The 115343-nt window shown below is 44.2% G+C and carries 110 protein-coding genes, 1 tRNA gene, 1 pseudogene, 1 riboswitch and 3 other annotated features (1 of these 116 cut by a window edge); of the genes and pseudogenes, 11 read left to right on the top strand and 101 right to left on the bottom strand.

Annotated features, from left to right (window positions below; translation table 11 throughout):
* The 5 genes from H7968_RS13975 to H7968_RS13955 all read right to left on the bottom strand — a co-directional run.
* A protein-coding gene (locus H7968_RS13975; RefSeq protein WP_227396728.1) for a GspE/PulE family protein crosses the window boundary here: on the bottom strand, positions 1-110 show its 5' end (the start). It extends 1555 nt beyond the left edge of the window; only the first 110 of its 1665 coding nucleotides appear in the window; the start codon lies at positions 108-110; its stop codon lies beyond the left edge, outside the window.
* Between the two features lie 16 nt (positions 111-126).
* A complete protein-coding gene (locus H7968_RS13970) occupies positions 127-1389 on the bottom strand; it encodes a VanW family protein (protein WP_227396727.1) in 1263 nt (420 codons plus the stop codon).
* A gap of 190 nt (positions 1390-1579) precedes the next feature.
* Positions 1580-3289, bottom strand: coding sequence for a sensor domain-containing diguanylate cyclase (locus H7968_RS13965; RefSeq protein WP_227396726.1), 1710 nt, complete (start codon positions 3287-3289; stop codon positions 1580-1582).
* A 74-nt stretch (positions 3290-3363) separates the two neighbouring features.
* Positions 3364-4647: a bifunctional folylpolyglutamate synthase/dihydrofolate synthase gene (locus tag H7968_RS13960; RefSeq protein ID WP_227396725.1), complete on the bottom strand. Its 1284-nt coding sequence runs from the start codon at positions 4645-4647 to the stop codon at positions 3364-3366.
* Positions 4648-4724: 77 nt separating this feature from the next.
* Complete coding sequence (locus H7968_RS13955) at positions 4725-7370, bottom strand: valine--tRNA ligase (protein WP_227396724.1); 2646 nt, start codon at positions 7368-7370, stop codon at positions 4725-4727.
* 83 nt (positions 7371-7453) lie between these two features.
* Positions 7454-7690 (bottom strand) — a binding site (T-box leader).
* A 105-nt stretch (positions 7691-7795) separates the two neighbouring features.
* Between H7968_RS13955 and H7968_RS13950 the strand changes: the two genes are divergently transcribed.
* Positions 7796-7990, top strand: a complete 195-nt coding sequence (locus tag H7968_RS13950) for a hypothetical protein (protein WP_227396723.1) — start codon at positions 7796-7798, stop codon at positions 7988-7990.
* On the opposite strand, the gene H7968_RS13945 is transcribed toward H7968_RS13950, so the two are convergent.
* From H7968_RS13945 to H7968_RS13880, 14 genes are all read right to left on the bottom strand, one after another.
* Positions 7972-8961: a hypothetical protein gene (locus H7968_RS13945; protein WP_227396722.1), complete on the bottom strand. Its 990-nt coding sequence runs from the start codon at positions 8959-8961 to the stop codon at positions 7972-7974. The genes H7968_RS13950 and H7968_RS13945 overlap by 19 nt on opposite strands.
* Positions 8962-9031: 70 nt before the next feature.
* Positions 9032-10084, bottom strand: a complete 1053-nt coding sequence (locus tag H7968_RS13940) for an AbrB family transcriptional regulator (RefSeq protein ID WP_227396721.1) — start codon at positions 10082-10084, stop codon at positions 9032-9034.
* Positions 10085-10209: 125 nt separating this feature from the next.
* Positions 10210-11502 carry a glutamate-1-semialdehyde 2,1-aminomutase gene (gene hemL / locus H7968_RS13935; RefSeq protein ID WP_227396720.1) on the bottom strand — a complete coding sequence of 431 codons (1293 nt, stop codon included), beginning with the start codon at positions 11500-11502 and terminating at the stop codon, positions 10210-10212.
* Between the two features lie 25 nt (positions 11503-11527).
* Entirely contained in the window at positions 11528-12508 is a 981-nt protein-coding gene (gene hemB, locus H7968_RS13930; protein WP_134376900.1) for a porphobilinogen synthase, read from the bottom strand.
* A 16-nt stretch (positions 12509-12524) separates the two neighbouring features.
* Entirely contained in the window at positions 12525-13298 is a 774-nt protein-coding gene (locus H7968_RS13925) for a uroporphyrinogen-III synthase (RefSeq protein ID WP_227396719.1), read from the bottom strand.
* Between the two features lie 3 nt (positions 13299-13301).
* A complete protein-coding gene (gene hemC / locus H7968_RS13920; RefSeq protein WP_227396718.1) occupies positions 13302-14231 on the bottom strand; it encodes a hydroxymethylbilane synthase in 930 nt (309 codons plus the stop codon).
* Between the two features lie 81 nt (positions 14232-14312).
* The gene (locus H7968_RS13915) at positions 14313-15146 is read right to left on the bottom strand and encodes a cytochrome c biogenesis protein (RefSeq protein WP_227396717.1); all 834 of its coding nucleotides are present in this window, start codon (positions 15144-15146) and stop codon (positions 14313-14315) included.
* A 15-nt stretch (positions 15147-15161) separates the two neighbouring features.
* Positions 15162-16511 carry a glutamyl-tRNA reductase gene (gene hemA, locus H7968_RS13910; RefSeq protein ID WP_227396716.1) on the bottom strand — a complete coding sequence of 450 codons (1350 nt, stop codon included), beginning with the start codon at positions 16509-16511 and terminating at the stop codon, positions 15162-15164.
* Positions 16512-17100: 589 nt separating this feature from the next.
* A complete protein-coding gene (gene yihA / locus H7968_RS13905) occupies positions 17101-17691 on the bottom strand; it encodes a ribosome biogenesis GTP-binding protein YihA/YsxC (RefSeq protein WP_227396715.1) in 591 nt (196 codons plus the stop codon).
* Positions 17688-20012, bottom strand: coding sequence for an endopeptidase La (lon, locus tag H7968_RS13900; protein WP_227396714.1), 2325 nt, complete (start codon positions 20010-20012; stop codon positions 17688-17690). Before lon ends, yihA begins: the two co-directional genes overlap by 4 nt.
* A 156-nt stretch (positions 20013-20168) precedes the next feature.
* Entirely contained in the window at positions 20169-21440 is a 1272-nt protein-coding gene (clpX, locus tag H7968_RS13895) for an ATP-dependent protease ATP-binding subunit ClpX (RefSeq protein ID WP_134376778.1), read from the bottom strand.
* A gap of 241 nt (positions 21441-21681) precedes the next feature.
* Positions 21682-22971, bottom strand: coding sequence for a trigger factor (gene tig / locus H7968_RS13890; protein ID WP_227396713.1), 1290 nt, complete (start codon positions 22969-22971; stop codon positions 21682-21684).
* A 149-nt stretch (positions 22972-23120) separates the two neighbouring features.
* Positions 23121-24074 (bottom strand): tetratricopeptide repeat protein, encoded by a 954-nt coding sequence (locus tag H7968_RS13885; protein ID WP_227396712.1) that lies wholly within the window; start codon positions 24072-24074, stop codon positions 23121-23123.
* A 332-nt stretch (positions 24075-24406) separates the two neighbouring features.
* Positions 24407-25084 (bottom strand): HAD family hydrolase, encoded by a 678-nt coding sequence (locus tag H7968_RS13880; RefSeq protein ID WP_227396711.1) that lies wholly within the window; start codon positions 25082-25084, stop codon positions 24407-24409.
* A 395-nt stretch (positions 25085-25479) separates the two neighbouring features.
* Between H7968_RS13880 and H7968_RS13875 the strand changes: the two genes are divergently transcribed.
* Positions 25480-26232: a hypothetical protein gene (locus H7968_RS13875; RefSeq protein ID WP_227396710.1), complete on the top strand. Its 753-nt coding sequence runs from the start codon at positions 25480-25482 to the stop codon at positions 26230-26232.
* 67 nt (positions 26233-26299) lie between these two features.
* Here H7968_RS13875 and H7968_RS13870 read toward each other — a convergent pair whose 3' ends face one another.
* From H7968_RS13870 to H7968_RS13805, 15 genes and pseudogenes are all read right to left on the bottom strand, one after another.
* Positions 26300-26458 (bottom strand): hypothetical protein, encoded by a 159-nt coding sequence (locus H7968_RS13870; protein ID WP_227396709.1) that lies wholly within the window; start codon positions 26456-26458, stop codon positions 26300-26302.
* Positions 26455-26757: a hypothetical protein gene (locus H7968_RS13865; RefSeq protein ID WP_227396708.1), complete on the bottom strand. Its 303-nt coding sequence runs from the start codon at positions 26755-26757 to the stop codon at positions 26455-26457. Before H7968_RS13865 ends, H7968_RS13870 begins: the two co-directional genes overlap by 4 nt.
* A 37-nt stretch (positions 26758-26794) precedes the next feature.
* Positions 26795-27427, bottom strand: a complete 633-nt coding sequence (locus H7968_RS13860) for a hypothetical protein (RefSeq protein WP_227396707.1) — start codon at positions 27425-27427, stop codon at positions 26795-26797.
* A gap of 14 nt (positions 27428-27441) precedes the next feature.
* The gene (locus H7968_RS13855) at positions 27442-27720 is read right to left on the bottom strand and encodes a hypothetical protein (RefSeq protein WP_227396706.1); all 279 of its coding nucleotides are present in this window, start codon (positions 27718-27720) and stop codon (positions 27442-27444) included.
* Between the two features lie 183 nt (positions 27721-27903).
* A complete protein-coding gene (locus H7968_RS13850) occupies positions 27904-28290 on the bottom strand; it encodes a hypothetical protein (RefSeq protein WP_227396705.1) in 387 nt (128 codons plus the stop codon).
* A 149-nt stretch (positions 28291-28439) separates the two neighbouring features.
* A complete protein-coding gene (locus H7968_RS13845; RefSeq protein ID WP_227396704.1) occupies positions 28440-28592 on the bottom strand; it encodes a hypothetical protein in 153 nt (50 codons plus the stop codon).
* 503 nt (positions 28593-29095) lie between these two features.
* The gene (locus H7968_RS13840; RefSeq protein WP_227396828.1) at positions 29096-29248 is read right to left on the bottom strand and encodes a hypothetical protein; all 153 of its coding nucleotides are present in this window, start codon (positions 29246-29248) and stop codon (positions 29096-29098) included.
* A gap of 30 nt (positions 29249-29278) precedes the next feature.
* Positions 29279-29461 (bottom strand): annotated as a pseudogene (locus H7968_RS18185) (HNH endonuclease); the annotation flags it as partial.
* 166 nt (positions 29462-29627) lie between these two features.
* Positions 29628-29771: a hypothetical protein gene (locus H7968_RS13830; protein ID WP_227396703.1), complete on the bottom strand. Its 144-nt coding sequence runs from the start codon at positions 29769-29771 to the stop codon at positions 29628-29630.
* 23 nt (positions 29772-29794) lie between these two features.
* The gene (locus tag H7968_RS18050; RefSeq protein WP_264476744.1) at positions 29795-29926 is read right to left on the bottom strand and encodes a hypothetical protein; all 132 of its coding nucleotides are present in this window, start codon (positions 29924-29926) and stop codon (positions 29795-29797) included.
* Positions 29927-30219: 293 nt separating this feature from the next.
* Positions 30220-30441: a helix-turn-helix transcriptional regulator gene (locus H7968_RS18180; protein WP_227396702.1), complete on the bottom strand. Its 222-nt coding sequence runs from the start codon at positions 30439-30441 to the stop codon at positions 30220-30222.
* 85 nt (positions 30442-30526) lie between these two features.
* A complete protein-coding gene (locus tag H7968_RS13820; RefSeq protein WP_227396701.1) occupies positions 30527-31147 on the bottom strand; it encodes a hypothetical protein in 621 nt (206 codons plus the stop codon).
* Positions 31148-31258: 111 nt separating this feature from the next.
* Positions 31259-32686, bottom strand: coding sequence for a TOTE conflict system archaeo-eukaryotic primase domain-containing protein (locus tag H7968_RS13815; RefSeq protein WP_227396700.1), 1428 nt, complete (start codon positions 32684-32686; stop codon positions 31259-31261).
* Positions 32687-32688: 2 nt separating this feature from the next.
* Positions 32689-32868 (bottom strand): hypothetical protein, encoded by a 180-nt coding sequence (locus H7968_RS13810; RefSeq protein WP_227396699.1) that lies wholly within the window; start codon positions 32866-32868, stop codon positions 32689-32691.
* 114 nt (positions 32869-32982) lie between these two features.
* The gene (locus tag H7968_RS13805) at positions 32983-33204 is read right to left on the bottom strand and encodes a helix-turn-helix transcriptional regulator (protein ID WP_227396698.1); all 222 of its coding nucleotides are present in this window, start codon (positions 33202-33204) and stop codon (positions 32983-32985) included.
* 918 nt (positions 33205-34122) lie between these two features.
* On the opposite strand from H7968_RS13805, the gene H7968_RS13800 reads away from it, so the two are divergent.
* Complete coding sequence (locus tag H7968_RS13800) at positions 34123-34695, top strand: tyrosine-type recombinase/integrase (RefSeq protein ID WP_227396697.1); 573 nt, start codon at positions 34123-34125, stop codon at positions 34693-34695.
* 1184 nt (positions 34696-35879) lie between these two features.
* Here the strand turns inward: H7968_RS13800 and H7968_RS13795 are convergent.
* From H7968_RS13795 to H7968_RS13735, 13 genes are all read right to left on the bottom strand, one after another.
* Positions 35880-36665, bottom strand: a complete 786-nt coding sequence (locus H7968_RS13795) for a helix-turn-helix domain-containing protein (RefSeq protein ID WP_227396696.1) — start codon at positions 36663-36665, stop codon at positions 35880-35882.
* A 311-nt stretch (positions 36666-36976) separates the two neighbouring features.
* A complete protein-coding gene (locus tag H7968_RS13790) occupies positions 36977-37930 on the bottom strand; it encodes a tyrosine-type recombinase/integrase (RefSeq protein ID WP_227396695.1) in 954 nt (317 codons plus the stop codon).
* A 91-nt stretch (positions 37931-38021) separates the two neighbouring features.
* Positions 38022-38095: transfer RNA gene (locus H7968_RS13785), tRNA-Arg, on the bottom strand.
* Positions 38096-38234: 139 nt separating this feature from the next.
* Entirely contained in the window at positions 38235-38747 is a 513-nt protein-coding gene (locus H7968_RS13780; RefSeq protein WP_227396694.1) for a metallophosphoesterase, read from the bottom strand.
* A 9-nt stretch (positions 38748-38756) separates the two neighbouring features.
* Positions 38757-39353: an XTP/dITP diphosphatase gene (locus H7968_RS13775; RefSeq protein ID WP_227396693.1), complete on the bottom strand. Its 597-nt coding sequence runs from the start codon at positions 39351-39353 to the stop codon at positions 38757-38759.
* Positions 39350-40102 carry a ribonuclease PH gene (gene rph / locus H7968_RS13770; RefSeq protein ID WP_227396692.1) on the bottom strand — a complete coding sequence of 251 codons (753 nt, stop codon included), beginning with the start codon at positions 40100-40102 and terminating at the stop codon, positions 39350-39352. The genes H7968_RS13775 and rph overlap by 4 nt, the downstream gene beginning before the upstream one ends.
* A 114-nt stretch (positions 40103-40216) precedes the next feature.
* Positions 40217-41014, bottom strand: a complete 798-nt coding sequence (gene racE, locus H7968_RS13765; protein WP_227396691.1) for a glutamate racemase — start codon at positions 41012-41014, stop codon at positions 40217-40219.
* A gap of 16 nt (positions 41015-41030) precedes the next feature.
* Positions 41031-41483: a MarR family winged helix-turn-helix transcriptional regulator gene (locus H7968_RS13760; protein WP_227396690.1), complete on the bottom strand. Its 453-nt coding sequence runs from the start codon at positions 41481-41483 to the stop codon at positions 41031-41033.
* 147 nt (positions 41484-41630) lie between these two features.
* Positions 41631-41846: a helix-turn-helix domain-containing protein gene (locus tag H7968_RS13755; RefSeq protein WP_227396689.1), complete on the bottom strand. Its 216-nt coding sequence runs from the start codon at positions 41844-41846 to the stop codon at positions 41631-41633.
* Positions 41847-41922: 76 nt separating this feature from the next.
* Positions 41923-42384: an acyl-CoA thioesterase gene (locus tag H7968_RS13750; protein ID WP_227396688.1), complete on the bottom strand. Its 462-nt coding sequence runs from the start codon at positions 42382-42384 to the stop codon at positions 41923-41925.
* A 582-nt stretch (positions 42385-42966) separates the two neighbouring features.
* Positions 42967-43731 (bottom strand): succinate dehydrogenase iron-sulfur subunit, encoded by a 765-nt coding sequence (gene sdhB, locus H7968_RS13745; RefSeq protein ID WP_134376904.1) that lies wholly within the window; start codon positions 43729-43731, stop codon positions 42967-42969.
* 20 nt (positions 43732-43751) lie between these two features.
* A complete protein-coding gene (gene sdhA, locus H7968_RS13740) occupies positions 43752-45512 on the bottom strand; it encodes a succinate dehydrogenase flavoprotein subunit (RefSeq protein ID WP_227396687.1) in 1761 nt (586 codons plus the stop codon).
* A gap of 50 nt (positions 45513-45562) precedes the next feature.
* Positions 45563-46171, bottom strand: a complete 609-nt coding sequence (locus tag H7968_RS13735) for a succinate dehydrogenase cytochrome b558 subunit (RefSeq protein WP_227396686.1) — start codon at positions 46169-46171, stop codon at positions 45563-45565.
* A 376-nt stretch (positions 46172-46547) separates the two neighbouring features.
* Between H7968_RS13735 and H7968_RS13730 the strand changes: the two genes are divergently transcribed.
* A complete protein-coding gene (locus tag H7968_RS13730) occupies positions 46548-46997 on the top strand; it encodes a YslB family protein (protein ID WP_227396685.1) in 450 nt (149 codons plus the stop codon).
* 45 nt (positions 46998-47042) lie between these two features.
* Here H7968_RS13730 and H7968_RS13725 read toward each other — a convergent pair whose 3' ends face one another.
* From H7968_RS13725 to zapA, 13 genes are all read right to left on the bottom strand, one after another.
* Complete coding sequence (locus tag H7968_RS13725; protein ID WP_227396684.1) at positions 47043-48275, bottom strand: aspartate kinase; 1233 nt, start codon at positions 48273-48275, stop codon at positions 47043-47045.
* Positions 48276-48385: 110 nt separating this feature from the next.
* Positions 48386-48567, bottom strand: a riboswitch (Lysine riboswitch).
* 57 nt (positions 48568-48624) lie between these two features.
* The gene (gene uvrC, locus H7968_RS13720; RefSeq protein WP_227396683.1) at positions 48625-50397 is read right to left on the bottom strand and encodes an excinuclease ABC subunit UvrC; all 1773 of its coding nucleotides are present in this window, start codon (positions 50395-50397) and stop codon (positions 48625-48627) included.
* 556 nt (positions 50398-50953) lie between these two features.
* Complete coding sequence (trxA, locus tag H7968_RS13715) at positions 50954-51268, bottom strand: thioredoxin (RefSeq protein ID WP_227396682.1); 315 nt, start codon at positions 51266-51268, stop codon at positions 50954-50956.
* A gap of 143 nt (positions 51269-51411) precedes the next feature.
* The gene (locus tag H7968_RS13710; protein WP_227396681.1) at positions 51412-52377 is read right to left on the bottom strand and encodes an electron transfer flavoprotein subunit alpha/FixB family protein; all 966 of its coding nucleotides are present in this window, start codon (positions 52375-52377) and stop codon (positions 51412-51414) included.
* 86 nt (positions 52378-52463) lie between these two features.
* On the bottom strand, positions 52464-53237 hold the full coding sequence (locus H7968_RS13705; protein ID WP_227396680.1) for an electron transfer flavoprotein subunit beta/FixA family protein: 774 nt from the start codon (positions 53235-53237) through the stop codon (positions 52464-52466).
* A 37-nt stretch (positions 53238-53274) separates the two neighbouring features.
* Positions 53275-54048, bottom strand: a complete 774-nt coding sequence (locus tag H7968_RS13700; RefSeq protein WP_227396679.1) for an enoyl-CoA hydratase — start codon at positions 54046-54048, stop codon at positions 53275-53277.
* Positions 54049-54062: 14 nt separating this feature from the next.
* Positions 54063-54644, bottom strand: coding sequence for a TetR/AcrR family transcriptional regulator (locus tag H7968_RS13695; protein WP_227396678.1), 582 nt, complete (start codon positions 54642-54644; stop codon positions 54063-54065).
* Between the two features lie 119 nt (positions 54645-54763).
* Positions 54764-56461: a long-chain-fatty-acid--CoA ligase gene (locus tag H7968_RS13690; RefSeq protein ID WP_227396677.1), complete on the bottom strand. Its 1698-nt coding sequence runs from the start codon at positions 56459-56461 to the stop codon at positions 54764-54766.
* Between the two features lie 269 nt (positions 56462-56730).
* Positions 56731-57138 carry a DUF350 domain-containing protein gene (locus H7968_RS13685; protein WP_227396821.1) on the bottom strand — a complete coding sequence of 136 codons (408 nt, stop codon included), beginning with the start codon at positions 57136-57138 and terminating at the stop codon, positions 56731-56733.
* A 131-nt stretch (positions 57139-57269) separates the two neighbouring features.
* The gene (locus H7968_RS13680) at positions 57270-59630 is read right to left on the bottom strand and encodes an endonuclease MutS2 (RefSeq protein ID WP_227396676.1); all 2361 of its coding nucleotides are present in this window, start codon (positions 59628-59630) and stop codon (positions 57270-57272) included.
* Positions 59631-59643: 13 nt separating this feature from the next.
* Positions 59644-61356, bottom strand: a complete 1713-nt coding sequence (polX, locus tag H7968_RS13675) for a DNA polymerase/3'-5' exonuclease PolX (protein WP_227396675.1) — start codon at positions 61354-61356, stop codon at positions 59644-59646.
* Positions 61357-61461: 105 nt separating this feature from the next.
* Positions 61462-62010, bottom strand: coding sequence for a CvpA family protein (locus H7968_RS13670; protein WP_227396674.1), 549 nt, complete (start codon positions 62008-62010; stop codon positions 61462-61464).
* A gap of 7 nt (positions 62011-62017) precedes the next feature.
* Positions 62018-62293: a cell division protein ZapA gene (zapA, locus tag H7968_RS13665; RefSeq protein WP_227396673.1), complete on the bottom strand. Its 276-nt coding sequence runs from the start codon at positions 62291-62293 to the stop codon at positions 62018-62020.
* Between the two features lie 170 nt (positions 62294-62463).
* Between zapA and rnhC the strand changes: the two genes are divergently transcribed.
* Positions 62464-63381 carry a ribonuclease HIII gene (gene rnhC / locus H7968_RS13660; RefSeq protein ID WP_227396672.1) on the top strand — a complete coding sequence of 306 codons (918 nt, stop codon included), beginning with the start codon at positions 62464-62466 and terminating at the stop codon, positions 63379-63381.
* Positions 63382-63430: 49 nt separating this feature from the next.
* Here rnhC and pheT read toward each other — a convergent pair whose 3' ends face one another.
* The 3 genes from pheT to H7968_RS13645 all read right to left on the bottom strand — a co-directional run bounded on the left by pheT (position 63431) and on the right by H7968_RS13645 (position 68024).
* Positions 63431-65845 carry a phenylalanine--tRNA ligase subunit beta gene (gene pheT, locus H7968_RS13655; protein ID WP_227396671.1) on the bottom strand — a complete coding sequence of 805 codons (2415 nt, stop codon included), beginning with the start codon at positions 65843-65845 and terminating at the stop codon, positions 63431-63433.
* A 12-nt stretch (positions 65846-65857) separates the two neighbouring features.
* Positions 65858-66901: a phenylalanine--tRNA ligase subunit alpha gene (pheS, locus tag H7968_RS13650; protein ID WP_134376805.1), complete on the bottom strand. Its 1044-nt coding sequence runs from the start codon at positions 66899-66901 to the stop codon at positions 65858-65860.
* A gap of 77 nt (positions 66902-66978) precedes the next feature.
* Positions 66979-67223 (bottom strand) — a binding site (T-box leader).
* Positions 67224-67277: 54 nt separating this feature from the next.
* Positions 67278-68024: a TrmH family RNA methyltransferase gene (locus H7968_RS13645; protein WP_227396670.1), complete on the bottom strand. Its 747-nt coding sequence runs from the start codon at positions 68022-68024 to the stop codon at positions 67278-67280.
* Between the two features lie 110 nt (positions 68025-68134).
* Between H7968_RS13645 and sspI the strand changes: the two genes are divergently transcribed.
* On the top strand, positions 68135-68344 hold the full coding sequence (gene sspI, locus H7968_RS13640) for a small acid-soluble spore protein SspI (RefSeq protein ID WP_227396669.1): 210 nt from the start codon (positions 68135-68137) through the stop codon (positions 68342-68344).
* On the opposite strand, the gene H7968_RS13635 is transcribed toward sspI, so the two are convergent.
* The 3 genes from H7968_RS13635 to H7968_RS13625 all read right to left on the bottom strand — a co-directional run bounded on the left by H7968_RS13635 (position 68341) and on the right by H7968_RS13625 (position 70620).
* The gene (locus H7968_RS13635; RefSeq protein WP_319799503.1) at positions 68341-68790 is read right to left on the bottom strand and encodes a small multi-drug export protein; all 450 of its coding nucleotides are present in this window, start codon (positions 68788-68790) and stop codon (positions 68341-68343) included. The two genes, sspI and H7968_RS13635, sit on opposite strands and share 4 nt — an antisense overlap.
* 191 nt (positions 68791-68981) lie before the next feature.
* Entirely contained in the window at positions 68982-70067 is a 1086-nt protein-coding gene (locus tag H7968_RS13630) for a M42 family metallopeptidase (protein WP_227396668.1), read from the bottom strand.
* Between the two features lie 67 nt (positions 70068-70134).
* Positions 70135-70620 (bottom strand): dUTP diphosphatase, encoded by a 486-nt coding sequence (locus H7968_RS13625; RefSeq protein WP_227396667.1) that lies wholly within the window; start codon positions 70618-70620, stop codon positions 70135-70137.
* Positions 70621-70736: 116 nt separating this feature from the next.
* Here H7968_RS13625 and H7968_RS13620 point away from each other — a divergent pair, with 116 nt between their 5' ends.
* Positions 70737-71132, top strand: coding sequence for a sigma-w pathway protein ysdB (locus H7968_RS13620; protein WP_227396666.1), 396 nt, complete (start codon positions 70737-70739; stop codon positions 71130-71132).
* Positions 71133-71500: 368 nt separating this feature from the next.
* Here H7968_RS13620 and H7968_RS13615 read toward each other — a convergent pair whose 3' ends face one another.
* The 4 genes from H7968_RS13615 to infC all read right to left on the bottom strand — a co-directional run bounded on the left by H7968_RS13615 (position 71501) and on the right by infC (position 73003).
* Positions 71501-71770: a DUF1294 domain-containing protein gene (locus H7968_RS13615; protein WP_227396665.1), complete on the bottom strand. Its 270-nt coding sequence runs from the start codon at positions 71768-71770 to the stop codon at positions 71501-71503.
* A 120-nt stretch (positions 71771-71890) separates the two neighbouring features.
* The gene (rplT, locus tag H7968_RS13610) at positions 71891-72250 is read right to left on the bottom strand and encodes a 50S ribosomal protein L20 (protein WP_134376810.1); all 360 of its coding nucleotides are present in this window, start codon (positions 72248-72250) and stop codon (positions 71891-71893) included.
* A 41-nt stretch (positions 72251-72291) separates the two neighbouring features.
* Positions 72292-72480: a 50S ribosomal protein L35 gene (rpmI, locus tag H7968_RS13605; protein WP_134376811.1), complete on the bottom strand. Its 189-nt coding sequence runs from the start codon at positions 72478-72480 to the stop codon at positions 72292-72294.
* A gap of 22 nt (positions 72481-72502) precedes the next feature.
* Complete coding sequence (gene infC, locus H7968_RS13600; RefSeq protein WP_406566414.1) at positions 72503-73003, bottom strand: translation initiation factor IF-3; 501 nt, start codon at positions 73001-73003, stop codon at positions 72503-72505.
* Positions 73004-73513: 510 nt separating this feature from the next.
* Between infC and H7968_RS13595 the strand changes: the two genes are divergently transcribed.
* Entirely contained in the window at positions 73514-73981 is a 468-nt protein-coding gene (locus H7968_RS13595) for a YusW family protein (RefSeq protein ID WP_227396663.1), read from the top strand.
* Between the two features lie 52 nt (positions 73982-74033).
* On the opposite strand, the gene thrS is transcribed toward H7968_RS13595, so the two are convergent.
* The 19 genes from thrS to H7968_RS13500 form a co-directional block, all read right to left on the bottom strand.
* The gene (thrS, locus tag H7968_RS13590; protein ID WP_227396662.1) at positions 74034-75965 is read right to left on the bottom strand and encodes a threonine--tRNA ligase; all 1932 of its coding nucleotides are present in this window, start codon (positions 75963-75965) and stop codon (positions 74034-74036) included.
* A gap of 77 nt (positions 75966-76042) precedes the next feature.
* Positions 76043-76270: a binding site (T-box leader), on the bottom strand.
* A gap of 65 nt (positions 76271-76335) precedes the next feature.
* On the bottom strand, positions 76336-77274 hold the full coding sequence (dnaI, locus tag H7968_RS13585) for a primosomal protein DnaI (RefSeq protein WP_227396661.1): 939 nt from the start codon (positions 77272-77274) through the stop codon (positions 76336-76338).
* Positions 77274-78650, bottom strand: coding sequence for a replication initiation and membrane attachment family protein (locus H7968_RS13580; RefSeq protein WP_227396660.1), 1377 nt, complete (start codon positions 78648-78650; stop codon positions 77274-77276). The genes dnaI and H7968_RS13580 overlap by 1 nt, the downstream gene beginning before the upstream one ends.
* A 57-nt stretch (positions 78651-78707) precedes the next feature.
* Positions 78708-79169 (bottom strand): transcriptional regulator NrdR, encoded by a 462-nt coding sequence (gene nrdR, locus H7968_RS13575; RefSeq protein WP_134376816.1) that lies wholly within the window; start codon positions 79167-79169, stop codon positions 78708-78710.
* Between the two features lie 70 nt (positions 79170-79239).
* Positions 79240-79623 (bottom strand): cytosolic protein, encoded by a 384-nt coding sequence (locus H7968_RS13570; RefSeq protein WP_227396659.1) that lies wholly within the window; start codon positions 79621-79623, stop codon positions 79240-79242.
* Between the two features lie 534 nt (positions 79624-80157).
* Positions 80158-80538 (bottom strand): adenosylmethionine decarboxylase, encoded by a 381-nt coding sequence (speD, locus tag H7968_RS13565; protein ID WP_134376818.1) that lies wholly within the window; start codon positions 80536-80538, stop codon positions 80158-80160.
* A 593-nt stretch (positions 80539-81131) separates the two neighbouring features.
* Positions 81132-82169, bottom strand: a complete 1038-nt coding sequence (locus H7968_RS13560; protein ID WP_227396658.1) for a glyceraldehyde-3-phosphate dehydrogenase — start codon at positions 82167-82169, stop codon at positions 81132-81134.
* Positions 82170-82364: 195 nt separating this feature from the next.
* Positions 82365-82967 carry a dephospho-CoA kinase gene (gene coaE / locus H7968_RS13555; RefSeq protein ID WP_227396657.1) on the bottom strand — a complete coding sequence of 201 codons (603 nt, stop codon included), beginning with the start codon at positions 82965-82967 and terminating at the stop codon, positions 82365-82367.
* Positions 82968-82980: 13 nt separating this feature from the next.
* Positions 82981-83853, bottom strand: a complete 873-nt coding sequence (gene mutM / locus H7968_RS13550; protein ID WP_227396656.1) for a bifunctional DNA-formamidopyrimidine glycosylase/DNA-(apurinic or apyrimidinic site) lyase — start codon at positions 83851-83853, stop codon at positions 82981-82983.
* A 20-nt stretch (positions 83854-83873) separates the two neighbouring features.
* Positions 83874-86501 (bottom strand): DNA polymerase I, encoded by a 2628-nt coding sequence (polA, locus tag H7968_RS13545; RefSeq protein ID WP_227396655.1) that lies wholly within the window; start codon positions 86499-86501, stop codon positions 83874-83876.
* 104 nt (positions 86502-86605) lie between these two features.
* A complete protein-coding gene (gene hflC / locus H7968_RS13540) occupies positions 86606-87565 on the bottom strand; it encodes a protease modulator HflC (protein WP_227396654.1) in 960 nt (319 codons plus the stop codon).
* Positions 87555-88526 carry an FtsH protease activity modulator HflK gene (gene hflK / locus H7968_RS13535; protein ID WP_227396653.1) on the bottom strand — a complete coding sequence of 324 codons (972 nt, stop codon included), beginning with the start codon at positions 88524-88526 and terminating at the stop codon, positions 87555-87557. Before hflK ends, hflC begins: the two co-directional genes overlap by 11 nt.
* Before the next feature lie 250 nt (positions 88527-88776).
* Positions 88777-90543 carry a two-component system histidine kinase PnpS gene (gene pnpS, locus H7968_RS13530; protein ID WP_227396819.1) on the bottom strand — a complete coding sequence of 589 codons (1767 nt, stop codon included), beginning with the start codon at positions 90541-90543 and terminating at the stop codon, positions 88777-88779.
* Positions 90544-90545: 2 nt separating this feature from the next.
* On the bottom strand, positions 90546-91256 hold the full coding sequence (locus tag H7968_RS13525) for a response regulator transcription factor (protein ID WP_227396652.1): 711 nt from the start codon (positions 91254-91256) through the stop codon (positions 90546-90548).
* Between the two features lie 211 nt (positions 91257-91467).
* Positions 91468-91944: a MaoC/PaaZ C-terminal domain-containing protein gene (locus H7968_RS13520; RefSeq protein WP_227396651.1), complete on the bottom strand. Its 477-nt coding sequence runs from the start codon at positions 91942-91944 to the stop codon at positions 91468-91470.
* A gap of 209 nt (positions 91945-92153) precedes the next feature.
* Positions 92154-93101, bottom strand: coding sequence for a malate dehydrogenase (gene mdh / locus H7968_RS13515; protein WP_227396650.1), 948 nt, complete (start codon positions 93099-93101; stop codon positions 92154-92156).
* Between the two features lie 78 nt (positions 93102-93179).
* A complete protein-coding gene (gene icd, locus H7968_RS13510) occupies positions 93180-94448 on the bottom strand; it encodes an NADP-dependent isocitrate dehydrogenase (protein WP_134376828.1) in 1269 nt (422 codons plus the stop codon).
* A gap of 237 nt (positions 94449-94685) precedes the next feature.
* On the bottom strand, positions 94686-95804 hold the full coding sequence (citZ, locus tag H7968_RS13505; RefSeq protein WP_227396649.1) for a citrate synthase: 1119 nt from the start codon (positions 95802-95804) through the stop codon (positions 94686-94688).
* A 291-nt stretch (positions 95805-96095) separates the two neighbouring features.
* Positions 96096-96563, bottom strand: a complete 468-nt coding sequence (locus H7968_RS13500; protein ID WP_134376830.1) for a DUF441 domain-containing protein — start codon at positions 96561-96563, stop codon at positions 96096-96098.
* 68 nt (positions 96564-96631) lie between these two features.
* Between H7968_RS13500 and H7968_RS13495 the strand changes: the two genes are divergently transcribed.
* Positions 96632-97723, top strand: a complete 1092-nt coding sequence (locus tag H7968_RS13495) for an AI-2E family transporter (RefSeq protein ID WP_227396648.1) — start codon at positions 96632-96634, stop codon at positions 97721-97723.
* Between the two features lie 23 nt (positions 97724-97746).
* Here the strand turns inward: H7968_RS13495 and H7968_RS13490 are convergent, their stop codons facing one another.
* The 9 genes from H7968_RS13490 to H7968_RS13450 form a co-directional block, all read right to left on the bottom strand.
* On the bottom strand, positions 97747-98130 hold the full coding sequence (locus H7968_RS13490) for an FxsA family protein (RefSeq protein WP_227396647.1): 384 nt from the start codon (positions 98128-98130) through the stop codon (positions 97747-97749).
* A 375-nt stretch (positions 98131-98505) separates the two neighbouring features.
* Positions 98506-100266, bottom strand: coding sequence for a pyruvate kinase (gene pyk, locus H7968_RS13485; protein ID WP_227396646.1), 1761 nt, complete (start codon positions 100264-100266; stop codon positions 98506-98508).
* Between the two features lie 30 nt (positions 100267-100296).
* Complete coding sequence (gene pfkA, locus H7968_RS13480) at positions 100297-101256, bottom strand: 6-phosphofructokinase (RefSeq protein ID WP_134376834.1); 960 nt, start codon at positions 101254-101256, stop codon at positions 100297-100299.
* 342 nt (positions 101257-101598) lie between these two features.
* Positions 101599-102564, bottom strand: coding sequence for an acetyl-CoA carboxylase carboxyl transferase subunit alpha (accA, locus tag H7968_RS13475; protein WP_227396645.1), 966 nt, complete (start codon positions 102562-102564; stop codon positions 101599-101601).
* Positions 102558-103418 (bottom strand): acetyl-CoA carboxylase, carboxyltransferase subunit beta, encoded by an 861-nt coding sequence (accD, locus tag H7968_RS13470; RefSeq protein ID WP_227396644.1) that lies wholly within the window; start codon positions 103416-103418, stop codon positions 102558-102560. The genes accA and accD overlap by 7 nt, the downstream gene beginning before the upstream one ends.
* 24 nt (positions 103419-103442) lie before the next feature.
* Positions 103443-104045, bottom strand: a complete 603-nt coding sequence (locus H7968_RS13465; protein ID WP_406566417.1) for a FadR/GntR family transcriptional regulator — start codon at positions 104043-104045, stop codon at positions 103443-103445.
* 40 nt (positions 104046-104085) lie between these two features.
* Entirely contained in the window at positions 104086-105324 is a 1239-nt protein-coding gene (locus H7968_RS13460; RefSeq protein ID WP_227396642.1) for an NAD(P)-dependent malic enzyme, read from the bottom strand.
* A gap of 200 nt (positions 105325-105524) precedes the next feature.
* Positions 105525-108836 (bottom strand): DNA polymerase III subunit alpha, encoded by a 3312-nt coding sequence (gene dnaE / locus H7968_RS13455; protein ID WP_227396641.1) that lies wholly within the window; start codon positions 108834-108836, stop codon positions 105525-105527.
* Positions 108837-108852: 16 nt separating this feature from the next.
* Positions 108853-109785, bottom strand: a complete 933-nt coding sequence (locus H7968_RS13450) for a DHH family phosphoesterase (protein WP_227396640.1) — start codon at positions 109783-109785, stop codon at positions 108853-108855.
* Between the two features lie 84 nt (positions 109786-109869).
* Here H7968_RS13450 and H7968_RS13445 point away from each other — a divergent pair, with 84 nt between their 5' ends.
* On the top strand, positions 109870-110202 hold the full coding sequence (locus tag H7968_RS13445; RefSeq protein WP_227396639.1) for a YtpI family protein: 333 nt from the start codon (positions 109870-109872) through the stop codon (positions 110200-110202).
* Between the two features lie 21 nt (positions 110203-110223).
* Here the strand turns inward: H7968_RS13445 and H7968_RS13440 are convergent, their stop codons facing one another.
* Both H7968_RS13440 and H7968_RS13435 read right to left on the bottom strand, forming a co-directional pair.
* The gene (locus tag H7968_RS13440; protein WP_227396638.1) at positions 110224-111534 is read right to left on the bottom strand and encodes a DRTGG domain-containing protein; all 1311 of its coding nucleotides are present in this window, start codon (positions 111532-111534) and stop codon (positions 110224-110226) included.
* Between the two features lie 320 nt (positions 111535-111854).
* The gene (locus tag H7968_RS13435) at positions 111855-112535 is read right to left on the bottom strand and encodes a metal-dependent hydrolase (RefSeq protein ID WP_227396637.1); all 681 of its coding nucleotides are present in this window, start codon (positions 112533-112535) and stop codon (positions 111855-111857) included.
* 139 nt (positions 112536-112674) lie between these two features.
* Here H7968_RS13435 and H7968_RS13430 point away from each other — a divergent pair, with 139 nt between their 5' ends.
* The gene (locus H7968_RS13430; RefSeq protein WP_227396636.1) at positions 112675-113748 is read left to right on the top strand and encodes a M24 family metallopeptidase; all 1074 of its coding nucleotides are present in this window, start codon (positions 112675-112677) and stop codon (positions 113746-113748) included.
* Positions 113749-114179: 431 nt separating this feature from the next.
* Here H7968_RS13430 and ald read toward each other — a convergent pair whose 3' ends face one another.
* Entirely contained in the window at positions 114180-115298 is a 1119-nt protein-coding gene (ald, locus tag H7968_RS13425; protein WP_227396635.1) for an alanine dehydrogenase, read from the bottom strand.
* Positions 115299-115343 lie beyond the last annotated feature (45 nt).

Below are 115343 nucleotides of genomic sequence, written 5' to 3'. Positions count from 1 at the left end.
AGCTTTTCGTTCTGTGACTTTTCATTTAGTGCTCTGTTCACTTCTTCAACTGTGACCATTCCTGACTCGGTGAGAAGATCACCAAGCCGCTTTCGATTTACCATACTCATTACTACTCAACCTTTCCTATTTAGGAGGATCCTGTTGTTTAACTGTGACCTTTTCTTCATCAGGTTCCGCCGGGGAAGCTGCTGTACCCTCACCTGCTTCCGGACCTGACTGCGTTTCTCCTGTTGACGGGCTTGCATTGACTGTGCCCTGTGCAGGTGCAGCGTTAACAGGTGTTTCGGACGTCTGAATAGCCTGTTCAGGTGAAACCTCAGTAATAGCAGGTACAGGTGGATAAAAACTTGTAGTTATGACTTCAGGATCAATCCCTGATATCAGACTGTAACGCATCGTTTCAGATTGGAACCCCTCTTTCCCTGAACTGATTTCCACTTTTTGTCCGGGCTTCAAAAGAGGGTTGTAGCGCTGAATGACTCGTGGCTCAATAAATTGTTTGTGTGTTGTTTCAACCTGATATTTTTGAGTGCCTCCGACCATACTGATCTGAATCTCAAGCTGATCACCTGCTGCGTCAGCTTTTACGATCATTGGGAAGGAAAAAGGATGATAAACCTTCAGGTCCCGATTCATCTGAGATGAGACCCAGGCTTCCATACCGGCCTTAATAAAATCAGGCGGCTCTGACATAGTATGACGCTCCAGAATTGCAGCATCCGTCATTAGAAAAGCCTGATACAGTGAGGACGCTGCAACCTGCAGCGACTGATCATCAGCTGATGAAAAGGTTTCATTAAAAGAAAAAGTTGTTTTACCGCTTATTTCAAATGACTGAATGATGTCAGCTACTTTCCTTGCATCAGGCGTATTGAAAGAAAAAAACGAAATAACCCCGAGCTGATTAGCATCGTCTGCTGATACCGCCGTTATATTTTCATAAGACAGACGGGAAGCGTGTTCCTTTAATATCCCGGCAGTCACATCTACATCAATCACCTGATCGTATTCCTGAAGAGCTTGCAGGTCACCCAGTTCAACAGTTAGCGGAAAAGTCACATCATCGTTTCTGTCCCAGAACGCATACCAGGGAGTCTCTGAACTGTTTTTCATAGTCTGAAAGCTTTCACTTAAATTAAATTCAAATGATGAACGCGGTACGGCAAATGATCCATTTTCATATGTAACAGTAATATCTCCGCTGTTTTTCCAATCTGCTATCTGATTGGTTAAATTATCCTTCATTTCGTCATAGGATCCTTTTGTTAATGAAAAGGAGGAGATAGTTGCCTTAGAGTAGGTTGCAGGGTAATAAAGATACATCACAAAAATAGTGACGAGTGTAACTGCAGTGGCGATTGTTATAGATATTTTTAACCCATTCATTTTTTCACCCACAATTCTTCTGCATTAAACAAATGATAAATTAATAAAATGTGTCTGCATGCTCATTTTTGGAAAAAAATACATGTAAAGACATTTAACTATGGTACTAGTATATCCTGTGATGAAAGAACGAACAACAGTAGATGTTTAGTTCTATATACACAAAAATGAGCACTCGTTGATTGAATGCTCATTTTGAATAAGTTGCCACTTTATTTCGTCCTTTTTGTTTTGCTCCAATATATAACGCACGATCAGCATTTCTTAAAAGCGACTTCGCTGAATCAGTATCCCCGGGAGCAGAGGAAACACCGATGCTGACGGTGAATTTCACATTCAGTTTTTCCCGTTTCTTACTTAGGTCATGCCTGATTTCAAAAACCTTATTTTCAACTTCTCTCCTGATTTTTTCGCTGATCATTTTTGCTTCTTCTTTGGAGATATCACTTAGCAGAATGACGAATTCCTCACCTCCGTAACGGGCAATGATACCCATTTCACCGGCAATCTCAACAAGCATATTCGCAAGCTCAAGCAGCAGATCATTTCCACTCTGATGCCCATACGTATCATTGATACTCTTAAAATGATCAATATCGAGCAAAATGAGTGAGAGTACATTCAGTTTTCCGCGCTGTAAAGCTTCGAATTCTTCATTCAGTTTTTCATCGAAATAACGGAAATTGTACAGTCCAGTTAATGCACAGCGCTCACTCTGCTTGACTGTTCGCTGATGATTCCTTGCATTTTGGATCGCTACAGCAAGATAGGAACATAGAATTTCAAGTATTGCGATTAAATGTGATCCAAAGGCATTTTTCTTTTTTGAAGCCGCCATCAGAACAGCAACTGTTTTTTTATTTCTCTGGATCGGCACACAAATAATACTTTCAATGTCCGAAGGGATATACCCTTCCACTTCTTCGTTCCATTCACTTTTTTTACTGTAAAGTTTCGCTTTTTCCGACTCCCATACCTTTCCTGCAATCCCTTCTCCACGGCGGACAGGTGACAGGTTGTTCGATTCAATTTTGCCATTTTCCATTCTTCTCAGGAGAACAAGCTGATTATTCTGTGTCTCAACATCCAGAATGTACAAATAATCAATAGGCATCAGATCAGACAGCTTATTCGCAAACAAATCGAGTACTTCATTTACTTTCAATCTTTCAGCCAGCTGATGACCGATTTGAGCTGATTTTGCCAAATCCATATTGACCTTTTCTGAATTGTTATAAAGTCTGAGGATGATGGATATTGCCAAGAAAGGAATGCCTAAAAGAAAAGTAGCTCCTGCACCGATAGAGATTAATAAATAAAAATAAGCTAGCCCAAATGGCATACTGAGCATTGTGGCTATATAATCAAGCTTTGTGTCGTAGCTCCAGAATGAATAACGGTTACCTATGAACCACTGGAATGAAAAAAGATAAATATGATTAACAAAAATATGAATAAAAATATAAACTGCTGATACTGCAGTGACAGCCATCACAGGATCATCAGGCGTTACACCGGTTGAGTAGAAAACCAATCCGGCAATCAGGCTGATGATCATAAACATCGTTGAATTTAATGCAACCCGGTGAACTGTCTGCCAGGTCATTTTAGAACGGATCAGGAGCGGAATTAACACTAATTGCATTAATATGATTTCATATAGCAGTCCGTACATTAAAAAAGCGGCAAGGTTGATCCAGTGAATGATGAAGATGGTCGAGTTATCAACTTTAAACGGGAAATATGCAGAAATAACAGCCAGGACAATCAGACTGAGAACGATCTGCCAGTCAAAACGTTCAATCGGATCGATCTGATAGGCTAAATAAAGACCCGCGGGAAATATCACACTCCACATAATCCATAATACCCATTTAACTTTTACAGATACATCTTTCATCTTATATCACCCCGCTTTTATATGATAATAGTCACAATATAATGATATTACCAAAAAAAGAGACTTCCGTCACGTTAATTTTCACTAGTTTGAATTTTCTTGATTTCGTGATAAACCGACGAAAGAAAATAGAGTGACCCGGTGAGTAGATATAAGTGATCTTCTTTGGTCTTCATTTCACTTATCCATCTATCAGCTGTGACAATCCGTTTATTAAGATGCGTACTCTTTTCATATAAAACTTCAGCCTTGGCCGCTCTTGGAAAATCAAAGGTTGTAAAAGATATTTCATCTGCCAGCTTATCCAGCTGTTGAATCATACCGGTCGTATCTTTATCCGATACTGCTGCGAAAAGAAGATGTACTTTTTTATCGTTATATTTTCTTTTGACCGTGGCAATCAAAGACTCAATACCCTCCGGATTATGTGCGCCATCCATGATCACGAGTGGTCTGGTGCTGAGCGTTTCCATTCTTCCAGGCCAATAAGCGTCCATGACGCCTTTTTGGATAGCCTCATTGGATAAATCCGTTCCTGATACAAGCTCGGCTGCCTTAATGGCAATCGCTGCATTTTCAATCTGATGAAGTCCGTTCATTCTCGTTGTCAATTGGATGGAATCCTGATAAAGGAATGACTCACCGTGACCTCCATGGTCTAAAGGGGTCACAACAGGATCAACACCGACTTCATAAGCGGCTGCATGTTTTGATTCAGCTGTTTCTTTGATCACTTGTTTGGCACCTGCATGCTTAACGCAGTAAATAAGCGGTACCGATTCCTTAATAATGCCCGCTTTTTCAAAAGCAATTTCCTCATACGTGTCACCGAGAATCGCTGTATGATCAAGGCCGATTGATGTAATGCATGTACATAGCGGAACAACGATATTCGTTGAATCAAGTCTTCCGCCAAGGCCGACTTCAATTAAGACGAAATCAACCGCGCGGATATTGCCGAAGTAATGAAACATCATGGCTGTAATGACTTCAAATTCTGTTGGCCCGCCGAGTTCCGTTTCCTCCAGTTCATCTGCAAGCCGTTTAATGTCCTGCGTCAGGCTGAACCACTCCTCATCACTTACCGGTTCTCCATTCACCGCAATACGCTCATTGAATACTTCGAAATAAGGTGAGGTGAAGGTGCCGACTGTTTTTCCTGAAGCCTGCAGGATATTTCTTAAAAAGGTCACGGTTGATCCCTTTCCATTCGTTCCTCCAATATGTACGGCTTTAATTTTTTCCTCAGGATTTCCGAGCCGTTCCATCATCCATTCCATTCTTGATAAACCGGGCTTAACACCAAGGCGGAGCCGTCCGTGGATCCAGTTGATTGCTTCCTCATAGGATGTGATCATCTTATGTCTCCCTTTCACATTCATTGAATTTTACAGGAAAAGGGACAGACATCAAATCAGTCCGTCCCTCTTTAGAATCAGTTATTTTTCAGTTCTGCAATACGTGTTTTGACCGCTTCCTGTTTAGACATGTAGTCTTTTTGTTTTTCACGCTCTTCGTTTACGACAGCTTCCGGTGCTTTGCTGACAAAGCGCTCGTTGCTGAGCTTCTTCTCAACACGTTCCACTTCTTTTGTCCACTTATCAAGCTCCTTTTCCAGACGGGCAATTTCTTCGTCCAGATTGATCAGCCCTTCGAGTGGAAGGAACAGTTCAGCCCCGGTTACAACGGCCGTCATCGCCTTGTCCGGTGATTGAATATCAGTACCGATCTGAAGATTTTCCGGATGACAGAAGCGTTCTAAATAAGCTTCATTTTTCTTCAGTCTATCCGTTGTTTCTTCAGAAGTCGTACGGATCATCAGCTGAATCGGATTACTCATTGGTGTATTTACTTCCGCTCTGATGTTACGTACGGAACGGATAATGTCAATCAGCAGCTTCATCTCTTCTTCAGCAGCACGGTCTGTAAACTGTTCGTTCACCGTCGGCCATGCAGCCTCTGTAATGGACTTCCCTTCGTGAGGAAGGTTCTGCCAGATTTCCTCTGTGATAAACGGCATGAATGGGTGAAGCAATCTCATCGTCTGGTCCAGCACGTAAGCAAGGATGGAACGTGTTGTTTTCTTCGCCTCTTCATTTTCACCGTTTAATGGAAGCTTCGCCATTTCAATATACCAGCTGCAGAAGTCATCCCAGATAAAGTTGTACAGCGTACGTCCGACTTCCCCGAATTCATAGCGGTCAGCAAGACTCGTTACATTTTCAATCGTATCGTTCAGACGGGTCAGAATCCATTTATCCGCCACTGATTTCTCACCGGTAAGATCGATTTCTTCAAATTTCAGCCCGTCCATATTCATCAGGGCGAAGCGTGATGCATTCCAGATCTTATTGGCAAAGTTCCAGATCGACTCCACCTTATCCATTGAGAATCGCAGATCCTGACCAGGTGATGAACCGGTTGTCAGTACGTAACGAAGCGAATCTGCACCGTAATCAGCAATCACATCCATCGGATCCACTCCATTGCCGAGCGACTTGGACATTTTGCGTCCTTCCTCATCCCGGACAAGCCCGTGAATCAGTACATCCTTAAATGGACGGCCTCCTGTAAATTCAATTCCCTGGAAAATCATGCGGGATACCCAGAACGCGATAATATCATAGCCGGTTACAAGAGCTGATGTTGGATAGTAGCGTTTGTAATCCGCTGCCTCTTCATCCGGCCAGCCCATTGTTGAAAACGGCCACAGCGCAGATGAGAACCACGTATCGAGCACATCGTTGTCCTGCTCCCAGTTCTCAGGGTCCGCCGGTGCTTCTTCCCCTACGTGAATCTCACCCGTTTCTTTATGGTACCAGGCAGGAATGCGGTGCCCCCACCAGAGCTGACGTGAAATACACCAGTCACGGATATTTTCCATCCAGCGCAAATACGTATTTTCAAATCGTGAAGGAACAAAGTTTACTTTATCCTCCTGATTTTGCAGCTCAATCGCCTGCTTGGCAAGCGGCTCCATCTTAACAAACCACTGCGTTGAAAGGTACGGTTCAACAACCGCTCCGCTTCGTTCCGAGTGACCAACAGAGTGAAGGTGATCTTCAATGTCAAACAGAACGCCAGATTCCTGAAGATCCTTGACGATCTGCTTGCGGCATTCAAAACGGTCCATGCCTTTATACTTTCCGGCATTGTCATTCATGCTGCCATCTTCGTTCATGACCAGAACACGTTCAAGATCATGACGGTTCCCGATTTCAAAGTCATTTGGATCATGCGCAGGGGTGATTTTTACTGCTCCTGATCCAAATTCCATATCCACATAGTCATCAGCGACAATCGGAATGTCACGGCCGACGATTGGAAGCGTAACTGTTTTTCCGATTAAGTGCTGGTAGCGCTCATCATCCGGGTGTACCGCAACCGCAGTATCACCAAGCATCGTTTCAGGACGGGTTGTCGCAATCTCAATCGAACCGCTGCCGTCCGTTAAAGGATAGCGCATGTGATAGAATGCACCCTGTACATCTTTATGAATAACCTCGATGTCAGATAGCGCTGTTTTAGTCGCAGGATCCCAGTTAATAATATACTCACCGCGGTAGATCAGCCCTTTTTCATAAAGGTTCACAAACACTTTCTGAACCGCTTTTGATAAGCCTTCGTCAAGCGTAAAACGTTCACGTGAATAATCGAGCCCAAGTCCCAGCTTCGACCACTGCTCGCGAATATGACCCGCATATTCATCCTTCCACTTCCATGATTCTTCAAGGAATTTTTCACGCCCAAGATCGTAGCGCGTTGTTCCCTGTTCACGCAGCTTCTGCTCCACTTTCGCCTGAGTGGCAATCCCTGCGTGGTCCATTCCCGGAAGCCATAGAACATCGTATCCCTGCATCCGCTTCATACGCGTTAAAATATCCTGAAGCGCTGTATCCCATGCATGTCCAAGGTGAAGCTTCCCTGTTACATTCGGCGGCGGAATGACGATCGTGTAAGGCGTTTTATCAGCCTCACTCTTTGCCTCAAATACTTTTTCTTTCAGCCACCATTCATAACGGCCCTCTTCTATTGCCTTCGGATCATATTTCGTTGGCATCGTTGTCTCATTCATTGTCATATTGCTTCCTCCCAGTTCAGTTGAATTGTGTAAACATCATCATTTACAGGAATTCCGGAAAAACAAAAAAATCCCTCTCGTCATAAAAGGACGAAGGGATTTGTATTCGCGGTACCACCTTTTTACACAGACTTCTGCCTGTGCACTTCATTACAATAACGGCTTCAAACCGGCCTGTAACTAATCTGACGATGTCGGTCATTTCATCAAGGCTGCTAACGGGCGACTTCGGCGGGGTCTGATCTGGAAATTCTCTCACCAAATGAATTTCTTCTCTGAAGAACGATGGGCCGCTTACTCTTCCCGGTCAATGCATCATTTATATATATCATACTATAATCGATTTTTAATCATGTAGTCAAATAAAATCGCAAAATTCCCTCTCTCATCATACGATAAATGAATGACCTGAAAGGATCGATACAATGGGAAAAAAGCGTCTGTTTCCAAAACCAAAGCCACCCTGGTGGAGAAAATGCCGGGATACATGCCAGGTGTTTATCATCCCGCTCTGTGTATTTCAGAGTGTAAGACTTATTCTCCTGCCAACGACTTTTGATGTGCTGCTGCTGGCGTTTTTAGCAGGAGTCGCCTGTGTGCTTTACTTTGAATGGGTCTGAACGGGAGGCACCCAGATCAGCTCCCCGCGATTAAACGGTCTTCTGGACTCAAACTGATTCGTCTTCATGAGCTGAATCAGCGTGACACCATATCGTTCAGCGACCATTTCAAGTGTTTCATCCTGCTGAGCGATATGTATTTTAATTTGGGCCTGCTGATCCTCAAGCGTATGAATAAATCTTGAAAATGCACTGTCCTCCTGCTCATCTATTTCAGCTGTTCCCTTTTCATCTTCGACTTCAGCCACAACCTCAGCCTCTCTGACTTCCTCAGCAATGAGTGCCAGCGCTTCTTCAACTTCAGCTTCAGCTAAAACTTCTTCCACGATTTCTTCTATCAGCTCTTCCTCATCATTCGACACAGGCTCTTCCTGAAAGTCACTCTGTTCAACTTCCTGCACTTCAGGCTCAGCTTCTGCCTGTGCTGATTCTTCAAGCACTACTGCCTCCTGCTCTTCAGGCTTCACTTCTGTACGGGCTTTTGGCTGCTCCCCATTCCAGTCATTTAAAGGGTTTGGCAGCACCCTCACCTCGGCAGCTTCTTCTTTTTTCGGCACTTCCTTTTTTTCAGCTACCCCTTCAACAGCCAGCTCCGCGGTTAAATGAAGGATCCCTTCAACCGGCATTTCATAATCAATATGCTCAATATATACCTCTACATCATGCTTATTCGCTACCCTCTCTGAAGCAATGGAGATCGAAAGCGGAAAATGATGCTCAAATGTCATTTTACTTTCATCTGTTTTTACCTTTTGTACAAGCGCTGCTGAACGGTACTGCTCGGACAGGTCTTCACCCTGCTGAAAAAGACCGTCACCTGCGAGTAATAGCGTTCCTTCCACGAGTACCTGATCCTGATGCTCGGTAATGGATACACTCGGTTCAAAAGAAAGGGACCTTAACTCACTCAGAATATGGTTTTGATCAAAACGGATCGTCTCACTCAACGTATACGACATTTTTTTGTTCATCGTATCCTCCTTCTCATTTAAACATTTCCTTTTAATCTATGTTCAAATGAAAGGAATCATGATGATTTTATCAGAACGCTTTTCTTCTTTTAAGAAGATAAACTGTCAGCGGAGCTGCAGCAAATAAAATAAAAAAGATCCTGAACAAGTGAAAGCTTGTCACAGTCGATACATCCGCACCGACCTCATAAGCCGTAATCGCCATCTCCGCCACACCACCTGGAGCCGCGCTCAGAAACGTATTAATCAGTGTAAAAGAAAACAGCTGATTCATCACCCAGGCAAGGAAAATACAAAATGTAATGAGCAGCAGGTTAATCGTCACAACATAGGCCAGCGGTTTGACCGAGATCAGCTTTCTGAGGCCGGTCATCTGAAGACCCAAATGAGTGCCGAGCATGATCTGTGCAGCTGCCACGAGCGGATCCGGTACAAGAAATTCATTTCCGATAAAAACATTAAACAGCGTCACTGCCAGCAGCGGTCCGAGCATGTAGGGAATGGGAAAATGCAGCTTTTTCATGATAAGGATCAGCAGCGTAATTCCTGTACCAAGAATAATCAGGTCTCTTATTGGGGGAATGAGCGTAACGGTTGAATCCATCTGAGATGATAAACCACCGGGGAAAAAGTAGGTTGCAAGAAACGGAACTACGGTAATAACCATCAGAATCCGGATCGTCTGCATAAAAGCAACCGCTGATACATCTGCTCCCTTAATCTCCTCACTCAGCAGCACCATTTGTGAAAGTCCTCCCGGAAAACCGCCAAGTACTGCCGTTTCAAATGAATAACCGGTGAGCCTCGCTAAAAACCACGCACATACCGTGGCAAAACCGGTTACAAGCAATGTCAGGACAAGCATGAGCGGCAGATTGAGCCCCATCAGCTTTACTGCCTCAGCTGTAAAAGAAGTACCCATCTGAATCCCTATCACAACAAGCCCGATACTCCGCAGGATATCCGGCCAGACAAATTCATAAGAAACTGTGTTCTTCAGGATGATCATGACCATCAAGGGCCCAAGGAGCCAGGGTAAAAAGATATTTAATATGGAAAACAGCCATCCTGCTATCGCAGCGATCACCAGTGTTACAATAAAACGTACCTTCATGTCATTCATCCCGCTTCCTGCTATGTATTCTATTAGTGTATCAAACTACTTTTGAATGCGCATGCTCCGCTGAATTGTATAAAAACGAAAAAAGAGAGTGAAACCAGCAGCCGGTTTCACTCTCTTCGCACTTTTTATTTTGTTGACAGCTGCTTAAATGCTGCTTCTACTGCCTCAAGTGTTTTCGCTACATCTTCATCAGAATGAACAGTGGACAGGAACCAGCCTTCAAACTGGGAAGGTGGAAGAAATACACCATTTTCCGCCATCAGACGATAGAACTCACCGAACATATTCAAGTCGGATGATTTTGCCGTTTCAAAGTTAATGACTTTCTCATTTGTAAAGAAGAAACCTAACATTGAACCTGCACGGTTAACAGAATGCGGAATGCCATACTGCTCACCAAGTCTTGTAAAGCCTTCTTCCAGCTGATCTCCCACTTTAATAAAATGGTCATAGCTTTCTTCTGTCAGCTGAGACAACGTTGCATAACCTGCAGCCATCGCAAGCGGGTTCCCTGAAAGGGTACCTGCCTGATAAATCGGTCCTGCCGGAGCAATGTGGTCCATAATTTCCTTTTTACCGCCGAAAGCACCTACTGGAAGTCCTCCGCCGATTACTTTACCAAGACACGTCAGATCCGGTGTCACACCAAGATGACCCTGGGCACAATTGAACCCGACACGGAAACCGGTCATGACTTCATCAAAGATCAGGAGTGAGCCGTGCTGTTCAGTGAGGCTGCGCAGTTCTTCCAGATAACCTTCAACCGGAGGAACAACGCCCATATTACCTGCAACCGGTTCTACAATGACCCCTGCAATTTCATGACCATATTCTTTAAATACATATTGAATGGATTCGAAATCATTATACGGAACCGTGATCGTGTTTTGCGCGACGCTTGCCGGAACGCCTGGTGAATCAGGTAAACCGAGTGTCGCAACACCGGATCCTGCCTTAATCAGGAGGCTGTCACCGTGACCGTGGTAGCATCCTTCAAATTTGACGATTTTATCTCTCCCCGTATATCCACGTGCAAGACGAAGTGCACTCATCGTCGCTTCCGTACCCGATGACACCATTCTTACTTTTTCAATGGAAGGTACACGGTCAATAACGAGCTGTGCCAGCTTGTTTTCAGACAAGCTTGGCGCACCAAAGCTTGTACCGGATAAAGCCGTTTTTTGAATTTCACTGACTACGTGATCGTCTGCGTGACCTAAAATTAACGGGCCCCATGACAGCACATAATCAATATATTCATTGCCATCTATATCGTATATTTTTGACCCTTTACCTTTTTCCATGAAAATCGGATCCATATTGACCGATTTAAATGCACGGACCGGACTGTTCACACCGCCCGGCATTAATGCTGAAGCTGTCTCAAAAGCTTCCTTTGAATTCGAATATGAACGCATAGTACCGCTCCTTTATGTGAATAGATTACTTCTCCTGAAGCCATGCAGCTGCTTCTTTTGCGTGATACGTAATAATCAGGTCTGCCCCTGCACGCTTCATGCTCGTCAGCTTTTCAAGAATGATTTCTTTTTCATTGATCCATCCGTTTGCTGCTGCCGCTTTGATCATGGAATACTCACCGCTGACATTATAGGCAACGACCGGCTGGTTAAAACGGTCCTTCACATCTCTCATGATGTCCAGATAAGAAAGTGCAGGTTTTACAATAAGAAAATCTGCGCCTTCATGTACATCGGACTCTGCTTCTCTTAATGCTTCGAGTCTGTTCGCAGGGTCCATCTGATACGTTTTACGGTCTCCGAATTGTGGTGAGCTGTGCGCTGCATCACGGAACGGTCCGTAAAAGCTCGATGAATATTTTACCGCATAACTCATAATCGGCACGTCATAAAAACCTGCTTCATCCAGACCGTGACGAATCGCTGCGACAAATCCGTCCATCATATTGGAAGGGGCAATAATATCCGCTCCCGCTTTCGCCTGACTGACAGCCGTTTTAGCAAGCAGATCAAGCGTTGGATCGTTCAGCACTTTTCCACCTTCTACAATGCCGCAGTGACCGTGATCTGTATACTGGCAGAGACACGTATCTGCTACAACGACCATTTCGGGTGCCTTCTCTTTAATTAAACGGGTTGCCTGCTGAACAATCCCCTCTTCAGCATAAGCCTGACTGCCCACTGCATCTTTTTCCTTTGGCACGCCAAACAAAATAACGGAAGGAATGCCGAGCTCAGTCAGCTGGTTAATCTCATCCATTACACCATCTAAGGAAACGTGATACACACCCGGCATAGATGGAACCTCTTTTCTGATTCCTTCGCCCTCTACAACAAATAAAGGATAGATGAAATCCTCAGGACGAAGCCAGGTTTCCCTTACCATTGCACGCATTCCATCAGTAGATCGCAACCGTCTGTGACGATCAAATTGAAGTTCCTTCATCATCAAAAACCTCCTGTTATTCCATACACGCTGCTATTTTTTCTATCATCGCTTTTATTGTATAGTCTGCCGGTTCCATATGTACAGGCAGACCTCTTTTGAATAGTTCTGCGGATGTCGTTGGCCCAATACTAGCAATTTTACAGCGACCTTCCTTCATACGCGTTAAAATCGGCGCACCAGCTTTTTCTGCACTTTCTACAAAATGCCTCACTGCTGAAGGACTGGCAAAAGTGACAACATCCACTTGAGTGATGGACGACAGCTTTTCTGTGTCAATGTCTGGCTTGAACGTTTCGTATAGCGTCCAGACTTTACAGGTTGCCCCTTCCTTCTCAAAAGCAGCAGCAATTTCACCCCGTGCAATATTCCCCTGGGGATAGAGCATGTTCAATCCCTTCACCTCATCAGCCGGAAATTCTTTAATAAAGTCAGCACCCTTGAAGCTCGACGGAACAAAGTCAGCTTCTATCCCGTGATCATAAAGAAAAGCAGCTGTTTTTTGACCAACTGCTCCTACTTTACATAACCGTAACTCAGATACAGTATCTGCTTCTGTCAGCCGGTCAAGGAAGTACTTCGCTGCATTCCTGCTGGTCAGAATCACCCAGTCAAATGTGCCAAGCTGATGAATAAAAGACTGTCCATCACTGTCATGCAAAGCTCTTGTTTCGATCATAGGGAGAATCAACGCAGTTCCTCCCAGTTCTTCAATCATGACCTGATCCCTTTTCGCCTGATCAAGCGGACGTGTCAGCAGAATGGTTCTGTTTAAAAGGGAGCCTGTCATCGTTTACTCTCCCTGTTCTTCTTTTACCTGATCAATCAGCTTTTTCGCCCCTTTTTCAGTCATCAGGGCTGCTGCACTTAACCCCACTTCTATTGGATCCGTTCCTGAAACCACTTCTTTGTAAACCGTCTGTCCATCCGGAGAGGCAACAAGTGCAGTGAGTGTAACTTCATCACCTGACAGTTCTGCGAAACCGGCAATCGGCACCTGACAGCCACCTTCCATTTTATGAAGAAAAGCACGTTCAGCTGTGACGGTGGCAGACGTTTCACGATCAGTAAAGCGGTCCAGAAGTGTGCGGAGCTCAGCGTCATCCTCACGGCATTCGATCGATAGTGCACCCTGCCCGATCGCAGGCAGACAATCTTCCGTTGATAAAAACTCAGAAACGATATCTTTTGACCAGCCCATTCTCGAAAGGCCCGCTGCTGCGAGAATGATCGCATCAAAGTTTTCTGTTTCAAGCTTTTTCAGGCGCGTATCGATATTGCCACGGATCCACTGAATGTTCAGATCCGGCCTTTTAGCCAGAATCTGAGCACTGCGGCGGAGACTGCTCGTTCCCACAATGGCTCCTGCAGGAAGCTCAGCCAACGCTTCACCGTTTTTTGAAATCAGCGCATCGCGTGCATCCTCACGCACAGGAATGCTGCCGATGACCAATCCTTCGGGAAGCTCAGCAGGCATATCCTTCATACTGTGAACAGCCATGTCAATTTCGTGATCATACATCGCCTGCTCGATTTCTTTTACAAAAAGACCTTTCCCGCCTACCTTTGAAAGCTGGACATTCTGAATCTGGTCTCCTTTTGTCACGATTTCTTTAATTTCAAATTCTGTTCCCGGCTCTAGCTGTTTAAGCTGCTCAATCACCCATTTTGTCTGTGTAATGGCCAGCTTACTTCTTCTGGAACCTACAATAATTTTTCGCATGAAAGAAACCTCCACTTTGTTCATCTTCAACTAAGAAATTTTTATGCTTATATCCTGTGTAAACGAATCAATAAAGTCCTTTTAAGAATACCAGAAATGGAAGGACGATAACCTGCTTCCAAGCAGGAAGTTAATAATCAGACAGAGAAAAGCCATCGTGTTAAAAATGGCAAGCGTTCTGCCGGATTCCCCTCTGCCAAATCTCCGGTATAAAAAGACACCATATATGCCGAGCAGTAAGAACGACCCGATAATCTTCACATCATACCAGATCATATAAGGTAGCGAAATGACCGCCCACTGAACCCCAAGTATCAGGCTCAAAAGTAAGAGCGGGAATCCGATAATGTTTAATATCACTGAGCCTTTTTCAAGCTTTGATAAATCTGTAATTCTCTGAAGCTTCTGTCCCCACTTTTTCTTTTTCAGCAATCTGTACTGCAGCAAATATAAAATGGAGAAAACGACAGATACCGAAAATGCTGCGTAGGAAACAATCGCGATCGTAATATGAATCAGTAAAAGCTCCGACATCAGACGCTCAGCCGCCGCATTGGTGGATGCCTGAACCGGTGCAAAAGTATGGATCGCCATAAAGGTAAAGCCGATGACGTTGACAAAAAAAACGGTGAAGTCTACACGCATTACACGATTAATCGCTAATGACAGTGTGACTAACACCCATGCGTAAAAATAGATGCCTTCAAATAAGGTTAAAACAGGAAATCTGCCTGTTCTCATCATATATAAAAATAAAAAGATTGTTTGAAGAACCCAAACAATCGTTAAAAGCCAGAAGGCTAAACGGTTAGCCTTCTGGTCTTTTTGCAGATAATCCATAAAGTATAACAGCACGCTCACCGCATAAAGGATGAGCATGACTTCATGAAGGCGGGTCATGGACAGTTCAAACATCTGTAATCCCCCAAGTTACGGCTGTAAGGACAGCTCCGGCTGACGAACCGCTGACGTTGTTTTTTCAACTGATTTAACCGGCTGAACAGCTTCTCTTACCTGGTCTTCCAGGTTAAAGATTTTCATGAACAGCTCAAGTTTTTCGTCACCGTCCGGTAATGCGGCGAGTTCTTTCGCCTGCAAAATCGGATCCTTCAGCAGCTGATTAATAATGCTCTTTGTATGCTTGCTTAATACTTTGCGTTCACGATCAGTCAGACTTGGCATCTTACGTTCGATGCTTTCCATTGTCTCAGCCTGAATAGCCAGCGCTTTTTCACGAAGAGCGGAAATGACAGGAACAACACCAAGCATGTTAAGCCACTCTTTGAAGGCAACAATGGTTTCTTCAACCATGATTTCAATCTGTTCGGCTGCCTGTTTACGTTCTTCAAGATTCGCCTGAACGATTCCTTCAAGATCATCAATGTCATAAAGAAATACGTTGTCGAGTTCATTAATTGATGGATCAAGGTCACGCGGAACTGCGATATCCACCATAAAGAAAGGACGTCCCTTTCTCATTCGCTCAACGTGAATCATCATTTCTTTATCAATCAGGGCTTCTTTTGCACCCGTTGATGTGATCAGAATATCGGCTTCAACAAGCGCACATTGAAGCTCACGCAATTCTTTTGCACTTCCTGAGAATTTATCCGCAAGTGCTACAGCTTTTTCAAACGTACGGTTAATCACCGTCACTTTTGTTGCGCCGCTTCCCTGCAGATTCTGAATCGCAAGCTCACCCATTTTTCCCGCACCAAGGATTAAGACATGCTTTTTATTTAAATCACCAAAAATCTTTTTGGCAAGTTCAACAGCAGCATATGACACCGAAACCGCATTAGATGCAATATCCGTTTCAGCATGTGCTTTTTTAGCCAGGGTAATCGCCTGCTTGAACAACTCATTAAAAACAGTACCTGTTGCGCCGTTTTCCTGAGAAGTAAGGAAGCTCTTACGAACCTGTCCCAAAATCTGCGTCTCTCCTACGATCATAGAATCGAGTCCGCAGCTTACTTTAAACAGGTGCTCCATCGCACCGTCTTTTTCATAAATAAATAGATAAGGGCTGAATTCTTCTTTATCAAGCTGAAACCAGTCAGCAAGAAACTGCTTTATATAATAACGACCTGTATGAAGCTGATCTACGACTGCGTAAATTTCCGTACGGTTACACGTTGAAACAATGACGTTTTCCAGAATGCTCTTTCTCGCCTGGAGCTCCGTCATTGCTTTACTCAGATCCGCTTCCTGAAAAGAAAGACGCTCTCTAATCTCTACAGGGGCCGTTTTGTAATTCAATCCTACAACTAAAATGTGCATGTTTGAAAGACACCCCCAGAAGTTAATCACTATTCCTATTATAACATGCTGTAACCACTTTCATGAGCTTAAATGTGAACAAGCATTGAAACCCGTTCACTGACGTTCTTATGCAGCATCCGGGATGAATCCGGTTCGCACGGCTGCATAACGATGACTTCTGAGTCAAGAGTACCAGACCGCTATGTTGAATTCAACTGTTCAGCTCATTTTCAGAACCTTCTATGTTACAGGTATGCCCGAATGTGACAAAATTGAAACAAAAAAGGAACAAGCCAGTTTTGGCGTTGTTCCTTTTGAGAAGTTTTATCTTAAAACCGTGCCGGGGACATCCTCCGCTTTCCGTGGCCGGGCGGTGAACCCGCCTGTGCTTCGCACATTCGGTTTCACCTGACCCTTTCCGCCACAGGAGTCTGCGGATGTCCCCGGCACTCAGTGTCTTGCAATCCACACTATTATTTTTTCGAAGTAATAAAAGTCATTTAACACAAAGAACTAAGATCATCATTATCATTGTCTCAAGAATGAATGATAGATAAAGAGACGATTAGTATTTTTTATTTCGTAATAAAAAGACTAATCTCTTGTTCTACTTATCTTTCATTTTGCGTTCGATGAATTTCCATGCTTCGTCTTTGCCGAGGCCGGTTTCTGAGGAGAACATGATGAGTTCGTCTCCCGGTTCGATTTCGAGTGTTTTTCTTGTGACGCTCAGGTGTTTTTGCCATTTGCCTTTAGGGATTTTATCCGCTTTTGTTGCGACGATCAGGCATGGAATTCCGAAGTGCTTTAGGAATTCGTACATCATGATGTCATCGTTTGTCGGCGGATGACGGAGGTCGACGATCATGATGACGGCTTTGAGCGGTTCTCTTCCTGTCATGTATGTTTCGATCATCTTGCCCCATGCAGCACGTTCAGTTTTTGAAACTTTGGCATAGCCGTAGCCCGGCACATCGACAAAATAGAGTGCTTCATTGAGAAGATAAAAGTTTAAAGTCTGGGTTTTACCCGGTTTTGATGAAATACGCGCCAGTGCTTTACGGTTAATCATCTTGTTGATAAATGATGATTTACCGACGTTAGAACGGCCAGCCAGAGCAAATTCCGGAAGTCCACCTTCCGGATACTGCTCTGGTTTCACCGCACTGATCACGATTTCTGATTGTGTAATTTTCATTTCGATTCACCTGCTAATGCCTTTTCTAATACTTCATCTACATGAGTAACGGGGATAAATGTTAATTCTTCACGGACACTTTCAGGAATATCGTCAATGTCACGCTCATTTTCTTTAGGAATAATAATGGTTGTCAGTCCAGCACGGTGTGCGCTGAGTGCTTTTTCCTTCAGACCTCCGATTGGCAGGACGCGGCCACGGAGTGTCACTTCCCCTGTCATCCCAACTTCACGTTTGATCGGACGATCCGTGAGAGCTGAAACAAGGGCTGTAACGATGGTAATGCCTGCTGAAGGACCGTCTTTTGGAACAGCGCCTTCCGGTACGTGAATATGAATGTCATGCTTTTCATGGAAATTCTCTTCAAGATGAAGCTGCTCTGCTTTAGAGCGGACAAATGAAAAGGCTGTTTGTGCAGATTCCTTCATCACATCTCCCAGTTTTCCGGTTAAGACGAGTTTTCCTTTACCAGGAGAGAGTGAAACTTCTATCTGAAGCGTGTCGCCGCCTACCGTTGTGTAAGCCAGTCCGGTTGCTACACCGATCTGATCCTCGGTTTCAGCCTGTCCATAACGGAATTTCTTTTTCCCGAGGTAATCAGAAAGACTCTTTGTGGTCACGACCACTTTTTTCTTTTCGCCGCTTACAACGATTTTCGCCGTTTTCCGGCAGATGGCTGCGAGCTGTCTTTCGAGACTACGTACACCAGCTTCTCTCGTGTAATAACGAACGATATCCTTGATCGCTTCATCTCTGATCTGAAGGTGGGATTTTGACAGCCCGTGCTCCTTCAACTGCTTAGGCAGCAGATGATTTTTGGCGATATTGATTTTTTCAATTTCGGTATAACCTGCGATCGTGATGATTTCCATCCGGTCACGCAATGGACCTGGAATCGTCGCCAGATTATTGGCTGTTGCAATAAACAGCACCTTTGAAAGGTCATACGGCTCTTCAATGAAATGATCACTGAACGTATTGTTCTGTTCAGGGTCCAGCACTTCAAGCATGGCAGAAGACGGATCTCCTCTGAAGTCATTGGACATTTTATCAATTTCATCGAGAAGGAAGACGGGATTAACAGTCGTTGCTTTTTTCATCCCCTGAATGATTCGTCCAGGCATTGCACCTACATACGTTCTTCTATGACCCCTGATTTCTGATTCATCACGGACACCGCCAAGTGATACTCTGACGAATTTCCGTCCAATGGATTCAGCAATTGAGCGGGCAAGGCTTGTCTTACCTACTCCAGGTGGTCCAGCGAGACATAAAATAGGACCCTTCAATGATTGTGTCATCTGCTGAACAGCCAGGTATTCGAGCACGCGTTCTTTCACTTTTTCAAGACCATAGTGGTCACGATCAAGAATTTTCTCAGCACGTTTGATGTCCAGGTCGTCATCTGTCGCATTCGTCCACGGAACGGTAATCAGCCATTCAAGATAGTTACGGATAACAGAGCTTTCTGCTGACGTGGCAGGTACTTTTTCGTATCTGTCCAGTTCTTTCATTGCGATTTTCTCAACAGATTCAGGCATCTCAGCTTTACGGATCCGCTTTGTCAGCTCTGAAATTTCACCTGTTTTCCCATCACGGTCACCAAGTTCCTTTTGGATCGCCTTCATCTGCTCACGAAGATAATATTCTTTTTGCGTGCGTTCCATAGACTTCTTCACACGCTGACCAATTTTCTTCTCCAGGCTGAGCACTTCTTTTTCATTGTTAATCGTTTCGATTAAACGGTTCAATCTTTGCTTGATATTAGTTGTATCAAGTACTTCCTGCTTCATTTTCAGCTTTAAAGGCAGGTGGGATGCAATGATATCAGCCAGTCTCCCCGGCTCTTCGATATCCAGAACAGTATTTAACGTTTCCTTGGAAATCTTTTTAGACAGAGAAATGTATTGTTCAAAGTAATCCGTCAGCGTTCTCATCAGCGCCTCAAGCTCTGGCGTTTTCTCCGGATCATCAGGTTTAGTTTCAATTTCTACAGTAAAAAACGGCTCTTTTTCTGAGTAAGAAGTAATAGCGGCACGCTCCAGCCCTTCAACAAGCACACGAATCGTGCCATTAGGAAGCTTAAGCATCTGCTTTACTTTTGTTAAAGTACCCATTTCAGCTAAATCATTTTCGTCCGGCTGATCGATCGCCATGTCTTTTTGAGTTGAAAGGAAAATCAGATGATCTTCCATCATTGCTTTTTCCAGTGCCGCAATGGATTTTTCTCTGCCGACGTCAATATGAAGAACCATCGAAGGATAAACGAGAAGTCCGCGCAAAGGAAGCAGTGGTAATGTGTATTGTTTTTTTTCAGTCATTGATAAGGCACCTCCATAACAGGCGATTCTGCCTGAAAAACTCAAGTAGTGTTACTTTACCCTTAATTGCATGTGACATCCGTCAAAACGTGTTTTCAGGAAGAAAAAAGCTGACTCGATAAGCAATTTAACGAGTCAGCTTTCGTATCTTAAGCGTCAGGCAGATGTTCGTTGTTCATCATCAGGCTCGAGTCTGGTTCCATCTTCAAGAATAAGAATCGGTCTCTCTGTCTGATCCACAGCCCCTTTAGTGATGATACATTTCTTAATATCTTCACGGGATGGAAGATCAAACATGACATCAAGCATCAGATTCTCAATAATGGAGCGAAGACCACGTGCGCCCGTTTTGCGCTCAATGGCTTTACGGGAAATTTCACGCAACGCTTCTTCTTCAAACTCAAGTTCAACATCATCCAGCTCAAGCATCTTCTGATACTGCTTAACAAGAGCATTTTTCGGCTGGGTTAAAATAGATACTAGCGCTTCTTCATCAAGCTGCTCAAGCGTTGCCGTTACAGGCAGACGTCCGATAAATTCAGGGATTAACCCGAATTTTAACAGGTCTTCCGGAACGAGCTTGGCAAGAAGTTCACGTTCAGTTACATCATCTTTACTGCCACCGGAACCAAATCCGATCACTTTCTGTCCAAGACGGCGTTTGATAATCTGATCGACTCCGTCAAAGGCACCGCCGACAATAAACAGAATGTTCGTCGTATCGATCTGAATAAATTCCTGATGCGGGTGCTTACGTCCACCCTGTGGCGGAACGCTCGCTGTTGTTCCTTCAAGGATTTTCAATAGCGCCTGCTGTACACCTTCACCTGAAACATCTCTTGTAATCGAAGGGTTTTCAGATTTACGTGCCACTTTATCGATTTCATCAATATAAATAATACCCTTTTCAGCGCGTTCCACATCATAGTCTGCAGCCTGGATCAGCTTCAGAAGAATGTTTTCCACATCTTCACCAACATAACCCGCTTCAGTCAGTGATGTCGCATCCGCAATCGCAAAAGGAACATTAAGAATTCTGGCCAGTGTCTGCGCTAGTAGTGTCTTACCGGAACCGGTTGGACCGATCAGGCAGATATTACTTTTCGCAAGTTCTACATCATCAACCTTGCTGTTGGATTTAATCCGTTTATAGTGGTTATAGACCGCAACAGAAAGGGACTTTTTAGCCCGTTCCTGACCAATGACGTAATCCCCTAGAATAGAAAGGATTTCCTTTGGCTTTGGAACGTCTTTAAATTCCACTTCTTCTTCTGTACCAAGCTCTTCTTCCACGATTTCTGTGCAAAGCTCAATACATTCATCACAAATATATACGCCAGGACCAGCTACAAGCTTTCGAACCTGTTCTTGAGTTTTTCCGCAAAAAGAACATTTCAGCTGTCCTTTTTCATCATTAAATTTGAACATTCCATTCACCCCTTTTTCAGTCTCATACCGCAGTATGACGCGCAGCCAGGATCTTTATCCGCAGGCCGCAGGAACTCCGTGACTGTCTGTAGCATGAATTGTACCACAGTGAAACCTAAGACGAAACTAACATGATTTCTTCAATATGCTGCCAAAAAACGAGTTATGTATAACAATTGTAGGTCTTATGTTATAAAACAAGGCACGATATGATCGCGCCTTGCTTCATCTCTATATACTATTATGCAACAGTTTTGCTGTTATCTACAAGAAAATCGATCGCTTTTTGTACGCGAAGGTCATTTTCAAGGATTTCAGTAGATCCACCAAGCGCTGCTTTGATCTGATCAACTGTCATATTGAACTGCTGTGTCATGCTTGAAAGCTCTTCGTTTACATCTTCTTCTGTAACCGTAATGTTCTCTTCGTTAGCAATCGCTTCAAGAACCAGGTTCACACGAACACGCTTTGCTGCGTCTTCTTTCATCTGGCCGCGAAGTGTTGCTTCATCCTGACCGCTGAACTGGAAGTAAAGCTCAAGGTTCATGCCCTGTGCACCAAGACGCTGTTCGAATTCCTGCATCATGCGATCAACTTCAGTGTCAACCATTGCGTCTGGAACGTCGATTTCTGCGTTGTCAGAAGCTTTTTCCACAAGTGTGTCACGAAGCTCTGTTTCAGCAGCATTTTTCTTGTCTTCTTCAAGACGCTTTTTCGTCTTTTCTTTCAGTTCTGCAAGTGTTTCCACTTCTTCGTCTGCATCTTTAGCAAACTCATCGTTAAGCTCCGGAAGTTCCTTTGCTTTGATTTCGTGGATTTTCACTTTAAATACTGCAGGCTTACCAGCAAGCTCCTCAGCGTGGTATTCTTCAGGGAACGTTACTTCAACATCCTTTTCTTCTCCAGCTGCAAGACCTACAAGCTGCTCTTCAAATCCAGGAATGAATGAACCTGAACCGATTTCAAGAGAGTAGTTATCTGCCTGACCGCCTTCAAACGCTTCGTCTCCTACGAAACCTTCAAAGTCAAGAACAACAGTATCGCCGTTTTCAACATTTCCTTCTTCTTTCACAACAAGCTCAGCCTGACGCTCCTGAAGTGCCTTCAGTTCAGCATCAACATCCTCATCCGTTACTTCAGTATCCATCTTTTCCACTTCTAAGCCTTTGTATTCACCAAGCTTTACTTCAGGCTTTACTGTTACTTTAGCAGTAAAGATCAGTTCTTTGCCTTTTTCGATCTGCTCAACATCGATTTCAGGACGATCCACTGGTGTAATACCCGTTTCTTCAACAGCTTTTGCATACGCTTCAGGAAGAATTTCATCTAAAGCATCCTGATAAAGAGATTCTACGCCGAAACGCTTTTCGAACATTTGACGAGGCATTTTCCCTTTACGGAAACCTGGTACGTTGATTTGCTTTACAACCTTTTTGAATGCAGCGTCTAATCCGCTGTTTACAGTAGCAGCGTCAACTTCAACCGTTAAAACTCCTACATTTCCTTCTTGCTTTTCCCATTTTGCTGACATAAATAATTCCCTCCAAAACATCTATTATTAAGTTAATGGTTTCATGTTTAACTCATGAAATCAATGATTCTTTGAATTTTGACATCAAGAATCCCATTATGCAACCATTTAATTATAACACAGGTTATACGTGTTTCAACCGCAAACCATTACAGGTCATTTTCTTTTTCAACAGACTGTATTTCCTGCTTCAGACCACTGTACGGATAACCGTTCCAGGCATCCTCAGCCCCGAGATATTCCTTCGCAAGACGAACATATCCTTCAGCGATTGCCTCCGGTTTCGTCTCTTTCCATAAAAGGGGATAGAGCAGGAAAATGTGTTTCTTCATGAGATCTATGGCAATATTGACGAGATGAGGCTCCTGTCCTTCCTCTTCAATCAACCGGATTGCACGATCAATCTGTTCCTGATCAAACGGATCAACGAGTTCAGATGGGCAAACCGAAATCTCAATTCCCCATTTACGGATAACCACTTCATCATTCACGGACTGTTCCCGCATAATGTTAAGCAGCATCGTTTTGATAAAGGGGTGTGTATCATCGTGTTCAGCTGCATCAATCAGATCCTGTTTGATCGGATGAATGTTTTGTCTTGATAAGGCAGCGAGCTGAATGGTCTGCTGTTCAAGTCCTTTTTCCAAATGAAAGGATTCGAACGATTTCTCCTCGCGTTCCGAATCATGCGCTTTTTTTTCACTGATGTTCATCAGGTGAGTAAAGCGTTCCGCACGCTCACCCGCAAGTGTTCCTTCATCAATTAAAGGCTGAATGAGTGATTTGATCTCATCATGTTTCCTTAACTGTATGAGATTCATTACAAGAAGCTCGAGAATTTCTTCGTATTCCCCGATCCCTTCCCGCAGCATCCGTTCACAAACTGATTTTGAATCCATCCATTGACGGTCTTCATAGTAGGCGACTGCAAGCGATGTGCAGACGGCCTGGTCATTCGGATCCAACTCAATTGCCTGTTCTAAAAGCTGTATAGCCTCTGTATGGTACTGCCCCTGCAAAAGCTCCAGCGCCTGCTCTACCAGACGTTCTTTTAAACCTGGAAACGGAATGACGTTTTCTTTAAATTTCGTTTGATCATCCATACCGGATCCACCTTCCGTGTCAATCTTATCTGTTCATTGAGTGTAGCACTGGGCAAAATAAAAATCCAGAAATGCGCTGAGTATAGGGGAGTTCGCTTGAAGGAGATGGGTTTATAAAGACCGGGCTGGACTCACCCTTCGCTTTCCGCGGCCGCGCGGTGAGCCGGCTAGTGCTCCGCACTACGCCGTCTCACCTGTCGCTTCTCTGCCGCAGGAGTCTACGGATGAGTCCAGCCCTCTGTGTAGATAATCTTCTTAAGGATTTTTCTTTTTTGATAAAGGGCTAATACATGGCCAGATCCCACAGGTAAATCCTTAAAAAATCATGTAAATCATATTATGTTCAGGATCTCGGTCAGTTTTGATATTGTGAAGTCGGGTTGTATGTTTTTTGCTGATGGTTTGTTTGTCCGGTTAATCCAGGCTGTTTTGATTCCAAGGTTCTGGGCACCGGCAATGTCACTTCTTAAGGAATCACCTATATGCAGAACCTCATCTGCTGACAAGTTATATTTCTTGAGCGCATAGTCAAACATTTCGGAGCGGGGTTTGTATGATTTAACATCTTCGCTTGTGATCACTTCTTCAAAGGGGAGGTGATGAAGAGAGATTGCTGATAAAATGTCTGCCCGGTCAATGTTTGAGAGGATGTAAACGGGAAGCTTATTTTGAAGACCTTCAATAAACTCGATTGCGTCAGTGAAGATCATTGGTTTCTGCCAATGCTCAAACATCCATTCACTCAGCGTAGTTTCATCTAAAGATGAATCAAAATGAGAGAGGGTACGTCTGAGTGATTGTGTTTCAAGATCTCTTTGTGTTTGAAAATCATCACCAAAACTTTGGATAAATGAATCAGAGAAATCTTTCCACCAATAACCTCCGATTTCAGAAGCAGTTGCGTCGGTATTCGAGCTTTCTTTTATCCGATTGCAAATATCCCTGATGATGACATCATCTTCATGTACGACAGTGCCGTAAAAATCTAAGAAAAGTGCTTTGATTTTCATTCCATCCACTCCTGACCTTCAAGTTGATTATGATCATACTATTACAAAAAACGCTGCCACAGGATTAACCGTGTGGCAGCGTTTTTGATCTTTATGTAACCCTGCATAGCAGGAGTTCGTGATGTTGTAATGGCGTCCCAGGAGAGATTCGAACTCCCGACCGCGTTGAAAACGAAGGCTTTCCGATAGCCCTGCTACGTAAGTTGAATCGGTCATTGATCGATCTGCCGATTATTTACGTATATCTTAGCATTTAGACTATAGGAAATCAACGAGTTTCTTCTATATAATATTTGCGTATTTTCATTATTAAGTTCCACAGTAAAATATCTTCAATAGAATTTACTTTTCTATTATCTGTTATTATTTAATTATAAAAATTACGGGGGTGGCTTATGAAACTAAATAAGTCCGTTAAAAACATATTAAAATCTTCAGACAAAATAAACTTCGTTTCCGATACAACTGATTTTTTCAATTTTTGCGAAAAAAACTTTATTGAGCATTTAACTATTGTCAGAACTCCATTAAATTTAATTGGGCAGAATTGTATAGTTTTTTTACAGACGCATTTATATAGAATAAAATTACTGGTAAAAGCTTATATTCACGGACTAAACGCAAACAATCCTGAAATTTCTGTTTTAGCTTTACGCGCGATTTTTGAAACAACAGGTTCATTAGCTTACATGCACAAAAAATATAATCAATATCTTGACGAAACAATTACAATGATCGATTTTGATCACGAATTAGAACGACTTTATTTAGGGGTAAAAAGTAAAAACGAAAAAACCATTGACTACCTTGATCCAATAAATGTTATGAAACTTATTGACTCATTGGACTCCTACATGAAAAAGTATAAAAATATTAAGACGGCTACATTCAGAATATCTTACGATGAATTATCAGAAAGAGTTCATCCGAACAGTTACAGTTATTACTTAGGGCACACTGTTTCTTTAGAAGAATATAAAATCAGTTTTACAAGAGATAAAGAAATTCACAATTTAGTGCATTTCCATCTTGAGGAATTTTGCATTGCGATTAAATTGTATATGGAAATTTACACAGACCTTAAAAAAAAGGTAGAAATTAACGAAGATATTCCATTTAAAGAGACTTTTCATTTCAAAAACTATTAGTTAATGGAAAATACTTTTAAACTATAATGATTTGGGAGGGGCCACGTTAGCCCCCGCCTGTTAACGCTTATTCTCCCGGCAACTCAAACGTTACTGAAACACCCTGTCCGTCTTTTAGTCCGATCATCCCTATGATCTTACCGTTTTGCTGTTTGATATATTCAGTAATCGTCTTTAATTCTTCCGTTGTCTCGGCTGTCCGATTATACACCGTCACTTTTTTCATCCGAACACCACACTAGCAACTTTCGGATCAGACGCTAACTTGTCCGCAATGTGCGCCTGCAACTCTGCGGTAAGCGTAATCTCTGCCGGTAGCTCAATCGTAAAGTCATCGGCAGCCTGCCCGTTTGCAACCATCGCCTTGACTACTTCTGTAACCGCCTTCTCGATGAAATGTACCGGATTAACCGTGGAAATTTCCGTATGGATGTCGCGTCCTTCTGCGTCCTTCGCTGTCATCGATCTGTACGCGTGCCCGTATCGCCCTTCGTGTTCCTTATACGTAATTGTGATTGTTTTCATTTATCATCGTCTCCCTTTTCGTTTGTGTGTGTTTATTTTAGTATCTCGTTGATCGGCGAGCTGCTTGAATATGCTTAAACGCAGGGTGCGTCATTTTCAGTGTGGTAAACGGCCTTTTCACACCGGTAATCTTCGCCTGCTTTAATTCTTCAAGTTGCGCCTGTTCCGGCGTCTGCAATCCACGCGAAAGAGTTCGGTATAGGTGCGTCACCTTTTGCTTGGCAAAGTCATCGGATAGATTCGGCATGATTTCCGCAAGCTGTTTGATGACTTCGGAAAACGCCGATTCTGATTCAAGCGTTTCAAGTCTCGATTCGTAAGCATTGATTGCGTCTAACACTTCCGCTTTATTCCCGGCAAAGGTTAACGCGGTTTTCAATTCCACACTCGCTTGCTTGATGAACTCACGATCCGTTGCAGATACGTAGTGTTGTGATCTCATTGCCACCTTTGTTTGATGCTCGATTGCCCCTTCGATCTGCTCACGGAACTCAATGTCGATCTCTTTCACTTTGCGTTCAAGCTCTCGGATTAACTCGCTGATTTCGTAATCCCGTGCGCCTGGTACGCTGTATGTCGGATGATCGCTCTCGTTAATCTTGTCGACTGCCTTGCGAAACTTCGTTACCTCTTGTTCTACCTGTCGCTGATACGTTTGTTTTAAATCCATCCGTCATTTCCCCTTTATCTCGTTTTATTGTTTGCATTGCCAATGAACGGCAACTCAACGTTAGTTGTTTTCAGCTCGATCGTAAGCCCATTCGAATTGCAGTAATACTGGGCGATTCTTTCAGCGTCATAGTACGCCGGTCGATCCGGTTGATCCGTTTGATATTTACACTCAAACAACCGTGAACTATCTACCCTCGACCGGATCACAATTTCAACGTTTCTGCCGTCCTTCTGTATGAGTACGGACACCTTTCCGACCATGTCCTCTATCTTTTCTTCGTACACCTTCATTTTTCTCGAACCTCCTTCGTGGTCGTGGCGGTTGCCACTCGAATGTCTGTCGGCGTAAATGCGTCAATGTATCGTCAGTTTCAATCAATTTGTATAGCCAATGCGCCCGGCGGTCGTGGTAAAACGCTTGCTCTCGGTTGCGCCGATCCCTTTTCATTCGTATCTTTTTAAACGTTAGTCGTGCTATCGTTGCCCTCTCCTATCTGCTCGTTTTCCAATTGTAAATCTGACGTTACCTCTCGTGTCCTGCCGGCGCATACGTTCATAAACGGTCAATAGCCGTGCTGCCATGATCCGATACTGCTCGGACACTTTCACTTTGTTCACCCGTTCTTCTAAATCTGTATAAGCGAAGTAGTGTGCGGTTCGTAGCGCGATTTGTTGCGTGCCGTCGTACTCTGCGTATGCAAGGATCAACCGGGCGTCCTCGGGTTTCACCTTTTGGTCAATCGCATAATCATGTTCGCGCATGGATCGTTCAATCCACGATTTACAATCCGTCATGTCAACCTTCGGGACACCTCTGAAACGTGTCAGCAACTGTTCAGCAAGCGTCTGTTTGTCCGTCATTCTGTCTCTCCCTTTCGTCTTTGAGCCGTTCAAACTCGGCTTGGTCGCTAAAAATGCGTGTTAACCCCTCGTCGATTAACGTCGGCCAGTCTTGCTCATACAGGTTGAACGTTGTCACATCGCTTGACTGCGACCATTCATAGTACTTTTCATAGCGTCCCTTCTCCGGCTTTCTTTCTGTTCTGACGTTTTTCAGCAACGGCAATCCCCCTTAGTTTTGCGACGGTTTCAACAGGCAGGAGATCGCTGATCGACGTCGTGAGTGGCTGAACCTTTCGTTTTGGCTTGCGTTTCTTCTTCAATATGGTCGCTCCTTTTCGCGGAATACTTTTTAGGGTTATTAGATCGCTCAGAATCACTTTTTTATAGCGAAAAAGGCGGTTATAACCCTGTTTTTACGAGTGGAATATTTACGGTAAGGTATTAGGTCTTGATGATCGTTTTTTGCGGATTAGTGGGGTTATAAACGAGGCCTAAATAATCGGATTTGATTCGTCTGTACATGGCCTTGAGCCATAATCACATCACCATTTTCATCAATTTCTGTTCGCTCGATGTCGGCGTACTCAAGTAGCTTGCGGATATGCACAGGGTATGTCGAATACACCCGCCAATATCCCTCGGAAGGCTCATAGCTGTACAATGTTTCTTGTTCTTCTCTTTTGTATGTCACGTCTTGTCACCGCCCTTCAATCGGGCAAGGACGGCGCAAGTCAACCGGTCCTGGTCAATGATCCTAACGATGATTTCATACTTTGGATCACTTTCGACTGCCTCGATGACTGCGGGTGATACGCTGTAGACTTCATTCAACGCTAACCGCCTCGACCTGCTGTGAGTAATATGCCTTAACATCCATCACGAGTTTTTCGTAAACTTCCGGCATTGTAATGCCTTGTCTATGCGCCAATCTCTCTAACAGCTTTCTATTTGAGTAAGGATCGCAGGACTGTAGCATGAACAATACCACCGGCAAACTACCCTTTCGTGAGTTACATGACCGGCAGGCTGCGACAACGTTCCCGATTTCATTCGAGCCTTTTCTGACCCGAGGGACAACGTGATCTATAGTTGCCTTTTCGTAGGGTAATTCACTTTGGCAATACGCACACGATCCCTCATTCAAAACAAATGCGATTTCATATGAAGTAACGTTACCGCGCGTCCCCACTTTTGATTGACTGTGTACTCGTTTAGCCCTTCCGATAGCCGACGCCCGGTATTCCGAGTTATATTCTTTTTGGCAAGACCGGCAGATCGTTTTTCTTCTGTCTGCGTTAGCTGACTGAATATTGAAATCGTCTAATCGTTTGACCTCGTTGCATTTACGGCAAGTTTTAAGCAAGGTAATCACGACCTTGTTCACATTCAAGTGCGCTCACTCTGCCGTTAATATCCTCTGTTCGGTCGTCGATCCTGTCGATCTTTGCCTCAAGCCTCATTAAAATTTCGATAATCTTCAAGTACGCTTGTTCTTCCATTACATCCCGTCCCCTTTTTAGTTTTATTCATTTATAATCCCGTGTAACTTTTTCTGTGTATCGCGTATTTCCTTCGCGACATAAGTCTTTCCGGTTGCCTCAATTTGAGCGAGGGCAAGCAGATAAATCGCCATAGTCAGCATTTTTGTTTCCATCCCATTAACTCCCTTCTATTAAAATGGTAGACTGTTTTGAACCATAGTTTCGCCAGGCAACGTGTATAGTCCGTCATTATCTGCGAACACTTGCCCCGATTTGACCAACTCAGACAAGCGTAAATGTTGAACCGGCACATCATCCCGATTCCACCTCACCTTAAAACCTTCATCTGCTGTATCTGCTTTGCTCACCGAAACATGTTCTGATAACATAAGCTGCTGTAATTCGCCCGCGCCCGTAAGATACCGTTTTGACTTGCCTGCATGCGATGGGTTGCCGGAATGGTAACTCATTTCCGATCACCGCCGAATAAGTCCGCGGTCTTTTTCATCTGTTCTATCCTTTCGATTCCGTATCTCTCTCGAACTTTCCTAGCAACTTCGTCGCTGACGTGCATTCGATCAGTCTCAATGAACGCGATCGTCTGCCTCGAAACACCGATTTCACTTGCGAACTGTTCCTGCGTAAGATTGTTTACCTTCCTAATTTGCTTTAGTAGTTCCGCATTCAACTCGCAGCCTCCCTCTTAATTAAAATTATTGTTTATCGTTGCTTATTAAAAAACGGCAGGCTTATCGGTTACCTGCTCATATATATTAAAAATGAATGTGTTTGCCGTAAGACTTCGCCCTGTTCGATTCCATTCTTAAACGATGATCGCCATACTTCTCTGTAAGGTAAGCGTCTATTTCTTCTCGACTTGATTTCTGCAAATAAATATTGCTAGGCTCCCGATCAACCTCGCGTTGCCCATACGTCACATAAACACTCGATTTCCCTGCGCCGGACTCGTCAACTTCCGATGTATTCTTCCGCCTGTTCCCGGTTCCGTCCGCATAGATTAAGTAATCAAGTTTTACTGCGTCCCCGATCGGTATTTCCACCGCACCATCACGCGCCCTCTTTTCGTGTAGTTGCTCAACCGTGAGTCCCTGTCGATCAGCCGTCGCTTGTTGGCGTTTGTCCCGGCGTCTTGCAGTGTCGTATCTGTTTTTACAGACGTCCGAACAGCACTTACGCTTATTCGCCCGGCTGTCCTCGAAGTAATAGTCACAATGTTGGCAACGCTTGATCCGCCTGTTGTCGCTAAAATCGATCTCCCCCGCCTGCGCCTGTTCAATGAACCTCTCGACTTCATCACGACTTAAACCCGCAGTCTGTCGGCGATAAAACTCCGTTACCTCTGCGCTGATCTCGACCTTTTTCAATTTCCCCATCATTATCGCTCCCTTTTTAATAGTTCGTAATACCTACATCGATTGCACGTTGAATAAACCGATTGTACGTTTTCGGTACTAATAACTTATTTATATCTATGAACACCCGTATTACTCTCCGTTAACAGCGTCTTTCCATCGGTTATCATACTCCCTTCGTTTAACAAACCGTCTGATCTCTGTTGTGTCGAGAAGCATTGTCGCTACATCAATAACCGAATGCTCCGGCAATGCTCGGAATGATTCTTCATCGGTTGCCGGTTCTTTTATCATCAGCCGGTACTTATTCGGTTTATAGCGTACCTGTCCGATTTCCTTAGACCTGGCACGATCAATCTCCCCTTTCCGGTGATACTCGATAAATCCGCAATCTACTAGCTTTTGAATAGCGGACTGAACCGTTTGCCTCGACTTAGTGCCGATCATTCTCATTGCTGTATTGATTGTCAGATAAAACACGTTGCCATATCGTTTAGAAGTAACTAACATTGCGTAAGCTAACTGTTTTTGTCGAAACGTACCGCAGTCCAATACCGCTAAAATCTCCGACTTATAAATCGTGACATGTCCGTTTGACTCTTTTATCGTGATGCCCTTGTCAAACACGTAGTCAACGAGCCTGTTCGCTTCATTGAGCCAGTGTTCCGGTGTGCTGCCCTCGCTAAAGTATTCACGAGGCGTTGCAAGTAATACGTCCATTATTACTGAAACCGTATCATCCCGTTCCCACCCCTGCGAGTTACCGAAACAAGCAAGCGTGAAAGTCGTCTTGTGCCTTGTTCCACTTTGCGTGAGCCTACCGGTTTCTATGATTCTTACTGCGTTGTGAAGTGCTTGCGATAAGTCCACTGCGTTGACCGATGTATCTGTGGACGTGGCTATGTGTTCAAACTCGGTAATCTGATCGTCTGTCAGTCCGAAGTCGATTTCTGTAACAACGCTTGCCGGCATAGGCTCCACGCTTAACAGATAATCAAAGGATTCAATCGGCTCTAGCGTGAAATTATCTACGAACCAACACCGGTTGCCTGTACGTTGGTGAACACCTAGCGGTAGCTTTACACCTTGCGTCCAGGTTGCGCGGAACTCAATCTGACCGTTAGGAATTGACCCAACACTCACCATGACCTCACGATAAAACCGTTGTAACTCGGTAACTAGCACTCTTTCATCGAAAAACAGGTCAACGTGATACCCCTTGCTACCTGACAAACTGACGTGAATATCGGAACGGCTTACGTTGTATTCGTTTGCTAACACATCTACTAATTTCAACGTTGCCCAACGTGACATCGCCTCGTCAGGCACATCGACATCAAACGTCATAAACTTGTTAAAGTGACCGCCGGAAAAGATACCGTAAGTCAGATCGCCATTTAGGTGAGTTTGCAACAAACCATCGTTCAGCTTTACAACCCTGTTCCCCGGGTTATACGTTAAGGTGACGTATCTATCCGGGAATTGAACGAGATATTTCGAGCGTGTCTGAATGTAGAGTTCATTAAATTTTTTAATTAGCTGTTTATTCGGCTGTGTCATATTCACTTGCTCCCTTGAAGCTGATACGCTGTTAGTTTATTCTCCAAGCCCTCACTGTTTCTAAAAACAAACACGAGCTTGCCCGGCCTGCGGTGTGACGGCTGAATATCGATTAACTCGTGATCCTCAGCAATCAATTCCTTTGCCACACGTAAACTTAAAATACACTTGTACTTTTCCATTTGATCGCTCCCTTTTAAAAGTGTACGTTTTCGGTACTAATAACTTATTTATATATATGAGACTCGTTATCTCCGTTGTTTCCGTAACGCCCCTTTCGAATGTCCCCCGTCATATTACGCCTCCCCTTTCGTTGTATCCATAATAAATTGCTCGACCTTGTTGACGTAATCGTCTCCAAAAGCCTGGCGGACTTTCGTTGCGGTTGTCCGGGTGATCGACTTCCTGCCCTGCTCGATGTGATTTACTAGCTGTCGGCTAACCCCGATTTCCATTGCAAACTCTGTAGCGGTCATATCGGATAGCCTGCGAATTGTGCGGAATGTTTTTAGCGTCATCTGCGTCACCTCCTTTCGTTGAACTTGTGATACATGCGATACCACTTGCATAAATAAAAAGCACCGTCACTTACTAGAACCAATCTCGTCCCCATTTTTGGGACAACGAATAAGCCCACGCGAGTGTGCGTGAGCCTGCGGAAAATACCCCTTCGAATAATAGTGGGACTAATGCCTCGATGTGTAACGGCGAAACCGAATATTTTTTACCTCTCAATTAATAGTGCTTCTAACTCCTTAATCTACAACGGTGAAACCGCGTTTGTAATGAAAACGTAACATAACCCGCGATATTTACACCCTCGACTTGATCTCGTCCAGGATTAAACGTAGCTGTTCGTCAGTATATTCGAACTGTCGCGCGATGTCCCCTTTCGTGTGCCCCCGAGTTATGAAATTTTATCGGAAATTTTCGCACATTCGGCAGGCCCGCCCGTGCCGATACGCCCCCCGGGGGTATCCGATTTCCCTGGCAGGCATGCGCTGCCTTTCGCCTGTCCATACAACCCCTCGCATTACCCCGAATCAACCCGATCCCTTTCGCCTGGCATTCCCTATTAATTAACGTTGGGATACCGTTGTGATCCGTTGTGTGCCCGTGTGATTGTGTATATGTCCGTCTATACTCGATCCCTTGTCGAGTGTGTTTCGGTGTATTCGTATACCTGCGAGTGTCTGCGTCCCATTGCAGGTGTCTACTATCGTATATGTACTATCGAATATAGACGTTTGGATCGACTGCCCTCTGTTGGTAGCCGGTGAATAGACGGTTATTTTATCAAGCGGAATGTAATCTAACAGTTGTTTTCATACATTCAAAATAACGAAATAGCAACGGTTGACCGTTGACACCATTTCTAATGTACGGTATTATTCAAATAATCATAAAAACATTACATTCGAAAAGGGGTAATAACGGTGAATGAAAAAACGGTGATTAATGTTCAGCCGTTGCGTACTGCCGGCGAAATTGCAGAATTTCGGGAGGCTATTCGAGTATCGTCGAGATCCGGGCAAGCTGATCGGAATTTGCTACTATTCAATATCGCAATCAACACGGGCCTGCGTATAGGGGACATTGTAAAGCTACGAGTGGAACAAGTGCGAGGGAGATCATCTATCGTGGTATCTGAGGGCAAGACGATTAAGAAAAGAACGGTTCATCTGAGCGCTATCATGGCCGATATTGCCGATTATATCGACGACTTACCAGGAGCTACCGAGTGGTTGTTTCCGAGTAGAAAAGGCGACGGACATATCACAACTACGCAAGCCTATCGTATCTATGCGAAGGCTGCCGACTACATCGGGCGCGACGACATCGGTACTCATACAGGACGCAAGACATTCGGCTATCACTACTATCAGCGGACGAAAGACGTTGCAACGCTTATGGAGATATTCAATCACGCGAACTACACGGAGACAAAGAGATATATCGGAATACGGGACGATGAGATTGCGGATAGCCTACGAGATTTCAAACTATAATCGAAGTTACAAGCGGGGGTGATCGCACATACCCCTGCTTTTTCGTGAGTAGACGGGTAGACCCCCGAGGTTTGACGAGTGTAAGCGTCGTGAACGTGATACCCGATAGATATACGGTATCTCCACGCACCCCTCAACGCCCATTTTGTCGCCTCTCGATGACTCGCACAATGACCGGATAAAACGGGTGTATATCGCAAATACACCGTGTTTCTTCTTATAAGTTATATATACAAGTTTGATAAGCGGAGAAACCGGATGATTTTCGATACGACATTTTCGCTGTCGCACGGGTACGGACGGAAATGAATCGGCACATTAAATCGAGTGACAAATATTCATTTTCCGGAAACCTTATTTTTTGATAGACTCAACGTAAGGGCACGCGAGGCCAGTATCCGCCCCATATTTCGCCGAGTGCTTTCCGTTGTTTAGTAGATAAGCTATAATTAACGCAAGGGCAAGCGATAGGACAAATCGTCTGTTTTTCGGTGGCTTGTACGATTGTTGCATTTTCACACCGAAAACGGCACGATCGTAACACTCTGCGGTATCTTTGATACACGGCACGGTATGTTTGTTACACGAGGCTATTTGAAATTCGGGTAGTGTAGGCGTACAATTTTATTATAAGAAAGGGGGATAGGCTCAAGAACGATTTCATTTAATATAACGAGAATTTTCGAAGATATGTAATTTACACTTCCCAATACTTACGAAATCTATCGTATAGATGTCTGACAAAATCTTTTAATTGACCAGATAATCCATATATGGTATTTAGGCAGAAAATAAAATCACAATATGTTGTGTATTTGTTTGAAATTCGGGTAATGGCAGGGTAAACTGTAAATAAGGTGTGAACAACTCTCCTGCGTGCTAGGAGGTGAAATAATGATAGAAACTTTGCGATTAATTTCGGAGATAATTACGGGGATCGGAGACATAATGGAGTCAACAAGTCTTCTCCTTCCAATGCTGTTAGAACACACGAAAAAAGACGACTCTCCCGCCAAGAAGAAGTCGTCATAAAACCATTTTCAGTTTTTAATTTTATTTTTAATTTTATAAATCTCTAAGTTCATTGTATTAAATCTTCTACAAAAAGTACAGTATTTTAGCGCAAATGTTCACACCGAAATCGACCGCCTTTATGGTGGTCTTTTTTTGTCCGAAAATAACGATCAGTTTTCGATCCACTCGAACAGTCCGTTTACACACTGATCCTGCCGTCTGATCGCTGCCAACGTAGCATTCTGAACTGACGCATATAATAACGCCTCAAACGATTTCTTTAGCTTGCCCATTTTCCACGCAAATATACAACGCTCAATCACGTTGATATACTCAACAGGATCGTCCTCAAAACGAACGGCTCGACAAATAGACGCCTTTGCACGAAGCATGACGCCGTAATAACTGTAGACTTCGCTCGCTGATCCAAAATAACGTGTGATCGTATCATAAATAGCTTGCGGAATAAAATCACGTAAAACTGAAGCCGGCACTTCGTTGCTTGTTGTGTCTGCCATGTCTGCCGTGTTTACAGTGTCTAATACGTTGTTTTTAAGATTAATAGAATCAGCGGTTTCATTTTCGGATTTCATCGACTTATGCGTTGGTACAGGCGGGTTGTCAGCTAGCTCACGCGTGGACACGTGCGGTTGGACACAATAAATAGTCGCACCCTGACCGCCGGACTTTGGGCGAAACTGAACGTGCTTAACTATTGCTCCTGCGTCCACAAGAGCAGTCAACGCACGATAGATCGTTTTAGTTGATACGTCTAAGGCTTCCGCGATCGTAGACGCCTTCAAGTGCGCTGCCCCCGGATACTTAACCGCATAATTAGATACGAGCCATAACACACGGAATTGTGTCGCTGTTAAGTCATTGCGGTATAGATCGATGTGATGATTCAATTCTTGAACGCTATTGAACGTTTGATATTCGGATAAGTAATACGTCATCTTATACGGCTCCTTTTCGAGCCACCACAAACAGAACGTATGTTCGATAAAATGAACAAATGGGCAGAATTTGCAAACTGCCGGATTTTTTGCTAAGATGATTTTTACGGGTGTCATCGTTGCTTTATGCCAGCAGCGGTGGCTTTTTTTTATGTTCTTTTTTAGTTACGTTGCTGTCGTGCTTGCTCGGTTTCTTCAATCAGTCGTAAGAGATCAGCACGGTTGACGGTTACGGTCGGGTTAGTGTCGGCTGTTTCGTTTACTTCTTCGATTAGTCGCTGTAAGTGATCCACGTTTATCCCTCGCTTTCCCTATAGAAATTTCCGTAGACTTTCGGCCACTTCTTCTTTATCTAAATGCAAATAGCGCGTTGTAACTTCGATATTGCTATGCCCTAACGCTTTGGAGATCAATGCAATGTTCGCCCCTTTGCGTAACAGGTTTTTCGCAAACCCCCTTCTGATTGCGTGAGGATTGAGATTTTTCAGACCGTACATTTTCGAGTACATTTTCAATCGCTTAGTTAATATGTTGTTGGTCGGCGTTGAGAATATAGATCCGCCGTTAATCGTCATAAACAAGTAATCGCCCTGTAAGTTCCGAGCAGCACGCATTTTATCGTTTTGCTCCATGAGGACAGTCAGAAATCGCTTTAAGACGTCATCAAACGGCAGGTAAAGCGAATCGTGATTTTTGATTAAGCTGCCATCGACTTGAAGTAGTTGCTCGATCAGTTTGACATGCTTATGTCGTAACTTTGCGACTGTTCCAACGCGCAATCCCGTTTGATACATTACAAGGACTGCCGTGGCGTCTCGTAGCTCAACAAACTTGTTTAAATCGAGCATGGATAGTAAGACGGTTATTTCTCGATCAGCTACACCCTCTTTGACGGGCGTGTCGACCTTTATACGGATGTTTGTCCAAAACTTAGACTCTAGCCACCCCGCGTCAAAGCAACGGCTTAGAAACGCTTTTATGCACTTTAAACGGGTAAGTTTCGTTTGATTGCTTACGTTCATTGAAGATAGCCAATCGTAAATATGATTAGCGTTGAGTTCTCGGAGTAGTTTAACGCCCGTAACTTTGGCAAAGTGAGTGACGTGTCGATCATAGTCATCAATCGTTCGCTCACGTAGTCCGGCAGCCTGCATTTGTCGCAGTACAATGCCCAACGCCTTTTCAACGGTCATTAATTGAGGTAAAGGCTCGAAGATGTCGTTTAAGTTGGTGGTAACGTGTAATTCCGGTTTTCTTTTCGTCATAACGCAAAAAAAGCCCCCTAACCATCGTTAGTTGACCGAATCATTGACCGATTCTATCTAACGTAGTTAAGAGGCTTTTTCCATCGTTTAGCGTCCCAGGAGAGATTCGAACTCCCGACCGACGGCTTAGAAGGCCGTTGCTCTATCCGGCTGAGCTACTGGGACATTATGTAGGCGTCCGTTAAGGACAATTATTATTATATTAATACAGCATTTAAAAGTCAATACCTTTTATCAATTTGTTTTGCTCTTCATGAAATGGATCATTTCAGACCTGATACAGCAGGCCTGAAATGACTCGTTATCAGTTTACCCTTAACTCTCCATTCCAATCAAGAAGCTTTTCATGTTTGTCTGTATAAAAATCTACTTCAACCTCGGACCCTTCTATGGAGATGACGGCATAGGTTGGTTCATTGCGGTCTCTTGGCAGGCGGATACTTCCCGGGTTTAGATACAGACGTCCCTCTACAAGCTCCGCTCCGAGCATATGAGAATGGCCAAATAAAATAATATTTGCCTCTGTTTCTTCCGCCCGGTATCTGATCCTGTTCAGAGATGATTTGATACCAAACAGATGTCCATGGGTAATAAAAACCTTGAGGTGTCCAGTATCCACGACATGCTCTTCAGGATACATCACGTCAAAGTCGCAGTTCCCCCTGACCTTTTCAAAGCCGTCCATTTCCTCTGATTCAAACGGCAGCTCAGAATCTCCGGCGTGGAACATCCAGTCGACCTGATTACGCCAGACGTCTTTCACACTTTGAAGGATCGTGCGGTCACCGTGGTTATCGCTTACAACAAGTATTTTCATTAAAACACCTCATTTAAGCAGATTTTGCAGGTCCTTTTTCAATTCTTTAAGGGCATTACCCCTGTGGCTGATTTGAGCTTTCTGATCTTTTGTCATTTGGGCAAGCGTTTTTTGCTCTTCGTCTCTCCAGAAAATCGGATCGTAGCCGAAGCCTTCCTGCCCAATCTTTTCATGTGTGATTCTGCCTGAGCAAACACCTGTATAAGTGCGGGTCGGCACGTCAGGTGATGCAAAAGCCAGCGTACAATGAAAATGCGCAGTCCTTTTTTCATCAGGAATTTCCTTAAGTTTCAGGAGAACCTTATTGATATTTGCCTCATCATCTTTATCTTCCCCTGCATACCGTGCTGAAAAAACACCGGGCTCGCCATCGAGTGCATCGACTAAAAGTCCGCTGTCGTCCGCAATAACCGGGATGCCAAGCTTTTTTGCGATGGTTTCAGCTTTTAAAACGGCATTTTCTTCAAATGTGACACCTGTTTCTTCCACTTCACCAAGCTCAGGAAAGTCTTTTAAGGTCTTTACCTGAAAGCCGAGCGGTGCAAACATGGATTCAAATTCTGCTGCTTTACCGGCATTATTTGTAGCAACGATGATCGTTTTCATATATTGACACCCGGGTTGATTTTTTCAGCGGCTTCCCCGATGCTTTCAGCCTGTATTTTGATAATATCGCGAATACCTTTTTGTGCAATGTCGAGCATGGAAAGCAGTTCCTGGTGAGAGAAAGTCGCTTCTTCTCCCGTACCCTGAAGCTCAACAAACTGACCTGCTCCGGTCATCACGACATTCATATCAACATCTGCCTTGCTGTCTTCGATGTAATTAAGATCAAGCACTGCTCCGTCCTCTTCTGTCATACCGACAGAGATAGCTGCGAGGAAGTCTTTTACTGGGAACGTCTCGAGCTTTTTTTCTTCAGCAATTTTTGCAATAGCCAGCGTCATCGCCACAAAAGCACCCGTGATAGAAGCTGTCCGCGTACCACCATCTGCCTGGATGACATCACAATCAATCCAGACCGTACGCTCACCAAGTGCATCAAGATCTACGACTGAACGCAATGCTCTTCCAATCAGTCTTTGTATTTCCATTGTGCGACCGGCGACCTTCCCTTTTGAAGATTCACGAATCGTACGTTGACCAGTTGCTCTCGGCAACATGGAATATTCTGCAGTAATCCACCCTTTTCCTTGCCCTCTCATAAATGGAGGGACCCGTTCATCTACACTGGCCGTACAGATCACTTTTGTATTGCCTGCTGATATGAGCACGGATCCTTCGGGATGAATGAGGTAGTCCCTGTCAATTTTAATTTCTCTTAGCTCTGCCGGTTTTCTTCCATCAGGACGCATGATGATTCCTCCTACTTGATCTGATTCCCTTTATTTTTGCTTCGTTCAGCCGCTCTATACATATAAACGTCTCCTTCGAAGAGGTTATGTGCAAATAGAAAAACCGTGATCGGCTCACGGTAATTTAATCTGCTGAATGGTCATATGTTGGTCATTCATCCATTCCCGGGCAACTTGTCCGAAAATGACAGGGGAGCCAGTTGTATAATACTTGTTTTTCATTTTTTCGTGCCGGGAATTCAGTTCGTCCCTGTAAGCAAGGATCGCACTGACCTCTCTTGCTGTCTCATCACCCGAGCTGATCACCTTCACACCACTCCCAAGATACTGCTCAATGAGCGGCTGCAGCAGTGGATAATGGGTACAGCCGAGAATCAGCGTATCGATGTTCGTCTGCTTCAGACTGTATAGTGTTTCAGCGACGATTTTTTTTGCCATCGAGCTGTTGTACTCTCCACTTTCCACGAGCGGAACGAACTTTGGACAGGCTAGAGGATATGTAACCGTTGTTGGTCTCAAATCTTTAAGGGCATCTTCATACGCCTTACTTTTTATCGTGCCAACCGTACCTAAAATCCCGATCGTATCATTTTTTGTGTACTTAATAGCTGATCTTGCTCCAGGGGAAATGACACCAATAACCGGAATATCAAAAGCGGTTTTAATTTCCTCCAGCGCAACAGCCGTCGCTGTATTGCAGGCAATAATCAGCATTTTGATATCCTGACGGTAAAGGAATTCCGCCATTTCCCATGTATATTGCCTAACCTCTTCTACAGGTCTCGGACCATAGGGACAGCGTGCTGTATCACCAAGATAATAAATTGTCTCATTAGGCAGCTGGTGACTCACTTCTTTTGCAACTGTCAGCCCCCCAACGCCTGAATCCATAATTCCGATTGCTTTACTCAATACTAGCGCCTCACTCTTATCTCATTTCACCATGCAGTTTATTCAGAGCCTTTGCCAGCGCGTCAACTTCTTCTGATGAAAAATCAGAAAGCACCTCATTGAGATCATGCTGACGTTTTTTGATTACTTCCTCAATAATTCGTTCTCCTTCTTCAAGAAGGTGAATTCTTACAACTCTGCGGTCGTTCTCATCCTTCACTCTCATCACAAGGCTATTGCGCTCCATCCGGTCAACAAGGTCTGTCGTTGTACTGCACGCAAGATACATTTTAGTCGAGAGTTCACCAATTGTCATGTCCCCATCCTCAAAAAGCCACTGAAGCGCAATAAATTGAGGAGGCGTAATCGTATATTGGCTTAAGATCTCTCTTCCCTTTTGTTTAATAATGCCGGAAATATAGCGAAGATCCTTCTCAATATCCGCCACGACCTCTTTTGGGTGAAGCTCCTGAGTACCTTTCGTTTCCATCAGCATACACACTCCTAACGTTTCATTCTACTGTCATTGTCACCTTTTTACCGGTAAAGATCAAGAATCTTTTTAGCGGAACTTCATATAAATAAAAAGAAACTGCCTTTAAAAGACAGCTCTCACCTGATCAGCTTGATATTCTTCTTATAAAGAAAGCTCTCCCAGCCGGAGAAGCTCTACAATCGCCTGTGATCTGCCCTTCACACCCAGCTTTTGAATTGTGTTGGAAATATGGTTACGCACCGTTTTTTCACTGATAAAAAGTTCGGACGCAATATCCTTCGTAGTTTTATCTTTTAAAAGTAAAATAAAAACCTCTTTTTCACGCTTAGTTAAAATCGATGTTTTTCTCGTCATCATCTGTATCCCCCTCACCTGCCGAAGCCCGTTTCTTCAGTTTATGAGGATAAGGGGAAAGAAGTGAACGATTGTCTGTCTATTTTTGCAGCTGTTCGGTTGGACGAAGCTGCTCTTTTTCTAAATCTGTCCAGGCGACTCCTTTACCGGTAGTCTTTGAAATTTGAACCATTGTTCCCCTCCCGACAAAAACCGGTACACCTGTACGGTTTAATCCGAGGTAATGGATATCAACAGAAGAATTACCAACTGAATTGGCTTTTACAAACACATTGATGTCTTCATCGAAAAATACCTGCTTTAAAAAATCACACTGCAAATTGGCTACAACTGGGATCGTCTCGTTAGACGGGTTGACCCAATCCTGCATGAAACCGAGTGATTTTAAATATTCAATACGCGCCTGTTCAAAATAAACAAACGGGACCGTATTATTTAAATGTCCGAAAAGATCTGTCTCTGAAAAGCGGACCTTCACCGGATAGGAAAAGGTAAATTCCTTTTGCCAGGCTTCAAAATCTTCAATATAACTGATTTTCATGGTTGACTCCCCTTTTTATGAATGATCATTCATTTTCTTGATTTTACCTTAAATATGCTGATATTGAAAGCCTTATCATAAAATAGGGAGTTAATTGGGGGTCTTTTGAGATCTCGGGCTGGTTAGAAGTGACGGGTTTGATGAAGCGGGTCAGTTTTATATTGGTGCTTAGTCTAGATGAGGGTTCACAGAATTCTACCTCCTTAAATGTGGAGAGCTGGAATGAGCAGCGGGTTGATTTACACAATCACGTGAAACTCGATTGAAATTTTAGGAAAGGGAGGGAGAATCATAGGAACCCAAAGCCAAATCTTTTGAAACACACAGCAAATTCTTTGAAACACTGAAAAAATTTTACGAACCTCGAGCAGAATGACAAATCAAGACTGTCATAACCTGGTCCATAAGTCACTGAACTCACAAATTCTCATACAAGCTGACGAATCTGCAGCCGGAACTCACGAACTCAGCGGCTAACCTCACGAGCTTTTCCTCTAACCTCATAAATTCCACTCGGCACCTCACAAACTCAAAGAACAGCCGGCTCCCAAAAGGAAACCGGCTGCATCAAGAGTACTTATTTTATACTTCTCTGTCACTTCCGAAGAAGCTTCTGAACATCTGGAAGCTTGTGTCGCGGTTTAGCGCCGCAATAGAAGTTGTTAATGGAATGCCTTTCGGACATGCCTGAACGCAGTTTTGTGAGTTACCGCAGTTTGCGAGTCCACCTTCACCCATAATAGCTTCAAGACGCTCGTTTTTGTTCATGGAGCCTGTCGGATGAGCATTGAACAGACGAACCTGTGAAAGTGGCGCAGGTCCGATAAAGTCTGATTTGCTGTTTACGTTTGGACATGCTTCAAGACATACACCACATGTCATACATTTTGACAGCTCATAGGCCCACTGACGTTTTTTCTCAGGCATACGCGGTCCAGGACCAAGATCGTACGTTCCGTCAATTGGAATCCATGCTTTTACTTTCTTCAGTGAATCAAACATGCGGCTGCGGTCAACCTGAAGGTCACGCACGACCGGGAATGTTTTCATCGGCTCAAGGCGGATCGGCTGTTCAAGCTGGTCAACAAGTGCTGTACAAGACTGACGCGGCTTGCCGTTGATGACCATTGAACACGCTCCGCAAACCTCTTCCAGACAGCCCATATCCCAGGCTACCGGCTGAGTTTTTTCACCTTTTTTATTGAAAGGGTTACGGCGGATTTCCATCAGCGCCGAGATCACGTTCATATTCGGACGGTAAGGAATCTCAAACTCTTCGAAATAAGGTTCTGACTGACCGTCGTCCTGACGGTGAATCTCAAACTTAATCACCTTATTTTCTGTCATTGTATCTGCTGTTGTCATGATTATTTTGCTCCTTTCTTCTTGGAGTAATCGCGCTTACGCGGCTCAATCAGTGACACGTCTACATCTTCAAAATGGAATTCAGGTGCGTTTGTTGCAGGATTGAATTTCGCCATTGTTGTTTTCAGGAAGTCAGCATCGTTACGTTCCGGGAACTCCGGCTTATAATGAGCGCCGCGGCTTTCATCACGCTTTAGGGCACCGATTGTTACAACACGTGAAAGGTGAAGCATACCTTTTAACTGGCGGGTAAATACTGCTCCCTGGTTACTCCATTTCGCTGTATCGTTGATATTAATGCGCTTGAAGCGTTCCTGAAGCTCCTGAATTTTCTCATCTGTTTCACGCAGCTTGTCGTTGTAGCGCACAACCGTTACGTTGTCCGTCATCCACTCACCAAGCTCTTTGTGAATCACATAAGCATTTTCGTCGCCGTCCATTGCCATGATTTCATCCCACTCGTCCTGCTTTTCTTTCACAAAACGTGTGTAGATTTCTTCCGGCATATCTTCAGCTGTCTGCTCAAGTCCGTTAATATATTTCACTGCATTTGGTCCGGCAACCATCCCGCCGTAAATAGAGGATAACAGTGAGTTTGCGCCAAGACGGTTTGCACCGTGAATCGAGTAATCACACTCACCGGCTGCGAACAGGCCAGGAATGTTTGTCATCTGATCATAATCTACCCATAGTCCACCCATTGAATAGTGAACAGCCGGGAAGATCTTCATTGGTACTTTACGAGGGTCATCACCCATGAATTTCTCATAGATTTCGATGATTCCACCGAGCTTAATGTCAAGCTCCTTAGGATCTTTATGTGAAAGATCCAGGTAAACCATGTTTTCTCCGTTGATACCCAGTTTTTGACGCACGCATACGTCGAAAATTTCACGTGTGGCAATATCACGAGGTACAAGGTTTCCGTATGCAGGATACTTCTCTTCAAGGAAGTACCATGGTTTGCCATCCTTATACGTCCATACACGTCCACCTTCACCACGCGCTGACTCACTCATAAGACGAAGCTTATCGTCACCAGGAATCGCAGTCGGGTGGATCTGAATGAATTCACCGTTTGAGTAATAAACACCCTGCTGGTAAGCAACAGATGCTGCAGCACCAGTGTTGATGACGGAGTTCGTTGATTTACCAAAGATGATTCCAGGACCACCTGTTGCAAGAATCACCGCATCTCCACGGAAAGCTTTGATTTCCATTGTTTTCAGATCCTGAGATACGACGCCGCGGCAAACGCCATCGTCGTCAAGTACAGAACCGAGGAATTCCCAGCCTTCATATTTTGTTACAAGACCGGCTACTTCATGACGTCTTACCTGCTCATCAAGTGCATATAACAGCTGCTGGCCTGTTGTCGCCCCTGCAAATGCTGTACGGTGATGCTGTGTGCCCCCGAAACGTCTGAAGTCAAGCAGACCTTCAGGTGTACGGTTGAACATAACGCCCATACGGTCAAGAAGGTGAATGATACCAGGCGCTGCCTCACACATTGCTTTAACAGGAGGCTGGTTCGCAAGGAAGTCTCCTCCGTAAACCGTGTCATCAAAGTGTTCCCAAGGAGAATCCCCTTCACCTTTTGTATTAACCGCTCCGTTAATGCCGCCCTGGGCACATACAGAGTGTGAACGCTTTACTGGAACGAGAGAGAATAAATCTACTGACATTCCGGCTTCAGCTGCTTTAATCGTTGCCATCAGTCCGGCAAGTCCGCCGCCTACAACGATAATTTTCCCTTTACTCATTTTGTCACTCTCCTTACTGATTTCAAGCCATAACTTTTATACCGATCGATTTATACAAACGCCAGAATTGCACGTACACCAATAATAGTTAATACAACAAAGACACCCATTGTTGCATATGTTGAGATCACTTGTGAACGGGGACTTACAGTGATACCCCATGACACGAAGAATGACCACAGTCCGTTAGCAAAGTGGAATGTTGTGGATACAACACCAGCGATATAGAACGCTACCATCCATGGATTAGCCAAAATTGCTTCCATCATGCCAAAGTCAACTTCTGCACCCAGCGCTGCCTGAATACGCGTTTCCCAGATATGCCATGTTACAAAGATCAGCGTAAAGATCCCTGTAAGACGCTGAAGAAGGAACATATAGTTTCGAAGTGTTCCATAACGTCTCGTATTGTTTTTCGAAGTAAATGCGATGTATACTCCGTAGATTGCGTGGAAGTATAAAGGAATAAAAATAATGAAAATTTCAAGGAAAATTCTAAAAGGTAAACTCTCCATAAAGTGTGCTGCATCGTTGAAAGCCTGTTCGCTTCTGGTAGCGAAATGGTTAACAACTAAGTGTTGAATCAGGAAGATTCCTACAGGAATAACCCCAAGTAAGGAATGCAGCCTCCTCCAATAAAACTCTCGATTTTCTGCCATCGAATGTAACCCCCTCTTGATTAAGTAACGCTGCTGCCAGTGTTCCCCAGATTCCAACACAAGCAACAAAATTTCGCACAGTATAACATTTATGTGACAAATTTATTGTACTCCTCTATGTATAGAGCGTCAAGAAAACGTATACATAAAAACGATTCTGAACACTCTGTCTTTACAGTGCAATAAAAACCTCTAGAATGCAGGTTTCACACATTCTGTTCACATAAATTTCACAAATAAACATTTTTCACAATCTATTATCGCAATAAAGCATATTCTAGTGGATATTTAATTAAAATGAACCATTTCCACCTTCAGCCCTTACACTTTCGACAGAGACCCGATATAATAAATGTGTGGAAAGTGAGGGTTTATTATGTCAAATGAACAAGAAACACCATTGGACCATTTTGGATTTACCATGATCAGAGACGAGCTTATCCCGGATCTGCTGGGTACGCATACAAAGGACATACTATACTGGGCAGGTAAAAACATGGCCCGTAAATATCCATGTGAAAATGAAGGAGAACTGATCGCTTTTTTCTCACGTGCAAACTGGGGCAGCCTGATGATCATCCGTCAGAAAAATGATGAGATGCACTTTGAATTGTCCGGCTCTATCGTCGAGGAACGATTAAAAATCAAGGAAAGCCAATTTTCACTTGAAGCAGGGTTCCTCGCTGAACAAATAGCGATGATGAAGCAGTACCAGACTGAAGCTGTTTTTCAGAAAGAGAAGAAAAACAAAGTTCAGTTTGAATTGAAGTCTGACTCAAGAGATCCTTATTCTCTTCCATCCAGAAAGGCCAACAGCCGCGTCTGAGCATACATAAAAGCGCCTGAAGAACGAATCAGGCGCTTTATTTTATTATGCCTGCCCGGCTGCAAGCTCGCTCAGGCTGAAGCTGTCATGCAGAATTTGTGCCGCATCCTGCATTTTCTCCATATCCACCAATGCAGAAACCTTAATCTCAGACGTGCTGACCATTTTCATTTGAATTCCGTTTGATGCAAGTACGCTGAACATTTTCGCTGCCACACCCGGATTTGATACCATACCGGACCCAACGATGGAAACCTTCGCTAACCCTGATTCGTGCTCAATCTGATCAAATCCGATCTGCTCTCTGTGCTGCTCAAGTACTTCAAGCGCTTCATGCAATGCAGCTTCTTTAATAGAGAATGAAAGATTAACCTTCCCGGTATCTGTTTTACTCTGAATAATAATATCCACATCAATGTGATTATCAGCCAATACGGTGAAAACAGATGACATCCCTATTAATTCATCCTGCAAACCGACAACGGTCATTCTGACAATCCCCTGATCAAATGCTACTCCTCGTACAACCAAATTTCCTTCCATTGGTGCATCCTCCTCAATAATCGTTCCTTCCACTTCTTCCATACTCGAACGGACTGTTAATGTAATCTGATGATTTTTAGCAAACTCAACCGCCCTTGGATGCAGAACGCCCGCACCAAGATTTGCCATCTCAAGCATTTCATCATAAGATACGGCTGTTAATTTTCTTGCACCCTTCACATATCTCGGATCTGTTGTATATACGCCATCAACATCTGTATAAATATCACACCGGTCTGCGCGCAGTGCTGCTGCGAGTGCTACAGCGGTCGTATCGGATCCACCACGGCCCAGTGTTGTAATTTCACCGTTCTCATCCATTCCTTGAAATCCTGCGACAACAAGAACACGTCCTTCATTCAGCAGTCCCTTTACACGCTCCGTCTTAACATCTGTAATTCTTGCGTTGCTGAAAACAGCCTCTGTACGGATTCCTGCCTGCCAGCCCGTTAAGGACGTACTTTTATATCCTCTGTTTTGAAGCGCCATGGATAAGAGTGAAATCGACATCTGCTCTCCCGTTGTCAGCAGCATATCCATTTCACGCTTCTCAGGTCTTGAGGTCATTTCCCCTGCCAGTCTGACAAGCTCATCTGTTGTTTTCCCCATTGCAGACACAACGACAATTACATCATTCCCTCGCTCTTTTTCCTGAATGACGCGATTGGCTACATGATGGATCTTCTCAACTGATCCTACTGACGTTCCGCCAAACTTCTGAACAACTAAACCCACTTTAATTTCCTTCTCTCATATTGTATTTCTCAACCTTCCGCGAAATAAAAAAAAGCAATGGGGAAGGCTATCCCCATTGCTTTTTAACAGACATCGTCCGTATATCGCACAGGTGAGATAGCTCTCCAGAACAGGTCAATGTTCTGACAGCCCTGCACCTCTTAAATGCAGAACCAGCAATCAGCTCGATGAATGGCTGATCACTTCGGCGGTCCGCCCCTTTCACACAGCTTCAAAGGAGTTCATCATCCTCTGCTGTGCTACTATTGACGTCCGCACCTCTATCACCACTTTAGAAAAAGTGTATAATTTTCACTCATTATAGCACTGCTTTTTTTAGACAGCAACACTATTCCTTCAATTTCTCCACAATTTTCTCAGCTGTCGCGGCCGGGATTCCCGCCTTCACGATTTCTTCAAGCGGCGCTTCCCGCAGTTTTTTTACCGACCCGAAATAACGTAAAATCTGCTTTTTACGCTGAGGTCCGACACCCGGAATTTCATCTAGCACTGACTGAATGGAGTTCTTGCCGCGCACCTGTCTGTGAAACGTGATCGCAAACCGGTGAACTTCATCCTGGATTCTCTGCAGCAGATAAAACTCCTGACTGCGCCTGTTCAGCGGAATGATTTCAAGCGGATTCCCGTATAACAGCTGTGAAGTATTATGGCGGTCATCCTTGGCGAGACCGGCAACCGGAACCTCAATGCCAAGTTCATCTTCAATGATTTCACGCGCTGCTTCAATTTGTCCCTTCCCTCCATCAATCAGGATCAAATCAGGTAAAGGAAGATCGTCTCTCAGAACACGGGTGTATCGTCTCCGAATGACTTCACGCATGGATTCGTAGTCATCAGGACCCTGAACCGTCTTGATTTTATATTTCCTGTATTCTTTCCGGTCCGGCTTACCGTCCTGGAAGACAACCATTGCAGAGACTGCATCCGCCCCCTGAATATTGGAGTTGTCAAACGCTTCAATTCGGAGCGGAGGGTAAATATTCATCGCCGCACCAAGACTTTCAACAGCGCGGATTGTCCGGTCTTCATCACGTTCAATCAAGGCGAATTTCTCATGCAGCGCGATCCGGGCATTTTTAGAAGCAAGATTAACGAGATCCTTCTTTTGTCCCCTTACCGGCTGCTTAACTGTTACCTCAAGCAGCTCCTCAGCCATCTCACGGTTGATGGATTGCGGCACGAGCACTTCCTTCGGCTTGAAATGATTCGCTTTCATATAGAATTGACCGAGAAACGTAAGAAATTCCTCTTCAGCCTCATCGTATATGGGGAAAAGCGACACATCCCGTTCAATCAGTTTTCCCTGACGGATAAAGAAAACCTGCACACACATCCAGCCTTTATCGACAGAATAACCGAAAATATCACGGTTCGTGAAATCATTCATTGTCATCTTCTGCTTTTCCATCGTCGCTTCAATGTGAATAATCTGATCCCTGAATTCCTTTGCCCGTTCAAATTCGAGATTTTCTGCAGCTTTCTCCATTTTCACTTTTAACTCTTTTTTCACGTCCTTAAATCCGCCATTGAGAAAACGTGCGATATCCTCTGTCATTTGGCGGTACGTGCCTTCCTCCACCTTAAATTCACAAGGTGCAAGACATTGTCCCATATGATAATAGAGACAGACTTTATCAGGAAGTGTAGAGCATTTTCTGAGTGGATACATACGGTCCAGCAGTTTTTTCGTTTCGTTGGCCGCCTGCGCATTCGGATAGGGACCGAAGTATTTCCCTTTATCCCTTTTTACTTTCCGAGTAATCAGGAGCCGCGGGTGTCTTTCTGCTGTTACTTTAATGAACGGATACGTTTTATCATCCTTCAGCATGACGTTATATTTAGGGTCATGTTTTTTAATGAGGTTCAATTCAAGAATGAGTGCCTCCATATTGGAGGAGGTCACGATATATTCAAAGTCCTCAATTTCAGAAACGAGGCGCTGTGTTTTGCCGTCATGCGAGCCTGTAAAATAGGACCGGACTCGGTTTTTTAGCACCTTTGCTTTTCCGACGTAGATAATGGTTCCCTGACGGTCTTTCATCAGATAACAACCCGGCTGGTCAGGAAGGACGGCCAGCTTATTTTTGAGTAAGTCGTTCATGTCGATGGCCTCCTGGTAAATATTTTTGAAGAGTTTTTTCTTGTTTGCTGCGGGTCGTGGATGACCGGCTTATTCTACCATTTTACTTTAGTGTGTGATGTTTAATCAAAAATTAAAGTTGTTTTTGTGGGAGATGGACTGTAGAGGAATTTCCGTTTATTGAAACCGGGCAGGTGAGCATCCTCCGCTTTCCGTGGCCGCGCGGTGAGCCAGCTAGTGCTACGCACTACGCTGTCTCACCTGTCGCTCCTCCGCCACAGGAGTCTGCGGATGCTCACCTGCCCTTCGTGATTCGACTCTATCTATTGATTTTTCAAAAAATGAAAAACCGAAAAAATTAGTTCATTGCAATGATAAAGTCTACTGAAAACATACTACGCTTTTTTTGTGTCTAGCTGCGGCGACTAGCCCCTCGAGGTCATAAGTCAAAGCTGAACGTGGGCGAAGGTCAGCCCTTTTTTCATCTTCGCCTTATGCTTGTCGGGACTGGACGAGTCGCCTTCGCTTTTCTAATGAAAAAACCGGGCGCTGGGCCCGGTTTTTGGTTTTGTTTTGCTTATGCGTGTTTGCTTAGAAGCTCTTCTAGGGCTTCTTTCGGCTGGAAGCCTACTACTTTGTCCACGATTTCTCCGTCTTTGAATACGACAAGAGTCGGGATGCTCATTACGCCGAATTTGCTTGCTGTTTCCTGGTTTTCGTCAACGTCAAGCTTTACGATTTTCACTTTATCGCCCATGTCAGCATCAAGTTCTTCTAGAACGGGTGCAATCATTTTACAAGGTCCGCACCATGTTGCCCAGAAATCAGCTAGTACTAGACCGTCTTTTGTTTCTTCAGTAAATGTTTGATCAGTTGCGTGTGCAATTGCCATTCGTAATTCCTCCTTATTGGTTCCGAATCTAAAATGAGTATAGCAGGCAGAAAAAGGTTTCGCCACCTTTATGCTTAACATCATGGACTTAAAAGAAAAGGGCAGGACGCTCTGTTGAGAGTTTGTCCCACCCGTTTATAAAATTAAGATACTTTTACTTTTTTAAATTCTTCAATCAGTAATGGTACAACTTCGAACAGGTCTCCTACAATTCCATAGTCGGCCACTTTAAAGATGTTCGCTTCCGGATCTTTATTGATCGCCACGATGACTTTTGAGTTTGACATACCGGCCATGTGCTGAATCGCACCTGAGATTCCGCATGCAATATACAAATCAGGTGTAACAACTTTACCTGTCTGGCCGATTTGCAGTGAATAGTCACAGTAATCAGCGTCACATGCTCCACGGGAAGCGCCTACTGCACCGCCAAGAAGGTCAGCAAGCTCTTTTAACGGTTCAAATCCTTCTTCACTCTTGACTCCGCGTCCGCCGGCTACGATGACTTTTGCTTCTGACAGATCCACTCCGTCTGTTGCTTTACGGACAACATCTTTGATGATTGTACGAAGGTCTTTAATGTCCACGCTTACAGATGAAACTTCACCTGAGCGGCCTTCTTCCTTATCAAGCGGTGCAATGTTGTTTGGACGGATCGTAATAAATGTCAGGCCGTCTTTGATGACTTTCTTTTCAAATGCCTTACCACTGTAAATTGGACGGATGAACACAGGGCCATCCTCAATCGACGTTACATCTGATACAAGGCCGATGTTCAGTCTTCCTGCAATTTTAGGTGAAAGGTCTTTACCAAGTGCAGTGTGGCCGAAAACGAGCGCTTCCGGAGACTCCTGTTCAATCACAGCTAGTAATGCCTGTGCATAACCATCAGAAGAATACTGTTCGAGCTTTGCATCCTCAACAGTTACGACTTTATCAGCACCGTAAGCGAATAATTCATCTGCCAATCCGGCAACCTGGTTTCCAACGAGTACACTGACAACCTCGCCACCATCTGAGATTTTCTTTCCGGCTGCGATTGCTTCAAACGATACGTTTCTAAGTGCACCTTCTCTGGATTCTGCTAAAACGACTACTTTTTTGCTCATATGATAAAACCTCCTGGTTATTGTCATGTTTAGTCCTGTCTTTGACTCTGAAATGACGAGTCTGACTGTTTAGTTTACATGTGAAATCAGATTACTTTTGCTTCTTTTCTAAGAAGGTCCACAAGTTCTTTCACCTGTGCGTCAATGTCACCATCAAGAATACGCCCTGCTTCTTTTGCAGGTGGCAGGTAAATTTCAACTGTTTCTGTTTTTGGTTCAACATCTTCTTCCTCTAGATCCAGATCATCAAGCTCAAGCTCATCAAGCGGCTTTTTCTTTGCTTTCATGATCCCCGGAAGTGATGGATAACGCGGATCATTCAGACCTTGCTGTGCCGTAACGAGTAGTGGAAGTGAAGTTTCGATTGTTTCAGAATCTCCTTCTACGTCACGGACAATGGTTACTGTGTCTCCATCAATTTTGATGCTTGTGATCGTCGTTACGTAAGGGATGTTTAACTGCTCAGCCACACGCGGACCGACCTGACCTGAACCGCCATCAATTGCCACGTTTCCTCCGATGATCAGATCCGCTTCCTTATCTTTCAGGTATTCAGCAAGAATTTTTGCTGTTGTAAACTGATCCGTTTCATCCAGGTCATCTTCAATATTAACAAGCACTGCTTTATCAGCACCCATTGCTAAAGCAGTACGAAGCTGCTTTTCTGTCTCTTCATTACCGACTGATACAACAGTTACTTCTCCACCGTGCTCATCGCGAAGCTGGATGGCTTCCTCGATCGCATATTCATCGTAAGGGTTGATGATGAATTCCGCTCCGTCTTCAGCAATCTTTCCACCCTGGACTGAAATTTTTTCCTCTGTATCAAACGTTCTTTTCATCAGTACGTAAATATTCATATTATTCCCTCCGATTTTTGATGATGATTAATTTATATTAATTTCCCTTAAAAACAGGTTTTCTTTTCTCAATGAACGCGCCAATGCCTTCTTTTGCGTCCTCTGACACGAATACTTCTCCAAAAAGCTCCGCTTCTTTATCAACACCGGCCTGAAATTCTCCGCGTTTTGAATATTGAAGCAGGTCGATCGCCGCTTTTACTGAAACCGGACTCTTTTGAGCCAGTTTTAATGCAAGCGCTTTCGATTTTTCGAATACTTCTTCTTCAGGGAACGCCTTATTGGCAAGACCCCACTGCACAGCTTCTTCCCCAGTTATCGGATCGCTTGATAAAAGCATTTCCGCCGCTTTGGCGAATCCTACAAATCTTGGCAGCCTTTGCGAGCCTGCAAATCCCGGAATCAACCCGAGCTGCAGCTCAGGAAGGCCAAGCTTGGCGGACTCACTCACGTAACGGATATGGCAGCCCATTGCAAGTTCAAGACCACCACCTAAAGCCGCCCCATGGATTGAGGCAATAATCGGCTTTGAGAACGCTTCCATTCTTTCGAATACGCGTTGACCCCTCTGTGCCAGTTTAGTAAACTCTGCACCGGAAGGAACCTCAGTGAATTCCTTGATGTCTGCCCCTGCAGAAAAAAACCTGCCTTCACCGTGGATGAGAAGGACTCTTACATCCTGATCATGTTCGACTGCATCGAGCCACGAATCAATTTCTTCAATCAGCGCACCGGACAAAGCGTTTGCCGGGGGACGGCTGATTGTAGCTGTTGAAATAAACTCATTGTTCTCCCATCGTAAAAATCCCATGTTCTTTTCCCCCTTTATTTGCGCAATCCTTTTACAAGAAGGGTATGTACACCCGGAGCCAGATCGGTGATTGAATATTTCTGATCATTAATCACCCAGGAAGTGGCTACCTCATCAATCGTACCAAAGACCATTTGCCTTGCCAATCGAATATCAAGGTCCTCAGACAGTACACCGTTATCAACGCCGTTTTGAAGCACCTCATCAACGAGTACGAGATATTCCTTCAGCACTTTGTTTATCCGGAGTCTGATATCTTTGTTAGACTGCCTCAGTTCAAGCTGTGTTACAATAGCAAGGTGATGATCCTCTGCAAGCATATTAAAATGGCTGTCTACCAGTATTTTCAGCTGATCAATGGCGTCGGTTTTATCCGACATTCTCGTTCTGATCGACTGTACAAACTGACCCATTTTTTCTTCAAATAAAGAAATGAGGATATCTTCTTTATTTTTGAAATACAGATAAATCGTACCGTCTGCAACACCTGCCTGCTTGGCAATCTTCGAAACCTGAGCATGATGGTAGCCGTTTTCGGCAATGACCACAACGGCTGCATCAATAATCATTTTATATTTTGGTTTATCCTTCTTCATCAGGCCATCACCTTTCAGACAAAATAAAAGACGAAAATATGAATGATGATTCATTCATATTTTCATCTTACTAAGAAATGCGATTTCCGTCAAGCAAAATCGCATTTGAAATCAGGTCATTACGACGTGAACTTCTGCTGCTCCTGCTTCTCTTTTTCCTCTTCTACAAGCTTTCTTCTGAGAATCTTACCGACCGCTGTTTTAGGAAGCTCATCACGGAACTCATAAATTCTCGGAACCTTGTAAGCTGCTAAATGCTTGCGTGCAAATTCATCGAGCTCTTCCTGGGTTGCCTGCGCTCCCTGTTTTAACACAACAAACAGCTTTACCGTTTCTCCGCGGTACGCATCAGGTACTCCAACAGCCACTACTTCCTGCACAGCAGGATGCTCATACATTACTTCTTCAATTTCACGCGGATAAATATTAAATCCACCGGCGATAATCATATCTTTTTTACGGTCTACTACATAAAACATACCCTGTTCATCCATATATCCAAGGTCCCCTGTATAAAGCCAACCATCACGTAAAACTGCTGCAGTTTCTTCAGGCTGATTCCAGTATCCCTTCATCACCTGAGGACCTTTTACGATAATTTCCCCGACTTCTCCCGGAGGAAGCTCCTGGCCTGTTTCCATGGAAACAATTTTCGAATCAGTATCCGGCCACGGCACACCTACACTTCCCTTAATCCGCTGCTGATCCCAGATGAAGTTTGAGTGAGTAACCGGAGAAGATTCAGTCAATCCGTAACCTTCCACCAGCTTTCCACCTGTCAGCTTTTCGAATTTCTCCTGTACTTCAACCGGCAGTGGAGCTGATCCACTGATACATGATTGAACAGATGTTAAATCATATTTTTTAAGATCAGGGTGATTTAAAATACCAATGTAAATGGTAGGTGCACCCGGAAAAATCGTTGGCTTTTGCTTATGAATCGTTTTCAATGCTGTTTCCACATCGAATTTTGGAAGAAGGATCATCTTGTATCCCTGCATGATGGAAAGAATCATGACTGTTGTCATGCCATACACATGGAAAAACGGCAGGATTCCCATAATGCTCTCTTCGCCCTTTTTATTTTTATACAGCCAGGCATCACACATAGAAGCATTCGCAATCAGGTTTTTATGTGTGAGCATAACGCCTTTAGGAAAACCGGTTGTTCCACCAGTATACTGCAGGATCGCTACATCCTCTTCAAAGTTGAGCGATGGCACTTCAGGATCCGGAGTAGCTGTTTTAAGTATTTCCGTTAACAGATGATTGCTGCCTGCATGCTCCACCTTTACCGTAATACCATACTGCTTTTTCTGAATGAAAGGATAAATCAGGTTTTTAGGAAACGGAAGAAAATCCTTGATCCCCGTAATGATCATATGCTCAAGGTCTGTATCATTAAAAACCTTGGACACGCGAGGGAATAAAATATCCAGCGTAACAATCGCTTTTGCTCCGGAATCCTTCATTTGATACTCAATTTCGCGCTCCGTATAAAGCGGGTTTGTCTGTACGACAATTCCCCCGGCATACAAAATACCGTAATAGGCAATGACAGACGCTGGCGTGTTTGGCAGCATAATGGCTACCCGGTCTCCCTTTTTAATGCCGATATCCTGAAGATACTTCGCCATTTTTAAGGATGACTCATGCATTTCCTTAAAGGTGAATTCCTTCCCCATGAAATGAACAGCTTTTTTGTCAGGGTACGCGACCGCTGCCTCTGTCAAATACGCATGGACCGGTTTTGGATCATACTGCAGTGTTGTGGGAATCGTGTCTGGATATAAGTTCAGCCATGGCTGTGCAGACATTGAACAACCTCCTTAAGATAATTTTTAGAAAATTCCCATTTCTGATTTCATTATAACCAATAGAGAAAGCGGTTACAATTTTTCTATGAAAAAAGACACAGAAAAAGTTTTGGATTGAAAGAAAAGTGCGCTGAATGGTGCACTTTTCCCCAACTAAAGCTTTTCCCTTGTCATTTTTACATCGTGAACCAGTATACAATACCGATGACAATAAAAACTGCGCAGCAGCCGATTAATATTTTTGACAGTGTTTCCATTTCTGATCTCCTTTACATGATACTCGCGCCGACTACAAAAGATAACCCGACTGAGATAATCATTGAAATGAACCCGACAGCTTTATTTCCTTTTCCAATTTCTGTGTCCACGTTAAATCTTGGTGTCAGAAACTCAAACATGAAATATGCGATGAGCAGCATTACATAACCAAAAACGCCCCATCCAATCATGGCTAAAAGGGTATCATGCTGATCAATCGAGCTCGTAAAAATGTTTGCAATTCCGAATATCTTTCCGCCGGTCGCCATGGCAACAGCCATATTGCCATTTTTAATTTCTTCCCAGTTGTTATATTTAGTGACCAGCTCAAAAACAGCCAGAAATAAAATCATACATAAAACGACTACACTATAGTAACCGGCTGATTCCACGAGTGGATGACTCCAAAAGGCTTCCATCATTATTCACCTGCTGTTTCATTTATTTAAGAGATGCGAATGGTCCGGGCACCTCACAGATTCTCAAAACCGATTTGAAAACGAAGGAGGTGACAGGTTGATCACCTCCCGGTTGTTTGTCGCTGAAAAGGCTATTTGAATTCTACAATCGTTACGCCGCTGCCGCCTTCTCCATCTTCACCAAGACGAACTCTTTTAACAGAACGGTGATTTTTAAGTTTTTCCTGAACACCTGAACGCAATGCACCGGTCCCTTTACCATGAATGATGGATACTCTCGGATAACCTGCCAATAGCGCGTCATCTATATATTTATCCACGCGGATCAGCGCATTTTCAAAGCGTTCACCTCTCAGATCCAGTTCAAGGCTGACATGAAAATCCTTACCTTTCACTGTAGCAAGTGGCTTCGGCTCCTGTTTTTTCTCTCCCTTGATAAACTCCAGATCTTTTTCTTCCACCTTCATTTTAAGAATACCCATCTGGACAGCCCATTCTTTATCAGCTGTTTTCTCAAGCAGGATTCCTTTTTGACCGAAGCTTAAAACACTTACCTCATCGCCAGGCTGCAGTTTTCGTTTCGATTGTTCTGGCTGTTTTTTCTTACCTGTCTTTTTCAGCTCAGGCGCAGCACCTTCGAGACGTTTTCGCGCCTCAATCAATTCGTGCTCTTTAATGTCCGCATGCTTTTCAAAGCGTAATTGTCTAAGTTCAGACATAATTTTTTCTGCCTCTGCCTTCGACTGTTCAACAATCTCATTGGCTTTTATACGGGCCTTTTCATAAAGATCTTCTTTTCGCTGATAATAATCAGCCATTTGCTTTTGAAGATCACGATGGATTCTCTCAGCGTCCTTCAACAGCTCCTGCGCTTCACTGTAATCCGTCTCTGCACTTTTACGGCTTGCTTCAAGGGAGGCAATCATTGTTTCAACAGCCCTTGAGTCTGTGCCGATGAATGTTTTTGCGTGATTAATTACATGATCGCTAAGACCAAGCCTTTTTGAAATGTCAAATGCATTACTTCGGCCAGGCACGCCGATTAACAAACGATAAGTCGGGCTCAGCGTATCAACATCAAATTCAACGCTGGCATTTACCACACCTTCACGGTTATAGCCGTAAGCTTTCAGTTCCGGATAATGGGTCGTTGCCACAACGCGTGCGCCTATTCCATGCACTTCATCGAGAATGGAAATGGCAAGTGCCGCTCCCTCCTGAGGGTCTGTCCCGGCACCAAGCTCATCAAACAGGACAAGGCTGCCTTCATCTGCCTGCTTTAATATATCCACTATATTTACCATGTGCGAAGAAAACGTACTCAAGCTCTGCTCAATCGACTGTTCATCTCCGATATCAGCATAGACAGACTCAAATACGGCAATTTTAGATCCGTCCAAAACCGGTAAAGGAAGCCCTGCCTGTGCCATCAGCGTACATAAGCCAATCGTCTTCAGCGTGACTGTTTTCCCCCCCGTATTCGGTCCGGTAATCACAATTGCGGAAAAATCTTCACCGAGGTAAATATCATTGGCCACTGCCTCATCCATCGGCAGCAGCGGATGACGGGCTTTATTCAGATTGATAATGCCTTCACCGTTTACTTCAGGTTTTGTTGCTTTAATACTTCGGCCATATTTCGCTTTTGCAAACATAAAGTCAAGATCACCGAGAATCTCAACTGTTAAAAGCAGACTGTCTGCTTCCTCCTGAACGTCCTGGGTCAGCGCGAGCAGGATCTTTTCGATTTCTTCCTGTTCCTTTAACCGCTGTTCACGGAGCTGATTGTTAAATTGAACGATGGACTCAGGTTCAATAAATAAAGTCTGCCCCGATGAAGACTGATCGTGGACGATCCCGCCATAATGACTGCGATACTCCTGCTTAACGGGGATTACGTAACGGTCATTTCTGATGGTGATGACCGCATCAGACAGCATGGTTGCTGCATTTTTTGAACGGATCGCACTTTCAAGCTTTTCGCGTACCCGGCTTTCGCTTGTACGTATTTTCTGTCTGATGGAACGGAGCTCATGACTTGCCGAATCCAGTACTTCGCCGTTTTCATCAATCGATTCAAAAATTTTATGCTCTAACGGAGTCAGAACAACGAGATTCTCTTTTTTTTCGAGAATAATCGGAATATGAATTTCTCTTTCTTCCATCATATTGTCAACAAAGTTCCGGATATTTTTCCCGGCCCGGATCGTACTTGCAACCTGCACAAGTTCAGCAGCACTTAACATCCCGCCAATCTGAGCGCGTTTAATGTGCGGTCTGATATCAAAAATCCCACCAAGCGGCATGCCACCTTTGACCCGCAGAATGGTAGCTGCTTCGTCCGTTTCATCCTGCCAGCGCATCACATCCTCAAGATTTGTAGATGGCGCAAGCTTTTCAATTCGGAATGCACCAAGCGAGGAGGCTGCAAACTCAAGCACCTGTTGTCTGATTTTAATAAATTCAAGCGTTTTTAAAGTCTTTTCATTCAATTGCTTTCTCTCCTTATTGATGGCGTTTCAGAAAACGGGAAAGCTCATCAAACGATTTTGCATTCATGACGGACTCTTTTTTCAGCCAGCCTTTACGACCGGTTTTTATACCAAGCTCCATAAATTCCAGATGAGTCGTATCATGAGCATCCGTATTAATGAATACGGGTACGTTATGCTTTTGAGCGAGCGCTACGTATTCACTGTTCAAATCAAATCTATGCGGATTTGCATTCAATTCAAGGCCTGTACTCGTTTCTGCCGCTCTCTTCACGAGCCAGTCCATATCGACACGATATCCTTTTCTTTCCCCGACAATACGACCGGTCGGGTGCGCAATAAAATCAACATGAGGGTTGGCAAGAGCTGTTTCAAGTCTCTCCCTGATCTGTTCCTCGGACTGTGAAAAAGAGGAATGAATAGAGGCAATGACAATGTCGAGCTCTTCAAGAAGCTCATCATCATAATCAAGCGACCCATCCGGAAGGATATCCATTTCTATACCTGCCAGAATGTCAATATCATCATACTTTTCATTTAATGCTCTTATTTCACTTATCTGCTTCCTTAAGCGCTCAGCTGACAGCCCATTGGCAACACGCAAGTAATGGGAGTGATCTGTTATAGCCATGTAATCGTACCCTTTTTGGCGGCATGCTTCAATCATTTCCTCCAGAGAATAAGCACCATCACTCCAGGTCGTATGCATGTGAAGATCCCCTCTGATGTCATCAAGGGTGATCAGATCTTCCGCTTCTTCATGCCGGGAAGTTTCCGTGCCATCTTCCCTCAGTTCAGGTGAAAGAAAGGCCATGCCAAAGTGAGCGAAAAAGGCTTCTTCGCTTTCAAACGTCGTCACTTCTCCTGTCTCAAGGTTTTCAACGCCATATTCACTGATCCGCTCACCGCGTTCTTTCGCAATCTGGCGCATTTTTACATTATGATCCTTTGAGCCCGTAAAATGATGGAGCGTTGTCGCAAATGCCTGATCCTCAACAAGCCGGATATCGACTGACAGATCATACTCGCGTTCCAGAACGACAGAAACTTTTGTATTTCCTGCTGACAGCACTTCTTTTAAACCCGGTATGGTTAAGATCTGATCTTTAACCTTCTCCGGCTGATCTGTAGAGGCAATATAATCAAGATCTTTTACGGTTTCACTGTTTCGCCTTAAACTGCCGGCACGTGAAAAGCGGCTGATCTCATCAATCCCTGCAAGAAATCCGTCCAGTTCTTCAGCTATTGGCAATACTGCTGAAATCGGCAGTCTCTCCGGACGGCTGCCGGCATTCAGGAGCGCGGCCAGGATTTTTTCCTCCGTTTTAGCACCAAATCCGGAAAGCTGCTGAACTTTGCCTTCTTCACAGACACGCTTCAAATCTTCAGCCGATTCCACACCGAGCTCCTGATACAGGCGGGCAATCTTTTTCCCGCCAAGCCCCTGAAGTTTTAATAGTGGAATTAACCCTTCAGGCACTTCTTCCTTAAGCGAATCAAGGACAGATGATTGACCCGTTTTCATGTATTCTTCAATGACAGCAGCCGTTCCTTTCCCGACTCCTTTCAAGGCTTTAACATCTTCAATCTGTGAGAGGCTTCTCTGATCCGTCTCCAGCGCTTGGGCTGCTTTTCTGAACGCACTGATTTTAAACGGATTTTCCCCTTTCAGCTCCATGTATACCGCAATTTTCTCAAGCAGTCTGATGATTTCTTTTTTGTTCATGGGACAGGTTCCTTTCCTTATAAATTACTTTTATAGTCAATTAACCTTATCTTCTCTTAAAAAAGCCCGGAATCCTTGTTATGGAATTCCGGGCTTCTGAAAATGTTACGATGACGGCTCCTGTGCATTCAGCCACCATTCTTTTACCTGCTCTGAAAATACCGGCGTCTGCTGCAAAATGAATTCTGAAATCCCTGAACCGGCTAAAGTATCCTGAATGGAATTCATCGGAACCATGGCCGCAATATAAATAAGGACAAATAAGATCACATACATTTCAATAAACCCTAAAATTCCACCGCCAAATATATTAAGCGGGCGAAGCATAGGGAATTGAGCCACAGAATCGAACATCGACCCGATCAGCTGCATCACGATTTTCGCTCCGAAAAAGATGATGGCAAAAGCAATGATCCTGTAATAGGCTTCTTCAAAATTCACTGTATCCGCAATAAAAGCCAGCCGGGACCCCGCATCAAAAGCAGGATAAGGCACCCACAGTGTGAGCTTAGGTGCGAGCACACTGTAATACTTGTAGGCCAGAAAGAAAGCAATAAAAAAGCCTACAAGATGAATAAGTTGTAAGATGAACCCCCGGCGCAAACCAATAATAAAGCCGGTCACAAGAAAGACTAACAGCAGCAAATCCAGCATCAAGCATTCAATCCCTTAGTTTTTTTAATTCGAACTCTAGTTCTTCAATCTCTTCTTTTAACTTTAAAAAATCATGGACAGCATTCACAGCTGTTAAAACAGCCAGTTTTGATGTATCAAGCGAAGGGTTGATCGAGCTGATCTCCCTCATCTTATCATCAACCATTGAGGCAACAAGTCTGATGTGAGACGTGGACTCACTGCCGACGATGGAGTATGATTGTCCATAGATGTCAACGTTTATCCGATTTTTTCCGTTATTCGACAACGCAGCTGCCCCCATTCTCAAGAATCCTAATCACTATCATAACATGATCATTTTGCAGATCAAAATAAAAGTTGATATTATTTACTTTTTATTGGGTTTTTATTTACCGAAATGCTAAATCCCTTGATTTTAAAACAGGGGGTCATTTGACGTATCATCTTAACTTTAAGACAAGGAGCTTCCGTATGCCAAACACTGTTTTAACTGTATCACAGAGCGAACTGCTGAAGATGCAGGACTATTATAAAAGAAGTTTAAAAGCAAATCCACCACAAGGTGCCGTTTTCGCAGCAAAAGCACCTACCTATTCAGTAACTGCCTATAAATCCGGAAAAGTATTATTTCAGGGTAAAGATGGGGAGACAGAGGCAGCAAAGTGGGGAACTGCTGATGCCAAAAGGACTGTCAAAGCAGCGGCCTCATCAGCTGATCTGCCTCAGAACATAGCAACGATGTCACTGATTGGAACGGATGAAGTTGGAACAGGTGACTATTTCGGGCCAATCACGGTTGTGGCAGCTTATGTAAAAAAAGAGCAGATTCCTCTTTTAAAGGAGCTTGGCGTAAAAGATTCCAAGCATTTAACGGATGAAACGATTGTCAAAATCGCCAGGGGTTTAATCCAGACCATTCCCTACAGTCTGCTGACGCTCCCGAATGAGAAATATAACGAAAAGCAGGCACAGGGCTGGAGTCAGGGGAAGATTAAAGCTGTCCTTCATAATCAGGCCATTCTTCATTTACTGAAGAAAATGAATCCCGAAAAGCCTGAAGGTGTCTTAATCGATCAGTTTGCAGAAAAGCAGGTGTATTACCGCCATATTCAAAATGAAAAGATGATCTATTGTCAAAATGTCTATTTTAGCACGAAAGCTGAAGGGATTCATTTAGCAGTGGCTTCAGCTTCCATTATCGCCCGCTATGCCTTTATTAAAGCCATGGACCAGCTGAGCGAAAAAGCAGGATTTACGATCCCTAAAGGTGCCGGCGCGAAAGTTGACCAGGCTGCCGCAAAGCTGATCAGAAAGTTTGGCGAAGAGGAGCTTCACACATTTGCGAAAGTTCATTTCGCGAACACACAGAAGGCGAAAAAGCTGATATAACAATAACCGGGCCCGCACTCATCTGAGTACGGGCCCTGTTTTCGTTTTATTATGAACGCAGTTCTGCTCCTGTTTTCTCTTTCACCGCTTCAAGTACGCGGTTGTGGACGTTGCCGACCTCTTCGTCTGTCAGCGTACGTTCAGGATCCATATACAGAAGGGAGAACGCGAGTGACTTCTTGCCTTCCTCCATACGGTCTCCTTCGTAAAGGTCAAACAGCTGAACGGATTTCAGCAGTTTACCGCCGGCTTCCTTAATGATCGTCTCAAGGGTACCCGCTTCCACTGTGCGGTCCGTTACAAGTGCAATATCACGTGAAATCGATGGATAACGTGGAATGGCACTGTATTTAAGCGGGTCCGCATCGTGTGCGTAGATGGACTCAAGCTTCACTTCAAATACATACGTTTCCTTCAGGTCAAGCTCTTTTTCTTTAACAGGGTGAACCTGACCGACGATACCGATCTGCTCATCCCTGAAGTAAATCGCTGCCGTACGTCCAGGGTGAAGGTGATCCATTTTGGCTGTTTCGTAACGGATCTCTTCCTTAATCCCAAGACGGTCCCAGATCGCATCAAGGATTCCTTTTACTACATAAAAATCAACAGGCTTTTTCTCACCCTGCCACGGATGCAGCTGCCATAGGCCTGTCAGTGCGCCGGCTAGATGCTCTTCTTCTTTTGGAAGTTCCTGATCCACTGTTTTCAGGAACACTGAGCCAATTTCATAAAAGGCTGAAGAGTCTTTTTGTCTTGCTCGATTATAAGAAACACTTTCAAGAAGCTGCGGTATGATGCTCAGACGCAGCTGGCTGCGCTCCTCACTCATTGGCATTAACAGCTTCACTGTCTCAGTCGTATCAAGCGCAAACTCAGTCGCTTTCTGCTCGTTCGTCAAAGAATACGTCACTGCCTGTGTAAGGCCTGCACCTTCAGCCGTCTGGCGGATTAACCGGCGCTTTTGCTGTCTCACAGAAAGTCCGCCCGGATTTGTCGCATGAACCGGAAGTGTCATTGGAATCAGATCATATCCATACAGTCTCGCTACTTCCTCAATCAGATCCTCTTCAATTTCAAGATCTCCTCGACGCGTTGGTGCTGAAACATGGATCACGCCATCTGACGCTTCTGCCGTGATCTGCAGGCGGCGGAACAGATCAAGCACTTCATTTTCCGAAAGGTCCGTTCCTGTTACGCGATTAATTTTCTCAAGGGAAACAGAGATTTTCTTCTCTTCCTTTGACAGCTCATCAAAGGCAACCGTTCCCTCTGAAACTTCACCTCCTGCGTACTGAGCCATCAGCTGGGCAGCACGCTCTGCAGCAAGGGCAACACGTTTCGGATCCACGCCTTTTTCAAAGCGCGAGCTTGCTTCACTGCGAAGTCCCAGATCCTTTGAAGTCTGGCGGACTGATGACGGAGCAAAATAAGCCGATTCAATGACAACATTCACGGTTTCAGACGTTACTTCACTGTCATAGCCACCCATCACACCGGCAATTGCGATTGGCTCTTTACCATTTGTAATGACAAGGTGATGAGACTGAAGTGTGCGTTCCGCTTCATCAAGTGTTTTAATTTTTTCACCTTCATTTGCGAGGCGGACCAGGATTTCACCTGTTCCAACCTGATCCAAGTCAAAAGCATGAAGCGGCTGACCATATTCAATTAAAATATAGTTGGTTATGTCCACAATATTGTTGTGAGGACGAATACCTGCTGCGACTAATCGATTTTGCATCCACTGAGGTGATGGCTTTACCTTTACGTTTTTCATGACCTTCGCCAGATAAACAGGATTTTCTTTTTTCGCTTCAACCGTCAGCTTAACGTCAGCAGCTGCCTGGTGTGAAACCGTTTCATAACTCAAATCAGGCAGCTTTACCGGACGGTCTAAAATCGCACCGACCTCATACGCTACCCCGATCATGCTCATCGCATCTGCACGGTTAGGTGTCAAACCAAGCTCAAGGATAGAGTCATCAAGCATCAGCGCTTCAATCGCATCCGCTCCAACTTCAGCATCCTGAGGGAAGTTGAAAATCCCTTCTGAATACTCCTTTGTCACAAGCTTTCCTTCAACACCAAGCTCCTGCAAGGAACAAATCATTCCGTGTGAAGCTTCACCGCGAAGCTTCGCTTTTTTAATCTTAAAATTACCCGGCAGTACAGCACCAACCTTTGCTGCAGCAACCTTCTGACCTGCGCCAACGTTCGCTGCGCCACAGATAATCTGTACAGGCTCTTCTTCACCAACGTCCACCTGGCAAATATTCAGTTTATCTGCCTCAGGATGCTTTTCGCATGACAGCACGTGTCCAACGACAACACCGCTGATGCCTTCACCTGGAACCTCGACTCCTTCCACTTCGATTCCGGAGCGGGTAATTTTATCTGCGAGCTCCTCAGGTGTAATGCCCGATAAATCTACATATTCTTCTAACCATTTATATGATACAAACATCTGGAGCCCTCCTTATCGAATTTCTTTTCGTCCGAATTGATCTAAAAAGCGGTAATCATTTGTGTAGAAATGACGGATATCGTCAATGCCATATTTCAGCATTGCGATTCGTTCCGGCCCCATTCCGAATGCGAAACCGGTATATTTTTCAGGATCAAATCCTGCCATACGCAGTACGTTCGGGTGAACCATACCTGCACCAAGAATTTCAATCCATCCTGTTCCCTTACATACACTGCAGCCTTTACCGCCACAGATTTTACATGAAATATCCATTTCAACAGAAGGCTCTGTAAATGGGAAAAAGCTTGGGCGCAGACGGATTTCACGGTCTTCACCAAACATCTTTTTGGCAAATACGTTCAGCGTTCCTTTCAGATCACTCATACGGATATTCTCATCCACGACGAGACCTTCGATTTGCATGAACTGGTGTGAGTGCGTCGCATCATCATTATCACGGCGGTACACTTTACCCGGGCAGATGATTTTCACCGGACCTTTACCTGCATGACGCTCCATCGTTCTTGCCTGAACAGGGGATGTATGCGTGCGAAGCAAAATGTCCTCAGTAATATAAAATGAATCCTGCATATCACGAGCCGGATGGCCTTTCGGCAGGTTCAGTGCTTCAAAGTTATAATAGTCCTTTTCCACTTCAGGTCCTTCTTCAATGGTATAACCCATTGAAATAAACAGGTCTTCGATCTCACTGATCACTGTCGTGAGCGGATGAGCATGACCTGCCGGCACAGGGCGGCCTGGAAGGGTTACATCAATCGCTTCCTCTGCAAGACGTTTTTCCACCGCCTGTCTTTCAAGCTCTTCCTGCTTGACTTCAATGGCCTTAGCAATCTCATCACGCACTTCATTGGCAAGCGCCCCCATTTTCGGGCGTTCTTCCGCAGATAACTTACCCATGCCTTTTAATACTTCCGTAATGGGACCTTTTTTCCCGAGATACGCGACACGTACATCGTTGATTGCTTTAAGATCCTGCGCTTCTTCAACCTGCGCCAGCGCCTGCTGGCTTAATTCTTTTAAGCGTTCTTCCATTGCCTTTCCTCCTTTTGATGGCTCTGTTAACAATTGATAACAAAGCTTTCCATACAAAAAAGCACTTCTCCCCTAAAACTAGGGACGAAGTGCTTTGATTCCGTGGTACCACCCTGATTGATCAGGCTTATCTATAAGACTGATCCTCTCAATTGACTGATAACGGCGTTTAGCCGGTGCATCTTTACGCTCAAACCAAGCGGTCCCGATGCCGACTCGGGAGGTGAACTTCATCATGGTTCGTGCAGGCAGATTTTCAGTCTATGATCCGCCTTCCCTTTTGCAGTCACACGTGATTACTTTTCTCCGTCAAAGTCTTTATGATTTATCCTCAACAAGTATATACTAATTCGCCTATTATTAAAAGAGGGAATCTCTATCCCTTTAAATGATAAAGCAGAATACCTGCAGCAATCGCCACATTTAACGATTCACTTTTCCCATAGATCGGAATATACAGGTTCTGATCGGTCTGCTCAAGCAGCTCCTGTTTCATCCCCGCTCCCTCATTCCCCATGATGAGGGCAAATTCTTTCTTGCTGTCCACTTCTCTATACGGAAGTGCCTCCTGCAGTGACGTACCGAAAACAGAAATACCGTTGTTTTTACAATACGCAAGAACAGATTGGATGTCTTCTTTAACAATCGGAAGATGGAAATGACTGCCCTGGGCTGCACGCAGAATTTTAGCATTATAAGGATCCGCCGTCCCTTTTCCTAAAATGACAGCATCTATTCCGGCCGCGTCCGCTGTCCGGATCATCGTTCCGATATTTCCGGGATCCTGAACGGAATCAAGGATCAGCAGCTGCTTCCCTGTCAGCGTTGCCACATTCAGATCAGGCTGTCTGCAAATAGCAAATACACCTTGTGAATGCTCTGTCTCGGCAAGGGCTGCACTGATCTCCTCTGTCACGATCGAAACCGGTAGCTCCTCTGCTTTTCCTGGTATCTCCACACCTTCACGGACAATCACTTCAATAACTGCATCCGCAAGAATTGCTTCTTCTATCAAATGATATCCTTCAACAAGAAACAAACCGGATTTATCCCGTCCCTTTTTCGTCAAAAGCTTTTTCCACTCTTTTACCTTCCCATTTTGCATGGACTGAATCACACTCATACCATTCTCTCCTCTGATTATCCGATTTCCTCATTATAGCGGAGTTTTTCCGCATAAACAAAACAATTCCAGGGAAAAATAGTTCAGATCATATGAGAGGAGGAAACACGATGAATTTGAACATCCGCGAAACCGTCATTCACAATGTAAAGGATAATTCAACCGCCCAGCTTGAGGACACCATTACCGATTCCATCGAGCGTAAAAAGGAAGAATTACTCCCAGGGCTCGGCGTCCTGTTTGAAATTATCTGGAAAGAAAGTTCAGGAGAAGACCAGCAAAAAATGCTTGAGCTTCTTGAAAACGGCCTGAAACATTAAGACTCACGGATCAGAAAATCAACACCTGCTATCGCAGCATACCCGAAGATCAGCGTCCACAAGGCAATACTGACGATTTGCCAGAATAGCACTCTTGCTTTATCTGCACCAAGCGACATGCTGATAAACGCAGCAATATGAGTACCAATCAGAATCGGTCCAAGAAGGGATAGCCCCGGCAGCCCGTATTTATTCCAAATATTACGCGCTCTCGTCTGCCTCTTCCCTTCTTTCTTTTCACCTTTTTTCCTGTTCGCCAGATAATCCCTTACCCTCTGAAATAAAACAATTAATAAAAAGACCGTTAATAAATTCCCCGCAAAACCGGTTACCATGACCCAAAATGGCGACAGCCCTCTCACAATCCCCAAAGGAACCACTAATGCAATTTCCAGCCACGGCGTAGCAGCAGCCAAAAACAACAGCACATACTCAACCAAACCCACACCTACACACTCCCTCAACACTAAACTTCGTATAAACAAGCTTACGAACCAACAGCAAAATAGTTTCACAACCCCATAAAATCCGAATTAATAGCCATGAGCGGAAAGCGCCGTCTGCAGCGCAGAGCCACGTTTCCCAATAATAAAAGGCTGCCAAGTGGCACATTCACCACCCGGCAACCTCTCTTCACTTAATCAAACGTAATCTTATTCACCGCATCACGATCCAGCTTCTTAATCACTTCCACAATCAACTTCACCGCATTCTCATAATCATCTTTATGAATCATCGCAGCATGCGAATGAATATAACGCGAAGCAACCGTAATCGCAATCGACGGTGCACCCGTCGCAGAAAGATGAATCGATCCAGCGTCCGTTCCTCCGCCTGCAATCGCATCAAACTGATATGGAATACCATGCTCATCAGCAATACCCGTAATAAAATCTCTCAGCCCTTTATGACCAACCATCGATGCATCATAAAGGATTATCTGAGGACCGTCACCCATTTTAGAGCTGGCTTCTTTAGACGTAATACCAGGTGTATCCCCCGCAATACCCACGTCAACTGCAATACCGATATCCGGCTTCACTGTTGCTGCCGCCGTACGGGCACCGCGCAGTCCCACTTCCTCCTGAACCGTGCCTACACCGTATACTTCATTCGGGTGCTGCGCATCTTTTAACGCTCTCATGACATCAATGGCAATCGCACAGCCAATACGGTTATCCCAGGCTTTTGCAAGAAGCATCTTGTCATTGTTCATGACAGTAAATTCGAAATAAGGAACAGCCATATCACCAGGTGTGACACCCCACTCCATTGCCTCTTCACGGGAAGAAGCACCGATATCAATAAACATGTCTTTGATATCAACCGGTTTTTTACGCGCTTCCGGAGGAAGGATATGAGGTGGTTTTGAACCAATGACCCCGGTAATATCCCCTTTTTTCGTTACAATCGTAACGCGCTGAGCCAGCATTACCTGTGACCACCAGCCTCCTACGGTTTGAAAGCGCAGAAAACCTTTATCATCAATCTGCGTGATCATAAATCCGACTTCATCCAGGTGACCGGCAACCATAACACGCGGTCCATTTGCCTCACCTGTCTTTTTGGCGATCAGACTACCGATTCCGTCCGTTGTCACTTCATCAGCGAATGGTGCTATGTATTTTTTCATTACCTCTCTCGGTTCACGTTCGTTACCCGGAATACCTTTAGCATCCGTTAAGTCTTTAAGCATCGTCAGCTGTTCGTTATATTCAGCCATTTCTTCGCCTCCCTAATTTTCATCCAGTCAAAATTATACCATTTCGTCAGATTATTCACAAAGCTGATTAATAGCCTTCCTGCTGACGCTTAATATTAACTTCATTTTTTTCCGTATATGCACTCATGACGTCCTCCACAGAAAAGCCGAGTACCGTCCCAATTTTTAAATACCGATCCCACATTCCATCGTAATTAAATTGGCTCTGATAGCTTCTGAATTGAGTAACTGAATGGTAAAAGTCAAGGAACAGGTCGCTCAAATCACTGCCAGAATGCACTTCTGCCTGATCTGTATATCTTAATTCCAGATCAAGCCCGATAGACAAAAGAAAATGGATCCCGTCCACATATTCCTCTAGAATGACTGATCTCTCGGATGGGCCTTTTTTGCTCCAGAATTTAAAACATCTCGTTTCATTAGCCAGCTCTCCTGCTTCAACGAGCAGCGCGAGTATTTTTTTATCCGTTACTTCCTGTTTTTCAATATTATTTTCACGCTCAATAAAGCGGTCAAGTTCAAGTTGCATATCATACAATTTAGTCCAGTTCATCATTTTCCCTCTCCTTCTCTGTTCAGTGTATCAAAATCACAAAAAAAGAAAAGAAAATTGGAACCTTTTTATCCCTCGGTACGTATAGAGGACAAGGATTGTTGGGGGGCGTTTAAATGGTTGTTCTTTTGCTGAGGCTGATTATACTTGCAGCTGTTCTTTATCTTATTTATAAGGGATTTAAATATTTGTTTGATCCGAAGAGGAAATTGGAGCTTGCCCACGAAAAAGCAGATTATTATTTTCATGATGATTCGAATAATCCACGTAAAAATTTCTTTATTACTTATAAAGGTCTGATGTTTCAAGGTGAAAAATATCTGGGTGAAACGGAGCGTTCATTTGATGTTGTTTCGATTTTCATCTGGCCGCATGACCCTTCCAGACTGCAGGGGTTTACGATTGAGGATTTCCGCTTTCTTGAAACGGAGGTTCGCAGCAATTATCCCCACGCCAGGATTGATTGGAAGAGTCCGATCAGGGAGCTGCTTGAAAAGGATCGGATGGAATGAATCCATTGAGTAATTTTTTGCAGTAGATCATTTGCAGGCAGGTGTTGATAGCAGAATGATTTCTGTCACTAGACAACACATATTTGTAGATAGAAAGCCTTCTAGGACTGGAATTGTTGAGAGCACTTAAAATCCTGTCGGTAGATACGTTATTTCTGTTGATAGCACTCAACGATCTGTTCATATCACCAAAGAATCTGTCGATAGATCAACTTCTACTTCCTAAAGCTGAACAGCGATTTTCACAAGCGTGATTGTCATCTGGCCGTTTTTCACAAAAAACCAGTTATCTCAAAAATGGTATAATGCAATCCCAAACAAAAAAAGATAGGAATTTGACGCAACTCAAAGTCAAATCCCTATCTTTTTTACTGCCAGTAATAGGTATAAATCAGAAGCCCTCCATACACGATTACGAGAAATGGAAGTCCCATGGAGAAGTTACGGTGTCTTGTCTTGTGGTGAAAAAACTGCATGCCAAGCCAGCTGCCGAGCGCTCCTCCTGCGAATGCAACAAGCCACAATGTTTTTTCTGGAATACGGTACTCATTTTTCTTAGCCTTCTTTTTATCGATCCCCATCGTAGCAAATCCCGCAATATTGATTAACAGTAAGTATCCCAAAAATAGCTGATTCATTCATATTTCCTTTCTTTACATATGATCAATGCTTCATTATCTATTTCAGTATAGAACAGATCACGCGGCATTTAAAATAAAAAAGAACTGCTCCGTCAATCGGAACAGTCCCTTTAATTATTACTTGTTAAGTTCAGCTTTTGCAGCGTCTGCAAGCTGTGTGAATGCTTTTTCGTCAGCTACAGCAAGCTCAGCAAGCATTTTACGGTTTACTTCGATACCTGCAAGCTTAAGTCCGTGCATTAAACGGCTGTAAGAAAGTCCGTTTGTACGAGCTGCTGCGTTGATACGAGTAATCCAAAGCTTACGGAAATCACGCTTTTTCTGGCGACGGTCACGGAAAGCATAGTTTCCTGACTTCATTACCTGCTGGTTAGCTACTTTGTATAGCGTATGTTTTGAACCATAATATCCTTTAGCGAGTTTAAGAACTCTTTTTCTACGTTTACGAGAAACGATTCCACCTTTAACACGTGGCATAGTGATTACCTCCTAATAAATCTTTGTTCTGTATTTTAAAATTAGATCATGTTTTTGATGCGCTTGTAATCGCCTGAAGACACAAGAGAACCTTTGCGAAGCTTACGCTTAGCTTTTGTAGACTTGTTAGCGAAAAGGTGACTAGTGTATGCACGTGAACGCTTAAGTTTTCCAGATCCAGTCTTTTTGAAACGCTTAGCTGATCCACGGTGAGTTTTCATTTTTGGCATGAGTAGTATCCTCCTTAAATCATTACTTTTCGATCGTTGGTGCAAGCATTAAGAACATGCTGCGGCCGTCCATTTTAGGTTTTGATTCCACTGTTGAAACGTCTTTGCATTCCTCAGCGAAACGCTCTAAAACCCGCTGTCCGATTTCCTTGTGCGTGATCGCACGTCCGCGGAAACGGATGGACGCTTTTACTTTATCCCCTTTTTCAAGGAACTTGCGTGCATTACGAAGCTTCGTGTTAAAATCATGCTCATCAATCGTCGGACTTAGACGAACTTCTTTCAGATTGATAACCTTTTGATTTTTACGTGCCTCTTTTTCTTTCTTCTGCTGCTCGAACTTGAATTTACCGTAATCCATGATACGTGCAACAGGCGGCTTCGCATTTGGTGCAACAAGAACCAGATCAAGGTTTACACGCGCTGCAATATCAAGGGCTTCGTTCTTGGATTTAATACCAAGCTGTTCGCCGTTTTGATCGATTAAACGTACTTCGCGTGAACGGATTCCTTCGTTAACCATTACGTCTTTGCTAATAGTAATCCACCTCCGGATTGATTTGAGAATACTCGGTTTGCGCATAAGATTAGTGCTTTAAGACATAAAAAAAGCCGGAAACCACATTAGTTCCCCGCATCCATGCATGCCGATACATACTTTATGTATGTACGTACTGCGTGTTACCTGTCAGCTACTGCTGTGCCGGTCAGGTGAGAAGCGGGTGCCTCTTCTTGTACACAAATTCGTATTCAATTCACTCATGCTATTGTAACGCAGCAAAAGTCTGCTGTCAATCCTTGTTCGTAATTAAATCAACATGATTGATCATATCAAATGATTTCGGATGTCGCAACAGTTTTTTGGATTTTTTTAATGAATGGTCCTTGTCTATTTAAACAGTCTTTCGTAAGATGATTGATCATGTTCCTAAAATGATGACGAATGATGTGTCTACCTGCCTTCTCAAACTGCGTTTAAGTTTGCTGAAACAGGCTAAACTGACTGTAAACCAACCAGAACGGAGGCACACAATTGAAATACACATATACCCTTACCACAATCGCCACCATGACCTTTCTTCTTGCAGCCTGCGGTGATGATGAAACAGTCAATAACCCTGCCCCCGAAGAAGAACAATCAGGTCAACAGTCTGACAGCGGATCTTCACAGGATAACACTGACATACCTTATTTAGAGTTTGACATTGATGTCGATTATGAAGGAAATGATAATGATTTTGAAACGACTTACGATGCAGAAGGAGAAACGATTAAAGCTTCTTTTGAAGATGAACAAAATATGATGATGCTCTCAGGAGATGACGCATTTCAAGAGATGCAGCCTGTTTTAAGCAGCTTCGAATTTACAGTGGATACACCCGATGAAGAAGTGATCAATGCTGTTATTGAGGGGTTCGAAATTGAAGAAGGCTTCCAGTCTATCGATGTTGAAATTAAATTCGAAGACGGAACAGAAAAAGATTATGAACGTGAAGCATAAGAGAAACCCGGCTGCCTGATTAAGGTGCCGGGTTTTATGTGTCAAACCTTTATTATTTCCTGATGTCCTTTTTAAGAACTTCTGCAAACGCCTCTAACGAAACCGTTTCAGAATCCTGTTCTCCATATTTACGGACATTCACTTCATTATTTTCCGCTTCTTTATCTCCCACAACAAGCATATAAGGGATCTTCTTCATCTGAGCTTCACGGATCTTATAACCCATTTTTTCATCACGGCTGTCAAGCTCCACACGTGCGCCTGCAAGCTGCAGCTCTTCCTGCACCTTTTTCGCGTAGTCAAGATGGATCGATGGTGAAACAGGAATGACCTGAACCTGAACAGGAGACAGCCACACAGGTAGTGCTCCCTTATGTTCTTCAATCAGGAAGGCAACAAATCGTTCCATTGTAGAAACAACTCCGCGGTGAATAACAACCGGACGGTGCTGCTTGCCATCTTCACCGATATAATTCAGATCAAAGCGCTCAGGCAGAAGGAAGTCAAGTTGAACAGTTGAAAGCGTTTCTTCCTTACCGATCGCTGTTTTCACCTGAACATCAAGCTTCGGTCCGTAGAAAGCCGCTTCACCCTCTGCTTCAAAGTAGTCATGGCCCATATCGTCCATAGCTTCTTTCAGCATCGCCTGAGCCTTTTCCCACATCTCATCGTCATCAAAATACTTCTCTGTATCCTCCGGGTCACGGTAAGAAAGACGGAATTTATATTCATTTAATCCAAAGTCTTTATATACTTCTTCGATCAGACGCACAACGCGCTGGAACTCTTCCTTGATCTGATCAGGACGCGCGAAAATATGAGCATCATTTAATGTCATGGCACGCACACGCTGAAGTCCTGAAAGTGCACCTGACATTTCATAACGGTGCATCAGACCAAGCTCTGCAATACGGATCGGCAGCTCACGATAGCTGTGAATGTCCTGTTTGTACACCATCATATGGTGCGGGCAGTTCATCGGACGGAGGACAAGTGTTTCATTATCCATCTCCATTGGGGGGAACATGCCTTCTTCGTAGTGGTCCCAGTGACCGCTTGTTTTATACAGCTCAGCACTGCCTAATGCAGGCGTATACACATGGTCATAGCCAAGTGAAATTTCTTTATCTACGATGTAGCGTTCAATTGTACGGCGGATTGTCGCACCCTTTGGCAGCCAGATCGGCAGACCTTGACCAACAAGCTGAGAGCTCGTGAACAGGTCAAGCTCCTTTCCGATTTTACGGTGGTCACGCTGCTTCGCTTCTTCAAGCATCTGAAGGTGGTGATCAAGATCTTCTTTCTTAAAGAAAGCTGTTCCGTAAATACGCTGAAGCATTTTATTATCGCTGTTTCCTCTCCAGTAGGCACCGGCCACGCTTAACAGCTTAAATTCCTTAATATGTTTTGTTGAAGGAACGTGGATACCGCGGCAAAGGTCAAAAAATTCACTTTGCTTATAAATTGTCACGTCTTCATCAGCCGGAATCGCTTCAATCAGCTCCAGCTTGTAAGGATCATTGATCTCTTCGAAACGGCGAACCGCTTCCGAGCGGCTGACAACCTCACGCTCCACATCAATGTTATCCCCAACGATTTTTTTCATTTCTTTTTCAATACGCGGAAGATCCTCTGTTGAAATAGATGACTCAGTATCAATATCGTAGTAGAAGCCACCTTCAATCACAGGACCGACACCAAGCTTCGCATCCGGGTAAAGACGTTTAACAGCCTGTGCCATCAGGTGAGCAGCGCTGTGACGCATAACTTCAAGAGACTCTTCATCATCAGGCGTTAAGATTGCGACTGTCGCATCCGCTTCGATCGGTGTGCGAAGATCGATCAGCTCACCGTTCACTTTACCTGCAACCGCTTTTTTCTTCAGTCCTGAAGAAATGGATGAAGCAATTTTCTCAACAGATGTTCCTTTCGGATACTCCCGGCTATTGCCATCTGGAAATGTAATCAGCATGTTTTCTTCCATCATTAACACTCCTTTTTGATTTTGCATGGACTCTCGCCTTCATGCTTTTTTATGCATATAAAAAAACCCCATCCCTGGAAAGGGACGGAGTTTTATCAAACCCGCGGTTCCACCCTTTTTTCTGAACAGACTGCATTCAGAATCTCTGGTTCAGCTAACGGGCTGCATCCGGTACAAATTACTGAAAGGTTCACTCGTACGGCTCAAGGGTGGTAAAGTCATTCCGCGTCATGAGAGGCTTGCAGCCGTGTCCTCTCTCTCTGAAAATCAGCCAAAATGATTCATGTCCCCATCAGTGCCTTTAAAAATATCTAATTCAAATGTATAAGGACATTTTAGAGCAGTCCTTTTCCAAAAGCAAGAGGGTTTTTTAAGAATGGCGTTTATTTTTGCCCTTCATTTCAACAGGTATAGAGAGAAATTTAATTCTTTCCATGATTCTCGCTGCCTTTACCGGTTCTTCCTCTCCACGCTGTGAGAATGTCAGGTGATGCTCAAGCCCTTCATAATCGAAATTGGAGCTGAAGAAAGTCGGAAGCCCCTCTGCCATTCGGTACTGCAGAATCGTCCCGAGCACTTCATCGCGCGCCCAGCTTGAGATTGATTCCGCCCCGATATCATCAAGCATAAGAATAGATGCTTTTTTTACGGCATCCACTTTCCCTGCAAACGATTGATCTCCTAATGACTGTTTCATTTCCTTCAGAAACTCCGGGAAATATAAAATAAAGCTTGCTTTGTTCTGGTTCTTCAGTTCGTTGGCAATGGCACCAAGCAGATAGCTTTTTCCTACACCGAACTGCCCGTAAAGATACAGGCCTTTATAATGTTCAGGGTCCTCTGTCAATCTTTTCACAAGGTCCTCAGCCATTTGCAACGCCTTCATCCGGGATGGGCTGTCCACATCCACCTGATCAAAAGTTGCCTTCAGAACATCCTTTGGAACATACATGCTTTGGATCAGCTTTTCCGTTTCCTTCTGCTCACGGGCTGCGAGCTGTCTTGGACATGGCGCATACTGTAGGTCAATAAAACCATTCTGGATGATCAGCTTCGGCTCATATCCCTGCATCGTATTTTTACATTCTCCGAGGCTTGGACAGTCCGCACACTTTACAGAACGGTTCATGTACTCGTAAAGCTTAATCATTCCCTGATCCACAGCATTCCTGGACAGGTTATCCCGGTTTTGCTGAAGAAAATGCTGAACCTCCGGATTGGAGGCAATCTCTTTTTTCATCATTTCATATCTCTGCTGGAACTGATCGGAACCTGACAGACGCCTGATCGTCCGGTTAATTGGATCCATTATTCATCACCTGCCATGCGTTTTTTCATTTTACGCTCTTTTAAATACCGTTCCCGCTCTTTTAAGAATTCCGGATCGGCCTCATCTTCTTCTGAATCGCTCTTGGAAGTAAACCAGTCCGGCAGCTTTTCCTTCCGGATCGTCTTTCCTTTTTTAGATGGCTGCTGCCCGCCTGATTTTTTCCAGGTCATATAGCTTTTATATTCTTTTTTCGCTTCCTCCATCGCTTCTTCTGCGGTCTGAATACCCGACCTTACCCAGTGATTGGCGATTTGTTCAGCGAAGCCTTTTGTCAGCTTCATATTCGTTCTCAACAGGACGAACTGAAGAAGGACATTCACCACTTCCTGAGGCAGCTTTTTCTCATAAAGAAGGGTCTCAATCAGTTCAAGCTCGGATCTCGTCGGATCGACACCTTTTGAGGCGTCCGATAATACCTTTACAGGAGATGCTGTCTTAAGATAATGCAGAAGACTGTCTTCTGTGTTCATTTCCGTGACAGGCTCCTGCGCAGTGCTTTCCTGTGCTTTTGCTTTGATTGATGGCAGCGTCCCTTTATTTCTGAGCTGGAAAACATCACGGCATGCCTTCCTTAATTCGTGTACATCAATCTGATCCTCTTCATTCAGCGCCGATAAAATCGGATTTTTCATATCTGTTTCAGTTAAGCCGTAAAGGACGGAAAGCTTTACGACCATTTGCTTTACCTCATAAGTAAGTGCTTTCCGGGGCACCAATGCCTCTGATAAACCCGCAAGCAGCAGCTGAAAATCAAATCCCTGAAAATCGGCAGGGACTCCTTCATTTTCAGCCCGATAAAGAACGGTTGTGTTTTTCTCAGGTGTCTCCGATTTTACAGGGGACAGCTTCATGTCCGACTCAAATACATCCTGAAAGCTCCGGGTAATATCGGTGTAATTTTCAAGGCTTTCAAAAGGGACGGAAAAAACCTTTTTCAACCTTTGAAACTGAGCACTGCCAATTTGTTTATATAGAAAAACACTCAGCATCGGGTCCTCAAAAAACAAGCGTGCACTCAGTGGAGGCTGAAGTTGATAAAGATAGGATTTCTTATCAGCCGATCCATGACGGTAAGTCTTTAAGAGTCCCATTCCCTCCAGACGCATCCTCGCCTGAAACACCTCATCAATGGAAAATGACAGCATTGACATGAGGGATCCATGACTGTAGCCGGCACTCTCAAGCTGATTTTTGTCTACCTCCATCCACAGGAGATTGTAAAGACTGACTGCATCCGGTCCTACGAGCGGCTGATATAAAAAAGTCAGTATTTCCCTGTCATGATGGTTAAGCTGACCATTCAGCTGGATTTTATATTCATCTGAAGGCTGTATCTCTTTCCATCTGTTCGTCATACACTCAGACCCTTTCCATTCAGACAAAAAAAGAGAAGAGGAAGACCTCTCACTCTCTTATGTACGTTCTTTATTCATCAGTTCTTTTAATTCCTCAATAAATACGTTGATGTCCTTAAACTGTCTGTAGACAGATGCAAACCGGACATAGGCGACCTCATCAACCTTTGACAGCCGGTCCATGACCATCTCGCCGATATCAACAGACGGGATCTCTGAAATACCCTGATTGCGCAGCTCCCGTTCAATATCTCCTGAAATCTTCTCCAGGTTTTCAAATGGAACCGGTCTCTTTTCACACGCTTTAATCAGACCTCTGAGAATTTTATCACGGCTGAATTCTTCACGTATGCCATCTCTCTTCACAACAATCAGCGGAACTTCCTCCACTTTTTCAAACGTCGTAAAACGGTAGTGACACGATTCGCACTCTCTTCTTCTGCGGATTGATCTGCCTTCATCAATCTGACGGGAGTCAATTACTCTCGTATTATTTTCATGGCACGAAGGACATTTCATTTCACCAGCTCCAAATTGGGTCTATTTCTTACTATGATAGCCAAAAAGGAGAGAAATCACAAGGTAGCCTTTAACGATCTGACTCCCGCAGCTCCCTTGACATAGCCTGATAACAGGCGAGCACTTCCTCTTTCAGCTTCGGATACGCACCGCCAACAATCGTCTGGTCCGTGGAAATCTTTAAGTCAAGCGCCGTATGAATCGGTCTTGTACTCACAACCGTCGCAATAATAAACATCGAAGGCTTTTTTGTCCGATTGATCATAATCTCCCCATGATCCTTCGATTCCGATGAGATATCATACCCTTCACCAGAAAAATACTTTTTAACCTGATCATACACCTTATCAAACGAAGCTTTGTAATAACGCGTTTCAAGCTCTTTATCAGCGTGCGAATCATGCGTCTCACACTCTGAGCTGAAGCGCTTAAACATCCCTTTTAAACCTGCCAACGTCATTCCTCCTCTAAACTCTGTATATCCATTCTATCAGTTTTTGTCGAATAAATAAAAACACACGTCAAAACGCCACAAAAGACGTTTCAAATTATATGTACGGTTTAAAAATCATTGCTTATCCGTTTTGTTTCCCTTACCTTTCCTTAACATCATAAGATTTGAAGATCCCACAAGAGTCGGCCTTGTATTTTTCTATTACTAACTGCCTTAAGAAAATGTAATACGTTTCAAAGAGGGCAGGGCCGCAGCCGGAGACTCCTGTGGCGGAAAGGGACAGGTGAAACCATTGTGCGAAGCACAAGGGGTTCACCGCCCGGCCACGGAAAGCGTAGGCTGCGGCCCTGCCCGGCTTTTTATACTTCTCCTATCACTAACCCTAAGAAAATGAATTGCTTCTCAAAGAAGGCTGGACTCATCAGAAGACTCCTTTGGCGGAAAGCGACAGGTGAGTCCAGCCCGATTTCACCATTTAATAAGTATATAAAAAGAGGATGCACAAAGGCATCCTCCTGAACGGTCAATATTCTATTAAACGGCACTAATAGCAGGTTTACCAACTTTAACAGGACCCATGCCTCTTGGCACTTCAACAGTCTCACGTGTTTGTGCACCAAGCGCTTCAGCGATATAATCTGCTGCGATTGTCGGATCCAGGTCCCCGCATGTGTATACGTCAATACTCGCGTAACCATGCTCCGGGAAGCTGTGAATTGTAAGGTGTGATTCAGAAATAATCACAACGCCACTTACTCCCTGCGGTGCAAATTTGTGAAATGCCACTTCTCTGACTTCTGCTCCTGATTTCAGAGCAGCATCGACAAATGTCTGTTCGATTAACTCCATGCTGTTTAACTTTTCAAAGTCACAGCCCCATAATTCTGCAATTACATGACGACCCATAGTTTCCATTGATCGTTCCCCCTTAACAAAATTTGAACTCATCCGGTTGGTCAGACACTGACTGCCACGGGGGAAAGTTAGTCCGATGAGGTCCTAACCCTTTAAGCAGAAAGTTATGTTGTGTGGAACCGAAATAAGATCACGAAAAACAGTATACGTTTTTTTGAAAGGTTTTGCAATAACTTGTTTTGAAATAGAGATATGTAAAAGGTTATTTTTAGGATTGTCAATGACAATGTTAGAACGCTTCCACGCGCGAGAAAGGAGCTGATGATATCACCCGGACTTGCGAGATTTCTTTAAAATGAAATCTGTAAATGTCGATAGCACGATCCGCACTGTCGTAAGGAGGACAATGGTTGTTGATCGCACGCTTTATATTGTTGATAGTCCTCCGCAGTGGATTGGTTTTGTCGTTAGCAGGGATGTAAATGTTGATAGAAGGCTTCGAATCGTCGATAGACCTCAGATTACTGTCGATAGAGACGCCAGTTCTGCTGATAACAAAAATTTGAACCATTCGTTTCACTCGCACCAGCTATTACAGGAAAAAAGACTCTGCCATATAAAAAACTCCTGCCGCCATGGCAGGAGTTTTCATCTTATGAAGCCGTTACTTCTCTATGTGACTGATCCATCTGGTGAGCGAGGTGCTGAACGAGGTCAACGACTCTGCATGAGTAGCCCCATTCGTTATCGTACCATGCAAGTACTTTAACTTTTGTAGCCCCCATGACCATTGTGGACAGACCGTCGATGATCGCGGAGTTTGGATTTGTGTTGAAATCAATCGATACGAGCGGTTCTGCTGTAAATGCAACAATCCCATTCAGTTCATTTTCAGCAGCGCGTTTAAAAGCTGCGTTCACTTCATCCACTGTCACTTCCCGTTTTACATCTACAACAAGATCAACGAGCGATACGTTTGGTGTTGGAACGCGCAGCGCCATTCCGTGCAGTTTACCCTGAAGGTTCGGCAAAACTTTTCCTAACGCTTTCGCTGCACCTGTTGAAGTCGGGATAATAGACTGTCCGCATGAACGTGCACGGCGCAGATCCTTATGCGGATTATCAATGTTTTTCTGGTCGTTCGTATAGGCATGCACAGTCGTCATAAGACCGTTTTCAATACCGAATTCTTCATCAAGAATTTTTGCTACCGGAGCAAGACAATTTGTCGTGCAGGAAGCATTTGAGATGACATCGTGCTGGTGAACATCAAGTGCGTCTTCGTTAACGCCCATCACAATCATGACATCTTCCTGTTTACCAGGTGCTGTTAATACAACTTTCTTAGCGCCAGCGTTTAAATGAAGAGCTGCTTTATCACGTGCATTAAATTTCCCTGTAGCCTCAATCACAATATCAATTTGAAGACGTGCCCACGGAAGATTCTCCGGGTTACGGTCATTTACAAGCAGAATTTTCTTTCCGTTTACAGTTAATGAATCCTCGTCAGCGGACACTTCAGCCGCAAACGCTCCATGAGTGGAATCATATTTAATGAGGTGCGCAAGTGTTTCCGGAGGGTAGCTTGCATTGATGGCTACAAGATTCAAATTGTCCTCCATAATCGCTTTTCTAAACACCATTCGGCCAATGCGGCCAAATCCATTAATGGCAATGTTCGTTTTTTTCATGAGGATCCCCCTAATAATGTTATACTTATAATCAAAATAACTAAAAATAGTATAACATATTAAAAGCGTTTGCAAAGACCTAATTGGTATTTTTCACGATTTTGCCAATCTTATGTTTTGCAACATAAAAAGCCGGTGCCGCTCAAAAAGAGTCGGCTCCGGCTTTTAAATGTAAGTATTTTTCAAACCTCAATATTATGGTTTCAGATCCCACTGTTTAATCACTTCATCCAGCTGTCCGATCGTATCAGCCAGGTCACCGCTGTTGTCGAGAAAAGCATCAGCCAGCTGTTTTTTCTCTTCAGCTGGAATCTGTGACTGAATCCGGTCCAGTGCTTCCTGCTCTGAGTATCCGTTGCGATCCATCAGACGCTTTTTTTGCACAGCCGCTTCTGCATACACAACAAGGATTTTCTCAACCATCCATTGCAGCTTACTCTCAAACAGCAGTGGAATGTCTAAAAAGATCGTGGTCTTACCTGAAGCAAGTGCTTCATCCTTTTGTCTGAGCATGTCCTGCCTGACAGCAGGGTGAACAATTTCATTAAGCTTTTGACGCTGATCCGGGTTGCGAAAAATTTCGTTCCCCATTTTGACACGATCCAGTTCACCGTTTTCAAGGAAAAAGTCGTCACCGAACACTTCCCTGATTTTCAGGTTTGCTTCCTGTCCCGGTTCCACCACTTTTTTTGCTGATTGATCCGCATCAATGACGGTAAACCCTCTATTTATCAATTCGTTCGCTACCGTACTTTTACCGGTAGCGATACTTCCGGTCAGTCCAATGATCATGTGCAACAAATCCTTTCTGTTAACGCTGGCATTTCGGACAGTAGTGAGACGTACGGCCACCGATCACGGCTTTTTTCACTTCGTATCCGCATAATGGACACGCTGATTTTGCGTACATTTGCAGTCTTTCCTGCATCCCGCCTGCTTCACCATTGACATTACGGTAGTCAGAAATACTGCTGCCACCCGCTTCAATGCCTTCTTTCAACACGTCCACAATATGGCCGAACAGCTCTTTTTTCTTCTGAAGACTTAAGCGCTCCGTCTTTCTTTTCGGATTCACCCTCGCCCTGAACAGTGCTTCGGTTGCGTAAATATTGCCGCAGCCTGCAATGACTGAATGATGCATAATCGATTCTTTGATCGGCTTTTGGCTGAATCTCGTCCATTCCAGCGCTTCTAAAAACCGGCTCTCAGCATCGGCATCAAAAGGCTCCGGACCGATGGCAAGGAGAGGCGGGTGATCAGACTGATCTTTAAGATGCCTCATCTCACCGAATCTTCGGATATCCGAGTACACGAGCAGCTGCTCATTGGAAAGGGTAAAAATGACGTGCACATGATTCCGGAATCTGAGCTCCCCAATTTCTTCTACATCATTCACGACAAACCAAGCCCCGGTCATGCCTAAATGGGACAAAATCCATTCAGTACGGTCATCTTTTTTCAGCCTGAACAATAAATATTTGCTTCTCCTGTCTACTGTTTCAATCTCGGCATTCATAACTGAGCTTCTGAAATAGTCAAGACCTTCTCCTTTAATAACCGCTTTTCTCCCTGATTCGTGGGCATTGATGACCGTTTGGGAAAACACAGTTTCAACAATTGTCAATCCCGCAATTTTAGGTGTGAGGCCCCTTTTTACATGTTCTACTTCGGGAAGTTCCGGCATCCTTACCCGCTCCTTCCACTTTATTTAGCATCGTACCAGGTGTCGCCGTATGAATAATCCACCTTCAGCGGAACGGATAACTCAACAGCCGCTTCCATCACTTCTGGTACGAGTTTTTCAAGCTTTTTCACTTCATCCTTCGGACATTCAAAAATCAGTTCATCGTGTACCTGGAGCAGCATTCGGGCTTTCAGGTTTTCACGATTCAGCGTTTCATCCATTTCAATCATGGCCTTTTTGATAATGTCTGCGGCGGTTCCCTGAATCGGAGTGTTCATCGCAGTCCGCTCTGCAAAACCTCTCACGTTAAAATTACGGCTTGTGATCTCCGGGATATATCTTCTGCGATGCAGCAGCGTTTCCACATACCCTTTTTGTTTCGCTTCATGAATAATATCGTCCATGTATTCTTTTACTTTCGGATAGCTTTCAAGGTAACGTTTAATAAATTCCGCTGCCTCTTTCCTCGGAATATCCAGGCTTTGCGAAAGGCCGTAATCACTGATGCCATAGACGATACCAAAGTTAACGGCTTTCGCATGACGGCGCATATCGGACGTGACTTCCTCTTTTGCCACACCAAATACATCCATAGCCGTCTTAGTATGAATGTCCAATCCCTCATGGAACGCCTCCTTCAGCCCTTCATCGTCTGAAATATGGGCAAGCACACGCAACTCGATCTGGGAATAATCCGCCGCGAACATGACCCATCCTTCTTTTGATGGCACAAAAGCCTGACGGATTTTACGCCCTTCCTCAAGACGGATTGGAATGTTCTGCAGGTTAGGGTCCGTTGAACTCAGTCGTCCAGTCTGGGTCAGCACCTGATTATAGCGTGTATGAATTTTATTTGAATCTTCATGGATGACCTTCAGCAAGCCCTCAATATAAGTTGATTGCAGCTTACCAAGCTGTCTGAAATGCAGAATATGTTCGATCACTTCATGTTCAGGCTTGAGTTTTTCGAGCACATCCGCAGAGGTTGAGTATCCTGTTTTCGTTTTCTTAAGTGCAGGAAGCCCCATTTTTTCATACAGAATGACGCCAAGCTGTTTTGGGGAATTGATATTAAATTCCTCACCCGCAATGCGGTAAATGTTCTGCTCAATTTCCTCAAGCTTTTCTTTCAGTTCAACACCCATCTCTTTCAGCCGTTCAATGTCGACTTTCACCCCTTTTTGTTCCATCGAAGCCAGAACCGTGGCAAGAGGCAATTCAAGCTCTTCAAAAAGGCTGTACCGCTCGTTTTTCTTTAAGGATTCAATACATGTTTCTTTAATGTTCCCAATCGCAGCCGCTTTTCTCGCAACATGCTGCTGAAGCGTCTCATCGTCGGGTACTGCTTTTTTAGCTCCTTTTCCATAGACGGATTCATCCGTTGGAACAGCATCGGCACCATGACGTTTCGCGATGGAGGCAAAATCATCCGCCGCTTCAGAAGCATCAATAACATAGGAAGCAATGAGCAGATCGAAATCAATCCCTTTCAGCTGCATCCCTAAACGTCCGAATGCTACGATCGACTGCTTCGCATCATAAACAGACTTTTTCACCGCATCATTTTCAACCCACTCTTTAAAATAAGTGGACTCAGCAGCGTCCTCAGGAGAAATAAAAAACGTTTTCCCGTTGAAATGAACAGAGATCCCGAGAATTTGTGCCGTATGATAATTTTCTCCGAACAATTCCACATATAACTCCGCATGATCCGGAATACTGTTTTTTTCAAAGTCAGTAATCGTTTCCCACTGAATCTCCTTCAGCTCCACCTTTTCTTCTGCAGGACCGTCGAGCTTTTCGAGCAGCGAATTAAAGCCAAGCTCCTTATAAAGCTTAATCAGCTTTGCAGAATCTGCTTCTTTTTTTCCGAGCTGATCAAGCTTTACTGTGACAGGAGCCGTTCTTGTGATCGTCGCAAGTTTTTTACTCATGACTGCATGCTGCTCATTATCTGAGAGCTTTTCCTTCAGCTTCGCCCCGCTTACCTCATCGATCGATTCATACACTTTTTCAAGCGTGCCAAATTGCTTTAGAAGCTTAATCGCTGTTTTTTCACCGACCCCGGGAACGCCTGGAATGTTATCGGAAGCGTCACCCATAAGCCCCTTCATGTCAATGATCTGATCCGGTTTCAGCCCGTACTTTTCTTCAATATGTGCAGGCGTATATTTCTCCAGATCGGTAATTCCTTTTTTCGTAATATCCACTCTGACTTTATCAGACGAGAGCTGCGTTAAGTCTTTATCTCCTGATACAATCACTGTCTCAAAGCCTTCTTTTTCAGCCTGCGCGGACAGCGTTCCGATAATATCATCCGCTTCGTATTGATCAAGCTCATAATATTCGATGCTGTGGGCATCGAGCAGATCTCGGATAAAAGGAAACTGCTCAGATAATTCAGGTGGTGTTTTCTGACGTCCTCCTTTATATTCTGAGAAGGTTTTATGCCGGAAGGTTGTTTTACCGGCATCAAAAGCCACCATTAAGTGAGTCGGTTTTTCCTCGTCAAGCAATTTCATTAGCATGGTTGTGAAGCCGTAAATGGCATTCGTATGTATTCCTTTATCATTATTGAGTAACGGTAAAGCAAAGAAAGCACGGTATGCAATACTGTTCCCATCAATCAGCATCAACTTTTTTGACACGCTGATCCACTCCTTTTCCGGTTCAATTACAGCAAAAAGCCGCTGTCCTTCCTTCATTTTAGCATTTCCAAAATGAAAGGGAAAACAGCGGCACCTGCACACTTTTATTCAGTTATTCCCTGCAGGAGGGAAGCGTACGGTGAGTCTGAAGGTAAAATAATCATCGTTTCATCATTCACCGTTGTTTTATACGACTCGAGTGTTCTAAACAGCTCATAAAACTCAGGATCTTTTGAGAAGGCTTCATTGTAGATTCTGGCCGCCTCTGCTTCACCTTCCGCACGGATCACATCAGCTTCCGCGTTTGCTTTTGCCAGCAGCTCCCTGACTTCACGATCCGTATTCGCTTCGATCCGGTTTTTGTTCGCATCACCCATTGATAAGTATTCCTGAGCTGTTGACTGACGCTCAGAAATCATTCTTGTATAAACGGACTCCTCATTCGCCTCTGGAAGATTCGTCTGTTTCATCCGGACGTCAACAACTTCAATCCCGAACTGCTCCTGTTCAAGCAGTTCATTGACCCGCTCTGTTACACGGTCATTCAGGCTTCCTCTGGAAGAGTTTTCATCATTTATAATCTCATCATAATTCAATCGTCCAAGCTCAGACCGGACAACTGAATAAATATATTCTTCCATGCGGGATTCTGCATTGACCATGGTACCCGCATTCGAGATCATATTAATTGGCTCTGTAATACGCCAGACAGCGTAATTATCAATAATAATACGCTTTTTATCCATCGTGTTAATTTCCGCTTCAGATACATCATAGGTCATCTGATATTTAGGGAGTGTCGTGACGGACTGTACAAACGGAATCTTCGCGTGTAATCCCGGCTCTTCTATAATATTAACAACCTCTCCAAACTGACGAATCACCCGGTATTCTCCTTCTTTTACGATAAACACATTCAAAAGGGCAATGATCAGAAGGAAGATGAGAAGAAATGATATGATCCCTGCTTTACGGTATTTCTTCCAGTCAATATCAATATTTTTCTTAGTCTGTTTTGGCTTTTTATTAAAATCAAATACTTTATTCTGATCATTATTGTCCATTTGACGAACCCTCACTCTCTTCAGCAGGTGGCGGAACCGGCTGCTGACTGTCAGGCTGCAGTGGAAGGTATTTCAGCGTATCTCCATTATCATTCATGATGTAAAGCTTTGTTCCCGGGAGTACTTCTTCAAGCGTCTCCAAAATCAGACGCTGACGGGTGATCTCCTGATTGTTCTGATACTCGGCAAAGATTTCGTTAAAGATCGCAACGTCTCCTCGCGCCTGTTCGATCCGGGCTGCTCTTTCACCCTGGGCCCGGGATTCAATGGCATCCTTTTCCCCCTGCGCCTCGTTTACTTTCTGATTTCTATATTTTTCAGCCTCATTTTCTTTCGTGATCATCGTTTCACGTGCATCCGTTACAGCGGTAAATGCCTGACGCACTTCCTGGTTTGGCAGTTCCACGTCCTGCAGCTGGACTGCCTGAACGGAAATCCCTACCTCATACTTCTCCATCAATGATGCCAGCAGTTCCCGAACCTCTGCTTCAATTTCCGCTTTCCCTGATGTCAAAGCATCATCTATAGTAGAACTTCCAATAATACTCCGGATGGATGCGGACGTTGCATCGTATAAAACCTCGCGCGGGTCCTCCGCATTGAACAGGTAGTCACGAGGTTCAGTAATTTTCCACTGAACAACAAGATCCGTTAATACAATGTTTTCATCACCTGTAATCATCACGGTTTCTTCAGGAAATGATTGAATTTCCCCGCCTTCCTGTTCATAACCAAACTGCAGACTGAAGGTTTCCTTTGATAACACCTCCACCTGCTGAATAGGCCATGGCAGCTTGAACTTCAAGCCTGATTCGGTGATGGTTTCATTGGCTTCACCAAATGTTAAAACGAGTGCCTGCTCGGATTCATCAACGGTGTACCAGGATGTAAACAATATAATAAGAAGGATGACAGAACCAAACACAATCCCGATCCCAGCCATAATTCGTCTTATGCTCATCTCATTCTTCCTTTCTGTATGTATTGCCTATAATACGATTATGTAACAGAAAGGTTTCAGTAAAATGTCAAAAATGATGATGACTGGATAAAGGAATTACAGATTTTTAGAAAAAGACATGAAAAAAGCGTGAACGGGGTCTGTTCACGCTTTTTTCGGGGTTCCTTGGATGAAGGGGTTTTCACTTTGTATCTTATCAATTGAATATTAAGAAAATGTCTTAAAGATGTAAATTTAACGTAAAGAACGTTTAATTCCATTTATCCTGTTCAACTGGCAGATCAATCGTGAAGGTGGTCCCCTTTCCAACCTGACTCGTTGCCTGGATTTCTCCATGATGCACTTCTACTATATGCTTAACAATGGCAAGTCCCAGCCCGGTCCCGCCGGAGTTCCTGCTTCTTGCCTTATCCACTCTGTAAAACCGTTCAAAAATACGGGATATCTCCTCTTTTTCCATCCCAATTCCATTATCAATGACATGAATCAGCATTCTGTCACCGCGCCTTACCGTTTTGACTTTTATTTCGCCTTCATTGTAAGAATACGTAATCGCATTGTTTAGAAGGTTAATAAACACCTGCTTCAGCCGGTCAAAATCTCCCTCGATGACAGACTTCGGATCGAGCTCCAGTACAATGTGCATCTTTTTCTCTGCCGCACGCTGACCGATGACCATTTTTACCTCTTCAAGCAGATCTGACAGATTCACCTCAGATAGCGATAGCTTAAAGCCCTGCTGTTCGACCTTAGATAAGTCAAGCAGGTCCTGAATGAGCATTTGCAGACGATCACTTTCTTTCAGAATGATTGTCAGAAATGAATCAAGGGCGTCACGGTCATTCATTGCACCGTCGAGTAAGGTTTCAGTGAACCCTTTTATGGAGGTAATTGGTGTTTTAACCTCATGCGATACGTTTGCTACAAAGTCTTTTCTCATCTGCTCGAGCTTTTTAAGCTCAGAGATATCATGGAATACGAGCACAATGCCCTGCCACGCACTTCTTTCACCGATAATCGGAGCCCCGTAGATTTCGAGATGTCTTTTCGGGATCGTACTTTCGGTATAGACCTGTTTTCTGACGCGCTGCTCAGTCATGAAAACCTCTTCTGCGATTTCCCTGACACGCGGATCATGAAACACATCTTTATAACGCTCATTTAAAATTTCCTTCAAATCCATCTGAAAGAAGGATAAAAACGGACGGTTTACAAGCACAATATACCCCTGCTTATCAATCATGATGAGTCCGCTTCCCATATTTTCAATCAGAGTTTGAAGCCGGTCCTGCTGGACGGCCTGATCGTTGACCATCTCCTGAAGATTGCGTGCAAGAACGTTAATCGCGTTGCTCAGCATGCCCGTCTCATCAACACGGTCTTCAAAAGTCCTTGCTTTATAATTTCCTTTAGCGAGTTCAATCGCCACTTTGGTTGCTGATTCAATCGGCTTCGTATACTGACTTGTAATTCTGGCACCAAGGAAAATGATGATGAGCATTGCGATTCCAAGCGTAATGGAAAGGATGATCCAAATTTGTCTGTATACATCCCCAAGTTCATTAAAAGAGGTTGCCATGATCACATAGCCGCTCTCTCCTGCCGTCTCAACTGCCCCTGCATAATAAAAGGTCTGGTCATTCTGAGGATACTGAACAATTCCCTCCTCTTGATCAGGGAACGTTTGACTGATCTCCTCCAGGATCGTTTCATGATTCACCGTTTCCGATACCCCCATACCAGAATCGTAAATGATCACGCCCTCCTGATCTAAAATAGAGATCCTGGTATCCAGCACATCACTCAACTGATTAAAATCTGATAAATTCAGTTCTTCAAATGACGACTGCCGTTCCGTCTGGTCAATGACAATATCAACCTCACGCTCAAGCCTTGAATGCAAAGCGTTTAAATAATAGGATTTTACGAGCTCACCGATTAGAATGCCAAGGCCGATCAGCACAAGAAAAATGAGTGTGATAAGCGCAAAGAGAAGCCGTCCACGAAAGGATGAAATCTTCACGCTTCTTTTGGTTTCTCCATTTTATAGCCAAGGCCGCGAATCGTTTTGATGTAAACAGGCTTCTTTGTGTTTTCTTCAATTTTCTCGCGCAAATGACTGATATGAACATCTACAATCCGGGTATCACCGGCAAAATCATAATTCCATACAGCCTGAAGCAGTTGGTCCCTTGTCAGGACGCGACCCTTATTTTCGATCAGATAAACCAGCAATTCAAATTCCTTTGGCGTTAATTCAATCGGTTCATCCCTGAAAAACGCTTCGTACTGATCAGGATACACTTTTACCTCACCAATCGAATGTGATGGTTCTTCAGGTTCCGGCTGCTTTACTTCAGCATGTTTCGTTCTTCTTAAAATGGCTTTAACACGAGCAACCACTTCACGTGGACTGAAAGGCTTTGTCATATAATCATCTGCACCAAGCTCCAGGCCCAGCACCTTATCAAACTCATCATCCTTCGCTGTCAACATGATGATTGGAATATCCACATGCTCCTGACGCAGCTTTTTGCAGACCTCGATTCCATCCATCTTTGGCAGCATCAGGTCAAGAACGATCAGATCCGGCTTTCCTTCAAGCGCCTGATTGAATCCTTCCTCACCATCGAGAGCGGTCAGCACCTCATACCCGGACTGCTCCAGGTTATATTTTAGAAGTGTTACGATTGATTGTTCATCGTCTACTACAAGGACTCTTTTACTCATGTTAAACCTCCAGGAACTTAATTAACCCCTATATTTCGATCCATTCACCCAACTTTATTATAGTATAAACTGTTTCGGGACGCGATAAGGAATCTTTCAAGCTGCAAATTCAGTATTTATCGTCATTAAAAAAACTGTACCAACACTTTGATTCGTGTTGATACAGTCATGGCTGCCGGAATGAACCTGCACTTCATATCAAAATCTTATCCTAAAAGTTATCCAGCGCTGAGCCCTCGAAGCGTTCGAGTTTATGTGGCGGGCAGACGATCACGGTACCCTTCAATACAACATCTCCGCTTTCGTCAACTGCCTGTACCGCGATTTCAACTTCGTAATTCGGGCGGTCAATGGATTTAACTTCAAATGTATAGTCTATCGTTGCATAATGATAAAGCGGTTTTGGGAAACGCAGATTCTGTTCTTTCACATGCGATCCCGGACCAGGCATATATTTTGAAACCGCAGAAGTAACAAAACCGGTGAGCATGATAGATGGAACGATCGGTTTTTTGTATGGCGTCTGCGAAGCATAATCATGCTGAATATATAAAGGATTAGAATCGTTGGTTAATCCAAGAAACAGGAGAAGGTCCTTATCCTCTATTTTTTCTGTTAATGTCAGTTTCTCACCAATCGACATATCTTCTATTTGTCTGCCGAGCTTTCTCTTTTTACCAAGAAGCATCTATAACTCCCCCTCTTGACTGTTGTTGATTTATTGTACCATTTTTCAGAAAATTTATCTCCGGTTAAAAGAAACCGCTTACAATTCATTTAAAACGGTGCCGGTGACATCCTTCGATTTTCCGCGTTGAGTCGGCTGTCGCTTCCTTTCCGCAGTCTTTGGATGTCACCGGCACTTTAAGTATAATGATCAGCTTAAGCTTATAACTCCTATTCGTTACCGGATAATGCACTCATCACATTACGAACGGAGTCGGCTGATTTTTGAAGCTGGGATTTTTCATCGTCTGTCAGTTCAAGCTCGATGATTTTTTCAATACCGTTTCCTCCAAGCACGGTCGGGACACCAAGGTAAATGCCTTCGAAGCCGTATTCACCCTCAAGGTAGGCAACGGATGGCAGAACACGCTTCTGGTCCTTTAAAATCGCTTCTGCCATCTCCATCAGCGCTGCTGCCGGAGCGTAATAGGCGGAGCCGTTCCCCAGAAGGGCAACAATCTCACCGCCGCCTTTTCTCGTGCGTTCAATGATTGCATCGAGACGGTCCTTCGGAATCAGTGTTTCCAGCGGTACGCCTCCTGCATTTGAATAGCGGGTGAGCGGCACCATGTCATCACCATGACCACCGAGAACAAACCCCTGAATATCTTTAACAGAAAGATTCAATTCTTCTGCCACAAATGTATTGAAACGTGCGGTATCCAAAACGCCTGATTGTCCGATAACACGTTCCTTTGGAAAACCTGATTCTTTAAAAACGGTATAGGTCATGGCATCCACCGGATTAGATAGAACGAGAATCATTGTTTCAGGTGAATGTTTCACGATTTCAGCTGTTACTGACTTCATGATTTTTTCATTTGTCTGAACGAGATCATCGCGGCTCATACCCGGTTTACGCGGAAGACCGGCTGTAATAATGACAAGGTCGGAGTTTGCAGTATCTGCATAATCCGATGTTCCTTTAATATGTGCGTCATAGCCAAAAACAGGACCTGCTTCAAGCATATCAAGTGCTTTGCCTTTTGTAGGCCCTTCGTTTTGAGGAATATCAACCAGAACGATATCTCCAAGTTCTTTTTGTGCAAGGAATAATGCTGTTGTTGCTCCCGTAAAACCGGCACCTACTACTGAGATTTTTTTACGTGTAAAGCCCATCAAAAACTCCTCCTTGAACCTGCTCTGGATTTTTTTATGTACGAGAATGAGCCGTACAGGACGGCTCATTCAGGTGTCTTACATATTTTCGATCAAAGCTGTTCCGAACTCAGAACATTTAACTTCTGTTGCGCCATCCATCAGACGGGCAAAGTCATAAGTAACAACTTTAGATGCAATTGTTTTTTCCATTGCTGAAGTGACAAGATTAGCCGCTTCACTCCATCCTAGGTGCTCAAGTAAAAGCACGCCTGAAAGGATAACAGATGAAGGGTTTACTTTATCAAGACCTGCATATTTTGGAGCTGTTCCGTGTGTTGCTTCGAAAATAGCGTGTCCAGTGTCATAGTTAATGTTTGCTCCAGGAGCAATTCCGATTCCACCAACCTGTGCAGCAAGTGCATCAGAAATATAGTCACCGTTTAGGTTCATTGTTGCAACAACATCGAACTCTGCAGGACGTGTAAGGATCTGTTGAAGGAAGATATCCGCAATGGAATCCTTGATGATGATTTTTCCGGCAGCTTCAGCATCGCTTTGTGCTTTGTTAGCAGCGTCTGTACCCTGCTCGTCTTTAATCTTGTCATACTGGTTCCATGTGAAAACTTTATCCCCGAATTCACGCTCTGCAAGGTCGTAACCCCACTTTTTGAACGCTCCTTCTGTAAACTTCATGATGTTACCTTTATGAACAAGAGTGACAGACTTACGGTTTTCAGTCAGTGCATAGTTGATTGCTGAACGCACAAGACGCTCAGTACCTTCCTTAGATACCGGCTTCACACCAATACCTGCAGTTTCAGGGAAGCGGATGTTTGTTGCACCCATTTCATCCTGAAGGAAGTTGATCAGCTTTTTCACTTCATCAGAGCCTTCTGCAAACTCGATCCCGGCGTAGATATCCTCTGTGTTTTCACGGAAGATGACCATATCAGTATCTTCCGGGCGCTTTACAGGTGAAGGAACGCCTTCAAAGTAACGCACAGGACGAAGACATGTAAACAGGTCAAGCTGCTGACGAAGAGCCACGTTCAATGAACGGATTCCTCCGCCAATTGGTGTTGTAAGAGGACCTTTAATTGCAATGAAGTATTCATTGATTGCGTCAAGTGTTGCCTGTGGAAGCCATTCGCCTGTTTCGTTGAATGCTTTTTCTCCAGCCAGTACTTCTTTCCATACGATTTTCTTTTCGCCGTTATACGCTTTTTCAACTGCTGCATCTAAAACGCGTGAAGCAGATGCCCAGATATCTGGACCCGTTCCGTCACCTTCGATAAATGGTACGATCGGGTGGTTTGGTACGTTAAGATTTCCGTTCGTTACTGTGATTTTTTCACCTTGTGTCATGAATAATTCCCTCCAGATTTAACTTTGTCTCTGCAGAAAGAAAACAGCCTGAAACCGCACAGAGAAAATCCACCCGCTCTTTGCGGACGAAAACCTTACCGTTCTTTAAAGAACCGTTGTTTTTCGCTTTCGTGGATTTTCACTCAATTGTTTAATTAATGGCTTCATTTTTGTGTTCGCTGCATGTCATACCTTTTCATTACATCAATAAATTGATGATTTGTAAACGATCTTCAATCAGCCTCTTTTTTCAACCGGCACATATTCCTGCATGCCAGGGCCTGTATAATCTGCACGCGGGCGGATCAGACGGTTGTTTGAGTACTGCTCAAGAATATGCGCAAGCCAGCCCGATACACGGCTCACTGCAAAAATTGGCGTGAACAGATCATGGTCAATTCCTAAGCTGTGGTATACAGACGCTGAGTAAAAATCAACGTTAGGCGGCAGCTTCTTTTCAGAAGTGACGACTTCTTCAATTTTCACAGACATCTCGTACCACTTTGATTCACCGCGGAGTTCAGTCAATTTCTTCGACATTTCACGCAGGTGTTTCGCACGCGGATCTCCCTGGCGGTACACACGGTGTCCAAAGCCCATGATTTTCTCTTTATTTTCAAGCTTTTCGCGGATGACAGACTCTGCATTTTCAACTGAATCAATCTCAGTCAGCATTTTCATAACCTGCTCGTTGGCACCGCCGTGAAGAGGGCCTTTAAGTGCACCGATCGCTGCAGTAACGCCTGAGTATACGTCAGAAAGCGTTGCCACACATACGCGTGCAGTGAATGTAGATGCATTCAGTTCATGGTCAGCATGAAGAACAAGCGCTTTGTTCATCGCTTCCACTTCAATATCCTCAGGCAGTTCGCCATTCAGCATGTAAAGGAAGTTTGCAGCATAGCTTAGTTCTTCCTTCGGAGCTACCGGCTCTTTACCCTGACGGATCCGTGCAAAAGCAGTGACGATCGAGGAAATCTTCGCCTGAAGACGAATTGCTTTCCGATAGTTAGCGCCTTCCTCCATCACATCTGCCTCTTCATCATAAAGACCAAGGGCAGAAACAGCCGTACGTACTGCCGCCATCGGGTGTACGCTATTTACTGGCATGGCTTTAAGCTGAGCAATCACTTCCTCAGGTAAAGACATATTTTCAGCAAGCTGCTGCTTTAATTCCTTTAACTCGTCTTCTTTTGGCAGTCGAAGATGCCACAGTAAGTAAATAACCTCTTCAAAGCTTGCGTTGTCTGTGAGGTCATCAATGTTATAGCCGACATATGTAAGCGTGTCATCGATAATTGAACTAATGGATGAGGTTGTCGCAACGACACCTTCTAATCCCCGGGTTGCTGTCATCAAAATCTCTCCTTTTTCGTATAATTAATTTCTGCTCCGGGCTGAATAAGCACGATACAGAAGAGTTTACGCACATTCCTGCGCATCAGGTGCGCCGAGCGGCTGCTCAGTTCCGTGACAGGAAAAAACTTATTTCAACATATTGTCACAAAGGATGCGCTTACATAACACATTATAATCAATAATCTGAACTTTGTGAATGAAAACGCATTAATTTACTGGTATTAATTTTACTCTGACTGAAAAATTTGTGGAATGAACCTGCCCGTGCAGTCTTCATTCCACCGTATTTCACCATTTTCCCAGCCACTCAAACACCTTCATCGCACTGTACGCGATCCCCGCTCCAATCAGCGGCCCAACAGCGATTCCACGAAACAATGCAACGGCAAGGATCGTTCCGAATACGAGTGCCACGGTAATATGCGGATCATCCCTCAGAAGGGTGATTCCTCCTTTTGCGATCAGCGCAACGGCAATTCCTGAGGCAAGCGCAACCCATGCATATGGAGATTTCACAGCATCCGTTAACTCCTTAAAGCCAATCGCACCACTGGCAATCGGGGCAAGAACCGCGATCGTAATAATGGTGACACCCCAGTTGATTCCCTTCGACTGAATAAGTCCAAATATCTTTTCATCCAGACCGGCTATTTTTAGAATAACCAAAACGAGCACTGCAATAATCAAAGAATTATTTTTAGCGAAAAATCCGATACCGAGCAGTAACAGTAAAAAGATGAGTGCCTGATCGATCATTCGACCACCTCTTTTCATAATTTATTTTGACCATCATATCATGAGAAAAACGTTGATCAGGTGAGGCTATGACTTTCTTCAATATTAAAAGATTACTGGCTGTGTTGCTGGCTGCATTATTTACCCTTACCCTTCTTTACATGCTGGTTAAATGGCTGACTCCATTGTTTTTCGGAATCGTGCTTTCATTTCTTTTATATCCTGCATCTAAACGCATTAATCATTATACAGGAATACCATTTTCTCTTTGTATTCTTCTGAGTATCATTTCGTTTGTCACGTTTACAGGAACGATCATTTTCTTTATCTGCTACTTTTTAATCAATGAGACACAGTCACTGATTACAAACCTGCCAGAGCGTATATACGACCTTCACATCAGACTATATTCTGGAGACTTCCCTTTTTCTGAACAGCTCTCCGGCTGGTTCAGACTTTTACCGGTAGAAGCAAGAGATTACATAAAACATAAAAGTTTCCCGATGATTGAGCAGCTGTCCATTCAGGCTGGTTCCTTTGTGCTAAACGAAGGGTCTGTACTGGCTGTTTCGCTCCCTTCTTTAGCGTTCACATGTATTGTCATGTTCTTTACGGCTTACTTTCTGACAAACGATCCTGCTCTCTTTATTCGATTTTTGTCCGGAGCTAACCAAAAAAAGATCATCCAAATGTTTAACACAACCGCTCATCAGCTTTACCGTGAAACAGCCGGATATGTCGGTGCACAGCTGATACTGTCGCTTGTTACATTTATGCTCTGCCTGATTGGATTTATCATTTTACATGTTGAGCATCCACTGCTTCTCGCTTTCATTGCCGCATTATCAGATCTCATTCCGATAGCGGGATCCCTGCTCTTATTTGCTCCTGTTATCATTTATTGCCTGCTGACTGGACAAGCCGGCATGGCAGCAGGGGCCATGGCAGTCTATATGATCATTTTTATTGTCAAACAGCTGATCGAACCGAAGATCATTGGTCAGCGGCTTGGCATCCACCCTTTTGCCGCCTTTCTTATCCTTTACCTGTCTGTCAAAGCAGGGGGCTGGCAGGGGGTGCTCTGGGCACCGGGATTATTGATTGCTGCAGCCGTTTCGATCAAAACGGGCATTTTTCCAAAGATCATTGATTACATAAAAAAAGAGGGTAAAACAACCTGATTCAGTTGTTCTCCCTCTTTTATCTACCGGTGAATAATCATACTGCCATTACTCATTTTTCTTTTAATCCATTTATAAATCAGCGGTTTAAACCATTTTCTTGTAGCTGGAATCAGTAATAAAAAACCGATTGCATCTGTTATGAAACCCGGTGTTAAGAGCACAACCCCTCCGACTAATATACAAAGACCGTCGATGATCGCATCTCCCGGAGGCCCTGTAAAAGGCTGAGTCTGTACTTTCCGTAATGCCTGCATCCCTTGAGACTTCGCTAAATAAGCACCCACAAGACCCGTCGAAATGATTAACAGCACGGTAGGCATGACACCAATCCAGTTACCAGCCGTAATCAGCAGGGCAATTTCAAGTGCAGGAACTATAATGATTAGTAAAACAAGCCATTTCATTCAGCATTGCACCCTTCTATTAAGGTTAAGACAATTGTATCATAACCTGACTGGACACTGAAAAAATCTGTTCCAAATGCTACACGATCAAAGGTCTCACTTTTGTGAAGTGTTGACATTTAAAATATATTATTTCATCGTGGTGGTCATTTAACGCTTAAATTTATCATTTAAAATGGTTCACCATAACAAGTGCCAGGTCATTCCGTAGACTCCTACGGCAGAGGAGCGAAAGGTGAGACAGCGTAGTGCGAAGCACTAGCTGGCTCACCGCGCGGCCGTGGAAAGCGAAGGAATGACCTGGCACGATTTTTAAAAATTATATAAACAAAAAAAGTGAGACAGATTGAACTGTCCCACCTTCGTTATTAGAAATTACAGTACGCTTGCGTGTCCGTTATAAACGACGCCGCGTTCTGCATCAACCGTTACTTCCTGGCCATCTGTAAACTGTGAAAGTGCATTGTCTACACCAACGATTACAGGCAGCCCAAGATTCAAGCCCACAACTGCTGCATGGCTTGTTAATCCGCCTTCTTCAACGATCAGTGCAGAACACTTTTCAAGAGCAGGCATCATTTCTTTATCCGTACCAATCGTAACCAGTACAGATCCTTCTGTTACTTTATCAAGTGCTTCTTTAGCGTTTGAAGCCGTTACAACGCGGCCAAAGCCCGATCTGCGGCCAATTCCCTGACCTTTTGCCAGCACATCTCCGACAATGTGGATTTTCATCAGATTTGTTGTACCTGATTCACCAACTGGAACACCTGCCGTGATGACAACAAGATCACCATGTTTAACACAGCCGCTGTTTAAGCTTTCAGAAACAGCCATATCAAGCATTTCGTCTGTTGTAGACGTCTGACGTCCCAATTGAGGGTATACGCCCCATACAAGAGCCATACGGCGTGATACTGCTGCATCAGATGTTACAGCAACGATTGCAGCCTCTGGACGGTACTTGGAAATCATTTTAGCTGTATGTCCGCTTTCTGTCGGTGCAATGATGGCATTCACATCAAGGTTTAGTGCTGTGTGAGCAACAGCCTGTCCGATTGCATCCGTCATGTTGCGGTCAAAGCGTTTGCTGCGCTTTGAAAGAATTGCTTTATAATCAAGTGCTTCTTCTGCACGTGAAGCAATGTTGTTCATAGTCTGAACTGATTCTACAGGATAATCTCCTGCTGCTGTTTCACCTGAAAGCATGATTGCGTCTGTACCATCGAAAATCGCATTTGCCACGTCAGATGCTTCAGCACGTGTCGGGCGCGGGTTACGCTGCATGGAATCAAGCATTTGAGTTGCTGTAATAACCGGCTTTCCAACTGCGTTACATTTACGGATCAGCTGCTTTTGAACAAGAGGAACCTCTTCTGCAGGGATCTCAACGCCAAGGTCACCACGTGCAACCATTAATCCGTCAGAAACTTCAAGGATTTCGTCGATGTTATCGACACCTTCCTGGTTTTCAATCTTAGGAATGATGTTGATGCTTGCTGCGTTATTCTTTTCAAGAAGCTCGCGGATCTCAAGTACGTCAGACGCTCTGCGGACAAATGAAGCAGCGATAAAGTCAACGCCCTGCTCAACGCCAAACAGAATGTCATTGGCATCCTTTTCAGTGATACCCGGAAGGTTGACTGAAACGCCTGGTACGTTTACACCTTTTTTGTTCTTCAGCACGCCTGTATTAAGAATTTTTGTCTTAATCTCACCAGCTGCCGCGTCGACAGATAGTACTTCAAGTCCAATTAAACCATCGTCAAGAAGAATTTTTGATCCTGTCGTTACATCATTGACAAGATCGCTGTAAGTGATGGAGAACTTCTCTGTTGTTCCTACAACTTCCTTCATAGATACGATGATTTCGTTACCTGCCACAAGCTCAATCGCACCATTTTCCATTGTGTTTGTACGGATTTCCGGCCCTTTTGTATCAAGCAGGATTCCAACATTTTTGCCTAGCTTTCCAGCTGCTTCGCGAATGTTCTTAATGCGTGCTCCGTGCTCTTCAAAATCTCCGTGAGAGAAATTTAAGCGGGCAACGTTCATTCCTGCTTCCATCAGCTGTGTCAGTTTTTCTACGCTTTCGCTTGCCGGTCCAATCGTACATACAATCTTCGTTTTTCTCATTAGTTTATACCCTCCTGAAGGATGTTTCGATTAAATTGATAATTCTTTAGATAAACGGTACAGATCCAAATCTGCCTTATGCTCCATTTTTAATGCTTCAATAATATCATAATCAACGAGTTCATTCCGCTGTATGCCAACCGCACGGCCACCCTTGCCTGCCATCAGCAGCTCAACTGCACGGGCACCAAGTCGGCTCGCAAGTACACGGTCTGCGGCTGTTGGAGAACCTCCGCGTTGCATATGTCCAAGTACGGATACACGCGTATCAATAGATGTTTTATCTTTCAACAGATTAGCAAAATCGCCACCGGACATAACGCCTTCAGCTACGATGATAATACTGTGCTTTTTACCACGTGCATGACCTTTACGAATACGGTCCGCAATCTTTTCCATATCGTAAGGATCTTCAGGAATCAAAATCGTTTCCGCTCCGCCTGAAAGACCTGCCCAAAGAGCGATGTCGCCTGCGTTGCGCCCCATTACTTCAATGATGAACGTTCTCTCATGGGATGTTGCTGTATCACGGATTTTGTCAATTGCATCAATAACCGTGTTAAGAGCTGTGTCAAATCCGATCGTGAAGTCAGTACCAGGAATATCATTATCGATTGTTCCCGGAACACCAACACATGGATAGCCGTGCTCGGTCAGTGCTTTTGCACCCATATAAGAGCCGTCTCCACCGATCACAACAAGGCCTTCAATGCCAAATTTCTTCAGCTGTTCAATCCCTTTTTTCTGACCTTCTGGTGTTTTAAACTCTTCGCAACGTGCTGAATACAGCTTCGTTCCACCTCTGTGAATGATATCACCTACAGAACCAAGTTCAAGCTTTTCGATATTTCCTGAAATCAGGCCCTGATAGCCCTGATAAATGCCGTATACTTCAAGACCATGGTAGATGGCTTTACGAACGACTGCACGCACAGCCGGATTCATACCGGGTGCGTCTCCTCCGCTTGTTAACACGCCAATTTTTTTCATTATGGATGTTCCCACCTTTATTAAGTTTATATGTTAACTATTTCACAGAAAGAAATAGACATTCGATACTCGTTCATTCATAAAATCATCAGGTTGCATGTACAAGTAAAATTCATCTTCTTAAAAATAACATGAAGCATACGGCTTCTCAATCATTAGTACCAGTGGATAAGAAAAGACGAAATAATCATTCGAATGAAAACGCTTTACACGAATGTATTTGTCACAATATTGTCACACGTCAGGAAAAGAAAAACAATCCTGGTGTTCAGCAGTATGCTCCTGGGATAGGTCCGGGTACATTCTTGCTGCTGCAGGATTGTTTCTTCTGCTTTCTATCTATTACACATTTGAGTATTCGTTAAACTTCCCGATCTCCTGAAATTTCTCGTATCGGTGCATCACAAGTGTTTCTTCATCCATCTGTGTCAGTTCCTTTAAGGATTGATACAGCACTGCATCGATATATTCCGCCTGTGATTTGACGTCTTTATGAGCCCCGCCCTTCACTTCAGGAATGATTTCGTCTATGATACCCATTTCTTTCAGGTCAGGTGCTGTAATCTTCATTGATTCTGCCGCCTGCTTTGCAAGGGATGAATCCTTCCAGAGAATAGAGGCCGCTCCTTCAGGTGAAATCACTGAATAAGTGGAGTTTTCAAGCATGTGGACGTGATTACCGATTCCAAGTGCCAGTGCACCGCCGCTTCCACCTTCACCAATGACGATACAGACAACCGGTACGGTCAATCCTGCCATTTCGAATAGGTTTCTTGCGATCGCTTCACTCTGACCACGCTCTTCAGCCGCTTTTCCAGGGTAAGCACCTTTCGTGTCAATAAAGCAGATGATCGGGCGTCCGAACTTTTCAGCCTGCTTCATCAGACGAAGTGCTTTCCGGTAACCTTCAGGGTGCGGCATACCGAAGTTACGAAGTATATTTTCTTTTGTGTCTTTACCACGCTGGTGTCCGATTACGGTTACAGGCTTTCCTTTATAGTAAGCAATTCCGCCTACAATCGCCCGGTCATCACCATATAAACGGTCTCCATGCATTTCCATAAACTGATCGAACAGAACCTCTATGTAATCGAGAGTTGATGGACGCTCCGGATGACGTGCAATTTGAACACGGTCCCATGGCTTGATGGATGAATAAATATCTTCCTCCAACTTCGCCAGGCGTTCTTCAAGACGCTCAATTTCTGAGGATAAATCAACGTCTGAGTCTGCTGTGAATGCTTTCAGTTCATTGATCTTTTCCTTCAGCTGTACCAGCGGCTTTTCAAATTCAAGTTCATTCACCACGCTCCAGCCCCCCGTTCATGCAGTGATAAAATCGTTGTCAGCTGCGGTTTCATATCGTTTCTCGGGATCACACGATCAAGCTGTCCATGCTCGAGCAGAAATTCAGACGTCTGGAAATCATCCGGCAGCTTTTCACGTACTGTCTGCTCGATCACTCGTCTTCCGGCAAAGCCGATCAGTGCGCCCGGTTCAGCAAAGTTGTAATCTCCAAGTGAAGCAAAACTTGCCGACACGCCACCCGTTGTTGGATGCGTCATAACAGAGATAATCAATCCGCCGGCATCACTGAATTTTTTAAGCGCCGTACTCGTTTTTGCCATCTGCATCAGGGACAAAACGCCTTCCTGCATTCTGGCTCCGCCACTTGCGGTAAAAATGATAAATGGAACCTGCTGCTGTTCTGCCAGTTTGACAGCTGCGGCAATTTTTTCGCCTACTACAGAACCCATACTTCCCATACGGAAGTTTGAATCCATGATGGTCAGTACTGCCTTATGGCCTTCAATTGTGCAGGAACCTGTCACAACCGCTTCATTTAATCCCGTCTTCACACGGTCTTTTTCAACCTTTTCCTCATAATCAGGAAACGAAAGTGGATTTCCGGAAGTCAATTCACGATTGATTTCTTTAAATGAACCTTCGTCTGCCAGACTGCCAATGCGCTCCTGGGCGTTCATCGGATGATGGTAGCCGCAACCCGGACATACTTTAAGGTTTTTATGAATCTCTTTTGTATAGACAATCTTTTTACATTTTGGACATTTCGTCAGAATTCCTTCCGGCACGTCGTTTTTGGCGTTTTCAGATGGAATTGTCGCATACTTTTTCTTTTTGGCAAAAATATCTTTCAGCAACGTAGCATCCTCCCCAATCTGGATTTAAAGGGCAGTCGGTTTTTTAACCAGGCTGCATAACAGGCTAAGCGCTTCTTCAGGCGTACCTGACGTTAGACAAGTTTGTAAGTATTTAAGATCTTCGGCTTTCAGCTTTTCAGAATCAACCTGAAGCTGATAAAAATCATTGAGCACCAGCCAGATTTTGAATGCAAGCTGATTGCCTGCTCCGTTGACCAGCTCAGCTTTAAGCTGGGAAGCATGCTGAATGAATCCTTGTTCATATTTTTGGAAAATCTGTTCGAATAAACGGCTTATTTTTTCATCGGAAAACTGATGAAGCGTATGAAGACTTTGCTCTTCAATCCACCTTTTCACCTCAGCGACATCTCCTTCGGCACGTCCACTTTGGAGAATGAACATGCCAAGGAGGTCTACCAGGTGATGATCACGAAAATCTCTCAGGAACGTCCCTTCTCCATGGCGGGTTTCAATGAGACCGAGCAGTTCGAGTGCCCGCAAGGCTTCTCTTACTGATGACCGGCCGACATTGAGACGGTCAGACAATTCCCGCTCTGAAGGAATTCTGTCCCCAGCCATCAACCGGTCATGCTGGATGATGCTCTTAAGCTGATGAACAACAGAGATAAATACTTTTTTTTGTGGTTTTGACTGGTTCAAGCTATTCTCACTCACTCTTTCCAATTAACGAAAGACGCGCCGTCTTTTCACGGATCTCTTCCGGGTCGACTTTGATCCGCGCAACACCCGTTTCCATCGCCGCTTTGGCTACACTTGCCGCTACAGCAGGTGCAACACGCGGATCAAACGGTGCAGGAATCACGTAATCCTCATTCAGCTGTTCTTCTGAAATTAGGGAAGCAATTGCTTCGACGGCTGCAATTTTCATTTTTTCATTAATATGTGTAGCACGCACATCTAATGCCCCGCGGAAAATCCCCGGGAAGGCGAGTACATTGTTTACCTGATTCGGAAAGTCAGAGCGGCCGGTACCGACTACACGTGCTCCCGCAGACTTGGCCAAGGCAGGCATGATTTCAGGGACAGGATTAGCCATCGCAAACAAAATGGCATCATCATTCATTTCTGACACCATTTCCTCTGTCAGTGCTCCTGCGACAGATACCCCGATAAAGACATCTGCACCTTTAATAACGTCACCAAGTGAACCGTCAAGCTTCTCACGGTTCGTAATTTTCGCCACATTATGTTTGACCTCATTCATTCCGTATGGGCGTCCTTCATAGATGGCACCTTTTGAGTCACACATGATAATATCTCGAACACCGTAACTGTATAAAAGTTTAATAATGGCAATACCCGCTGCACCTGCTCCGTTCATTACGACCTTGATCGAAGAAAAATCTCTTCCTGTAATTTTCAGTGCATTGACAAGACCGGCAACAGTCACAATCGCTGTTCCGTGCTGATCATCATGAAAAATCGGGATATTCGTTTCTTTTTTCAGGCGCTCCTCGATTTCAAAGCAGCGTGGTGCTGCAATATCCTCCAGGTTTACTCCCCCGAACGTAGGCTCCATCAATTTGACCGTTTCAACGATTTTATCAATCTCTGTCGTATTCAGGCAGATTGGAAATGCATCAACACCTGCAAAACTTTTAAATAAAACCGCTTTCCCCTCCATTACAGGAAGAGAAGCTTCAGGGCCAATGTTTCCAAGGCCAAGCACAGCTGTACCATCAGAAACAACGGCTACCATATTGCCCTTCATCGTATAATCGTAAACTGTTTCAGGCTTGTCATAAATTTCTTTGCAGGGCTCTGCTACCCCCGGTGAATAAGCCAGACTTAATTCTTCGGCATTCCGTACGAGTACTTTAGATTTTGATTCCAGTTTTCCCTGGTTAATTCTGTGCATATGCAGTGCTTCATCTCTTAAAGACAACGGTTTTCACTCCTAAATTTTGCTGTGCTAAATGGAATTGTGCTGAATGTAGATCATATAGAGACCAGCAGCAATGGCTTTAACAAAGAATAATAATGATGATAAAAACGATTAATCGTTTATCTGCCCTGTATTTTACAATTGGTCAGACCACATAAAACTCTATCTAACTATATCAAATATAGAGAACGTAATGCAATTCATTGAATGACAACATGGCGGCTGCCGAGTAACTTTTTAAACTCAGCTATACTTTCTTCGTCCGCGCTTATTCCATTTTTGCCATGAAGAATTGTTTTTTCCCCTGTTTCTTCTTCAAATATGACAGCTTTCTGATTTCCTTTATATCTTCTGCTGAGTGCAAGAATTTCAAGCTTGATCTGCTCACGGTCAGCACCGGCAGGAATTCGCAGAAAAACGGTCTTCTGCTCTGCGATCTCCTTAAACTGATCGGCAGGAAGTGCCTGCTGTAAAATCAGCTGCGGTTTGCCATCGCGATCTTCGACCTTTCCTTTCACTACGAGGAGCTGACCTTTTTGCAAAACTGCTGAATGTTTTCTGAACGTTTCTGGAAACGCAACTGAATCAATTTCTCCTGTCTCATCTCCGAGCGAAGCAAAGCACATATTTTCACCCTTTTTTGTACGGATGACTCTGACAGACGACACAAGGACACCGACCGTTACCATCTTTTGTCCGGCTTTCAATTCAGAAATGGCTGTTGCATTTATTTTCTTCAAGTCATCCTTATACGCTGAAAGAGGATGCGCTGATAAATAAATACCGAGTACTTCTTTTTCAAATGCGAGCTTTTCGATAGCAGGCATGGGAGACGCCTGGATATGCTTCGGCCGGATATCCAGATCCTCAAACAGGCTGTCTCCGTCAGACCGGATCAGCGAGGAGTGCTCAACCGCTACATCAATGGTAGCAAGTAAGACGGATCGATCCTTTTTAAATTCATCAAATGCACCTGACAGCACAAGCGACTCCAGAAATTTTCTGTTGATCCATTTAGCCGGCATTCTTGCACAAAAATCGAAGAGATCAATAAACGGTTTTTCCCTCCGAGTTTCAATGATTTCAGCGGCGGCCGCGGAACTGATTCCTTTAATCGCCGTCAGGCTGAATAAAATACTGTTACCGGTACACTTAAAATACCTCATGCTCTGGTTGACAGAAGGCTGCTGAATCGATATGGACAGACGTCTGGACTCACGGATATAGACAGCAAGTTTATCCTCGTTACCTGTCGAGGATGTCATCAGGGCTGCCATAAATTCAGCAGGATAATTGGCTTTCAGGTAAGCAAGATGATAAGCGATAATACTGTATGCCACTGCATGACTCCGGTTAAATCCGTAATCAGCGAACCGGACAATCAGATCATACAGCTCATGAGCCACTTCAGCTGTATAACCTTTTTTCACAGCCCCATTAACAAAACGGCTTCGTTCACGGTCAAGATCTTCTTTTTTCTTTTTGCTGACGGCCCTTCTGAGCATATCTGCCTGACCAAGAGAGAATCCTGCAAAAACAGCTGCAATCCGCATGATCTGTTCCTGATAAACGATAATGCCAAACGTAGGTTTTAAAATCGGGATCAAATCCTCGTGCAGGTAGACCGTCTTTTCCTGCCTGTACTTCCTCCGGATATATTGAGGAATAAACTCCATTGGCCCTGGACGATTCAGTGCATTAACTGCCACAAGATCTTCGAATTCTGTTGGCTTTAGTGCTGTCAGTACCTTCTGCATCGCCTCTGTTTCAAATTGAAAGACGCCGCTTGCCCAGCCTTTTCCAAGCAGTTCAAAGGTTTTTTGATCATCAAACGGAATACGATCAAGTGCGAAACCAGGCTTTGACTTTTTAACAGACTGAATGACACGTTCAAGAATGGTCAGGTTTCTAAGTCCAAGAAAGTCCATTTTCAGCAAACCGATTTCCTCTAATACCCCCATTGGCCATTGTGTCAGGTGGGCATAATCCGTTCCCTTTTGGAGCGGTACGATGTCAGCAAGTGGCAAACCGCTGATGATGACCCCGGCAGCGTGCGTAGACGTATGGCGCGGAAGCCCTTCGAGGTTTTTGGCGGTTTCAAACCACTTCCGGTACCGTTCAGACTGATTTACGAATCTCTGAAGCTGCTCCGATTCAGCAAATGCCTGTTCTAGCCTGATACCAAGTCTTGATGGGATTGACCTGGATATAACCTCCATCTCCCCCGTTGACATCCCGAACACCCTTGCTGTATCCCGGGCTGCTGCCTTTGCTGACAGCGTTCCAAACGTGACAATCTGCGCAACGTGTTTAATTCCGTATTTCTCTGCGGTGTACAGAATCACCTCATCCCGTCGATGGTCCGGAAAATCGATATCAATATCCGGCAGCGTCACCCGTTCAGGATTTAAAAATCTCTCAAATAATAAACCGTGTTCGATCGGATCAACATGAGTAATGTAAAGGGTGTATGCAACAAGTGAACCTGCAGCAGACCCCCGCCCGGGACCTGTTAAAATATCATTTTCCCTTGCAAACTTCATAAAGTCCCAGACGATCAGAAAGTAATCATTAAACCCCATCCGTTCAATCGTTTGAAGTTCATATTCCAGTCTTTTCAGGTAAATATCAGAAAAACCGGGCACTCTTTTTTCGAGGCCGGTTTTACATAAATGAGACAGTACTTCTCCAGATGGCACATCATCAGGCAATGGATAAACAGGTAAGTGTGAACCTTCCAAATCAATTTCAAAGTGACATCTTTCTGCTATTTTGAGCGTCTGCTCGAGCGCTTCAGGATAGTCCCCTAGTTCTCTGACTGCCTGATCTGCTGAACGTAATGTAAAATCTGAACGGATTGAAACGTCATCCAGCAGCAAACCGTCCCGCAGTGCAAACAGTGCTTCTAATGACGTGTTCTCTTGACCTGACAGACAGCGAGCTTCTGCTGCTGCGGCTAATGAGACCCCGGCCTTTTCAGCAATTTCCGCCATTTTCATTTTCGTTTCAGCTGAAGACTGGGCCTGGAGACTGAGGAAAAAGTTATCTGCACCAAATATCTCCTTGTACAAAGCAGCTTTTTCCATTGCCCGTTCCAGATCGCCAGCTTCAAGATCATGTTCAATTTCCCCTTGTTCCCCCGGTGTTAATGCGATCAGCCCCCGGTGGTAGGATTTGAGCCATTTTATCGGAAGTCCCTTTTCAGATGCAGTCTGAATGGCACTTGAGATTTTGATCAAATTCCGAAAACCCTGCTGATTTTCAGCAAGTAACACAAGAGGGAATGTTTGATCATCCTCTGTGTGGATATCTGCTGTCAATCCTGCAATCGGTTTAATCCCTTCTGCTTTACAAGCTTTATAAAAGGGAACCATGCCATACATTGCATTATGATCCGTCAGTGCGACTGAGGACATTTTTTGTTCCTTCACCCGTTCAATCAGATCTGGAATCCTGATTGTGCTGCTGAGAAGACTATATGAGCTTAATACTTGTAAATGAATAAACGACAACGTTCCTCACCTCTTTTTAGTTGCGGCAAAGTGATTCCAGTTTCTCAATAATCACATCAGCATCTGACCAGTCCGTAATGGATGCACCTGCTGCAAGCGGATGTCCACCGCCGTTATATTCCTTTGCCAGCTCGTTAACGATTGGCTCTTTCGAACGCAGGCGAACGCGAATCTCTTTTTCTTCCTCGATGAAAAACACCCAAGCTTTAATCCCTTTAACACTGCCTAACGTACTGACAAGTAAGGATGCTTCAGAAGGCAGCGCACCGAATTCCGACAGCTTTTCTTTTGTTAACTTTAAATAGGCAGCGCCATCCGGTGACATCTCAAAGTTTTGCAGCACATAACCCTGAAGCTTTAGAACGTGCGCGTCCATTTCGTAAAGAGCATTGTAAAGAGCTGTCCGGTCAAAATTGTATTTAATTAACTCTCCTGCATAATCAAATGTTTTCTGAGTCGCACTCGGGAAAAGAAAACGGCCGGTATCCCCTACAATTCCCCCATAAATCAGACGGGCAGCTTCATCACTCATTTTCAGTTCACCATCAGCTGATAAGTACAATTCGTATATCATTTCACTGGCCGAGCTCGCCGACGTATCAACCCACAGCAGGTCGCCGTATGGATCCTCATTCGGATGGTGATCAATTTTAATTACTTTTGCGCCTTTCAGATAACGCTGGTCATCAATTCGTTCTGTATTCGCCGTGTCACAGACGATGATAAGCGCCCCTTCAAACGTTTCATCCTGAATATCATCAAGCTCTGCCAGAAACTGAAGCGTCGGTTCAGGCTGTCCTGCAAGATAAACGTTTTTTTCCGGGAAAGTCGTACGGATCATGGCTGCAAGACCCGCCTGTGACCCGTATGCATCAGGGTCCGGACGGACGTGACGGTGTAAAATAATCGTTTCATATTCTTTAATCAAATGAATAATATCCTGTTTCATTGATATGCTCCTTTACATCCAACAGTGGAATTTATTGTTCACTCCCGCTACAATAAAAAGTAGTTTATTGATGGAGGAATTTGAATGCCTATTTTTGTTTTCCTGATTATTATGTCAGCTGTTGCCTATCTTTATTTTAAAACCAAACAGATCCGCACCCCTCGCCCCGTTGAAAAAATGTGGCATAAAAGCAGAGCTGGTATGGCTCTAGGGGTTGGAATGGGATTAGTCGGATTAAATACATTGTTTCTTTTTAATTTCGAACTGGCTTCTGATCTGATCTTTACTTACATTATTGCACTGTTATTTATGATTATCGGATTTACGAGTGCCGTAGCACGATTTAAAGCCTATAAACATTATACGCCTCTTTTAGCCCAGGAGGAAAAAGACTGGGCTGAGTTTGAGAAAAAGTAAAACCGGCTGAACGCCGGTTTTTTACTTTTCAAGAAGCTGACACATCATCATGGCTTTTCCTACAAGGTTTCCTTCACTGAAAACCTCCACGTCCACCTTCCCGAATTTGCGCCCAACATCGAGCAGTCTTGGTACAATTTCAATCATGCTCTCCATCTGTACCGGCTTAATAAAGTAAATTGTCATGTTTTCAACAACAAGATCACTGCGCTTATACTCTTTTAATAGCTGGTTAGCCGCTTCTGTTACAAGTGTCGTAAATACACCATATGAAATGGCGCCTAAATGATTCGTCATCTGAGGCGTGACCTGGAAGGTTTGTCTCTTTTGTTCATTCTTTTCAATCTTCACTTCTTTTAAAATCAAATCATCGATCGTTTCACCAATTTGAGGCTGCCGCTGAATCATCTGCATCGCCTTCAGTACATCCTGCCTGCTGATCACACCCTGAAGCTGATTGGTCTCATTAACAACCGGCAGCAGTTCAATTCCTTCCCAGATCATCACATGAGCAGCTGAAGCAACACTCGTCTTCATACTGACAGTCAATGGATGACGGGTCATCACTTTGTCAATCGGTTCATCCTTTTTACGTCCTAAAATATCTTTTGATGTCACCATGCCAAGTACTTTCATCGTATTCGGATCAACGACTGGAAACCGGCTGTGTTTTGTTTCGCCGTTAAGCTCTCCCCATTGCTTCACCGTTGACTTGGATGTCAGGTAATAGGATTTTTCTACAGGAATCAAAATGTCGCCGACAAGGACAATTTCCTTTTTTATCAGCTGATCATAGATCGCACGGTTGATCATGGCCGCAACGGTAAACGTATCATAGCTCGTTGAAATAACCGGAAGCTCAAGCTCATCTGCAAGCTTTTTAATGGATTCTTCCGCATCAAATCCCCCGGTGATGAGGACCGCCGCACCTGCATTCAGGGCATATTCATGCGCCTTCGTTCGGTTTCCGACAATCAGCAGGTTCCCGGCTTCCGTATAGCGCATCATCGCTTCAAGCTTCATGGCGCCGATTACGAATTTATTTAATGTTTTATGTAGTCCGGTTCTTCCCCCTACCACATGCCCATCTACAATATTCACGACTTCGGCATAAGTAAGGCGTTCAATATTTTCACGTTCTTTTTTTTCAATCCGGATTGTCCCGACTCGCTCAATCGTACTGACGAGCCCTTTGTTTTCAGCCTCTTTGATGGCCCGGTATGCTGTACCCTCGCTGACGGTCATATCTTTCGCAATCTGTCTGACGGATATTTTGTTCCCAACAGGAAGCGAATGAATATGAAGCAGGATTTGTTCATGTTTAGTTGCCACGGGCTTCGTCCTCTCTTTCCATACGGTCATTTGTTCGTCTTTTTATTATAACCGTTTAACGGAAGAAGGTTCAATGTGAATGTTAGAAATCGGGCCTGGGACATCCTGCGCTTTCCGTGGCCGGGCGGTGAACCCCTTGTGCTTCGCACAATGGTTTCACCTGTCCCTTTCCGCCACAGGAGTCTCCGGATGTCCCAGGCCCTATTTATCATAAAACAAAAAGATAATATTTCGAAAATTTGTAATTAGAAAACCGGTCAGGTCCCATAATCCCCTTAAAAAAAGACCCCCAGTGAATGGAGGTCTTGCGGTTATGAATTTTATAGTTCGATTGAGTCTCCTGCGTGCATGACTTTGCCTTGTCCTTCTTTGAGGGATGCGGCGAATTTGTCCGGGTCCTGCTTGATTGGCGGGAATGTGTTGAAGTGGATCGGGACGACTGTTTTGGCCTGGAGCAGTTCGGCTGCGTAGGCTGCATCTTCTGGCCCCATGGTGAAGTTATCGCCAATCGGCAGGAATGCCAGGTCAATCGGATGACGGTCACCGATCAGTTTCATGTCACTGAATAAAGCGGTGTCTCCTGCATGATAAACGGTTTTTCCTTCCGCCATCACGAGGACGCCTGCGGGCATACCGGTGTAGACGACGTTACCGTTTTCTTCTGTAAAGGATGATCCATGGAAGGCCTGCGTAAACTTAACCTTTCCAAAGTCGAATCCATAAGCACCGCCAATATGCATCGGGTGCGCTTTAACACCTTGTGATTCCATATAGTTTGCCAGTTCAAACGGTGCGATTACAAGGGCATCGTTTCTTTTTGCGATTTCAACTGTATCCCCGACGTGGTCGTTATGTCCGTGTGTCAGGATGATGAAGTCCGGCGTTTCATCTGATGCTGTGAGATCCGTGAGCTCATTCCCACTGATAAATGGATCAATTAAAATCTTTTTTCCGTTCGTTTCGATCTTTACAACTGAATGTCCATGATAGGATATGTGCACGTCTGATTCCTCCCGGATAAGTATTTTACACCTCTAAATAATACCCTATTCTGTTTTCAGAGAAACGTCTGAATGCGTTTACTTCTTTTTGGAATCGTGCTAATTTGTTTAATAGATAAACAGAAAGGAACGTGCAGCTTTGTATAAAAAAATCCAGGATTATTTAAAAGAACATAAAATCGGGGCCGCTTTTTTAACGTCCACTGAAAATGTCACCTATACGACAGGGTTTAGAAGCGATCCACACGAAAGGTGGCTGGCTTTCTATGTACCGGCTTCCAGTGAACCGGTTTTGGTATGCCCGGGCATGGAGACAGAAGATGCACGCAAAGCCGGGTGGGAAGGTCAGATAATCGGTTACAGTGATACGGAAAATCCTCTGATCATGCTGTATGAAAAAACAGGTGCACCTGAAAGTATCGCCATTGAAAAAAATCACCTGACTGTTGAAAGACTTGAGGCGATCCGGACTGTTTTTGGTAACTGCGAGATTCTCGATGCATCCAGCTTATTGAACGCTATGCGGGTGATCAAATCAGAGCAAGAAGTCAATCATTTAAAAGAAGCCGCAAAACTGGCTGACTTCGCCATTGAAACGGCTTGTCGTGAATTGGCTGAAGGAAAAACAGAGCTCGAAATTCTCGCGACCATTGAATTTGAGCTGAAGAAAAAAGGCATTACAGAAATGTCCTTTTCAACGATGGTATTAACGGGGGCAAATGCTTCATCCCCACACGGAACACCTGGACTGACGAAAATCCAGCAGGGTGATCTCGTTCTTTTTGATCTTGGAGTCGTTTATAAGGGCTACTGCTCAGATATCACCAGAACCGTTGCGTTCGGTGAGATCGGTGATAAACAAAAAGAAATTTACGATACTGTACTGAAAGCCGAAATGACGGCGCTTGAGATGGTCAAGCCCGGCGTACCGGTAAAAGAGCTTGATCTTGCAGCACGTAAAGTAATTGAAGAGGCAGGCTACGGAGATTATTTCCCGCACCGCCTCGGACACGGCATTGGTTTAAACGTGCATGAATATCCATCCATCACATCTGAAAACGATCTGGTGCTTGAAGAAGGCATGACTTTCACGATCGAGCCGGGCATCTATGTTCCCGGTGTAGCAGGCGTCCGGATTGAAGATGATGTTCTCGTAACAAAAGACGGATACGAAACACTGACCAAGTTCCCAAAAACTTTACAGGTCTACTAAACAAAACAGGCTGTCTTCATCGCGAAGGCAGCCTGTTTTCTTTATAGAAATCGAGATAAAAGTTAAGTGACATTCACCTTCCTAGGTAAAATGACACAACTCTGCGAAAGTCTAGCAAAATCCTGTGAAACAAAGGCAAAATCCCATGAACCTCACCGTTTATTTTGCGAAACAGACCACTTATTTTGCGAACCTTCCACAAAATCTTACGAACCGATGCGGACGAAGGAATGAAGGTGTTAAAGATATCATATAACCGTATTAGGGCAGGGGCGCATCCGCAGACTCCTATGGCGGAAAGGGAAAGGTGAAACCATTGTGCGAAGCACAAGGGGTTCACCGCCCGGCCGCGGAAAGCGGAGGATGAGTTCGGCCCGGCTTAAAATAAAAAACCGGCACCCACGCCAAAGCGCAGATCCCGGTCTGAAAAATCAAGGAGTCAGCAAATCACGAACATTCGCATACTCAAGGCCGTGCGCTTCCGCAACAGCATTATACGTAACAAAACCATCAAGGCAGTTAATCCCCATCATCAATGCTTCATTATCAAGACACGCCTGCTTATAGCCTTTATTCGCAATCTGGATACCAAACGGCACTGTCACGTTTGTCAGTGCGATCGTTGATGTACGTGGAACCGCTCCAGGCATGTTCGCTACTGCATAGTGCACAACGTCATGCTTCGTGTAAGTCGGATTATCATGTGTTGTGATTTTATCCGTCGTTTCAAAAATTCCGCCCTGGTCAATCGCAATATCTACGACAACCGCACCAGGCTTCATCGCTTTAATCATGTCTTCTGTTACTAATTTAGGTGCTTTAGCACCCGGAATTAATACAGCTCCGACCACAAGATCTGCTTGTGCGACACTTTCAGCAATGTTCAACGGATTTGACATAAGTGTTGTCACATCGTTTCCGAACATATCATCGAGCTGACGCAGTCTTTCAGGATTGAGGTCAAGAATGGTTACATCCGCGCCGAGACCAACTGCCATTTTAGCTGCGTTTGTGCCGGCAACGCCTCCGCCGATAACGGTAACTTTCCCGCGTGCAACGCCTGGAACGCCCGCAAGAAGAATTCCCATTCCACCATGAATTTTTTCAAGGAATTGAGCACCGATTTGAGTCGCCATTCTTCCGGCAACCTCACTCATAGGTGTTAACAACGGCAGAGAACCGTTAGGAAGCTGAACCGTTTCATACGCAATTGCCACAACTTTATTGTCAATTAATGCTTTTGTCAGTTCAGGTTCTGGAGCCAGATGTAAATATGTAAATAAAACTAAGCCTTCACGGAAATACCCGTATTCACTTGCAATCGGCTCTTTTACTTTCATCACCATGTCGCATGCCCATGCCTCAGATGCCGTTGAAGCAATTGAAGCACCTGCTGCCACATAGTCTTCATTCGTGAAGCCTGATCCAAGGCCAGCACCATCCTCAATCAGTACTTCATGACCCTGATTGACAAAATTGTAGACACCGGATGGAGTGATGGCAACCCGGTTTTCGTTGTTTTTAATTTCCATTGGAATACCAATACGCATGATTGTTCCTCCTTCATTTCTCTTTATTTAATTGTGCAAAAAGCC

The sequence above is a fragment of the Jeotgalibacillus aurantiacus genome, from assembly GCF_020595125.1.
Taxonomy (GTDB): Bacteria; Bacillota; Bacilli; order Bacillales; family Jeotgalibacillaceae; genus Jeotgalibacillus; species Jeotgalibacillus aurantiacus.
Note: the sequence above shows the minus strand (reverse complement) of the source record. Positions and strands in the feature narration are given on the sequence as shown.

What these genes read in the sequence shown, in the direction of transcription:
- H7968_RS13970 (WP_227396727.1), bottom strand. Translation starts at nt 1,389, where the DNA reads ATGAATGGGTTAAAAATATCTATAACAATCGCCACTGCAGTTACACTC.
- H7968_RS13965 (WP_227396726.1), bottom strand. Translation starts at nt 3,289, where the DNA reads ATGAAAGATGTATCTGTAAAAGTTAAATGGGTATTATGGATTATGTGG.
- H7968_RS13960 (WP_227396725.1), bottom strand. Translation starts at nt 4,647, where the DNA reads ATGATCACATCCTATGAGGAAGCAATCAACTGGATCCACGGACGGCTC.
- H7968_RS13955 (WP_227396724.1), bottom strand. Translation starts at nt 7,370, where the DNA reads ATGACAATGAATGAGACAACGATGCCAACGAAATATGATCCGAAGGCA.
- H7968_RS13950 (WP_227396723.1), top strand. Translation starts at nt 7,796, where the DNA reads ATGGGAAAAAAGCGTCTGTTTCCAAAACCAAAGCCACCCTGGTGGAGA.
- H7968_RS13945 (WP_227396722.1), bottom strand. Translation starts at nt 8,961, where the DNA reads ATGAACAAAAAAATGTCGTATACGTTGAGTGAGACGATCCGTTTTGAT.
- H7968_RS13940 (WP_227396721.1), bottom strand. Translation starts at nt 10,084, where the DNA reads ATGAATGACATGAAGGTACGTTTTATTGTAACACTGGTGATCGCTGCG.
- hemL (WP_227396720.1), bottom strand. Translation starts at nt 11,502, where the DNA reads ATGCGTTCATATTCGAATTCAAAGGAAGCTTTTGAGACAGCTTCAGCA.
- hemB (WP_134376900.1), bottom strand. Translation starts at nt 12,508, where the DNA reads ATGAAGGAACTTCAATTTGATCGTCACAGACGGTTGCGATCTACTGAT.
- H7968_RS13925 (WP_227396719.1), bottom strand. Translation starts at nt 13,298, where the DNA reads ATGACAGGCTCCCTTTTAAACAGAACCATTCTGCTGACACGTCCGCTT.
- hemC (WP_227396718.1), bottom strand. Translation starts at nt 14,231, where the DNA reads ATGCGAAAAATTATTGTAGGTTCCAGAAGAAGTAAGCTGGCCATTACA.
- H7968_RS13915 (WP_227396717.1), bottom strand. Translation starts at nt 15,146, where the DNA reads ATGTTTGAACTGTCCATGACCCGCCTTCATGAAGTCATGCTCATCCTT.
- hemA (WP_227396716.1), bottom strand. Translation starts at nt 16,511, where the DNA reads ATGCACATTTTAGTTGTAGGATTGAATTACAAAACGGCCCCTGTAGAG.
- yihA (WP_227396715.1), bottom strand. Translation starts at nt 17,691, where the DNA reads ATGAAAATTACACAATCAGAAATCGTGATCAGTGCGGTGAAACCAGAG.
- lon (WP_227396714.1), bottom strand. Translation starts at nt 20,012, where the DNA reads ATGACTGAAAAAAAACAATACACATTACCACTGCTTCCTTTGCGCGGA.
- clpX (WP_134376778.1), bottom strand. Translation starts at nt 21,440, where the DNA reads ATGTTCAAATTTAATGATGAAAAAGGACAGCTGAAATGTTCTTTTTGC.
- tig (WP_227396713.1), bottom strand. Translation starts at nt 22,971, where the DNA reads ATGTCAGCAAAATGGGAAAAGCAAGAAGGAAATGTAGGAGTTTTAACG.
- H7968_RS13885 (WP_227396712.1), bottom strand. Translation starts at nt 24,074, where the DNA reads ATGGATGATCAAACGAAATTTAAAGAAAACGTCATTCCGTTTCCAGGT.
- H7968_RS13880 (WP_227396711.1), bottom strand. Translation starts at nt 25,084, where the DNA reads ATGAAAATCAAAGCACTTTTCTTAGATTTTTACGGCACTGTCGTACAT.
- H7968_RS13875 (WP_227396710.1), top strand. Translation starts at nt 25,480, where the DNA reads ATGAAACTAAATAAGTCCGTTAAAAACATATTAAAATCTTCAGACAAA.
- H7968_RS13870 (WP_227396709.1), bottom strand. Translation starts at nt 26,458, where the DNA reads ATGAAAAAAGTGACGGTGTATAATCGGACAGCCGAGACAACGGAAGAA.
- H7968_RS13865 (WP_227396708.1), bottom strand. Translation starts at nt 26,757, where the DNA reads ATGAAAACAATCACAATTACGTATAAGGAACACGAAGGGCGATACGGG.
- H7968_RS13860 (WP_227396707.1), bottom strand. Translation starts at nt 27,427, where the DNA reads ATGGATTTAAAACAAACGTATCAGCGACAGGTAGAACAAGAGGTAACG.
- H7968_RS13855 (WP_227396706.1), bottom strand. Translation starts at nt 27,720, where the DNA reads ATGAAGGTGTACGAAGAAAAGATAGAGGACATGGTCGGAAAGGTGTCC.
- H7968_RS13850 (WP_227396705.1), bottom strand. Translation starts at nt 28,290, where the DNA reads ATGACGGACAAACAGACGCTTGCTGAACAGTTGCTGACACGTTTCAGA.
- H7968_RS13840 (WP_227396828.1), bottom strand. Translation starts at nt 29,248, where the DNA reads ATGCTACAGTCCTGCGATCCTTACTCAAATAGAAAGCTGTTAGAGAGA.
- H7968_RS13830 (WP_227396703.1), bottom strand. Translation starts at nt 29,771, where the DNA reads ATGGAAGAACAAGCGTACTTGAAGATTATCGAAATTTTAATGAGGCTT.
- H7968_RS18050 (WP_264476744.1), bottom strand. Translation starts at nt 29,926, where the DNA reads ATGGAAACAAAAATGCTGACTATGGCGATTTATCTGCTTGCCCTCGCT.
- H7968_RS13820 (WP_227396701.1), bottom strand. Translation starts at nt 31,147, where the DNA reads ATGGGGAAATTGAAAAAGGTCGAGATCAGCGCAGAGGTAACGGAGTTT.
- H7968_RS13815 (WP_227396700.1), bottom strand. Translation starts at nt 32,686, where the DNA reads ATGACACAGCCGAATAAACAGCTAATTAAAAAATTTAATGAACTCTAC.
- H7968_RS13810 (WP_227396699.1), bottom strand. Translation starts at nt 32,868, where the DNA reads ATGGAAAAGTACAAGTGTATTTTAAGTTTACGTGTGGCAAAGGAATTG.
- H7968_RS13805 (WP_227396698.1), bottom strand. Translation starts at nt 33,204, where the DNA reads ATGACGCTAAAAACATTCCGCACAATTCGCAGGCTATCCGATATGACC.
- H7968_RS13795 (WP_227396696.1), bottom strand. Translation starts at nt 36,665, where the DNA reads ATGACGTATTACTTATCCGAATATCAAACGTTCAATAGCGTTCAAGAA.
- H7968_RS13790 (WP_227396695.1), bottom strand. Translation starts at nt 37,930, where the DNA reads ATGACGAAAAGAAAACCGGAATTACACGTTACCACCAACTTAAACGAC.
- H7968_RS13780 (WP_227396694.1), bottom strand. Translation starts at nt 38,747, where the DNA reads ATGAAAATACTTGTTGTAAGCGATAACCACGGTGACCGCACGATCCTT.
- H7968_RS13775 (WP_227396693.1), bottom strand. Translation starts at nt 39,353, where the DNA reads ATGAAAACGATCATCGTTGCTACAAATAATGCCGGTAAAGCAGCAGAA.
- rph (WP_227396692.1), bottom strand. Translation starts at nt 40,102, where the DNA reads ATGCGTCCTGATGGAAGAAAACCGGCAGAGCTAAGAGAAATTAAAATT.
- H7968_RS13760 (WP_227396690.1), bottom strand. Translation starts at nt 41,483, where the DNA reads ATGGAAACGAAAGGTACTCAGGAGCTTCACCCAAAAGAGGTCGTGGCG.
- H7968_RS13755 (WP_227396689.1), bottom strand. Translation starts at nt 41,846, where the DNA reads ATGATGACGAGAAAAACATCGATTTTAACTAAGCGTGAAAAAGAGGTT.
- H7968_RS13750 (WP_227396688.1), bottom strand. Translation starts at nt 42,384, where the DNA reads ATGAAAATCAGTTATATTGAAGATTTTGAAGCCTGGCAAAAGGAATTT.
- sdhB (WP_134376904.1), bottom strand. Translation starts at nt 43,731, where the DNA reads ATGACAGAAAATAAGGTGATTAAGTTTGAGATTCACCGTCAGGACGAC.
- sdhA (WP_227396687.1), bottom strand. Translation starts at nt 45,512, where the DNA reads ATGAGTAAAGGGAAAATTATCGTTGTAGGCGGCGGACTTGCCGGACTG.
- H7968_RS13735 (WP_227396686.1), bottom strand. Translation starts at nt 46,171, where the DNA reads ATGGCAGAAAATCGAGAGTTTTATTGGAGGAGGCTGCATTCCTTACTT.
- H7968_RS13730 (WP_227396685.1), top strand. Translation starts at nt 46,548, where the DNA reads ATGTCAAATGAACAAGAAACACCATTGGACCATTTTGGATTTACCATG.
- uvrC (WP_227396683.1), bottom strand. Translation starts at nt 50,397, where the DNA reads ATGAACGACTTACTCAAAAATAAGCTGGCCGTCCTTCCTGACCAGCCG.
- trxA (WP_227396682.1), bottom strand. Translation starts at nt 51,268, where the DNA reads ATGGCAATTGCACACGCAACTGATCAAACATTTACTGAAGAAACAAAA.
- H7968_RS13710 (WP_227396681.1), bottom strand. Translation starts at nt 52,377, where the DNA reads ATGAGCAAAAAAGTAGTCGTTTTAGCAGAATCCAGAGAAGGTGCACTT.
- H7968_RS13705 (WP_227396680.1), bottom strand. Translation starts at nt 53,237, where the DNA reads ATGAATATTTACGTACTGATGAAAAGAACGTTTGATACAGAGGAAAAA.
- H7968_RS13700 (WP_227396679.1), bottom strand. Translation starts at nt 54,048, where the DNA reads ATGGGATTTTTACGATGGGAGAACAATGAGTTTATTTCAACAGCTACA.
- H7968_RS13695 (WP_227396678.1), bottom strand. Translation starts at nt 54,644, where the DNA reads ATGAAGAAGGATAAACCAAAATATAAAATGATTATTGATGCAGCCGTT.
- H7968_RS13690 (WP_227396677.1), bottom strand. Translation starts at nt 56,461, where the DNA reads ATGTCTGCACAGCCATGGCTGAACTTATATCCAGACACGATTCCCACA.
- H7968_RS13685 (WP_227396821.1), bottom strand. Translation starts at nt 57,138, where the DNA reads ATGGAAGCCTTTTGGAGTCATCCACTCGTGGAATCAGCCGGTTACTAT.
- polX (WP_227396675.1), bottom strand. Translation starts at nt 61,356, where the DNA reads ATGAACAAAAAAGAAATCATCAGACTGCTTGAGAAAATTGCGGTATAC.
- H7968_RS13670 (WP_227396674.1), bottom strand. Translation starts at nt 62,010, where the DNA reads ATGCTGGATTTGCTGCTGTTAGTCTTTCTTGTGACCGGCTTTATTATT.
- zapA (WP_227396673.1), bottom strand. Translation starts at nt 62,293, where the DNA reads ATGGGGGCAGCTGCGTTGTCGAATAACGGAAAAAATCGGATAAACGTT.
- rnhC (WP_227396672.1), top strand. Translation starts at nt 62,464, where the DNA reads ATGCCAAACACTGTTTTAACTGTATCACAGAGCGAACTGCTGAAGATG.
- pheT (WP_227396671.1), bottom strand. Translation starts at nt 65,845, where the DNA reads ATGTTTGTATCATATAAATGGTTAGAAGAATATGTAGATTTATCGGGC.
- pheS (WP_134376805.1), bottom strand. Translation starts at nt 66,901, where the DNA reads ATGGAAGAACGCTTAAAAGAATTAAGCCAGCAGGCGCTGGCGCAGGTT.
- H7968_RS13645 (WP_227396670.1), bottom strand. Translation starts at nt 68,024, where the DNA reads ATGAGTGTGATTCAGTCCATGCAAAATGGGAAGGTAAAAGAGTGGAAA.
- sspI (WP_227396669.1), top strand. Translation starts at nt 68,135, where the DNA reads ATGAATTTGAACATCCGCGAAACCGTCATTCACAATGTAAAGGATAAT.
- H7968_RS13630 (WP_227396668.1), bottom strand. Translation starts at nt 70,067, where the DNA reads ATGGCTGAATATAACGAACAGCTGACGATGCTTAAAGACTTAACGGAT.
- H7968_RS13625 (WP_227396667.1), bottom strand. Translation starts at nt 70,620, where the DNA reads ATGAACTGGACTAAATTGTATGATATGCAACTTGAACTTGACCGCTTT.
- H7968_RS13620 (WP_227396666.1), top strand. Translation starts at nt 70,737, where the DNA reads ATGGTTGTTCTTTTGCTGAGGCTGATTATACTTGCAGCTGTTCTTTAT.
- H7968_RS13615 (WP_227396665.1), bottom strand. Translation starts at nt 71,770, where the DNA reads ATGAATCAGCTATTTTTGGGATACTTACTGTTAATCAATATTGCGGGA.
- rplT (WP_134376810.1), bottom strand. Translation starts at nt 72,250, where the DNA reads ATGCCACGTGTTAAAGGTGGAATCGTTTCTCGTAAACGTAGAAAAAGA.
- rpmI (WP_134376811.1), bottom strand. Translation starts at nt 72,480, where the DNA reads ATGCCAAAAATGAAAACTCACCGTGGATCAGCTAAGCGTTTCAAAAAG.
- infC (WP_406566414.1), bottom strand. Translation starts at nt 73,003, where the DNA reads ATGGTTAACGAAGGAATCCGTTCACGCGAAGTACGTTTAATCGATCAA.
- thrS (WP_227396662.1), bottom strand. Translation starts at nt 75,965, where the DNA reads ATGGAAGAAAACATGCTGATTACATTTCCAGATGGCAATAGCCGGGAG.
- dnaI (WP_227396661.1), bottom strand. Translation starts at nt 77,274, where the DNA reads ATGGATCCAATTAACCGGACGATCAGGCGTCTGTCAGGTTCCGATCAG.
- H7968_RS13580 (WP_227396660.1), bottom strand. Translation starts at nt 78,650, where the DNA reads ATGACGAACAGATGGAAAGAGATACAGCCTTCAGATGAATATAAAATC.
- nrdR (WP_134376816.1), bottom strand. Translation starts at nt 79,169, where the DNA reads ATGAAATGTCCTTCGTGCCATGAAAATAATACGAGAGTAATTGACTCC.
- speD (WP_134376818.1), bottom strand. Translation starts at nt 80,538, where the DNA reads ATGGAAACTATGGGTCGTCATGTAATTGCAGAATTATGGGGCTGTGAC.
- H7968_RS13560 (WP_227396658.1), bottom strand. Translation starts at nt 82,169, where the DNA reads ATGAAAAAAACGAACATTGCCATTAATGGATTTGGCCGCATTGGCCGA.
- mutM (WP_227396656.1), bottom strand. Translation starts at nt 83,853, where the DNA reads ATGCCGGAACTTCCCGAAGTAGAACATGTAAAAAGGGGCCTCACACCT.
- hflC (WP_227396654.1), bottom strand. Translation starts at nt 87,565, where the DNA reads ATGGACAATAATGATCAGAATAAAGTATTTGATTTTAATAAAAAGCCA.
- hflK (WP_227396653.1), bottom strand. Translation starts at nt 88,526, where the DNA reads ATGAGCATAAGACGAATTATGGCTGGGATCGGGATTGTGTTTGGTTCT.
- H7968_RS13525 (WP_227396652.1), bottom strand. Translation starts at nt 91,256, where the DNA reads ATGAGTAAAAGAGTCCTTGTAGTAGACGATGAACAATCAATCGTAACA.
- H7968_RS13520 (WP_227396651.1), bottom strand. Translation starts at nt 91,944, where the DNA reads ATGCTTCTTGGTAAAAAGAGAAAGCTCGGCAGACAAATAGAAGATATG.
- mdh (WP_227396650.1), bottom strand. Translation starts at nt 93,101, where the DNA reads ATGGGCTTTACACGTAAAAAAATCTCAGTAGTAGGTGCCGGTTTTACG.
- icd (WP_134376828.1), bottom strand. Translation starts at nt 94,448, where the DNA reads ATGACACAAGGTGAAAAAATCACAGTAACGAACGGAAATCTTAACGTA.
- citZ (WP_227396649.1), bottom strand. Translation starts at nt 95,804, where the DNA reads ATGACAGCAACCCGGGGATTAGAAGGTGTCGTTGCGACAACCTCATCC.
- H7968_RS13500 (WP_134376830.1), bottom strand. Translation starts at nt 96,563, where the DNA reads ATGATCGATCAGGCACTCATCTTTTTACTGTTACTGCTCGGTATCGGA.
- H7968_RS13495 (WP_227396648.1), top strand. Translation starts at nt 96,632, where the DNA reads ATGACTTTCTTCAATATTAAAAGATTACTGGCTGTGTTGCTGGCTGCA.
- H7968_RS13490 (WP_227396647.1), bottom strand. Translation starts at nt 98,130, where the DNA reads ATGAAATGGCTTGTTTTACTAATCATTATAGTTCCTGCACTTGAAATT.
- pyk (WP_227396646.1), bottom strand. Translation starts at nt 100,266, where the DNA reads ATGAGAAAAACGAAGATTGTATGTACGATTGGACCGGCAAGCGAAAGC.
- pfkA (WP_134376834.1), bottom strand. Translation starts at nt 101,256, where the DNA reads ATGAAAAAAATTGGCGTGTTAACAAGCGGAGGAGACGCACCCGGTATG.
- H7968_RS13450 (WP_227396640.1), bottom strand. Translation starts at nt 109,785, where the DNA reads ATGAAACAGGATATTATTCATTTGATTAAAGAATATGAAACGATTATT.
- H7968_RS13445 (WP_227396639.1), top strand. Translation starts at nt 109,870, where the DNA reads ATGCCTATTTTTGTTTTCCTGATTATTATGTCAGCTGTTGCCTATCTT.
- ald (WP_227396635.1), bottom strand. Translation starts at nt 115,298, where the DNA reads ATGCGTATTGGTATTCCAATGGAAATTAAAAACAACGAAAACCGGGTT.